Source organism: Paenibacillus sp. IHBB 3054, from assembly GCF_051594305.1.
Taxonomy (GTDB): domain Bacteria; phylum Bacillota; class Bacilli; order Paenibacillales; family Paenibacillaceae; genus Paenibacillus_AQ.
In genome coordinates, this window is sequence record NZ_JBOFBG010000031.1 from 1 (window position 1) to 85,230 (window position 85,230).

74 protein-coding genes, 3 pseudogenes and 1 riboswitch are annotated in these 85,230 nt (G+C 46.9%); of the genes and pseudogenes, 51 read left to right on the forward strand and 26 right to left on the reverse strand.

Features of this window, described 5'->3' with window-relative positions; genetic code table 11:
- From ACQ76X_RS25545 to ACQ76X_RS25560, 4 genes and pseudogenes are all read left to right on the forward strand, one after another.
- A partial coding sequence (locus ACQ76X_RS25545; RefSeq protein WP_438496548.1) for an NADase-type glycan-binding domain-containing protein occupies positions 1-501 on the forward strand: 501 nt, incomplete at its 5' end.
- Between the two features lie 48 nt (positions 502-549).
- Positions 550-960: a contact-dependent growth inhibition system immunity protein gene (locus ACQ76X_RS25550; protein ID WP_438496549.1), complete on the forward strand. Its 411-nt coding sequence runs from the start codon at positions 550-552 to the stop codon at positions 958-960.
- A gap of 235 nt (positions 961-1,195) precedes the next feature.
- Positions 1,196-1,729 (forward strand): YceI family protein, encoded by a 534-nt coding sequence (locus ACQ76X_RS25555; protein WP_438496550.1) that lies wholly within the window; start codon positions 1,196-1,198, stop codon positions 1,727-1,729.
- Between the two features lie 8 nt (positions 1,730-1,737).
- Positions 1,738-1,896 (forward strand): annotated as a pseudogene (locus ACQ76X_RS25560) (TipAS antibiotic-recognition domain-containing protein); the annotation flags it as partial.
- 243 nt (positions 1,897-2,139) lie between these two features.
- Here the strand turns inward: ACQ76X_RS25560 and ACQ76X_RS25565 are convergent.
- Positions 2,140-2,466: a helix-turn-helix domain-containing protein gene (locus tag ACQ76X_RS25565; RefSeq protein ID WP_438496552.1), complete on the reverse strand. Its 327-nt coding sequence runs from the start codon at positions 2,464-2,466 to the stop codon at positions 2,140-2,142.
- Between the two features lie 300 nt (positions 2,467-2,766).
- Between ACQ76X_RS25565 and ACQ76X_RS25570 the strand changes: the two genes are divergently transcribed.
- Positions 2,767-3,639: a DNA-binding protein gene (locus ACQ76X_RS25570; protein WP_438496553.1), complete on the forward strand. Its 873-nt coding sequence runs from the start codon at positions 2,767-2,769 to the stop codon at positions 3,637-3,639.
- A gap of 580 nt (positions 3,640-4,219) precedes the next feature.
- Positions 4,220-4,450, forward strand: coding sequence for a DUF7660 family protein (locus tag ACQ76X_RS25575; protein ID WP_438496555.1), 231 nt, complete (start codon positions 4,220-4,222; stop codon positions 4,448-4,450).
- A gap of 80 nt (positions 4,451-4,530) precedes the next feature.
- Here ACQ76X_RS25575 and ACQ76X_RS25580 read toward each other — a convergent pair whose 3' ends face one another.
- From ACQ76X_RS25580 to ACQ76X_RS25605, 6 genes are all read right to left on the reverse strand, one after another.
- Complete coding sequence (locus ACQ76X_RS25580; RefSeq protein WP_438496557.1) at positions 4,531-7,155, reverse strand: family 16 glycosylhydrolase; 2,625 nt, start codon at positions 7,153-7,155, stop codon at positions 4,531-4,533.
- A gap of 176 nt (positions 7,156-7,331) precedes the next feature.
- Complete coding sequence (locus ACQ76X_RS25585; protein ID WP_438496638.1) at positions 7,332-8,858, reverse strand: response regulator transcription factor; 1,527 nt, start codon at positions 8,856-8,858, stop codon at positions 7,332-7,334.
- Between the two features lie 12 nt (positions 8,859-8,870).
- Positions 8,871-10,712 (reverse strand): sensor histidine kinase, encoded by a 1,842-nt coding sequence (locus tag ACQ76X_RS25590; protein ID WP_438496559.1) that lies wholly within the window; start codon positions 10,710-10,712, stop codon positions 8,871-8,873.
- Positions 10,713-10,847: 135 nt separating this feature from the next.
- Positions 10,848-12,515 carry an extracellular solute-binding protein gene (locus ACQ76X_RS25595; protein WP_438496560.1) on the reverse strand — a complete coding sequence of 556 codons (1,668 nt, stop codon included), beginning with the start codon at positions 12,513-12,515 and terminating at the stop codon, positions 10,848-10,850.
- Positions 12,516-12,566: 51 nt separating this feature from the next.
- Complete coding sequence (locus ACQ76X_RS25600) at positions 12,567-13,451, reverse strand: carbohydrate ABC transporter permease (RefSeq protein WP_341097379.1); 885 nt, start codon at positions 13,449-13,451, stop codon at positions 12,567-12,569.
- 15 nt (positions 13,452-13,466) lie between these two features.
- Positions 13,467-14,387: an ABC transporter permease gene (locus ACQ76X_RS25605; RefSeq protein WP_038598111.1), complete on the reverse strand. Its 921-nt coding sequence runs from the start codon at positions 14,385-14,387 to the stop codon at positions 13,467-13,469.
- Positions 14,388-14,539: 152 nt separating this feature from the next.
- Between ACQ76X_RS25605 and ACQ76X_RS25610 the strand changes: the two genes are divergently transcribed.
- Positions 14,540-15,280, forward strand: a complete 741-nt coding sequence (locus ACQ76X_RS25610) for a glycoside hydrolase family 16 protein (RefSeq protein ID WP_438496562.1) — start codon at positions 14,540-14,542, stop codon at positions 15,278-15,280.
- Between the two features lie 221 nt (positions 15,281-15,501).
- On the opposite strand, the gene ACQ76X_RS25615 is transcribed toward ACQ76X_RS25610, so the two are convergent.
- On the reverse strand, positions 15,502-16,647 hold the full coding sequence (locus ACQ76X_RS25615) for a response regulator (RefSeq protein WP_438496563.1): 1,146 nt from the start codon (positions 16,645-16,647) through the stop codon (positions 15,502-15,504).
- 450 nt (positions 16,648-17,097) lie between these two features.
- Here ACQ76X_RS25615 and ACQ76X_RS25620 point away from each other — a divergent pair, with 450 nt between their 5' ends.
- Both ACQ76X_RS25620 and ACQ76X_RS25625 read left to right on the forward strand, forming a co-directional pair.
- Positions 17,098-20,220 carry an S-layer homology domain-containing protein gene (locus tag ACQ76X_RS25620; protein ID WP_438496564.1) on the forward strand — a complete coding sequence of 1,041 codons (3,123 nt, stop codon included), beginning with the start codon at positions 17,098-17,100 and terminating at the stop codon, positions 20,218-20,220.
- Between the two features lie 201 nt (positions 20,221-20,421).
- On the forward strand, positions 20,422-23,538 hold the full coding sequence (locus ACQ76X_RS25625; protein ID WP_438496565.1) for a hybrid sensor histidine kinase/response regulator: 3,117 nt from the start codon (positions 20,422-20,424) through the stop codon (positions 23,536-23,538).
- A 404-nt stretch (positions 23,539-23,942) separates the two neighbouring features.
- On the opposite strand, the gene ACQ76X_RS25630 is transcribed toward ACQ76X_RS25625, so the two are convergent.
- The 3 genes from ACQ76X_RS25630 to ACQ76X_RS25640 form a co-directional block, all read right to left on the reverse strand.
- The gene (locus tag ACQ76X_RS25630) at positions 23,943-25,364 is read right to left on the reverse strand and encodes an MDR family MFS transporter (protein WP_438496567.1); all 1,422 of its coding nucleotides are present in this window, start codon (positions 25,362-25,364) and stop codon (positions 23,943-23,945) included.
- A gap of 64 nt (positions 25,365-25,428) precedes the next feature.
- The gene (locus ACQ76X_RS25635) at positions 25,429-25,668 is read right to left on the reverse strand and encodes a hypothetical protein (RefSeq protein ID WP_438496568.1); all 240 of its coding nucleotides are present in this window, start codon (positions 25,666-25,668) and stop codon (positions 25,429-25,431) included.
- A gap of 496 nt (positions 25,669-26,164) precedes the next feature.
- Positions 26,165-26,971: a hypothetical protein gene (locus ACQ76X_RS25640; protein ID WP_438496570.1), complete on the reverse strand. Its 807-nt coding sequence runs from the start codon at positions 26,969-26,971 to the stop codon at positions 26,165-26,167.
- A 233-nt stretch (positions 26,972-27,204) separates the two neighbouring features.
- On the opposite strand from ACQ76X_RS25640, the gene ACQ76X_RS25645 reads away from it, so the two are divergent.
- The gene (locus ACQ76X_RS25645; RefSeq protein ID WP_438496571.1) at positions 27,205-27,852 is read left to right on the forward strand and encodes a response regulator transcription factor; all 648 of its coding nucleotides are present in this window, start codon (positions 27,205-27,207) and stop codon (positions 27,850-27,852) included.
- 1 nt (position 27,853) lies between these two features.
- Complete coding sequence (locus ACQ76X_RS25650; RefSeq protein ID WP_438496572.1) at positions 27,854-29,254, forward strand: ATP-binding protein; 1,401 nt, start codon at positions 27,854-27,856, stop codon at positions 29,252-29,254.
- Between the two features lie 146 nt (positions 29,255-29,400).
- On the opposite strand, the gene ACQ76X_RS25655 is transcribed toward ACQ76X_RS25650, so the two are convergent.
- The 3 genes from ACQ76X_RS25655 to ACQ76X_RS25665 form a co-directional block, all read right to left on the reverse strand.
- Positions 29,401-30,588, reverse strand: a complete 1,188-nt coding sequence (locus ACQ76X_RS25655; RefSeq protein ID WP_438496574.1) for an MFS transporter — start codon at positions 30,586-30,588, stop codon at positions 29,401-29,403.
- 104 nt (positions 30,589-30,692) lie between these two features.
- Positions 30,693-31,004: an ArsR/SmtB family transcription factor gene (locus tag ACQ76X_RS25660; protein WP_340895902.1), complete on the reverse strand. Its 312-nt coding sequence runs from the start codon at positions 31,002-31,004 to the stop codon at positions 30,693-30,695.
- Positions 31,005-31,232: 228 nt separating this feature from the next.
- A complete protein-coding gene (locus ACQ76X_RS25665) occupies positions 31,233-32,663 on the reverse strand; it encodes a PLP-dependent aminotransferase family protein (RefSeq protein ID WP_438496576.1) in 1,431 nt (476 codons plus the stop codon).
- Positions 32,664-32,881: 218 nt separating this feature from the next.
- Between ACQ76X_RS25665 and ACQ76X_RS25670 the strand changes: the two genes are divergently transcribed.
- The 3 genes and pseudogenes from ACQ76X_RS25670 to ACQ76X_RS25680 all read left to right on the forward strand — a co-directional run.
- The gene (locus ACQ76X_RS25670) at positions 32,882-33,430 is read left to right on the forward strand and encodes a pyridoxamine 5'-phosphate oxidase family protein (protein WP_438496577.1); all 549 of its coding nucleotides are present in this window, start codon (positions 32,882-32,884) and stop codon (positions 33,428-33,430) included.
- 200 nt (positions 33,431-33,630) lie between these two features.
- A complete protein-coding gene (locus tag ACQ76X_RS25675) occupies positions 33,631-34,392 on the forward strand; it encodes a leucine-rich repeat domain-containing protein (protein ID WP_438496579.1) in 762 nt (253 codons plus the stop codon).
- 24 nt (positions 34,393-34,416) lie between these two features.
- Positions 34,417-34,575 (forward strand): annotated as a pseudogene (locus tag ACQ76X_RS25680) (5-methyltetrahydropteroyltriglutamate--homocysteine methyltransferase); the annotation flags it as partial.
- Between the two features lie 77 nt (positions 34,576-34,652).
- On the opposite strand, the gene ACQ76X_RS25685 reads toward ACQ76X_RS25680, so the two are convergent.
- The gene (locus ACQ76X_RS25685) at positions 34,653-35,273 is read right to left on the reverse strand and encodes an NAD(P)H-dependent oxidoreductase (protein WP_438496580.1); all 621 of its coding nucleotides are present in this window, start codon (positions 35,271-35,273) and stop codon (positions 34,653-34,655) included.
- Positions 35,274-35,441: 168 nt separating this feature from the next.
- Here ACQ76X_RS25685 and ACQ76X_RS25690 point away from each other — a divergent pair, with 168 nt between their 5' ends.
- From ACQ76X_RS25690 to ACQ76X_RS25705, 4 genes are all read left to right on the forward strand, one after another.
- The gene (locus ACQ76X_RS25690) at positions 35,442-36,119 is read left to right on the forward strand and encodes a winged helix DNA-binding protein (protein WP_438496581.1); all 678 of its coding nucleotides are present in this window, start codon (positions 35,442-35,444) and stop codon (positions 36,117-36,119) included.
- Between the two features lie 37 nt (positions 36,120-36,156).
- On the forward strand, positions 36,157-36,648 hold the full coding sequence (locus ACQ76X_RS25695; RefSeq protein ID WP_438496582.1) for a hypothetical protein: 492 nt from the start codon (positions 36,157-36,159) through the stop codon (positions 36,646-36,648).
- Between the two features lie 40 nt (positions 36,649-36,688).
- On the forward strand, positions 36,689-37,669 hold the full coding sequence (locus tag ACQ76X_RS25700; protein ID WP_438496639.1) for a helix-turn-helix transcriptional regulator: 981 nt from the start codon (positions 36,689-36,691) through the stop codon (positions 37,667-37,669).
- A 101-nt stretch (positions 37,670-37,770) separates the two neighbouring features.
- Entirely contained in the window at positions 37,771-38,289 is a 519-nt protein-coding gene (locus tag ACQ76X_RS25705; protein WP_438496583.1) for a DinB family protein, read from the forward strand.
- A 127-nt stretch (positions 38,290-38,416) separates the two neighbouring features.
- Here ACQ76X_RS25705 and ACQ76X_RS25710 read toward each other — a convergent pair whose 3' ends face one another.
- Positions 38,417-39,601 (reverse strand): MFS transporter, encoded by a 1,185-nt coding sequence (locus ACQ76X_RS25710; RefSeq protein ID WP_438496584.1) that lies wholly within the window; start codon positions 39,599-39,601, stop codon positions 38,417-38,419.
- A 22-nt stretch (positions 39,602-39,623) separates the two neighbouring features.
- Entirely contained in the window at positions 39,624-40,634 is a 1,011-nt protein-coding gene (locus ACQ76X_RS25715; protein WP_438496585.1) for an alpha/beta fold hydrolase, read from the reverse strand.
- Between the two features lie 134 nt (positions 40,635-40,768).
- Between ACQ76X_RS25715 and ACQ76X_RS25720 the strand changes: the two genes are divergently transcribed.
- On the forward strand, positions 40,769-41,695 hold the full coding sequence (locus ACQ76X_RS25720) for a LysR family transcriptional regulator (RefSeq protein ID WP_438496586.1): 927 nt from the start codon (positions 40,769-40,771) through the stop codon (positions 41,693-41,695).
- Between the two features lie 146 nt (positions 41,696-41,841).
- On the opposite strand, the gene ACQ76X_RS25725 is transcribed toward ACQ76X_RS25720, so the two are convergent.
- From ACQ76X_RS25725 to ACQ76X_RS25745, 5 genes are read right to left on the reverse strand one after another with little or no spacing between them, the layout of a single operon-like run.
- Positions 41,842-43,242, reverse strand: coding sequence for a HAMP domain-containing sensor histidine kinase (locus ACQ76X_RS25725; protein WP_438496588.1), 1,401 nt, complete (start codon positions 43,240-43,242; stop codon positions 41,842-41,844).
- Positions 43,230-43,892 (reverse strand): response regulator transcription factor, encoded by a 663-nt coding sequence (locus ACQ76X_RS25730; protein ID WP_438496589.1) that lies wholly within the window; start codon positions 43,890-43,892, stop codon positions 43,230-43,232. Before ACQ76X_RS25730 ends, ACQ76X_RS25725 begins: the two co-directional genes overlap by 13 nt.
- A gap of 29 nt (positions 43,893-43,921) precedes the next feature.
- On the reverse strand, positions 43,922-44,680 hold the full coding sequence (locus ACQ76X_RS25735; protein WP_438496590.1) for a lantibiotic immunity ABC transporter MutG family permease subunit: 759 nt from the start codon (positions 44,678-44,680) through the stop codon (positions 43,922-43,924).
- A 1-nt stretch (position 44,681) separates the two neighbouring features.
- The gene (locus tag ACQ76X_RS25740) at positions 44,682-45,410 is read right to left on the reverse strand and encodes a lantibiotic immunity ABC transporter MutE/EpiE family permease subunit (RefSeq protein ID WP_438496591.1); all 729 of its coding nucleotides are present in this window, start codon (positions 45,408-45,410) and stop codon (positions 44,682-44,684) included.
- A gap of 1 nt (position 45,411) precedes the next feature.
- The gene (locus ACQ76X_RS25745) at positions 45,412-46,119 is read right to left on the reverse strand and encodes a lantibiotic protection ABC transporter ATP-binding protein (protein WP_438496592.1); all 708 of its coding nucleotides are present in this window, start codon (positions 46,117-46,119) and stop codon (positions 45,412-45,414) included.
- A 136-nt stretch (positions 46,120-46,255) separates the two neighbouring features.
- Here ACQ76X_RS25745 and ACQ76X_RS25750 point away from each other — a divergent pair, with 136 nt between their 5' ends.
- The 8 genes from ACQ76X_RS25750 (at position 46,256) to ACQ76X_RS25785 (ending at position 52,954) form a co-directional block, all read left to right on the forward strand.
- Positions 46,256-46,588: a helix-turn-helix domain-containing protein gene (locus ACQ76X_RS25750; protein WP_076111852.1), complete on the forward strand. Its 333-nt coding sequence runs from the start codon at positions 46,256-46,258 to the stop codon at positions 46,586-46,588.
- 252 nt (positions 46,589-46,840) lie between these two features.
- Positions 46,841-47,518 carry a hypothetical protein gene (locus tag ACQ76X_RS25755; RefSeq protein WP_438496595.1) on the forward strand — a complete coding sequence of 226 codons (678 nt, stop codon included), beginning with the start codon at positions 46,841-46,843 and terminating at the stop codon, positions 47,516-47,518.
- Between the two features lie 20 nt (positions 47,519-47,538).
- On the forward strand, positions 47,539-48,516 hold the full coding sequence (locus ACQ76X_RS25760; protein WP_438496596.1) for a phosphotransferase enzyme family protein: 978 nt from the start codon (positions 47,539-47,541) through the stop codon (positions 48,514-48,516).
- An 84-nt stretch (positions 48,517-48,600) separates the two neighbouring features.
- On the forward strand, positions 48,601-49,332 hold the full coding sequence (locus ACQ76X_RS25765) for an SMI1/KNR4 family protein (RefSeq protein ID WP_438496598.1): 732 nt from the start codon (positions 48,601-48,603) through the stop codon (positions 49,330-49,332).
- A gap of 249 nt (positions 49,333-49,581) precedes the next feature.
- Positions 49,582-50,274 (forward strand): response regulator transcription factor, encoded by a 693-nt coding sequence (locus ACQ76X_RS25770; protein ID WP_038598076.1) that lies wholly within the window; start codon positions 49,582-49,584, stop codon positions 50,272-50,274.
- An 83-nt stretch (positions 50,275-50,357) separates the two neighbouring features.
- Positions 50,358-51,281 carry an ABC transporter ATP-binding protein gene (locus ACQ76X_RS25775; protein ID WP_438496599.1) on the forward strand — a complete coding sequence of 308 codons (924 nt, stop codon included), beginning with the start codon at positions 50,358-50,360 and terminating at the stop codon, positions 51,279-51,281.
- On the forward strand, positions 51,274-52,035 hold the full coding sequence (locus tag ACQ76X_RS25780) for an ABC transporter permease (RefSeq protein WP_438496601.1): 762 nt from the start codon (positions 51,274-51,276) through the stop codon (positions 52,033-52,035). Before ACQ76X_RS25775 ends, ACQ76X_RS25780 begins: the two co-directional genes overlap by 8 nt.
- Positions 52,036-52,057: 22 nt before the next feature.
- Positions 52,058-52,954: a sensor histidine kinase gene (locus ACQ76X_RS25785; protein ID WP_438496603.1), complete on the forward strand. Its 897-nt coding sequence runs from the start codon at positions 52,058-52,060 to the stop codon at positions 52,952-52,954.
- Positions 52,955-53,015: 61 nt separating this feature from the next.
- Here ACQ76X_RS25785 and ACQ76X_RS25790 read toward each other — a convergent pair whose 3' ends face one another.
- Complete coding sequence (locus tag ACQ76X_RS25790) at positions 53,016-54,044, reverse strand: helix-turn-helix domain-containing protein (RefSeq protein ID WP_438496605.1); 1,029 nt, start codon at positions 54,042-54,044, stop codon at positions 53,016-53,018.
- 320 nt (positions 54,045-54,364) lie between these two features.
- Between ACQ76X_RS25790 and pnuC the strand changes: the two genes are divergently transcribed.
- The 6 genes from pnuC (at position 54,365) to ACQ76X_RS25820 (ending at position 60,816) form a co-directional block, all read left to right on the forward strand.
- Entirely contained in the window at positions 54,365-55,042 is a 678-nt protein-coding gene (pnuC, locus tag ACQ76X_RS25795; protein WP_438496607.1) for a nicotinamide riboside transporter PnuC, read from the forward strand.
- Entirely contained in the window at positions 55,039-56,049 is a 1,011-nt protein-coding gene (locus tag ACQ76X_RS25800) for an AAA family ATPase (protein ID WP_438496608.1), read from the forward strand. The genes pnuC and ACQ76X_RS25800 overlap by 4 nt, the downstream gene beginning before the upstream one ends.
- A gap of 117 nt (positions 56,050-56,166) precedes the next feature.
- Positions 56,167-56,247, forward strand: a riboswitch (glycine riboswitch).
- A gap of 163 nt (positions 56,248-56,410) precedes the next feature.
- Positions 56,411-57,802, forward strand: a complete 1,392-nt coding sequence (locus ACQ76X_RS25805) for an amino acid permease (RefSeq protein WP_438496610.1) — start codon at positions 56,411-56,413, stop codon at positions 57,800-57,802.
- Positions 57,803-57,962: 160 nt separating this feature from the next.
- Entirely contained in the window at positions 57,963-58,379 is a 417-nt protein-coding gene (locus tag ACQ76X_RS25810) for a VOC family protein (protein ID WP_438496612.1), read from the forward strand.
- 152 nt (positions 58,380-58,531) lie between these two features.
- Positions 58,532-59,935, forward strand: a complete 1,404-nt coding sequence (locus ACQ76X_RS25815) for a phytase (RefSeq protein ID WP_438496613.1) — start codon at positions 58,532-58,534, stop codon at positions 59,933-59,935.
- A 209-nt stretch (positions 59,936-60,144) separates the two neighbouring features.
- A complete protein-coding gene (locus tag ACQ76X_RS25820) occupies positions 60,145-60,816 on the forward strand; it encodes a YdeI/OmpD-associated family protein (RefSeq protein ID WP_438496614.1) in 672 nt (223 codons plus the stop codon).
- Positions 60,817-60,914: 98 nt separating this feature from the next.
- On the opposite strand, the gene ACQ76X_RS25825 is transcribed toward ACQ76X_RS25820, so the two are convergent.
- Entirely contained in the window at positions 60,915-62,390 is a 1,476-nt protein-coding gene (locus ACQ76X_RS25825) for a DHA2 family efflux MFS transporter permease subunit (protein WP_438496616.1), read from the reverse strand.
- Between the two features lie 166 nt (positions 62,391-62,556).
- Between ACQ76X_RS25825 and ACQ76X_RS25830 the strand changes: the two genes are divergently transcribed.
- A complete protein-coding gene (locus ACQ76X_RS25830) occupies positions 62,557-63,111 on the forward strand; it encodes a TetR/AcrR family transcriptional regulator (RefSeq protein WP_438496617.1) in 555 nt (184 codons plus the stop codon).
- A 72-nt stretch (positions 63,112-63,183) separates the two neighbouring features.
- On the opposite strand, the gene ACQ76X_RS25835 is transcribed toward ACQ76X_RS25830, so the two are convergent.
- On the reverse strand, positions 63,184-63,615 hold the full coding sequence (locus tag ACQ76X_RS25835) for a MarR family winged helix-turn-helix transcriptional regulator (protein ID WP_438496619.1): 432 nt from the start codon (positions 63,613-63,615) through the stop codon (positions 63,184-63,186).
- Between the two features lie 381 nt (positions 63,616-63,996).
- Between ACQ76X_RS25835 and ACQ76X_RS25840 the strand changes: the two genes are divergently transcribed.
- The 3 genes from ACQ76X_RS25840 (at position 63,997) to ACQ76X_RS25850 (ending at position 67,755) form a co-directional block, all read left to right on the forward strand.
- Complete coding sequence (locus ACQ76X_RS25840; protein WP_438496621.1) at positions 63,997-65,283, forward strand: amidohydrolase family protein; 1,287 nt, start codon at positions 63,997-63,999, stop codon at positions 65,281-65,283.
- Between the two features lie 167 nt (positions 65,284-65,450).
- On the forward strand, positions 65,451-66,164 hold the full coding sequence (locus tag ACQ76X_RS25845; protein ID WP_438496622.1) for an ABC transporter ATP-binding protein: 714 nt from the start codon (positions 65,451-65,453) through the stop codon (positions 66,162-66,164).
- Positions 66,157-67,755: a hypothetical protein gene (locus ACQ76X_RS25850; RefSeq protein WP_438496624.1), complete on the forward strand. Its 1,599-nt coding sequence runs from the start codon at positions 66,157-66,159 to the stop codon at positions 67,753-67,755. The genes ACQ76X_RS25845 and ACQ76X_RS25850 overlap by 8 nt, the downstream gene beginning before the upstream one ends.
- Positions 67,756-67,818: 63 nt before the next feature.
- On the opposite strand, the gene ACQ76X_RS25855 is transcribed toward ACQ76X_RS25850, so the two are convergent.
- Positions 67,819-68,922 (reverse strand): glycerol dehydrogenase, encoded by a 1,104-nt coding sequence (locus ACQ76X_RS25855; RefSeq protein WP_076113769.1) that lies wholly within the window; start codon positions 68,920-68,922, stop codon positions 67,819-67,821.
- 374 nt (positions 68,923-69,296) lie between these two features.
- Between ACQ76X_RS25855 and helD the strand changes: the two genes are divergently transcribed.
- From helD to ACQ76X_RS25925, 14 genes and pseudogenes are all read left to right on the forward strand, one after another.
- Positions 69,297-71,720 carry an RNA polymerase recycling motor HelD gene (gene helD / locus ACQ76X_RS25860; RefSeq protein ID WP_438496625.1) on the forward strand — a complete coding sequence of 808 codons (2,424 nt, stop codon included), beginning with the start codon at positions 69,297-69,299 and terminating at the stop codon, positions 71,718-71,720.
- A gap of 91 nt (positions 71,721-71,811) precedes the next feature.
- Positions 71,812-72,294: a GyrI-like domain-containing protein gene (locus tag ACQ76X_RS25865; protein WP_438496626.1), complete on the forward strand. Its 483-nt coding sequence runs from the start codon at positions 71,812-71,814 to the stop codon at positions 72,292-72,294.
- A gap of 318 nt (positions 72,295-72,612) precedes the next feature.
- Positions 72,613-73,012, forward strand: a pseudogene (locus ACQ76X_RS25870) (EVE domain-containing protein).
- A 181-nt stretch (positions 73,013-73,193) separates the two neighbouring features.
- Positions 73,194-73,778, forward strand: a complete 585-nt coding sequence (locus tag ACQ76X_RS25875; RefSeq protein WP_438496628.1) for a LuxR C-terminal-related transcriptional regulator — start codon at positions 73,194-73,196, stop codon at positions 73,776-73,778.
- A gap of 189 nt (positions 73,779-73,967) precedes the next feature.
- Positions 73,968-75,002, forward strand: coding sequence for a radical SAM protein (locus ACQ76X_RS25880; protein WP_438496629.1), 1,035 nt, complete (start codon positions 73,968-73,970; stop codon positions 75,000-75,002).
- A gap of 14 nt (positions 75,003-75,016) precedes the next feature.
- Positions 75,017-75,304 carry a PqqD family protein gene (locus tag ACQ76X_RS25885; protein WP_038598046.1) on the forward strand — a complete coding sequence of 96 codons (288 nt, stop codon included), beginning with the start codon at positions 75,017-75,019 and terminating at the stop codon, positions 75,302-75,304.
- A 27-nt stretch (positions 75,305-75,331) separates the two neighbouring features.
- Positions 75,332-75,475, forward strand: a complete 144-nt coding sequence (locus ACQ76X_RS25890; RefSeq protein WP_156130981.1) for a hypothetical protein — start codon at positions 75,332-75,334, stop codon at positions 75,473-75,475.
- A 53-nt stretch (positions 75,476-75,528) separates the two neighbouring features.
- The gene (locus ACQ76X_RS25895; RefSeq protein WP_438496630.1) at positions 75,529-76,788 is read left to right on the forward strand and encodes a M16 family metallopeptidase; all 1,260 of its coding nucleotides are present in this window, start codon (positions 75,529-75,531) and stop codon (positions 76,786-76,788) included.
- A 9-nt stretch (positions 76,789-76,797) separates the two neighbouring features.
- Positions 76,798-78,018 carry a M16 family metallopeptidase gene (locus tag ACQ76X_RS25900; RefSeq protein ID WP_438496631.1) on the forward strand — a complete coding sequence of 407 codons (1,221 nt, stop codon included), beginning with the start codon at positions 76,798-76,800 and terminating at the stop codon, positions 78,016-78,018.
- Positions 78,019-78,044: 26 nt separating this feature from the next.
- The gene (locus ACQ76X_RS25905; protein WP_438496632.1) at positions 78,045-79,076 is read left to right on the forward strand and encodes a radical SAM protein; all 1,032 of its coding nucleotides are present in this window, start codon (positions 78,045-78,047) and stop codon (positions 79,074-79,076) included.
- 20 nt (positions 79,077-79,096) lie between these two features.
- Positions 79,097-79,414: a YciI family protein gene (locus ACQ76X_RS25910; protein ID WP_052092395.1), complete on the forward strand. Its 318-nt coding sequence runs from the start codon at positions 79,097-79,099 to the stop codon at positions 79,412-79,414.
- 23 nt (positions 79,415-79,437) lie between these two features.
- Positions 79,438-80,676, forward strand: a complete 1,239-nt coding sequence (locus ACQ76X_RS25915) for an MDR family MFS transporter (protein WP_438496634.1) — start codon at positions 79,438-79,440, stop codon at positions 80,674-80,676.
- Positions 80,677-80,692: 16 nt separating this feature from the next.
- On the forward strand, positions 80,693-81,364 hold the full coding sequence (locus ACQ76X_RS25920) for an MOSC domain-containing protein (RefSeq protein ID WP_438496635.1): 672 nt from the start codon (positions 80,693-80,695) through the stop codon (positions 81,362-81,364).
- Positions 81,365-81,732: 368 nt separating this feature from the next.
- Positions 81,733-85,095, forward strand: coding sequence for an S-layer homology domain-containing protein (locus tag ACQ76X_RS25925; RefSeq protein ID WP_438496636.1), 3,363 nt, complete (start codon positions 81,733-81,735; stop codon positions 85,093-85,095).
- Positions 85,096-85,230 lie beyond the last annotated feature (135 nt).

Below are 85,230 nucleotides of genomic sequence, written 5' to 3' on the forward strand. Positions count from 1 at the left end.
TATATTACAGCCTCAAAAATACCGATAAGTCAGTTCAAGAGCGTAATTGCTTCTACTGAGTTAGGGAAAGAGTACACAATTACGAATATGTTTGATGGGAAGCTGAATACAGCATGGGTTGAGGGCGCCAAAGGAACTGGAATCGGGGAGACCCTTACTTTAGAGTTGAAACCAGGTACATATGTTGATGGTGTGCGGATTATCAACGGTTATATGAAAAGCAAGGAGAGCTATGAGAACAATGCAAGAATCAAAACCATTCGCTTATCGTACCTTGTGCGCACTAATAATAAGTCAGAATGGATAACGGAAGATGTTGATCTTGCTGACTTGCCTTTCGATTCCAAGAAAGTTGCAGATCAGAATAGCATATATCTTCTTTCGCAACAGATCGGTCAGATCGATCAAGAAGTCAGCAAGATTAAATTAACCATACTATCGACCTATCCTGGGAAAAAGTTTGTTGATACCTGCGTGTCAGAATTAATTGTACTTAAGTAATATAAGTAAGCATACGGATTTCATCCTAATGAAACGAGGATATTGTGTATGGGAAATCCTTTAATTAAATTCGATATAACAAAATCTTTGCAGGAATTAGATGGAGAGGATTGGGGTGAACCTACATACAATTCTAACCTTGTTAAAAACGTTCATCGTCTTAGAACAGTACCACTAAAAGATTTCACTAATGAAGACTTAAGGTTAATGATTGGTCAGAAATTCTGTTTAGCGTATCTTGTCCCTATTGCTCTTGAACGATTAGCCGAGAACGAGTTTGTATCAGGGGCGAGGTATACAGGTGATCTGCTTTGTGCCATGTTAGATATAGGATATGAGTTTTGGAAGGAAAACATTGATTTACATTGGGAGTTTAATTCAATCGTTATTGGAGTCAATCACTGTCTTGAAGTATTAAAACCAATGCTTGAACAGTACATTTCTCCCAGAAGTGAGTAATCCAAGAAAAGAACTGCGGATTCCATAGAGGATTATCATAGCGATCGTACTGTCGCTCCTTATGGGCTGTACCCGTTGGAGGATCATGGATGCTCGTGGAAGCTGATGAATGCTAAAACGCTACTGACATTACGTTGTCAGTAGCGTTTTTGTATAGTCGGAGTATGCGAATTTCGCAGTGCTTTGGAGATAGTGCGAACTACTCAGAATCTTATCATAAAGGTGGAATTTATTCATGAGCAATGTCAATTGGGAAGTAGATCCGGACCACAGCTCCGTTGAGTTTTTGGTGACGCATTTAATGATTAGTAAAATTAAAGGAGTATTTGAGCGTTTTCAAGCAAGCTTAAGCTTTGACCCAAAGGATTTGGCAACTATGGGTATTCAGGCTTCCATAGACGCAAATAGCATCACAACCCGCCAACCGCAGCGAGACGAACACCTGAGGAGCGACGACTTCTTTCATGTAGCTAAGTATCCAACCATTACGTTTCAAAGCACTAGCTGCATCCTAGCTGGCGAACGGCAATATGAACTTACGGGCAATTTAACTCTGCATGGAGTCACAAAGCCCATCATTTTTCACACGGTTTTTGAAGGACTAAACAAAGATCCTCGTGGCCGGGAACGTGCAGGATTTCATTCAATAGCCAGTATCGAACGCAATGAGTTTGGCTTGTCATTTAACTCGCCGCTGGAAACGGGTGGTATAATCGTCGGAAATGAAGTGAAGATCGAGCTTTATATCGAGGCAATTAGAATAGAGTAGCGAGGGTAGCGAGCCTATATTCTAAATTTGAACAAAACATGGAAAGGGTATTCAGAAAAATAGCATCCTGTATTCATCAATCCCCTTCTTCAAATGAAGTGCAGCAATTAATCACAGAATGGAAAAGTTATCTTGAACAATGTATGTCATATCAATCAAATGTAATGCGGTATCAAGGATGCAACCAAGAAGGTGCTGCAGAGTATCGATTGTTCAAGTCAAAAGAATAAATACATCATCACGAGTGCGAAAAAATAGAATTGTACACGAATTCAAGAATGGCCACAATGATCGGCGTGGCCATTCTTGGTTTTTGTACACATTAATTGTTTCCGGATTGGGCCGTCATCCCACGTTTTGTACACGGATTATAGAGATACCCCACTACCAAGTTAGACTTTTGTACAGTTCTATACTTCGTCAAATACCTCTTTCAAAATATTGAGTGCTTTTTTTTGTTCCTTAGCACTTCTTTTTAACAGCAAAGCATGAATTGCCATAATATCTTCGCTATCTTGTTTGCCTCCTAAATTCATTAGTTCAAAGAATTCAATATTCAGGGCGGTCGAAATCTTTATGATAGTCTCTATTGTTATGTTACTTTCACCGCGCTCAACTCTGCCCACAAAGGAGAAGGATGAGCCTATTTCATCTGCTATTTCCTGCTGGGTTAAACTCTTTTCAGTTCGTAACTTCCTTACAATAGCACCAATTTGTTCAGCAATAGTTTGATTCATATAAGTTATCTACTCCCTTACTAAGAAGTGTAGACAATAGACGAAATGTAGTGTAGCCACTAAAAGATTCAAAATAATTTAATATTGTCCGTATATGTATCGTGAGTTATACTGTAAATATCTTCAAAAAGGACAAAGTTCTGTTGATATTTAGTTTAATGATTAAACTCCTCAATGCTATAGGGATTTGACTGATGGGGAACGTATTGGTTATATTTGTAATAATGTAGATAATATTTCTATAATTACACCTAAGAGGCTCCTTTTTAGTGAAAAATCTATTTTACGGAGGCGTTGGTAGTGGGGAACAATATAGACAATGATGTTTATTTGCTTTCGGAGCATATACATGCCCTGGATAAAGGGTTCGAGTTATTCCGACTGAGCTATAGACAGAACAATTGGGACGAAGCGGATCGTATTGCTAATCAAATTTTATCCTTGGCTGAACATTTGTATGAAAATAAGAAAAAATGGGGCGAAATTGTTAGTCCTTTGAACCAAATGATCAAGCGCCCTTTGATATTTTATTTTGGCTACGGGTATTTAGCGAAGTCTATCGTTTATCAGAAGCAAGGTCTTTTTGATCGGGCTAGAGAATACATAGCCAAATATGCAGATTTGGGATGGTATGAGAATGCTACAAATGAGGACATAGAGGAAATCGAGCGTTTTAAAGGGTTTTCGAAGGCCAACGGGTATGCCGTTGATTTGTTGTCTGGCAAGAGGGGATTACTGAAAGAATATATTGACTTTATACAAGAAAATGATGAAGAAACACTGCCCGGACTGATTACAATTTTTGAGGCTGCAAACCTGAATGAATGGGATATAGACGATTATTACTATAGCTCTATTCCTGAACATTTAGATGCTTTTTCCGAGCTTGAAGACCTTGGAAATCGGGTGTATTACGTAAAATTGCTGAATCAACTTGCCGCCTATAGTTTGAACCAGCGGCGGTACGATATCGCAATAAATTATATGCTTGATTATATGCAAATAGCAGTTACAATGGACTTATACAGGGAATTTTTTACAACTATAGCTATGTTTGAAAACGTTCGTTCACTTGCTACAACGGAGCAGCTGAGTAAGTACAAAAATATTTTACAGGAGGTGCATCATGAAAAAAGCATTAGTAGCTACATTTATGCTGATGACATTTCTTAGTATTTTAATTCCGGTTTCCTCTTCACCTTCAAATGCAAACATCACTCCATTCAATCATGGTGTTAACGGGTAATGAAAGGCCACTTGCAATATGCAGGTGGCCTTTCATTTTTTGTATCTTGTCAAAGTGTAGCGTTATTTCTCGATATAGTCTGTGATGTTATAAGCAAAATATGGATCGGAATTGACACTAAAGAAGAGATGATAAATGACAAATTGAATATTGTCTTATACTGAAAAGTCTGTGCTTGGATATAGTCACAAGATAGGTACATAAGTATTGCCGAAACAAAAACGTATTTGTTGAATTTTTTTTGCTTGTACTGATCCGCAGGATTTCCGCATGAAGCCACGTACAAAAGACAGAATGGCTATAGTAAATACTGTTGCCATCTCTTCACGCTCCCTTCTAGTAATAGAATACCCATTATGTAAAAGTTCTAGCCCTGTACACATATTATCGGCTGCAGATCCGCGGGTCGAGGTTAACCGCTGAAGGAAGTGCGCCGTTACAGTGTTGCGGAGAACCATATCACAAATAAACACAAAGTAGAAAAGCATTTTCTTGGAGGAATATGTAATGGAGATTCACGAATTAGTAAACCAAGTTAAATCAAAAGAGGATTTAATCTCCTTTTTAAGTCAATTAAGAAATGATTTAAATCAGAATAATAGGGATTGGGAAAATCAAACCTTAGAGAGCTATCTTGAAGCGATGGAAGCATGGCTTACTGATTATAGTAATATTCCATCACAACCAACTTGGAAGACATTTGCTGATATTTTATACGCTTCAAAGATATATGAGTAGGTAAAAACAACCAAGCACTGCCCCAGGGGCATCGCTTGGTTGTTTGCATTCCGCTTAATCAGCTCATCCCGCCTAAATCCCTACTCCGGAACTCCCTGTGTCAATCCATGCACATACGTCTGCCAAGGTGTGTCGAGCGCTCCTTCACCCGGGTTGTAGGTGAAGGAGTATTCCACTGTATCCCCTTGCTGCAGGTTGAGGAGCGGGTAGGTGAAGTTGCCGTTCCCTGTAGAGGTCATGGCGACGTTGAGCTGGCCGCCGCCATTAATTTTGTAGTGCAGGTCGGCGAAGGTCGCGCCGTTAACGTAGAATTGCAGGTTGTTGGCGGTCTTCTTCAGGCCGCGCACGCTGTCGCCGATGACGACGGTGCCGGGTGACGGCGTGACGACAGTGATAGTGCTGGCGGCCGTTTTGCTGCCGTCAGCGGTTGTGGCTGTTACGGTGACAACGCCCAGCGCGAGGCCGGCTACGCTGCCGGTTGCGTTGACGGAGGCGATGCCGGGATTGGAGACCGACCAGTTGACCCCTTTGTTGGTAGCGTTCGAAGGCGCTACGCCCGCAGTTAACTGGATGCTCTTGCCTACCTCTACTTGGGAAGAGGACGGTGTGACGGTGACGCCGCTAACTGGAACGTTGCCGGGATTTTCGCCGCCTGTGCCTTCTTTGTACACCCGCACATAGTCCACCTGCATTGTAGCCGGGATACTGGATGGGTCCGGTATGCGGCCCCCGTCGAAATGGCCGCCGACTGCCAGGTTCATGATGAGGTAGAACGGCTGATCGAACGGTGCGTCGGGATTGTTCGGCGCGGCGACAGAATACCATTGCTCACGGCTTACTTTGAAGAAGAATTTGCCGTCTACATACCATTTGATGTTGTCATCTTCCCACACCATAGAATAGACGTGGTAATCGTTCGCGAACGTCTGCCCTTGCGGGAAGTGATACTCACCGGCGATATAGCGGTTCACCGGCCATTGGCCGCCGAAGTGGATAGCCCCGCTGGTGGTGCCGGGCAGCCGCCCTTTGGCTTCCATGATGTCGATTTCGCCGGATGCAGCCCAGGCTCCGTACATGGAATTCTCCGGCAGCATCCAGAGCGCCGGCCAGATGCCGTCGCCGGTAGGCAGCTTGGCGCGGATGTCCACCCGGCCGTACTCAAGGGACATATGATTCTTGGTGTTGATTTTACCGGAGGAATACTCCGCGTACCGGTTCGGGTCCTGCGGGAACGAACGGTGATCGTTCAAGGCCCGGATGTTCAGCTGTCCGCCAGTCACGAATACGTTCTGTGTACTGTTCGTGTAGTGCTGCATCTCCGCATTGCCCCAGCCCCAGCTGTTGATATCATCGCTGATGTAATAGCCCGTTTCATAATTCCATTTGCTTGTATCGAGTGCGGTGCCGCTGAATTCATCCTGCCAGATGAGGTTCATGCCGGCGATGGCCGGATCACTTGGCGTCCCGATGGCAATGTCTTCATGGTCGGTTTCATCGGGACGCGGTGCATTGGGGTTGCCAATAAAGTTGTAATACACATAGTTGCTGCCGACGTTTCCGCCGGACTGCCCGTTTAACGGGTAGCCGATACGGATTTCCATGTTCTCCTGAATCGGCTGGAACCACAGGCCGTAGACGTAGTCTGCCCAGTATCCCCACTGGTTGGCGGCGGACATGTTATTGTATCCATTGCCCGAGTAGACGAATCCGCTCTGGCCGGAGCTGCTGAGATCGACCCATTGCCCGCCTATTTTAATCTGATACACGAAGTTGCCTAGTTCGCTGCCAATCGGTGCGCCTCCGTCAATCTTAGGTAACGGGAAGCCGATGGCGCCGCTCTTGTCCGCTGTGTAGGTGGTACCGTCGTAAGCGGAGAGGACGAACGAGTTGCGGACAGGCTGATTGAAGGTAATGGTGTAGATGAGGCTGGCGGAAGAGGTCTTCGACTCCAGCTTGACGTTGATCGATTCTGTTACCTTAAACCAGTAACCGCCGCCTCCTTCAGTAAATTGGCCGAAATTGCTGTCATAGATCCAGCCGCTGGCCGCATTGTTGTCGATGTTAATCCACTGGCTGCCGCTAACAGGCTTGACGGACAGCTTCAGATCGTGAGCTACCGCATCGTAGATGAGGCCCGGATTGTTGTTGAAGATGGGATACGTAAAACCTGCGCTGCCGGTGAAGCCCGCCGTAAGTGCCGGTCCTTGCGTCGGAGTCATCGACGTGATGGTAGCAGTGTTAACGTTCTGGAACACAAGCGTGTAATCCAGTGTAACTCCGCTATTGGCTTTAGAGTATAGCTGAATTTCTGTGGTGGCGGTTAGCGTAAACCAGTAGCCATTCACGCCTCCGTCGCTCCAATGTCCCCAGTTCTGGTTATAGACATAACCGCCTGCGCTGTCGATGTCTACCCAATTGCCACTTTTCTTCACCTTAACGCCCACATCGCCGGAAACGTCGCTCCAGCTGGCGGCGCCTCCATTGAAGACCGGCATAACAAACCCAAAGCTGGCTTGCCCCACTCCGGATTTGGAGATGACCGGCCCGTCTGCCGCCGAGAAATAAGCCATGGACGTTACAGTGTTGCCTGCCGCTTGAACCCTGGAAGCTGGTAACAAGCCGATGCCCGACAACATCACCAGCGCGAGGAACAGGCTCCATACTTTGCGTGTAAACCTAATCTCAGCCTTGTACATTCGTTTCATACTTGCCCTCCTTTAGAATCGTTTGGCACAATAGAAAACGTTTACAAATTATTACATCTATATTCTAACCAATGGAACAATTGGGTTAAAGGTACAGGATTTTATATGAAGGCCCATTATTTTGGCTTTAGGCAGGATAAACCCCAAAAATCCCCCATAAAGGGGGATCGGCACACTTATTTCCGCCGGATCATCTGTCTGTATTCCGTGGGCTGCATGCCTGTGACTTCGCGGAAGGCCCGGGTGAAGCTTTTGTAGCTTTCATACCCAACCAGTGGCGTGATTTCGACGATTTTGTATTCCGTCTCGGCCAGCAGCCGCCGGGCTTTATCTAGCCGCACATCACGCAAGTATTCGGCGAACCCTTTACCGACATTCTTTTTGAACAGGTTGGAGAAATAAGCGTAGTTCAGCGACACATGGTTGGAAACCATGGCGAGATCAAGCGGTTTGTGGTAATTTTCGTGGATGAAGCGGATCGCTTCGTTCAGGTCCTGCGAGTTACGGTAGCTGCACTTAAACTCGTAATAGAAATGGTTGAGACGCAGCATCTGATGCTGCAGCGCCTGAATATAATCACGGATGCCCGGATAGTCATACAGGTTACGCAGCGATTCAATATCTAGCGCATCTTCCCCCATGTAAGGGCGTATCACCCACTCGTACTCCTCCAGCATCTGCACCACAGCCCGGCATAACCGATCGGTGTACTGAATGTGATAACGCTGCAGCACATCTTTGTGAAAAAGCATCGAGATGCCCTCGGCGATTTTGCCGTCGTTGTTAGCTCCGATGAAACGGAACAAAGCGTACAGCTCCTCGTGGGGAAGCTGCCACTGCTGCATAAGCCCCGCGATGTTCTCCGGCAGCATACAGCGCAGCTCGGGGAATAAATAGCTGTGCCGGTATAGCTCCTGGACCACGGCGTAGGCGCAGGGAAGCGCCTTTAACCCTTGCTGCGGCCCGGTCATGACGGCTGTAGCGCCAATCTGTGCGGTCTTGAGAGCGGCGGGCAGCTTGTCGGTAGGAACAGAGGCATCAACGGCTAATATCAGGTGCGGCCGGTGCTGAAGGCAGATGAAGCCCTCACTGCCATACACGCGGTAGGCGATGGATTCCATGCTGTGGGCGCTGCTGGCACCCGGCTGGTTAATCCGCCGCTCCTCGCGCAGCAGGCAGAGCCGGTAGCTGCGCCATAGCTCTGCATTTTGCTGCTCCGTCTCGCCCACCCACACCTCATCGCTTACCGAGCCCTGCATGTATAGGCTGAGTTCCTTGCGGTCCGTCTCCCGGGCGAGCCGGGATAGCTGCTCCATGTTGCGCGAAAGCGCCTGCCGGGTCCGGATTTCCTGCCACACATGCTCAACCGAGGCTTGCAGATCCTCGCGGTTCACCGGCTTGAGCAAATAGCCCTTCGCTCCCAGTTCGATCGCCTTCTGGGCGTAAGCGAAATCGCCGTATCCGCTAATGATCAGGTAATCAGCTGTGATGTGCTCTTCCCGTGCGTGCGCCATCAGCGTCAGTCCGTCCATATCGGGCATGCGGATATCGGTAATGACGAGCTGGATGCTGTTCTGACGAAGCAGCTGCAGCGCCTCTATGCCATTCCCCGCGCAGTAAATGTTGTCCGGCTGGAGCGGGAATTGGCGCACCATAGCCTGCAGGCCGTCGCGGATATGCTTCTGATCGTCCACAATCAGCATATTGATCAACTTTTACCATCCCCCCAGATTGACTTGTTCCCAAGGCAACCGTATCGTGACGCATGTATAGGCGCCCGGTATGCTATCAATGGAAAGCCCGCTGCCCTTGCCGTAGTGCAGCTGCAGCCGTTTGTGCACATTCTCTAATCCTAGGCCGTTTTGGCTGGCGACAATCGGGTTATCCGACTCATCCTCCAGCGCCTCTTGCAGATTGCTCAGCGTCTGAGTGCTGATGCCAGCTCCGTTGTCGCGGATTTCAATCAGAAGCATGAGGTTGTTCTCCACGGTTACGTTAATTTCGATAATGACGCTGCTCCCCGGGGGCGCTGCATGATGCACGGCGTTCTCCACAATGGGCTGCATGCACATTTTCGGAATGGGGTAGCGCAGCACCTCAGGCGGAAGGTCCGCCCGCAGTTCGAAGCTGCTGCCTTCCATAAAGTTAATGAAGCGGATATAGCTCTGAATATTGGCTAGCTCATCCCCGAGACTGACAGTATCGCCCCGCCACTGCATGCTGTAACGCAGCAGTGAACCGAGTGACACCAACGCACCGGCGATGGCCGGCTGCCGCTCCACTTCCGCATGCATCCGGATCGACTCTAGTGCGTTGTACAGGAAGTGGGAATTAATCTGCGAATGGAGCGAATGGAGCTGTGCGTTTTTGGCGATCAGCTGCTTATCAACGACCTGGGTCATCAGGCGCTGAATTTCATCAAGCATGTTGTTGTAGCTGACGGCGACATAGTCGATTTCATCACCGGGTTCATTGTCGCCAAGACCTGTATGGATCTTGGCATCAAGCTGGCCTCTGCGCACCTTGCGCATGGAGGCCAGTACCATCTCCAGACGGCGGAAAATGCGCCGGGTCATATATGAAACTAACAGCAGCATCATCAGCAGCACGCAGGATGTAATGGCCACGACGAGCAGGTACCAGCTTCGCGGCCCCTTCATCAGATCATGGCGGGAAGCGATATCAATGACATAGGCATCCAGCGGCGCGATGTAACGGTATAGCGCATAATAGGTCTGATCACCCGCCCGGACCTCGACGGGATTGTTATGCTGCAGTACGTCGAGCTGCCCGTGAACGCGGGTAAGGATCTCATCCAGCTGCTCGCCTGCGTCCAGGGCAAAAGCATGCGAGGTATTATAAACATGGCGTGAAGGAGCGGTCCCATCCATGACAACAGAGAAGAAATTGTCCCCTGTCTCCTCCTCTAAAAGATTGCTGAAAAAGACGCTGTGCCGGGTCCGGATTTCCATGATGGTAGGCCGCTTGTACTGCTGTCCCTGAAGGCGCACCAATCTGTAGTAGGATAACGTATGCTCTCCGTCCTGAAGGGAGAACAAGCGGTAAGCGGCTCCGTTCTCTTCACGCAGCGACCTCCAGTAGTCCTGCGGCCAGAAGCGGTCGTAATGATAGATTTCCGGCCAGATCTCGTACAGGTTCGGGTTATCGACATAGAAGCTTAGCTCGCTAACCATGTCGTAGCTTTGAATAATATTATGCATTTGCTCGTATTGATTCTGCCTGAACTTGACGAGCCGCAGACCGTCGGCCCGCATATCGGAATGAATGAAGTCCACAAATGCTTTCTGCGTCAGAGCTGTTGAGGAAGCGTTCTCAAGCATATCCATGCGGCTGCGCAGCTGTTCCTCCAGGCGCGAGACGTGGCTGCTGCCGGTGGCCATGGCGTCCTTGTAGAGCTGGGTTTCCTGCGCACGGATAAACAGGAAGGATACCACAATGGCAGGAATGGCAATCATCAGGCTGAAAGCCAGAAATAATTTTTGCGATATACGGGAATTGCGGTAAAGCTTCCTTATTTTCATCCATACAGCCTTCATTCCCATACCTCCCTACATTTGTAATATACCATGTATTACAAACCTTCAGGCAGGTAAACAGGAGAATGAGCGAACTTGCTGAAACTTCTGCGTAAGCAGGCAAGACCGGCTGCCCTCAGGCAGCCGGCAGTACTGTTAATCGGCCATTTTCGCTTTCCGCACATCCAGCTCGGCCTGGCGGAACTCCATTACCTGCTGGAAGCCGTAACTGTCACGGCGCTCAAGGAAGCTTGCGAAGATTTTGTCAAACGCAGCCTCATCCTTGGCTGTAATCAGCTCCGGCAGCACTTCCTCCCAGTTCTGTGAAATCCGTGACCAAGCTACTGCAACCTCGGAATCGCCTAGCGGGTCCAGCCCCTTGTAAATGCCGCTGTCAATATCGGCCTGAGCGTTGGCGAAGTCCTCCATCTGCTTGATCACAGGTGCTTTCTCCGGTCTCCACTGGTTAACGATAACCGGGTTGCGCATCATCCAGTACGTATCGAGCACGCCATACTGCTTCTCCAGCGTCTCAATGTCGCTCTCAATCAGGTTCAGCATGTCAGCCTTGAGCTGGGGCTTGCCGTCCACCGTCTCCCATGTTTCGCCTTCTTTGCCGAGGAACAGATCGTGCTGCCCTTCTTCGCTGGAGAGATAGGTCAGGAAGCGGATGGCCCGTTCCGGATTTTTGGTCGACTTGCTGATCATCGTCACCATCCAGCCGTCCATATTGCCGGGGAACAGCTTGGCGCTGTCGCCGCTGCTGTTCTGCGGTCCATCCACAGCGATATAATACGAATCGGGATTGGTGCTAGCAGCCAGCATCGGATTCACGGCCGTCATGCCGGACCATTCGCGGATCATCATGAAATAGCGCGCGTTATTCGTTTTCTCCTCCACCTGCGTATCGGAATCCACCAGGAAGTCTACGTTGATCAGCCCGCGCTCGTAAGCGGTGCGGAATGTTTTCAGCCAGGCAATATATTCGGGATCGGTTACGCGGTCGTATACTTTTCCGTCCTTCTCGTGCGGTATGGCCAACAGATTATGCAGATATTCAGTCATGCCGTATGGCACATTGCCTTGGGCGAATAAGGGGCTCATTGGCTGGCCCTTATATTTCGAATATTTATCCTTGAACAGTTGCAGCGCGTTCAGAAAGCCCTCCGGGGTGCTGAGGTCTGGACTGCCCATTTCTTCATACAGATCCTTCCGTACAAGGAACGTCTGGTTGGCCGCTGTCATACCCGTTTCATGCATCAGGTTCGGGCTGTAAGAGTCGTTCGGAATGCCATAGGTGTTGCCGTTTTCCTGCCGGTACCATTTCAGGGTCCCGTCACCCGCCACCTTGTAGAAGTAAGGGTCATACTGGTCTGCCAGTTCATTTAAGGCATAGACATGGTCGCCTTCCCACAGTTTTTTGACAGCGGTTTCCCATGATCCCATGGAGATAAGGTCCGGCAGCTGGCCGGAGGTCATCATTAAGGTGATATGCTCGTTTGCTTCGCCGGAAGGGACTTCGAGCTTAACATTGACGCCTGTTTTCTCTGTAATGTACTTGGAGGTCAAGCTTTCGCCCCAGGAGTGGGCGTACCAGTTGGCACCGACGAACCAGGTTAAATCGATTGGACTCGTGTCCAGTTTCCATGCGGGCTCATCGGGATTCAGCGTTGCTTCGTTCTGCGGCGCTTGTGTGGAGTCTGCCGGCTGAGCGGTCGGAGCGCTTTCATTATTGCCGGAATTCCCGCTGCACGCGGCCAGAGCCAGCGACAGCATCAAGGTCAGCATGATAGTCAGACTTCTTTTAACGGGTTTACGCTTCATAAGAAGATCATCCTTTCGGTTTTTTGTAGGTTACTGATTAGGGAATCCGGTTCACCCCTTAATAGCGCCGATCATCACCCCTTTGACCAGATAACGCTGAATGAAGGGATAGAACACCAGAATCGGCAGGGTAGCCACCATCATGGAGGCGAACTTTATGGAGTTGCCGGGCAGCCTTGCCCCGAACTGGGCCATTGCCTGCTGCTGCATGAAGGACATGGAGTTTTCGGCAATGATTTTGTACAAAATGGTCTGCAAAGGCAGAATCTCCTGCGAGCGGATATAGATAACGCCCTGATAATAATCGTTCCAGTGATAGACTGCTGAGAAAAGTGAGATGGTAGCGATTACAGCCATGCTGTTAGGCAGTACAATCCGGAACAGCACGCCGTAATCTGATGCCCCGTCTACCTTGGCCGATTCCTCGAGACTGTCTGGAATGGTGCGGAAAAAGCTCATAAAGATGACCATATTAAAAAAGCTGTACATGCCGGGAATGACGAATACCCAGAAGTTGTCGTACAGGCCCAGCTTCGTCATCAGGATAAACGTTGGAATGAGTCCGCCTGAAAAGAGCATGGTAATCAGGGCGATTTTCATATATAGCTTGCGGCCGATCAGTGTCGTCTTGCTCATGCCGTAAGCTATTATGGCGGTAAAAAAGACATGTGCAGCCGACCCGATTACGGTGCGCAGGGTCGTAATTACGAACCCGTTCATCATTGTCTTGTCGTTAAATACGACGCTGTAGCTGGCCAGCGAGAACTGCTCCGGGAACCAGTTGACGGTGCCCAGCAACGCCTGCTCCGGCGCGTTAAGCGAGTTAATAAGCACGAACCACATGGGGTACAGCGTCAGAAAGCATACCCCTAGCATCAGGAGGGTGTTGCAGACTTCAAATACTCCGATGCCCCTTAGTCCTGAGCGTCTTTTCACCGGTTGGCCCCCTTTCTAGAAAATGCCGTCGCCAGTCAATTTTTTGGATGTCTGATTCGCCATAAACAGCAGCCCCAGCGCCACGATGGAACGGGCAAATAAAACGGCTGTTGAGAAAGAATGGCGTCCCGATACAAGTCCCATGTTATAGATATAGAGATCGAGACTCTCGGCCATCTTCATGTTCATATTGTTTTTTAACATAAAGATCTGCTCAAAGTTACTGCCGAGAATGCCGCTGACGGCGAGGATGAACAGAATAGCGATGGTCGGACGGATGCTCTGCACGGTAATGTGCCACATGCGCTGCCAGCGGCCCGCTCCGTCAAGCTCCGCGGCCTCGTACAGACCAGGATCGATGCCGGATATAGCCGCGATGTAGATGATGGCGCTCCAGCCTGTTTCCTTCAGCGTATCGGTAAAAAAGGTAATCCACCAGAAATATTTCGGGTCGCTGTTAAAGAGAATTTCGCGGTTCTGTAGTCCGAGTGTCATCATCAGCTGGTTGACCACACCGCCTTCGCCCAGCCAGTTGAGCGCAATGCCGCCGAAGATCGTCCAGGCGATAAAGTGCGGCAGGTACGAAATGGTCTGCACAGTGCGCTTGAAGCGCAGGCTGCGGATTTCGCCCAGCAGCAGAGCAAACAAAATCGGAATCGGAAACCCTAGCACAAGCTTGATGCTGCTCATCCCCAGCGTATTGCGGATCGAACGCCAGAACCGGTCGTCCGTCACAAAATCCTGAAAGTGCTTCAGTCCGACGAACGGCGACTCTAGCATAGGCTTCGCGATACTATAGTCCATAAAGCCGATAATGAGCCACAGCATCGGAAAATAACAAAAGATCAACATCCAGATGATTCCCGGAATGACCATGCTTTGCATCTGCCACTGTCTAAAAAACGCTTTCATTTGTTTCGTTTGGAATTGAAACATGTCTCGTGTCCCCCCCTTCCTCTTCATCGTAAGAAAAAAGGCCCAGGAAAAAAAGGGCATGATTTTTGACCCTATCCCATTTTTTTGGATTCATTCGGGCCGGGCGCTGAAATGCATTATGCTGTGGTTAAATGGAAAGGAGAGTGTCATGGATGAGTAAGCTGATATGGGAGCAGGATTTTGTGAACGGCGGAGGTGATTTGAGTCTCTGGAACATCCGTATAGGCAACGATCTGCTTGATGATAACGACAATCCCATCTATGCCGGTTGGGGGAACGGCGAGCAGCAGTTCTATACGGATCACCCGAACAATCTCTATTTCGATGAGTACGGCTTAAACCTGCGCGCGTGCCTTGAAAGAGTAGAGAAGGATGGACGGAGCTTTGCGTATACATCGGCCCGTTTAGATACAAGGAATCACTTCTCTTTCTGCTACGGTAAGCTTGTCATACGCGCCAAGCTGCCGGTAGGGCAGGGTCTATGGCCTGCCATCTGGCTGCTGCCGCAGGATCTGGCATACGGACCTTGGCCAGCCTCGGGAGAGCTCGACATTCTGGAGGCCAAGGGCCGCCTGCCCCGGCAGATCGCCGGCACGCTGCACTACGGAAAGGACCTTGACAGCAAAGTGGTTGAGGAATTCACCCACGAGCTTGAAGACGGAACCATCAATGAGTTCCGCGATTATACGCTGGAATGGGATGCGGGTTCAATTCGCTGGCTGGTAGACGGGTATTGCTTCGCGCAGCGCCAGCTGGACCCGGGTATGCCGTTCGATCAGCCCTTCTATCTGCTGCTTAACCTGGCCGTGGGCGGATGGTACGACAACGTGGAGGTAGACGAGGCGGCGCTGCCCGGGTTGATGACGGTGGCGGGGGTTTGGCTGTATGCGTAGGATGAAATTGACTAGGGCGATAAACCTTTGAGGATCTTGGATCATCACTTTATTATTCTCTGGGCGGAAGAAAGGGCCATACGCCTCGTGCAGATTATGAAAATAAAAAACATAAGAACATCAACGAAGGAGCATGCCGCGGCAGCTCCTTAAGCATTTTTCGCCGATAGACTCGTTAAGGTGAACCGTATCATAAGTGAGATTATCCAATTTCTGTTTCCTCATTGCGCCAAGGGGGGCAATTTCTTTCTCGCTTGTTCGAACCAGTCTACCAGCTTATCGGTCAAGCCGATCCGCAGCTCGTTTGAAAACAGATGATCCAGCTTATGGTAGTGCTTCTCCGCTTCTTTGTGCCTTCCGCTTGCCGTATACAGCTTCATCAGCGCAAGTCCGTCTTCTTCGTTATACGGGTCCACATCCTGAATCCATTCGTACATCGCCAGCGCTTCCTCCTGCATCATGGCTTTCTCATAAAATCGGGCTAACGAACGGGCATTCTGATACCATAGCTTCCGTAGTCTTTCGCGTTCGTCCTCCACCCACCCATAACCGATTTCTGGTAAATAGTCCCCTTCATAAAGCGAAAGCAACCGCCGCAGCTCGGAGTGATTATCGGTCAAATTTACGCCGCTCACCTGCCGCAAGCCGTTTTCCCATTCATCCACATCAATCCGAATGCGGCTTGTGTCGAGTATGTAGCCTTCTTGAATATTAATATTTTGAATGGGAGCATCGATGCCCATTTGCTTCAAGCACTTTCTAATGTGATAAATCGATGTGTACAATTGATTCGCCGCCTGTTTCACATCAAGCTCCGGCCACAGCAGCTCCAAAAGCGTCTCCTTGAGGACGATATTCCCGCGTTGGTGCAGCAGGTAAGCAAACAGAGCCTGTGTTTTTGCCGTCCGCCATTTCGGAATTTCCGGAGACCCGCCGCTGCGCTGAAAACGGAGAGACCGAAAACACAGAATGCGAGAAGGCGCTGTTGAGTGCGTTTCTTCTTTATGCATTCTTCTTTGCATCAACCGCTTTATTGTTTGATCCAAACGTGCTTGATGCAACGGCTTAAGCAAATAATCGACCGCATTCAGCTCAAAGGCTTGGACAGCATACTCGCTATATGCCGTTATAAATACAATATCCGCTCCCGGACAAGCCTCCTGTGCTAACTCTACCGCTTTGATTCCCGATAGTTCCGGCAAGTGAATATCGAAAAATACGACGTCCGGCTGAAGTTCCGGCATTCGCATAATAGCCTCTCGCGCATTCCCAAACGAGCCGACCACCGAAATACCGGGATACCCCGATAGCATTCGCCGGATCTGGTTTAATACCAGCGTTTCGTCATCCACCAGCATGATCTTCATGTATTTTCACGCTCCATAAAATGTAGGCATTGTTTTTGACATGATTCGACTTGTCACACCAATACTATCGGAATTTTGGGAATGGATGATTAGAGCTTGGCCGAGCAGCTGTATCCAATTCAAGTACTTCATATCCACGTGAGCGAAAATAGCATGTAAAGCAGTTGTAGAGATTTTGTAAAGTTCCTTTTGTTATGATCACAACAGTCGAAGGAAAGTGGATTATATCGAGATATGGGGTCAAGGGGCTTTGATTTTCTAGGGGACAGGGGGGGACGAGTACGAAAGCGGAATAGAATAAGAACGATCGTTTTACTCCAGCGAGAGCAGAAGCGCTTGAGTTAGAAGTAATAGACAAATTTTACAAGAAGAAGGGAGAAGCCTGCAAACAGAAAGAAATCTGCAAATATAGAAATTCTATATGCTTTCGTTAGCAGGTATGAATAAAAAATGAAATTAAAAAATCGAAGAATGTTATCTTTTCTAATGGCAATCGTTATGGTATTGACGATGATGCCTTTTTATCCGTTAGAAGTAAGAGCTGCTGTAACACCAACACTTGATCTTGGTAATCCTGTTAGAGTAACCGGAACAACCTATCAGCTATCAAATGCTACATTTGGAAGTACAGGGGTCGTGAATGGAGCGGGCGGTTACTTTACTGTGGCGGTAAATAATGGCTCAACTGCTGTTGGAACTCTTCCAAGTGGTATTACAGAGTTGATTAATGGCATAAAAATTAGTAACTTTGTTACTGACAAATCTACATCTGCAAATAGAGTGTTCAATTTTTCAAATAGTAATACTTATGAAGAAATTCTGACTGTTATTCGAAATATGACATTTACACAAGCTGCGGGGCAAACCCAAAAAGTCACAGTAAATGTAGCGCCAGGGGCACCATTGACCGATGGGAAAACATCTGTGCGTACCTACAATGGACGCCATTTTGTATATGTGCAAAGACAGGGTACCATGACTTTTAAAGATGCAGTGACTATAGCGACGAACAATCATGGACATCTTGTAGAGCCAAAATCAAATAATCCTCAAGAAACTTTTGCAATTGCTAGTATGTTTAAAGAATTTATAACTCCCTTTGGGGGGGATTGGAACTTTCTAACCTTTATAGGCGCTACTAAAACTACAGCACCTAATTGGAATACTTCTATTTATGGCGATACAAAATATGTATCAAACGGTCTGTCAACAGGTCTTGATGCATCGAAAGATTTTGTGCCTAATGGAGTGTATGACCATCTTACACTTCTGCTAGACACAACAAATGATAAAGTAGGTTACTTAGCCGTAAATAATACACATGGTGGTAGCAGCGCATATTTTGATCCGGGAGTGATTGTCGAGTATAATTCCGGTTTCATTAGCAACAGTATCACTGCCACAAAAGATATCGTGCTTCCGGAGATGGGAGGCAGCGTGGGGATCAGCGGTGTTGCCAAAGTTGGTCAAACGTTGACTGCGGACCTATCGGGAGTCACTTATACGCCTGGCACAACGGATAACGTGCCGACTTACCAATGGTACCGAGACGGAGTCGCCATCACGAATGCGAAGGGCTCAAGCTACACGTTAACCGCTGACGACTTCGGCGCAGCCATCACCGTGGCGGTCACCGCTGACGGTAGGCATGCGACAGGGAGCTTGACGAGCGCGGCAACGGGGGCGGTAACGGCAGCAGACGGTGCGGCGGCTCCGGCAGCACCGGTAGAAGTAAGCAAAACAGCAACGAGCATTGTGTTGCAAGCCGTCACCGGTCAGGAATACAGCATAGATGGCGGCGTGACGTGGCAGGATAGCTCGACGTTCAGCGGACTGACGCCGGATACCGACTATACGATTGTAACCCGTGTGAAAGCGACAGCGACGCAGCAGGCTTCTGCTGCCAGCACAGGAACATCGATTCGTACAGCGACTGACAACGCGGACTTGAACGGGTTGACGCTGTCGAGCGGTACGTTAAGCCCGGTGTTTGCAGTAGGCACGACAAACTATACAACAAGCGTGTCGAACGGCGTGAGCGACACGACAGTGACGGCGACAGTAGTAGATTCTGTTTATGCTACGGTGACGGCGAGCGTGTACAATAGCGAAGGCACGTTGGTAAAAGGCCCGATTACGTTGACAAGTGGCGCCGCTTCCGATTCGCTGCCGCTGAGCGTAGGCATCAACACGATCAAAGTGGTCGTGACGGCACAGGACGGCACGACGCAAACGTACATTGTAACGGTGACGCGCGACCCTCGTGATGACTCAGGCACGAACGGAAGTCCTACACCTACACCTGCACCTACATCTGCTCCTGCTCCGGCATCGGGCGTGAAAACAACCGTGAACAATGAGGACAGCGGCTTCGCTACTGGCACAACGGCAAACAACGTAACGGCCGTTGTGATTGATCCAGATAAACTATCAGCTCATCTCTCCAAAGGCAACGGACAGCAATTGAATGTACTTGTGCCTGGTGACGGTGAAATTAAGGTTGTAGGTTTGACCGCAGCAACCCTGAAGCAGTTGTCCGATACCGGCTCCACGCTGAATATTGAGAACCTGCTTGCTATTTATCCGATTCCAAGCACACAATTGGATCTGGGTTCGATCACCAAGCAATGGAACGGCGCACCGCTTGGCGAAATTGCAGTTGATATTGATATCAAGAGATCGTCTGACGCATTGAAAGCCGCAGCAAAAGATCAGGCGACCAAAGGTGGCTACGATCTGCTCGTCAATCCGGTCGATTTATCGCTTAACTTCATGTACCAAAACCAATCCGTTAAGCCGGATCAACTGGCGGGCTACGCGCCTCGCTATATCGCATTGCCTGAAGGCATTGATCCGAACAAAATTACGACCGGTGTCATTGTTAATCCGGACGGTACCTTGTTCCATGTGCCGACAGTCGTAACGAAAATCAACAACCGTTACTTTGCAATGATCAACGACCTGCGTAGCCAGGGCAGCTACTCGGTCATCTGGAATCCGCAAAATTTCGATGATGTGAAGAGCCACTGGGCACAGGAGAGTGTAAATAATATTGCAGCCAGACTGCAGCTTGAAGGTACAGGTAACAATACCTTCTCCCCGAATCGCAGTATCGACCGTTCAGAATTTGCCACGATTGTGGCAAGCGGACTTGGCTTAATGCGCCAAGGTGTATCCGGCACACCGTATAGCGACGTAGCACCGTCGAGCTGGTACCACGATGCCGTAAAGATTGCCAGCGAATTTGGCATTATCAAAGGCTTTGAAGACGGTGGTTTCCACGGCAGCGAACGGATTACAAGAGAGCAAGGCATCGCCATGATCGCCCGCTCCCTTCATGTCGTTCAGCCGCAAGAGGCGCTGAGCGCATTGGAAATCAATCAGATTCTGGCTCCTTACAGCGATATGGATCAAATCTCCGGGTATGCCCGGGAGTCCGCAGCCCAACTGATTAAGGCTGGCATCCTGCAAGGGATCGGCAAACAGCAGTTGAACCCGAAAGCGGCGATGACGCGCGCGGAAACAGCGGCTATGGTTGAAAGATTGCTGAAAGCTACGAAGTTGATCGACTAGTATTAATGATTAAGAGGGGGCTAACTTGCCTCCTCTTTTTTTGGTGCGCCTCACAACACTGGTTAGTGTTCCTAATCACCCGATTTATGGAACAAGGGATTCCCGCTTTTCTTGTCGAAATATGAAAGCTACCGGACTGGGCCTTAGCATTTTCAAGCACTTGGCAGAACTGAACGGCGAAACGTTGGGAGTGAGCCCTGTATGATTTGGATAAAAAACAAAACCACCCTGAAATATACTGTGACGTTCATTCTGTTTCTCTCCATACTTCTCGGCGTCCGGTGGCTTTGGTCCGGGATTTTTCTTACGCCTGAACATCCTCGTGCGGTTCAAGGCGTGCTCGATCTGCGTGGCTGGGACTTCGCCAACACCCGCTCCATTACGCTGAATGGCGAGTGGGATTTTTATCCGGAAGCATTCGTCACGCAGAAAAACAAGGATTGGAAATCCCTGGACAAGCGTTATATTCAGGTTCCGGGAGATTGGCGAAGTGCTTTGCCGGCAGGGTCAAAGTCGTCGTTCGGATACGGGACGTACCGGCTGCGCATTCTGGTCGATCCTTTACCGCAACAGTCATTCGAATTCTGGATTCAGGAAATTCAGGCCTCTTCAGTTGTTGAATTCAACGGTCAGATAGCAGGAGTCGGCCAACCGACGGAGCACGCGAATACGTATAAAGCCCGCCGGATTTCTTATACCCCGCTTTATAAGGCAAACGGAGTGAATGAGATCGAGTTGCTCGTACGCGTGGCCAATTTTGATAATCCGCTTAATGGCGGCATTGTCAGAGCCATCCGCTTCGGGTCGGATACGGCCATCAATACCGAACGATGGATCTCCATTGGCTTTCAGATTGTGACCTTCGTGGTACTGATGTTTCTTGGCTTGTATGCCGTGATGTTATACTTGTTCAGTCGGCAAAAAGGGTTGCTTGCCTTTTTCATGCTGCTTTTGACCGCCGGGCTTACGATTGTGTCTGATAACGACAGCCTGCTGCTGGTATGCATGCCTTTCATCAACTATGCATGGGCACTGAAAATCAAGATACTCTCGTACTCTTTGCTTCCCTTTTTCTTCCTGCTGATTGCCGGAATATTTGCCAAGATCCGAACAAACACGGTTTTGTTCCGTACGTACGCCATTACTCTGGCTTTATATTCAGGATTTGTGTTGGTCATGCCGCCTCCGCTCATTTACTATATAATCGAGTTTAAATTATTCAGACTGCTTTATTGGTTCCCAATGGTTTGGGTTACCTATCTGATTGGCAAACTGATAGCCAGAAATCAGCCCGGTGCCACCTTCCTGCTGCTTGCCACCATGAGCATATTATCCAGCTCCGCATGGGGACTGATTAATGCCCGCTTGGAAGTAATAAATATTTACTTTCCGTTTGACGTGCTGGTGGCCATCATCAGTTTTTCCGCTTACTGGTTTAAGCAGTACTTCCGGAATTCCCAAGAAAACGCCAAATTAAACGAGCAGTTAAGAATGGCAGACAAGCAGAAGGACGATTTTCTGGCGAATACATCCCATGAATTGCGAAATCCGCTGCACGGGATGCTGAATATGGCGCAAACCGTCCTTGACAGCGAAAAACATTCGTTGAGCAGCAAGAGCGTCCAAAATTTGGAGTTGGTGATGACGGTTGGTCGGCGCATGTCGTTTATGTTAAACGACCTGCTTGATTTGACTCGTCTCAAGGAGGGTAACGTCCGCCTGCATGTGCAAAGCGTTCAGGTGCAGGCAGTCGCTTCCGGCGTACTCGACATGCTTCGCTTCATGACTGATAGTAAACCGGTCCGGCTGGTCAATGAGATTCCGAATGAGTTTCCTCCTGTGATGGCCGACGAGAACCGACTCATTCAAATTTTGTTTAATCTGGTTCACAATGCCATCAAATTTACCAACGAAGGAACTGTCGCCATCCGGGTGGTCGCACAAGACGGGAAGGCGCACATTAGCGTTGCGGATACGGGCGTCGGCATGGACGAGGAAACGCTGCAAAGAATCTTTAACCCTTACGAGCAAGGCGACTCCGGCATGACGGCGGCGCCCGGGGGCGGCATCGGACTGGGCCTCGGCATTTGCAAGCAGTTAGTGGAGCTGCACGGCGAAACGTTGGAAGTGACATCTGCCTCTGGCCAAGGTTCGGCATTCACCTTTGCTTTGGCGCTGTCTGATTCGCCCGTTCAACGGGAAGCGGATTTTGCAGTAGGTCTGCCGCCTGTCTATGCAGAAACGGCCGCCGCTGCCGACTCGAACATCGGTTACGGTACGGATGACGATTCTGCCGTTGTGGAGAGATCGGTGCGTCCTGCGGTATTGGCTGTGGACGATGATCCGCTCAACTTGAAAATACTGGTTAACATTCTGGCTGGGGAATCTTTCGATATCATTGCGGTTACGAGCGGCAATGATGCCTTGTCTCATCTGAACACAAGAGTATGGGATCTTGTTATTGCTGACGTCATGATGCCTCACATGTCGGGGTATGAGTTAACGAGAGCTATTCGTGAGCGCTATTCGAGCTCGGAACTGCCCATTCTGCTGCTGACCGCGCGCAACAAGCCTGAGGATATCGCCGCCGGCTTTTTGGCTGGGGCTAACGATTACATTGTGAAGCCTGCGGATGCGATGGAGTTAAAGGTTCGGGTGCGGGCATTAACGGATCTGAACCGTTCCGTGCGCGAACGCCTGCGTATGGAAGCGGCATGGCTGCAGGCGCAAATACAACCGCACTTTTTATTCAACACCCTCAATGCGATAGCTGCGCTTAGCGACGTCAATCTGAACAGAATGCGCCTGCTGCTCGACGAGTTCGGCAATTATCTACGGGCCAGCTTCAACTTTCAAAATTCCGAGTTGCTTGTTCCGCTTGGACAGGAGCTTGCTCTCGTACGTTCTTATTTATATATCGAGAATGAGCGTTTCGAAGGCAGGCTGAATACAGTTTGGGAAGTCGAAGCCAACATGGAGCTAAGACTTCCCCCGCTTTCCATTCAACCGCTTGTCGAAAACGCAGTGCGGCACGGCATAATGAGTCGTTCGTCGGGCGGAATGATTCATATTCATATCGCCGAATATGAGGATCGTACAGAAGTAACCGTTGCCGATAACGGCGTGGGGATGGATACAAAAACGCGGCAACATATATTCGACAAACGTTCGAACCAAAGGCAGGGAGTCGGTTTGTTCAATATTAATCAACGGTTGAAACAATTATATGGGAAGGGGCTACACATTCAGAGTGACCCGGGTCAAGGGACGATAGTCGTCTTTGCCGTGCCGAATAATGCGGTGAACCGCCTGATTTAGCGGCTCGCCGGTGCGCATCGGCAAAAAAGGCGGCAGCGATACTCCGAACTGTACGAGCAGCGTAAGAGGCTCATGCATTGGACGGATGATATGCTGAAACAACATGAGCAATCAAAAGCTACATAAAGTTAAAGTGGAATGAGAGAATTTGGAATACCGAGATTGAACTAACGGCATAGGTTAGTTAGTTTTTCAAAGAAGGGGCCATCCCTCCAAGATGGCCTTAAAACTTGCCCCTTCAGCCTACACGGTGAGCCGTACATAAATGACGGCGGAAAATTTTTGACATTAACCACCTCTAGGCGTGAAAAGTCGCCCCGGAAGTTTTCTTTTACACTTATGAGACAGCCCCTTGCTTCTTGCGCGGTTTTAAACTTATGATCCAATCTGTGCCTAGTAATGGATCAATTATGCTCAGGTGTCTTTTTGATAAACCAACCCAGCACCAAAATAAGTATTGCAAGAATAAATTCAATCCAAAAAACCGTTTGTAGACCGGAAACCATGCTTTGTGTCTTCTCATTCATTGCAGTGGGATCGAGCGAATGGTGAAGATAACGAGTGGCTCCAGACGACATGATGCCGATGAACAATGCGATGCCAATTCCACCTGCAATCTGTTGGAGCGTATTGTATATGGCTGTGCCATGAGGGACCAGGTGACGTGGGAGTTGATTCAATCCTGCCGTCTGAGCCGGCATGACGACGAACGACATGCCTACGAATAAGAGGACATGATTGAACAGAACGGAACCTTGTGTTGTATCACTGTCGATGCCGGCAAACAGCCACAACGATATGGCGATCAGGAGCAGGCCGGGCACAATTACGCGTCTCGGTCCGAATTTATCGAATAATTTCCCCGACACCGGCATCAGGATCCCGTTCAAAATGCTACCTGGCATTAGAAGCAAGCCTGTCGCGAATGCTGTCAACTTCATCACATCCTGCATATAGAACGGCAGCAATGTTGTTGTGGAGAATAGAACCACCATCAGAATAACAATCATTACCGCAACGAGAGAAAAAGTATGATGCCGGAATACTGAAAGATCGATCAACGGCTCTTTGATCTTGAGCTGTCGCCATACTAGCAAGAGCAAGAAAAGGCTGCCTATTGCAATCAATCCGTAATCTTCAGGCCCAAGAGAGACACTTGTTTGGCTGAAGCCGTAGGTGACGCAGCCGAAACCGGCGGTTGACATCACAATGGACACAAGATCGACACTTGGCTTGGTCAGTTCTGTCACATTCTTCAAGTAGATGAATGCATAAATAATCGAAAACAGTGCGACAGGAATCACCATGTAGAACAGCCAGCGCCAGTGTAAGGTATCGATAATCAAACCAGACAAAGTCGGCCCGATGACAGGGGCAACCATGATGACCAGCCCCATGAGACCCATGGCGGCACCCCTGCGCTCTGGAGGATAGAGGGAGAGAATCGTATTCATCATCAACGGGATCAATAGTCCTGTCCCGCAAGCCTGAATAACCCTGCCCGTCAGCAAGATTCCGAATCCCGGGGATACTGCACACAAGCAGGTACCGGCCAAAAATAATGCCATCGCAGACATAAACATCTGGCGAGTCGTGAACCATTGCTGCAGTAATGCGGTCACTGGCACCAGTACACCGATAACGAGCATATAGCCTGTCGATAACCACTGTATGGTCGCGGCAGCAACATTGAATTCCCGCATCAAGCCAGGAAGCGCATTGGCAAGCAAATTTTCGTTAAGAAACGAAACAAATGCACCGATGAGTAGTGCGGTTAACATCGGCCCTCTCTTCATTCCACTTGCCTCTTGAACCTGGTTGTCCATTTTCTACCTCCCGAATATTCATTTCGTAGTGCCTTGACACCGAACCGCCAGCCTGCCGTGCAGATTATCCCACACCATCACTTTCTAACAAGGAGTAAAAATTATCGCGGTCTTCGTTATCGAATTTGCCAAGCGTCCGCACCCTGACAAACTCATGTCCGCCATACATGTCTATTTCCTCACCATACCTATTGTAGAGCGCGATCATATTGCCATCCCGATTCAACTCCATATACCCGTCACAATTTGCTTCAGGCGCTTCACCGTAAAAAAGCGTAAATTTAATTTTGATCACTTTGTGCATGCAGATCCTCCTTTTCCCCAACAACCTGAAGAAAATTTTACGTGAAACCGGATGAATTGGAAAAAGCGATATCGCTCTCCATACTCGGAAATTCATTCATATTTCGGAAGTAAGGGGGGAATCCCCACTACGCCGCTCATTCACACATTATCTCTTGACGGGATGAGATTAGGGGAGTATTATAACGTGCCAGTTAACTCTACAAGATAAATCAATAAAAAGACCGACTTTTCGAAGTGCCTCGGCACCGAATCGTCAGCCTGTCGTGCAGATTATGCGAATAAAAATCCATAAGAACATCAACGAAGGAGCATGCCGCGGCAGCTCCTTTTGCATTTTTCGCCGATAGACTCGTTAAGGTGAACTGTATCATAAATAAGTGCTATAAAATGGAAAAGCTGTATACCTTTTAAGGTATACAGCTTTTCTGGCGTAACATCCATAACTAAAGGGGCTCCATATCAAGAAAAATATTCATGAATTCATAGTTGCAAAATTATTTATTTTCCGTTCTTAAAACACTATAGTAGTCTCTCAGTTGAGTAAGATCTTGAGAGAGTGCAACACGATAGAGTTTATTAGAAGCAGTTGTGACATCAAAGGTATGTGAAATTACTGCGAATGCATCAGCAGATATCCACTGATATGTTATGGATTTAATAGGTTCAGTAATATAGCCTTTTTTGGTGATAAGATTTTCGACTTTTGCATATGAGCCATCAAGAGTAAATTGTTTAGTACCAGCATCGAGTCGTTCAGATATGAGTTTATCGGCTGAAGGTGAATCAATAACAAACTCATTGTCTATAGTAGGACCACCAGTGCATTTGCTGCGAATTAGTTCACCTGTACCTCCATCCACTTCAACTGAAAAACTATAGAAGGGTGTAATGTCTACCTGAGCCATCCAGTAAGAACTAGATTGACCACTTTGAGGGCGATAGGACATTTCAAGTGTTTTATTATCAAGTTTTTCGTCTGAAAATTTAAATATCTCCTGGGCAGCTATTTCAGCAGCTTCTTGTAAAGATAAATCTTTAGGACTAGGTGTTGTACTTGGGGTGTAAGGAGCATAGATAGCCTTATAATTAGCCTTTACATAGCCAGCAGGAATTTGTCTATCCACTAAGTAGGAAAGTTTAGAGACATTGTAAGCAGTAGGAACCTTGTCTACAGTTTTTAGTTCACCAGCTACTGCGACTTGTGTGAGCAGCAGGAAAGAGACACCTATAAAGGTAATGATTTTAATACTTTTAAAACCGTTTTTTACGACATTTCTTGGATCTGATGATTTTCGAGACATTTTATTGTCCTCCTTGTTATTGTTTTTTAATACAAAATAAAAATAACAAGAAAATACATTGGTACTATTATAAAGTTGTTTCAGAGTTGTAAAAAAAAGAAATATCAGTAATGTTGAAGTTTTAATGTGAGATAATAAGTGAAATATTTATACATTTCCACATAGAATAGTACATCTATGTACAGATTTCAAGTGTAAAGGATATTAGTTGCTTAATATGATGGGGTGAAAGCATGGCAGATATTCTGGTAGTAGAAGATGAAGAGGCAATTAATGAATTAATAAGGAGAAACTTAAGTTTGGTAGGGCATACCTGCTATTTCGCTATGGATGGTGAGACAGCCGTAGAAATGATAAAGAATAAAAGTTTTGATTTAGTTGTACTGGACATTATGTTGCCTAAAATGGATGGGTTTGAGGTATTGGAACAAGTAAAGGGTATTCCTACTATTCTTTTAACGGCTAAAAGAAGCGTAGAGGATCGGGTAAAGGGGCTTGTCATGGGAGCAGATGATTATCTGACAAAACCCTTTGAAATGTTAGAGCTTTTTGCAAGAGTAGAAGCTATATTAAGACGAACCAAGAAGGATGAAGATACATTTGTAATAGATAATGTTAGGGTCGAACTTCATAGTAGAAGGCTTTTTTTGAAGGATAAAGTAGTTGAATATACACCTAAGGAATTTGAGCTATTAGAGGTACTCATAAAAAATAGAAATATTGCTTTATCAAGAGAGAAGCTTTTAGAGCTAGTATGGGGATTTGAATACATGGGAGAGACAAGAACGGTAGATGTCCATATTCAGAAGCTGAGAAAAAAGTTGGGGTTGGAGAAAAGAATTGTAACAGTGTATAAACTAGGTTATCGGTTAGAGGTGTAGTATGAAAAATAAAACCTACATCTGGACTTTGGTATTATTTCTATTGTTTATTAATGTTGGGATTATGGTATTTAGTATTGTTAATACAAGACATAACCTTTCAGGCATTAAGAGGAGCTATCTAAGAGAGCATAATTTTATAGTAAATAGTATGACTAAAGACATAGTGGCTATGAAAAATAGAGGTTATGAAACAGATGCTGCTATTGCTCGTTCTTATGATATGTATAATAAGCAATATGAAGTTCAAAAAATTTATTTACAGATTTATAAAGATAAAGAGAGAAGATATTCCAGTTTACCTATAGAAGCAACATTAAGTGATAAAGAAATAAATATAGAAAAAGATATAACGGAGATAACTGTTGTAACACTAGATGGAAGGAAATACATACAAATATGCGGGTACTTACCAGAGCCATATAGCCAATATGCATTAGTCTATTATGCAGACATAACAGATATAGTAAATGAGTGGGAAAAGCTGAATAACTCCTTATTTACTGCAAGTATAATATTTTCAGGAGTTTTAAGTATATGCTTGTTTATTTTATTAGAATATCTTTTTAAACCACTAGAAAGAATTTCATGTATCTCAAATAAGATTGCCAATGGTGAGTACAAAGAAAAGCTAGAGATTAGGGGTGGCGAAGAAATCGCAGAGGTTGTACAAAGTTTTAATACGATGGCGGATAAAATTCAATATCAGATGGAAGAGCTTGAGAACCATGCGAGAGAAAAGCAGAGATTGATAGATGATTTGGCGCATGAATTAAGAACTCCATTAACTGCAATCTATGGATATGCTGAATATATGCAGAAGACGCATTTAAGTGAGGAAGCTAAGTATGCTGCAACCAGTTATATTTTATCAGAGAGTAAAAGGTTAAAAAATATTTCGGAAAGTTTATTGGAATTGGTAATCATACGAGAAGAAAAAGAAATAGAAATGGTATCCATTGATATAGAAAAGTTGTTTAAAAAAATTCATCAAACCGAAAATATTAAGCTCAAAGAAAAAGGAATAGAATTAGTATATTACAATGAGTTGAAAGAAATAAAAGGAAATGAAGATTTAATAGAAAGTATGGTTGTGAACTTAGTAGACAATGCAATAAAGGCATGTAGCACAAAAGGTAAAATTACGATGAGAGCTTATTTTGAAAAAGAGAAAAAAGTTATTGAAGTAGAAGATAACGGAAAGGGAATGACAGAGGAGCAGCTTCTTCAGGTGACAGAAGCATTTTATAGAGTAGATAAGGCAAGAAGCAGAAAAGAAGGGGGAAATGGATTGGGACTCGCATTATGTGCGCAGATTGCTAAGAAGCATCATGCAGAGTTAGCTTTTTCTTCAAAGCCTAATGAAAAAACAATAGTGAAGGTAATTTTTCAAGAATGTTAACTTAAAAGATGCTAAGCACCTTACTTTAGGAAGAGGCTTTATATCATAGCTGGATAGACATAAGGCCATTCAGCGAAGGATGGCCTTAAAAACTCACCTCCAGCAATTGACATCCCCTTTAGGTGTGACTACAGAAACGAGTTCCGTCAATCTTCATCCGTAACCATAGATTTCACATTGGGTTTAGCATGTAAGTCAAAACAAATTATTTTTACGACGATACACAAAAGAGACAATACTACAAAAAGTAAACCGCTCCAAACGACTTCTCCTACTCCTAATCGTGATATAAACCAACCTCCTATTGCCGCACCCATCGTGACGCCTAAGTTTGAAAAAGACACATATAAACTGTTGGCAAATTCGGGTGCTTCTGAAGCTTCCGATGTCAGCCAAATTTGACTCACAATAAGTCCACTCGTATGAACAGCTCCCCACACAATGATAATCCCACTAATGAGAATAAGGGGTGTTTCCACATAATAAAGAAGTAAATAACATATCCCTAAAGCGACAGGATAGAGCAGCACTGTTTTCGACATACGATGGCTTAATAGCTTTCCAGCATACCAATTTCCTGCCACACCGCTAATTCCGAAAAACACAAGCATCACGCTAATAAGTTTCCCGCTCATATCAGACCTCTGTCCTAAATATTCTGCAAAATAACTATATACAGAAAACATAGCAGCAAATATGAAGCAAGCAGCGCCGCTATTTAACCATAAAGCGGGTTTTCGTAATATCGCAAGCTGTGTTCCAAAAGAGATTTTCTCCTTTGCCGACATGGCTGGAACCATTACTCCTATTCCAACACACGCAATGACATTCACAAGGGCAGAAAATAAAAATGAGGTACCAAGTGAAAATTGATTGGCAATATAGGAAGAAAGCGGGATCCCGAGCACCATGCCCATGCTTACCCCAAGAAATACCTTTGCACTCGCCTTCGCGGCTTCCTCCTTTACTGATAATTCAGTGGCTAGTACAAAGGCAATGGAGAAATAAACCGGATGAAAGAAAGCTGGAATCATTCGGAGAGCCATAAGCATATAAAAATTCGGAGCAAAAACTGACATCAAATTGGAGGCGGCAAAAATAATTAGAATGCCAGTCAATGCAGTTTTACGATTCAATCTTGACAGCAATAGCGTCATCCATGGGCCAAAAAGGGCAATAATAAGTGCAAACGAACTAACAAGCATTCCAGCTAGTCCTGCGGTAACGTCATATTTCTCCATGACCATTGGCAAAATTCCGACTACACCAAGTTCGGTGTTTATAATTCCAAATATGCCCAACGTTATAAAAAATAGTGGACTGATTCTTTTCACGGTTTGTTGGCTCCTTGTAACATGATGTTTTTCCTTATTTCTATATATCTATTAATATAGATATATAATCGAAAAATGAGCAGGTAACCCTTTCTTCTGGCTACCTACATTTCATTCTTGATATAGTCGGCAAATTTACGAATGGTTTCTTCATTTCTCCGATAATAGGTCCACTGTCCAAATCGCCTTGATTCTAGAAGTTCAGCTTTCTTCATGACCATTAAATAGCTGGAAATCACGGATTGTGCCAATCCCGTTTTTTCCTGAATGCTTCCTACACAAATCCCTCCTTTAAAGTCAGCATCCGTTGGTAAATACAATTGCGGTCCAAAATTTTCATCCGGATTTTTTAACCATTCCAAAATTTTCACGCGGGTATCATTGGACAAAGCTTTAAAGATCATCATGGTTTCCATAGCCCCATTATATCTAATTATTTAGATATGTCAATTTTCACATACAATAACTCCGGTAGCATAAAAATTTGTACTGATGATAAGGGGAGAGTAGAGCTTGGAGCAAGCTTATATCAATAAGGATGAACAAGGTTTGATCAAAAGAATTCATCCGGATAAGAGGGAGATGGTCGCTTTAACAGAAAAAGAGCACGGCAGTTAACCCCAAAACTTCTTGTGAATATGACCCTATAAGATCAGCTCTGCAAGACGATGAATCCCTTGCTCAATCGATGCTTCATCTACTTTTGCAAACCCCAACACCCATCCCTTCCTTTTGCTTTCCAAACAATAAGGTCCAAGAGGGTATACACGTATTCCCTGTTGAAGGGCTAACTTTGTCACGGTTTCTTCGTCGTATGATTCTTCAGCTTCAAGTAACATATGCAATCCCGTTTCTACTCCACTTAGTGTGAAGCGCTCCCCTAAACCGCTAGCCATAATAGCCTTTGTCATGGCTTCGTGTCTTCGTCGGTACACATTTCTGACTCTTCTCATATGGCGCATAAAATGTCCATTCTTGATGAAGTGGGTTAGTGTTAGCTGATCCATAATCGGAAGATGACGGTAAGTCAGCTCCTGTACCCTGGCTAGTTGAGCAATTGCCTCGACAGATCCAACGATAGCCGAAATACGAATGCCTGGAGCAATCATTTTAGAAAAACTCATGAGGTACAAGGTATTATTAGATGCCTGACTAAAGAGCGTTGGAAGCGGGTCCCCACGATATCGAAATTCACTGTCATAATCGTCCTCAATGATCCAAAATTGTTCTTGCACGGCCTTATGTAGCAATTGTTGCCTGCGCGGCTCCGACATAACAACCCCGACCGCGCACTGGTGCGAAGGAGTCGCAAAGATCAGTTTGGATTGTGGATGAATACGGTCAACCACAAGACCATGCGCATCAACGGGGACGGGCACCACATTCATACGCCGATATTTCATCGCCATCCAGGAAGCTGGGAAACCGGGATCTTCTACAGAAACAGTGTCCCCATCAGATAAAAGCGATTGTGCGATTAAGTCAATGCTATGCTGAGCTCCTGAGGTCAACAGAATCTGATTTGTTTGGATATGGATACCTCGTTCAAGTGATAAATAACGCTGAATTTGCTCACGTAATGGTGTGAGGCCATAGGGGTTGCCGTAAGCCCAGCTTGATAAGTCCATTGCAGCGGATGCGTGGAGAAACGATTGCCGCCAGTTCTTTTGAAAATGTCCATCCAAATAAGGTTCGTGGGGACTAAAATCAATATCCGCTTCTCCATGTTCTTTTCCTCTGAACCAGTCCTGTAATTGATCGACCGCCGAGTTCAACAAGGGAAGTGAGGGAGGCAGAGGGCCATTTGCTATGATTTCCTTCGTTGACTCAGTGATTTGATTCCATTTACTAACACGCGTTCCTCCTCGTCGGGATGTAACCGTATAGCCTCGGCTTAGCAATTCCTCATAGACGATCTGTATAGTAGAGCGAGAGACGCCTATCTGGTGAGCGAGTTCGCGGGAAGGAATCAGCAATTCTCCTGGAGCCCAGATTCCACTTGTGATATTATGAATGGCTTGATCAAGCAATTGCTGCCAGATCGGTCTCTTATCATTTCGAATTACTTTCATCATCGTGTATACCTCCAAATAGTAGCTCCAACCCTAAAATATTAATTATGGATTGCTCATAACCTTAATGTTTGGATGTTTAAAGGCACTCCATTCACTGATATACTACCGTAATAACGCTGGTATTTGCAATCTGAGTCGTTGCCGCACTCTAGAAGAGTATCGGAGTTCAAACTTTGGAGTGAGATGAATATCTCATGAGTGAAAGGAGAGATTTCGAAATGGATTCAGTTCGTTATAAGATCAGGGAATGCAAGGATCAGGAGAAAATAGAAAGCTTCCTGCAGCAAGCGAGAATTGGATATCTTGGGTTGGTTGATGGGAACCTCCCTTATGTTGTACCGCTTAATTATGTATGGACTGAGGGGAAGCTCTATGTTCACGGGGCTGGCGATGGAAGACGTAATCAGGTCATGAGTGAAAATCCAGAGGTGTGTTTTACGGTATGTGAGGAATACGGAACCATTACGGATCCGGTACCTGCTAAAACAGATACGGCTTATATGAGCGTAATGATATTTGGACAAGCAGAGCCGATCACAGATTTGGACGAAGCCACTCATGTACTTCAGGGATTGATCAATAAATACGTACCCGGCTATTATAACCGCCCTTTGTCCAAGCAGCATGTGGACAAGTATAGGTCGGCTGTATTCGGCGGACCGGTTCAAGTTTACCGGGTAATTCCACACCATATGACAGCAAAAGAAAGTCCTATTGAAGCAGGAAAAATGTATAGAACGGACACGATTGTCGGACGAGAGATTTAATGACAAGATATGCTTTCATATTTCTTCAAAATTTAGCGCGAATGCCCTTTGACTATATAATATAGTTATAGGGCATTTTTTCGGTGTTAATTTTAATTATTCTGATTGAATTCAACAGGTTAAGCTGAACATTTTTGAAGTGAAATCCGATAAAGGTAAGGACTGGCACTTATTCAATGTGCTTGAAAAGGAGAGTGTATATGCCTACTAAGCTAATGAAAAATATCATCGTGATTTGTTTGGTTCTCGTATTCTTACCGGCTACATCCATTCGGGCTGCATCCGTCATTACGGACCCGGCTTTGGCGAAAGCCGTTCGCGCGGAATTAGAGCTGCCGGCTAAGAAAGAGCTGAAGGCAGTTGATTTGAAGAAGCTGGAATCTTTGTATCCTAGCGAATCTAAGGCTAAAATCACCAGTTTACAAGGTCTTGAATATGCGGTTAACATGGAGAGCTTATTTCTGCCCGGCCAAAAGATAAAGAATATTAAACCGCTAAGCAAGTTGAAAAAGTTAACGTTCTTAGCAGTTGAGGAGAATCAGATTACTGACCTTTCACCGATTTCCGGGTTAAGTTCTCTTGAGAAGCTGGTTGTTGACGGTAACAAGATAAAAAGTCTAGTGCCGTTAAAAAATCTAAATAAGCTGACCGATCTTCTTGCTAGCAACAATCAGGTGGAAGACCTAAGTCCCATTAAGAAATTGAAGTTAAAATGGCTCTTACTGAGCGGAAATAAAATTCAAGATTTGACGCCGTTAAAAAATCATCCAACATTGGAACATCTCTATCTAGACGATAACCTCATCCAGGATATTGAAGTGCTCGAAACGTTGCCCCAGTTACAAGAAGTATCTTTGGCAAACAACCCGCTGAATGAGCAAGCGGAGCAGGTTATCCAAGAGCTGGAGAACAATGGTGTCGCAGTAAATTTGGAAAGTAACGAGGATACTCAGCCAGAGTAGATTTAAGTTTCCCGTAGCTAGAGGCGGATCAAGGAAGCGAAGCAATATGCCGATCTGAACCGGATTTGCCTGAGCCCGCAATGCGGCTTTGCTTCCACGGAAGAGGGCAACCACCTGACAGAGGAGCAGCAATGGCGCAAGCTTGCTCTTATTAAAGAAATTGCCGAAGAGATCTGGAAGTAATCGAGAATTTAAAGGGGGTGTACCAAGCCATTTGATGGCTTCTGGGACACCCCCTTCGTATTGAAACGAGGAGTGAATTATAGCTGTGCGAAGCGTTGTTCCGTCTTATCAAGATATTTCACCCGCTCATCTAAGCTGCGATTTGACATGCCGGTATAATTATACCAATGGAGATTTTTCCGTATTCCCATTTTGCGGAAGGTGCCTCTAAACAGGATTTTAGTGATGGGATTGCCAAAAATCCAGCGATAAAAGAAGTCGGGAGTGTTCATCACAGTCAACAGGGACACCCCCTTAATATTCGGGAGAAGACATTTAAATGGCCGCCCAGGCTTGATTTCTTCGTATACGATGCCTTTTGCGAATACCTTATCGAGGAATCCTTTGGTAAGAGCGGGCATGGCCTCCCACCATATGGGGAAAATGAAAATGATATGATCCGCTGCAATAAGACGTTGCTGGTAATTGATCACTAGAGGATCGTTGCTCGTCTTTTGCCGCCAGGAAGCGAGGTCTTCAATTGACATGACCGGATTAAATCCGTCCTTATGCAGATCGATAAGGTCAATCTCATGGTCTTTGGTGGTAAGACCTCGCATAAAGGAGGCTAGTAGGGCTGCGGAATAGCTTCGCTGATGTGGGATATTCTCGGATGCGGATGCTCCGTATGGATGATCAAAAACAATTAAAAATTTCATATATCTCTCTCCTTCTGGGATTATTGTTTCTGAGAAATCAAATAGTTATCATGGAGACAATAGTACAATTTAAGTTTCCTTTTTGTCAATATTATTTTCGGGAAACTTTATTTATGTTCTCTGTCTTGTTAAAATGAGTATAAGATGAACTTACGAGGAGATTGTACAGTGACCCATTCTTTCGATAATTTACCCAATAAGGATATTCTGATAAAAAAACTGATAGAGACTATTCCCAAATTACAAAAGCGGTTTCAAGCGGAGGATGACGAAGAGAAGGAATGGATGATCCAGCACTGCAGCAATCCTATTATTCTTGATTTCCTCAAAGAGTCCACAGTCATGATGCTTCATGTAATAGATGCTATTGGACAGCTTGAGCCGGTGAACGGCACTTCCATTTCCAAGCAATTCGGAATTCCTAAAGGCAGCGTGTCCAAAATCACTAGAAAATTAGTTCAACAGCAAATCATTCGCACGGAGTTTCTTCCGGATAATAAAAAAGAAGTGCTCTTTCTCACAACACCCCTGGGAAAAGAAATATTCGATTTGCATCTAGCTCTGCATAAGCAGATGAATAAAGGGATAAATCGTTTTCTACAGAGATATAACGCAGATGAATTGTTGTTTCTTATCAAAGGGTTTGAGGATACTTTGGAAGCGTCTTGGGTTAATTCAGAATCCGTTGTTGAAGAAGAGCGTTTAGAACCCCGGGAACATCTTGGGTCAATGGAAGACGAGGAAATGAGTCAAATCGTAGACATGCTTAAACAACTTGATACACGCAGCCTCAAAAAAGCCAAGACGATCCTCAAGGATGTATTTTTTACCTCTTTTGATGAGTAAGGGGATCTAGAGCAAATTCATTGGAGGGACTCCCAGATTGATGAAGTTTATCCGATTTTTTTTCATTATCGCTTTTCTTTTCATTGTCGGATGCATTAGCAGTAATTCGTCCAAGCAAACAACCACCACCCCATCAGTAGCTACTTCCACGAGTACAGCTTCACCCACAGAGCTTCCTAAGGGTTCCAGTTCCACCAGCGTGAACAATTATTCAGATGATGAGATCCTTTCCTTTGTTCTTAAATACAGCGATTTAAACGAAACTACAGTAAAACTAAAGGATTGGCCTGATACAAATGAAGACGAAGAACAATTGAGCGATCCTATTTATTTTGTTGTAGTCGAAAAAAGACCAGATAATAAAAGTAATGAGGTAGATCAAAGGGATTATTACAGTATTTACTTTGGTGAGAATTATGGGGATCATATTGCCAGGTCCTTACGGATATTTGTAAAATATGATCTGAGTGAGATCGTCTTATCCGAAGCTGGATATTTTGATGAACAGACGGAAGTTATCTATCCGTAGTAAAGAGTCACTTCCGAACACATTTTCGCGAGGAAAGAAGGTGCTCCCGTTGGCAAAATGGGATAATATGCTATCCATGCTTTGGATGCTACGCTCCGGTAGGAAACTCACCGCCGCTCAGATCGCGGACAGTTTGGAGATCAGCATCCGCACCGTGTACCGGTATATCGACGCATTATGCGCCAGCGGTGTGCCAGTCGTTGCGGAATCGGGCCATGACGGCGGCATTCACATTCTGCAAAGCTTCAGGGAGACTCCATTGTTCTTCAATTCCGTAGAGTTAAAGGCGCTTGTGGATGCGTTTAAATTTGCGCAAGGTGCCGGCTATCCGTATACGGAAGAATTGGAAAGCGCATTGGAGAAAGTGAAGAATGGGCTGCACGAAGAGCAGCGCGACGATCTGTCCCGTCAGACGAGTGGCTTGGATGTGATTTCTCCGGTGCGTCCACCTTCCGGCGTTCTTTTGTTGCGGGATCTGGAGCAGGCGGCGAAGGATGGGCGAACGGTCTGCATAGCCTATCGTAAGGAGAACGCGGGACAGGCCGACGAACGTAAAGTCGATCCATACGGGTTGGCTTACGACCGGAACGAATGGTACGTTGTCGCGTTTTGCCATCGGTCGCTGGCAATGCGGACGTTCCGCGTAGATCGTATCGCGTGGCTGGAGCCAACCGAAGCGCGGTTCGAAAAGCCGGAGCATTTCTCCGCGTCTGCCTATTTCCACGACCAGTCTAAGCGGGAACGGGAGGCGGACGGACCGCTGACGGTCATCCGTATCGAGGGAGAGCCCGACACGTTGAACGCGGTTTGCCGCCACTGGCATCTACGCCACTATTTGACGGAAAGGACTGACCGCGAGGCGCGGTTTCTGCTCGACGTTCCGACGATGAACAAGTACCTTCCGATGTATCTGCTGACGTTTGGTCCGGCCATTTGTATACGGGAGCCGCTGGAGCTGAAGCGTCGGATTCAGGAAATGGCCTACGGAATCGCAAAACATTACGAAGACGATCCCGATTGACTTCGCTGACAACGGTTGTCAGCGAACCCGGTATACGATAGAGATAAGGCTGCGGCATTGGCGGCCAAACGACGATGAATAAAGGAAAGGTGGATTCATACATGCTTCAACACCCGCAGCAATTGTACGAATATCATGTTTGGGCGAATGACCAGCTATTCACCCATCTGGAGCAGCTTCCGAAGGATGTCTTCCATGCGGAAGTGACGAGTGTGTTCCCGTCCGTGTCGACAACGTTTGGGCACATGTACTTGTACGAAAAGCTCTATATGTCGGTGCTCGCGGAAGCTCCGAACGAGGATATTTTCCCGAAAATCCCGGGGTGGACGGAGGAAGCGCAGGGCAAAACCGTGGACGAGATGCGGCGGCTGTTCGCTGGCGTCGCCGAACAGTTTCACGATTTGCTGCGGCGTACGCCCGACCCGGACAAGGCGATGACGATCGAGCATCCGAAGTACGGTCGTCTCGATACGCATTTCTCCGACATCCTGCAGCATGTGGTCAACCATGGGACGTATCATAGGGGCAATGTGACCGCGATGCTGAGGCAGCAAGGGTACACCGGGGTCCCGACCGATTATTTGTTCTATTTGATAGAACGGCAGGAAGGTCAGCGGTAAACGGGGAGGAGCGAACGGCGGAGCCATTCTCCGAGCGAAGAATTGGCAGCCTGGCTGACAAGCCTCTAAATTCCTTTGCACAGCCAATGTCTGCCGCTCCACACTCCTGTTCCAAACAGGGAGCTATTTAATATTTTTCTTTAGTAACAGTAGACGTTCCAATCCCACTGCTCTTTTTGTTGAATAGCAAGATGGCAAGAAGTAGTGCAACGCTTACAGCAGCCAGACCTACCCAATTCAAATTCAGAACAGAGGTACGACTGATGACAAGGCCGCCTAATCCAGATCCTAGCGCAAAACCAAATTGGATGAAGGAAGTATTTACGCTCAGGGCAATGTCTGGATTTCGAGGTACCAGAGTGACCAAAAATAGCTGCTGAGCAGGGGAAATGCTCCAGGTTGCTAACATAAAGATCATTAAAACTAAGATTAGTACAATGATATTGACACCAGCTAGAGTGAATAAAAGGAGCATTGCTCCCTGTAACAGGAGTCCCATACAAATTGTGAATTTCGATCCCTTTGTATCTGCCAATTGTCCACCCACCTTAGATCCGATGAAGCTGCAAATTCCCGCTAGGAATAAAACACCGCTAATTTCGGTTATGGAAAGAGAGGATGCGGCTTGCAAGAAAGGTGTAATATAAGTAAAGAGCGTAGAGTAACCACCAATATAAAATAAAGTAATAGCCAAGGCAGTTACAATTTTTGAATCTTTTATAATAGAGAGCTGCATCCTGAGGGTAACAGCTTCTTCTTCTCTGATTGCAGGAACCTTTTTATAGATGATAAACAATGGAAGAACGCTTATGATACCGATCAAAATAAACAAAACTCTCCATCCAAACCTCTCGCTAAAAAATGTACCAGCTGGAACACCCAGAACTAACGAACTACTGAGCCCCATCAAAATAATACCGATGGCATTGCCCCTTCTTTCTTTTTCGACGAGTCGTGTCGCTACTGCCATGGCTACTACCGTAGCGATTCCTCCGCTAGCCCCTTGAATAATTCGTACCCATAGTAATGCTTCGTAAGAAAGGTTTACAAGCATAAGCCCGTTGCTGGTAATAAACACACTGAGGGCAGCCATCAGCAGCTTCTTGCGATCCATATTGATTGTTAATGCAATTAGAATCGGAGCAACAATGGCCGCTGCCAGAGCAAATACAGTCACCAGTAAACCTGCTTCGGAAGTAGATACCCTTAAGTCCACGGCGATCATTTCAATGACTCCTGTAATAATGTATTCAATGGTCCCGATTAGAAAAACAGCAAGTGCCAGGACATATATAATCAACTTATTTTTCAATTTAATCCGCTCCTCCTCAGTTTCATTCAAGCAAGAAACTCTTTAGACTTTTATCTATAAATACGGAATCTGGTTCATGCTGTCCAATGCCTGCGCAATGCCCCCACTTGGATTCAATAGGGAGGAAGAATGCATTTGGTATCTGTTGTGCTTCAACTTTGCTATCCTGGGGAGTGAAGAAAAGGTCTGTACTTCCCGGCATAACCAGGGCGCGTGCAGTTATCCTGCTTAATGCAAGGTTAAAATCACCGTTATACATCGAATTAGCGCTAATGTCACCTGTAATGCCGGTACGTAACATGGTGATCAGGTCATTAGCGTCAAAGGTCAAAAATACCTGATCCCAGTAATCTACGAGATATTCCTCCAGTGTGGGATAGCCCTCTTGCTGATAGAGCTGCTCTAGATAATAAGCCTGAGAGAACCCCCAAGCTGCGTAGACTCGACCCATGGCTGCCAATCCCGTTTTCGGTTTCTGCGTGTAAAAACCATTTTTCCAAGCAGAATCAGCCTGAAGGGCAGCGATCATTCCTTCAAATACAACCTTTGTATGTGGCCGGGTCATGGCAGTTCCGCCGAATGGAGCGATTCGTTTTACCATATCGGGATAGCTTGCCCCCCACTGAAAGGTCTGCACAGCGCCTAGTGACCAACCTACAACGAGGGCGATTTCTGTAATACCGAACTTTTGATTCACCAGTTGATGCTGCAGCCGCACATTATCATAAATTGAGATCAGTGGAAAATTTGCTTGTTGATAGGGCGATGGCGTATTGCTTGGCGAGGAGGAGAGTCCATTGCCCAACATATTAGGGACGATAATAAAATATTTTTCTGGATCCAGTGCCTTGCCAGGTCCGATTAACCATTCGTTATCAGTATGCAAGCCGGCAAACCAGGTGGGATATACAATCACATTATTTTTGGCTGCATTTAGCATGCCGTATGTTTTGTAGGCGAGAATGGCATTAGGCAGAGTGTTGCCGGATTGCAGCAGAACATCTCCTAGTTCATAAATATCATAATCTCTCATATAAAAAACTCCTTCTCATAGCTAAAGTAGGGACTGCCTTCCTTGTCATCACTCTACGATGCTGCTATTGTTAAGTCAAAGAAACGTTCATGAATATAACGTTCATTTTTTTTGAATTAAGGAGCGGAAATGTGATGGAATTGCGCCAATTAAAAACCTTTTATACGCTTGCTTCCACACTCAACTTTACCCGAGCTGCAGAAGTGCAGAACTATGTCCCTTCAACGGTTACGATGCAAATGAAGGCCTTAGAGGAAGAATTGGGTGTCAAGTTGGTGGACAGATTGGGTAAAAATGTGACATTGACCGATGCAGGGAGAAAGTTCCTGCGTTATGCAGATAACATATTGAGTGTGGTTGAAGAAGCACAGCATGCCGTCAAGCAATCCGGCGAATTGACGGGTACGGTAGTCATAAGTGCCGATGAAACGTTATGTACGTATCGGCTGCCGGCTGTATTGCGCCAGTTTCGTTTGTGCTATCCAGGGATTCGGTTAATGTTTCGACCGCTGGCTAATTCGAACCTCAAACAGAGCTTGCGTGAAGGGGACGCTGACATTATTTTTATGCTGGATGAGGACAAGGACGAGACAGGATTTTGCGGTGAAAAAATGCTGGATGAGCCCTTTTATCTATTGGTATCACCAGATCATCCTTTGGCTGCACGTACTGCATTGGCCATTGAAGATTTTCATGGCGAGACCTTTTTGTTGACGGATAAGGGATGTTCCTATCGCACTTTTTTTGATCGAAGTCTTTCACAGAAGGGCATGGGGGGAATTACCGAATTGGAGTTTAACAGTGCTGAGGCTATTAAACAATGCGCGAAAATAGGAATGGGCATTGCCATCTTGCCTGAAATGGCCGTGATAGGAGAAGTGGATCGGGGAGAACTGGTTCCGTTGCCGTGGGATTTGACCGCCACATCGTTTGCAACCCAAATGTTTTGGCATGAAGAGAAGTGGATCTCGCCTGCAATCGAAGCCTTTTTGAGCTTGACCAGAGAAACATTTTTGAAATCTTCGGGTGGAGTAGAAACCTTATCTTCAAAAGGAAGGTGATTTAGAATCTTTCATTCCTGTATGGGTGGATGTGAACATGACTCAATGGGGCGTTTTTCACTTCACTGTGCAGTGAATTTATTATTATTCCAAAAACAAAATATTGCCGTTACAGCCACCACACTGAACCGTATCACAATTGTTCGTTACTCCTGCTCATAACCATCCCTGCCTCCCGTAGAAACAGGAATGCTCATAGTTACCTTCCCTCCACCGGAGGATGACATATTTGCTATAGTTAAGCTCCCTCCATGCTGCTGGGCGGCGGACTCGGCAATGTACAGCCCCATCCCGTGATGATTGCCGGAGCTTCGGCTCTGGTCCCCTCTGTAGAACTGGGTGGCGGCTTCTTTCAGATCGGTTGGCGAGAAGCCGTTCCCCGTATCCGTGACTGTGAAATGGACAGCAGCGTCATCCCCCCGGATCAGCAAAGCAACGCTCCCCAGCGCAGGCGTATGCTCGACCGCATTGGCGATCACATTGACGATTCCCCGCTGAAACAGCTCCTTATCTATAAAGAGAAATGCAGGAAGAGTATCCTTCTGGACATGCGTATGCAGGTCCTTGCCGGAGGACATAGCCTTCATCTGCAGCTCTAATTCTCCAAGAATCTCCGCTGTACTTACCAGCGATTTCTGACGAACAAAGCTGGCCTGCATGCTGGACAGATCAATAACTTCTTGTACGAAGGCTTCAATATCCTCGGCGCTGCGAAGAATGTATCCGTTATATTCCAGCTGGGCAGCATTCTGTGTCGTCTCCTGCAGCAGCTCTGCATTTCCCCGAATGACGGTAAGCGGGGTTTTGATATCGTGGGCCAGCGCGGAAATCTGCTCTCTGCGGGAACGCTCCAGCTCCCACTGCCGCTTAAGTGAAGTGTGCAGGGCTTCTTTCATCCGGTCCAGTGAGAACAGCACATCGTCGATTTCGCTGATACCGCTGGGCTTGACGGTAAACTCAAGATTCTCACGCTGGATGTTCTCTGTCGCTTCCTGTAATCCTGCCATTTTCTCCGTGAGTTTTCTGCCGAACCGGGCGGCAAGCAAGGCCGCTTGGAGCAAAATGCCCAAGATGAAGAGCAGCACTCCCAGCAACTGAGGATTCGGCAGATAGCTGCGCAGTAAGGAAGATGCATACTGCGGCGTTAAGCTATACCGGAATATCCAGATCTCCTGTCCGTGCAGGGCGGTTGTATAGAAATGAGAGTCCTGAGTATTGCCTTGCTGTATAATCTCCCAGGCATGTGCTGCTTCACTCCGGCTCAGATTACCGGCGAGAAGTTCTCCTTCCTGGGTGAAAACCGTATAATCTACCATTCCCGGAACGCTATCGGGCGTCACTGTTCTGCTTGAGGCAAGACGCTCCTTGAACGCAGCAATCTCCTTCTCGGCATAGTTAGCAGGCAGTATAATATTGGAGGAAAACGCCAGTGTGAACAAGCCAAGTACAAGCACCAGCAGCAGAATCGTCCCTGTGCTTAAGAACAAGAGGTATTGCAGGAAAAAGGTGCGAAGGCGCACTGTTTTGATTCTTTTCACAGATTCCACTTATATCCAATCCCCCAGATGGTCTCAATCGCGTCGATCCCGTATTTGCTCAGCTTGGCGCGGATGTTCTTGATATGCTCCGTAATGGCGCTGCGGTCGCTTGCTCCGTCAAATCCGAAGACCGCTTCATAAATATGTTCTTTGGAGAAGACCTGTCCGCGGCTGCGGGCCAGAAATTCGCAAATTTCATATTCGCTTTTGGTCAGAGGCACTTTGTCCTCTTGGACCAACAGTTCTTTACCGGAGAGGTTGAAGTGTACATTCTCCAGATATAGAACATTCCGCCGCTCTCTGCTTTCCCGCCTGAGGTGGGCGCCAATCCGAGCCCGCAGCGCGCCTATGCCAAAGGGCTTCACAATATAATCATCTGCCCCCAGTCCGAGGCCGTACATCAGATCGCTTTCCAGTGTTTTGGCCGTTAAAAAAAGGATCGGGCAATCCACCGCCGCGCGTATTTCCCGGCAAAGTGTAAAGCCGTCCACACCCGGCATCATCACATCCAGCAAAATAAGATCATACGCGCCAAGGTCATTCCGGCACACCTGTGTAGAATCAGAGATCGTTGTCACCAGATGATTGTCAGTAATAAGCGCGTTGCGGATCAGCGACAGGATGGCGGGTTCATCGTCTACCACGAGTATTTTTGCCATATTCGTTCCCTCGATTGTAAGTTGTATGTCTAATTATCGGTTGATCGTCCCTCCCACCGCTGGAACCATGCAGCGCACAGAAGAGCAGCCAGTATTGTTCCCAGCAGCCAGACCGTAATTCCGGCGCTCAGCCCCGATACAGCGGGGGTTACTGTGGTACCGGAGGCATGGATTGTCCACAGCGAGATGAAGCGGACGCCCCATGCGAAGGGAATATACGGCCAGATGGCATCACCCAGCCCGGTGAGCATTAAGGCGGCGACCAGACTCCCCACAATCCCTACCCCGATGGAAGCGCCTCTTCCGAAGCGCAGGCTGGCTGTGAGATGAAGAAGGTAGAGAAACATATTGCTGCCAAACAGAATAACTGCCCCGGTGATGTAAAAGGGCATTCCCAATCTGTCCTGCTGCAGAATCCCGCCGAAACCCAGGCCAAAAAGGCTGTAAGCAAACAGGAGTGCTCCAAAGCCAAACAACAGCAGGAGAAGCAGCTTGCTTATATAGGTTGTAATTTTGTTTGCGGGTATAGCAAGCATGCTTTGAAACTGTCCTGCAGCCGCTTCCTGTTCCACCGACATGGAGCAGACCAGCCCGATCAGGGTAGGAAATGCGCATCCTAGAGACTGCATAAACGCCAGAGCTTTGTCGGTTGCACTCCATGGGGAGTACGAATAGTACGCTAAGAATACGCCAGCTCCGATAAGAGGAACCAGCAGATGAATTAGCAGAAACGGCGTATGCCGGCTTTTGAGCAGATCCGCCCTCAGCAATCCCAGTAGTGAAGCCATGTTACTTCGCCTCCTGCTTACGGAACCATAGCGCAGTAAGGAGGGAGAGCAATCCGAACCAGGCCAGGGAGATCAGGGCATCCGGAAGAATCATTTCCGTGCTTCTCAGCGGACTGTCCACCGGTACGGGGAGACCGTTCGGCAGGATAGACAGAACCGGGCACATGAGCCTGGCAGTAATAGTATAAGGCATAAAATCCCACAGTCCACCGGTATCGAAGGCAACGACACCCATGACATTACCGAACATATTAAGCAGAACAGCGGCGAATAATCCGAGTCGTGCAGCCAGGAACAGACACAATGGAATCTGCCACAGAAACGTGACGAAGATCAGGAAGCTGCCAGCCATGCTGTTCAGCGGCGGAATGGATTGGCCGAACAGTATTCCGCCGAAAGTAATGCCAACCAGGAACAGGAGGATAGTGACTAATAGCCATTCTGCGCAGGCAATTATTTTCCCGGTCCAGAGGGTCTTCAGATCAACAGGCAGAGCCAGTAGTCCACGGTATTTCATCTTGGCGTCCTTATGTAGAGCCAGTGAACAGGTAAGGGTCAGCGCCCCGGGCAAGAGCATCGTGTACCACCAGTTGTAAGCCCCGCTTTGAAATAAGCGTCCGCCCATTAAAATGGCGCAAAGGAGCATCGTGAACACAGGTGCTAGCCAGACAAGCTTAGGGATAAAGGTGCCCCGCCATTTTAAACGTTCAGCCCTAATATGACAAAGCATGTTATTCACCAGCCCTTCGGTTGGCTGCGGCGACCTGCATGAACAAGGCTTCGAGCTCTTGCCCGTGGGGAACGGCTCCCTGATACCCCAGAACACCCCCGGCGATAATTCCGATCTGATCCACTACCTGTTCGACTTCGGAGAGAATATGACTCGACAGAATGACGGTGATTCCTTGCCCGGGAAAAGAACGGATCAGCTCCCGCAGCTCCTGAATCCCGATGGGGTCCAGCCCGTTGGTCGGTTCGTCCAGAATCAGCAGCTTCGGCTGGTTCAAGAGCGCAATCGCGATTCCCAGCCGCTGCTTCATGCCCATGGAGAACTGTCCGGCACGTTTCTTTCCGGTATCGGTTAAATCCACAACGGCGAGGGTCTCCTCAATTCGGGACTGCGGCAGTCCGAGGGCAAGCGTACGCACCTTAAGATTCTCTCTAGCAGTCAGATTCTCATAGAGCGGTGGCGCCTCAATTAATACGCCAATCTCGCTTAAATCCTTCCGTGTCCATTCATGCCCATGAATACGAATACTCCCGGAATCGGGGCGCAGCATGCCTGCGATCATTTTGAGCGTTGTCGATTTGCCTGCACCATTCGGCCCCAAGAGCCCATAGATCGAGTTACTCGGTACTGCTAACGATACTTTGTTGACGGCTGGTTGATGTTTGAAGCTCTTGCAAAGATTCTGGGTTTCTAAAATAATGTCCCGCATATTATATCATCCTTTCCACTTCCACAGTGTAAGGGGAGATTCTAAGGATTCTGTAAGGATAATGGGGGATACACCAGAAGGATTAAGAGGTAATCTATAAATAGTGCAGGATTGACATGGAGAGGTGAATACCGTAATGGATAAGGAAATCTTAAAGCTCGTAGGAACCCGTATTCGTGCTCTTCGGAAAGAGCGGGGCTTGTCTCAGGAAGCTCTTGGTGAGAAAGGCGGATTTCATTTTTCATACATAGGGCAGATTGAACGTGGGGAGAAAAACGTATCTTTGCTGAATTTAAATAAGATTGCGGAATCCCTTGAAGTGAATTTAATACAGTTGTTTGCATATCTGGATGAAGATTTCATCGTTACATCAGCAGAGAGCGATATTCAAGACATTGTGGCTTTACTTCGTGATGCCAATGATGAGAAGATACGGCTGGCTAAAAATGTACTAAAAGAATTATTATGAAACAAAAGTATGGCCGCGACCTAACCATTCAGAGGCGTATACCCGGCATAGGGGATAACGGCCTCTTTTTTGCGTTTCTTGATTTTACTTGGCCCCTTCTTTAAGTATTGAGGTATCCGGGGTGCTGAATTATCTTCAAGTGGCGAGATACGGTATAGTTGTATATATATTGAAGCTAGAAGCGTGGGAGCAAGCTGCCTCGCCTTTTTCACCTTCCAGCTGTTAAATTACGAATAAGGAAAGGGTGACGATATGGTTTTATCAAAAAGAGCTTGTGATTATCTTGCACACTCCGAATGGAAAGACTCTGTTAAGGATGAGAAGGAGATAATCAATGCCTTTCAAGCGGCAAGAATCATGCCTACAGATCCGTTAATAGATTTCCAAACAAGATTCGGCGGATTTACACTCTATGCCTATTTGGAGCCTATCGTATATGGAATTCTTCATAAGAGGCCTTGCCGGGGCGATTTTAAACATGAGAGCGGATTAATCGTAATGGAACCGGAGGATGATATCGTCATACGCCACTTTAATTGTGCAGATACGTTGTATCAAGAGATATTTTCAATTGATGAGCAAGGCAGATATTATGAGGGATACGACTTGAAATGCAACAATTTTGAGACCCATATAGAGAGTTCAGCCATGCTGAATCAGGTCAACAAAGGGAAATGGCAGACCGTTTATAAATATGAGTTAGACGCATATAGAGACTACTATGAGATTGTGGATGAGAACAAGTATGGTGAATTAGTCAAACTGCTGGGGCTAAAAAAGGTGGAAGGTTTCCCTGAGGATATTATTAGTTGGGATACGAATGGAGAAATTCTTGTCTGGAAAAGGGCCGATTCCGTGGTTGTACTTAGTGAGAACGGAATTAAGCCCCGGGAACTAGAGGGGATTAAGGCGATTTTCCAAGAAGAATAGGGTAACTAGGGGGATATTCTATGGATTATACGAAGTGTTTTAAGGAAGTCTTACTGAAGTATTCTTTTATTGACCCTTTCGTGGAATTGATCCGTCATAACGAGAACATCACATACAAGGTCACAGAAAAGTGTTCTGGAGACACGTACTTGTTGCGGATGCATAAACCCATTACAAAAAACATGCAGGGTGTACATAATACGCGTGAGGCTGTTCAATCGGAGTTGGAATATCTGTTAGCTTGGTCTTCTCATTCCGAATTACCTGTTCAAATCCCTGTTCCGAATTTAAACGGTGAACTGGTAACAACTGTTGTCATTGAACACGAAGAAGTGCACTGTTCCGTCTTAAAATGGATTTTTGGGGAAATCATGTCCAAGCAAGACTTGAACAGTGAGGGGACAGTTCGTACCTTTGGGACGCGTATTGCCTATTTGCATCAGTTTTCAATGCGCTATCAACAGGGTTCAAGTTTTATTAGGCCCGAATATGAAATAGAGTGGACAAATACCATGCTGACCAAATTGCGATCCGGTGAAGAAATGGGTATTATCGCTACCAAGGATTTTTATATTCTTGAAAATACATTTTCGTTGATCAATGATCGTATTAAAATATTGAGCAAAACGATGGAGACATGGGGATTCATCCATGCAGACATCAACTATAGTAACTTAATCCTCACACCAAAGGGGATTTCGTTCATCGACTTTGGCTTGTCGGGTTCTGGATATTACGCGATGGATATCGCTATGGGTGCCCTTTTGACTGAAGGAGAATTGCGAAACGCTCTACTAGCCGGCTACACTACTATCATTTCCAGAAAAATAGACACTGAACAGCTAGAGGGTTTCATATTTTTGGTGATATTTGCCTACTACGCTTTTCTGGTAAGTAACCAAGATAAGCATATGTGGATACGTAAACAAATGCCAGATTTGATTAAGAATTATTGCAAACCCTTCCTAAACGGTGAAGTGGTTTTCTACAGTTTTTAATTCAATCGAAGCAATCCATTCTTAATAAAAGTGGTGATCTTAATGCAGAACGTTTATCAAGGAATAGACAACGTTTTGGAGGAAATGCAATCAGCTTTAGAGAAGACAAGGCAGCAAAACCCCGATTTTTACGCGAAGTATCCGATGCAGCTGCTAACCGAAGCGGAAGAGCAGGCAATACGCACCGTCTCCGGGGAATGGAATCTGCCCGATGAGTACATCTACTTTCTGAATCACTATGTTCCCGAATCAGTCTCCTGGAGCACGGATGAATATATCAATCTATTTATTTACGGCGCCAAGGACTTGGTTGAAGGCCAATCAGGCTACAATTATAATCCCGTTACGGAAGAGGTCATTACCGATTGGCCGCGCGACTATCTCGTTATTGCGTCGGATGAAGGCGACCCGTATTGCTTGGATCTCTCCAGAGGAGATACCGTGATTTATACTGCAGGGCATGGAGAGGGTTCTTGGGATTTCTCCGTTGCTTATGATAATCTTATCGAATTTCTTCACAGCGTCTTACTTCCTAGGGGTATTGAGGAGGAATGGGAGATGGGCGAAGACGAACGGTTGGATTACTACAAAGTGTTCATTACAGGCCCGGGCACCGACAAAATAAAAACATTGGTGTTTATCAAAAAGGTATTCTCCTGCGATTATGCGCTGGCGAAAACTTATTTAGAGGCGGTACCTCTACTCGTGTACAAGGGCATTGCTCGGGGTTCCGCTAACATAGAGGACCAATTAAAAGCCATCGGTGCGGATTATGAATTACAGCAAATCAGTGTGGATGAATTTTTGAAGCAATAGATTTATGAGGCGGGTAGATTGTATTGTGGTCGAAAAAACCGGGCTCGGTTGATCTTTTTCATGTTCATCACAGCGGAGTCGAATTTCCACGTGGAACATTTGAAAAGCATAAAAAACCACCGGATTCCAGCGAACACCGAAAGGGCCGCATCAGGAAGGCTATTCTGGAAATAGAGGTAAAAATCGTCTATCATATAGGCTATAGAACAACTAAATGACAGCCGATTAAGGATAATACAAGGAGAAAAGATGGATAATTCAATAAATATTCTCGTGGCCGAGGACGACAATGACATCAGCCGGCTGCTGTGCAGCATTATTCGAAAAAGCGGTTATGTGCCACAGCCTGCCTTTTCCGGAACGGAGGCGCTACTCTATCTGGAGCAACGGGAATGGAGCATGGTACTGCTAGATTTGATGCTGCCGGGAATGACGGGCGAGGAGCTGCTTAAATGGATCCGCTTGCGGGGAGGCGTGCCAGTCATTATCATTTCGGCCAAGGGTGAGCAGCAGACCAAAGTGTCAGCGCTGCGCGGGGGTGCGGACGACTTCATTACGAAACCTTTCGATATCGAGGAAGTCTCGGCGCGAATCGATTCCCATCTGCGCCGGTTTGCGCAGATTGCTCCGCCGGCTGTGCTGAGCGTGCTGCAGCATAAGGGACTTGTGCTCGATCACGATTCCAAAACGGTGACGGCAGAGGGGATAGAGGTTGCGCTGACCGCCCGGGAGTATGAGATTCTCACATTGCTTCTATCGGCACCGAAAAAGGTATTCACGAAAGCAAATCTATACGAAAGCGTATGGGATGAGCCATATTACGGAGACGACAATACGGTCAACGTTCATATGAGCAATTTGCGGAGCAAGCTTGCGAAGGCTGCGCCCGGCAGCGAATTTATCGAGACGGTATGGGGCATGGGCTATCGGCTAAAGCCTTAAGACATTCTTAAGGATTGGCTTTAGCTCCTCTTAAGTTTTCGTTTCTATACTTGGTCTATCACATAAGGGAGGCCAAGACTACAATGAGTGAATATGTATTGCAGACGAATCAATTGTCTAAGAAGTTCAAAGGCAGCGTAGCGCTGGATAAAGTGAATTTATCTATCCGCAAAGGCTCCATATATGGCTTTATTGGGCGGAACGGAGCCGGTAAATCGACGCTGATGCGCATCGTTACCGGACTAGCTTTTCCGTCCGACGGAAGTATCGCGCTGTTTGGCGCGAGCGACGAGCGGGCGTTGACCCAGGCCCGTAAGCGGATGGGTCTGATTATTGAGAGCCCCTCGTTGTTCCCCCACATGACCGCCGCCGAGAATCTGGAGGTGAACCGGCTCCTCCGAGGCATCCCCGGCAAAGACTGCGTCACAAGGATGCTGGAATTGGTCAGACTGCAGGGAACGGGCAAGAAGAAAGTGAAGAATTTCTCGCTGGGCATGAAGCAGCGGCTGGGTCTGGCAATCGCCATGCTAAGCGATCCGGAATTTCTAATTCTGGACGAGCCGACCAATGGGCTCGATCCGATGAGCGTCATCGAAATGCGCGAGCTGCTCAAGCAGCTTAACCACGAACGAGGGATAACGATTCTGATCTCCAGCCACATTCTGAGCGAACTGCATTTGCTGGCAAGCCATTACGGCATCATTCATAACGGTAAGTTGCTGGAGCAGCTCACTGCCCAGGAATTAAATGATAAATGTCAGCAGTACGTGTTTATTAAAGCGGATGATCCGGACAAGGTGGCAACGGTTATTCAGAACGAGCTCCGCACCAATGATTTCGAAGTGATGCCCGATGGCGCGATTAAGCTGTTTGGCAATATCGAACAGCCAGGTAAAGTATCTTCGACGCTATTCTCCGCAGGTCTGGAAATTGAGCAGTTTATGCCGATGGGCGAAGACCTGGAGAGCTATTTCATGAAGCGGATCGGGGGTGCCGGGCATGTATAATCTGATTAGATCCGAGCTGTTTAAGCTGCGTAAGGACAGGTCGTTCCGCGTGCTGCTGCTAATATCCGCCATTCTTTCACTGGTCTATCCACTGCTCTACTACTTTGACCATAAGTCGAGTGGAGAGCCGCAGTTCACAGGAGCCGAGTTTCTGATTCAATTTATTGCAAGCAATGGCTATGTGATCAAATTCGGCGTAGCAGCGCTGGCCGGATTCTTCATCGCCAATGAATATGCGACGGGTGTCATGAAGACGATCGCATCGTCGGGCAACGATAGAGGGCGGCTGTTCGCCGCCAAACTGATCGGATTCTCGGTCGGAGCCATGGCTATCTCTCTGGTATTCCCGATCGTAAGCACGACCGAAGTTTCACTACTTTCAGGTTTCGGCCATTTGCCGGAGGGGTTTGACGCGTCCTTCATACCGCGGGCCCTCGGACTAACACTGCTTTACACTGCAGGCTATGCGGCAATCGGGGCGCTATTGACTGCCGTGTTCACCGAAAGCGGCAAGACGATCGGCTTCTCGATGATTTTCTTCCTAATGATTGATACGATTTTGGGGGGCTTGGGTGAGTACATCCCTTTCTTTACTACAGTGTATGATTATTCTATCTTCAAGCTGATGAACGATATCGGCAAGCCCAGTATTGCCAGCGGCGATCTGCCAGCGCTCCTGCTCGTGCCAGTGCTGACGATTGTCGTATCCGGGCTACTCGGTATTCTCGTGTTCCGCAGAAAGGAAATTAAATAATAATGAGAGGGGCGGGAGAGTCTTGCTTATCCTAACGCTCATATCGGTTACGGTGGCGGCTCTCCTGCTTGCCCATCTGCTGCTGATGAGGCGGGAGCTGGGGCGGATGACGGAGCAACTTCGCCGCTATAATGAACGGACAACCGGTAAAAAAATAGACGTGACTCTATTTGACCAAAGGCTCGAAACGCTTGCAGGTCAAATTAATCGCCAGTCCGATCTCGTAGTCGACGCGGAGGCCCGCAGAAGACGAACCGAGAATGAGCTGCGGCAGGCGATTGCGAACATTTCCCATGATATCCGTACTCCGCTCACCTCCATATTTGGCTATATTCAACTGCTGGAAGCAGAGCCTATTACGCCTGAGGAGAAGCACGAATACCTTACCATTGTTAAAAATCGCACGAGACGGCTGCAAGCACTATTGAACGATTTCTTCGAGTTATCCCTAATCGAATCTTCCGATTATCAGCTTAAGACCGAGCGGATCGGAATGACTGTCCTCCTGTCAGACATTCTGGTCGGTTTCTACGACCGGTTCAACGAACGGGGCATTACGCCGGACATTCGGATGCCAGAGGGAGAGGTATCCGTATATGCCGACGAATCAGCCGTGCGGAGGGTCGTTGAGAATTTACTTATCAATACTGTCAAGCATGCGACCGGTCATGTGGAAATCCGTTTCAAAAAAATGCCTGAGATTGCCGAGTTTACGATCATTAACGAAGCGAAGGAGTTATCCGACACCGATGTGAGATTGCTATTTGATCGCTTCTACACGGTCGACCGTACCCGATCCGGCCAAGGATCGGGACTTGGTCTTTCCATCGCCAAAAGTCTGATGGACAAGATGAACGGTACGCTGACAGCGGAGCTGCACCGGGGCAACTTAAAGATGACCTGCCGCTGGAAGCTGTGATCACGGGACACCGATTTAGCCAATCAATGGGGAATGCAGTTAGTCGTTCATGCCACTTTATTTACAGTTTCTTAAAATTTTCTATTTCTCCACGATAAAAATCAACGGTTTTACCTTCTGTAGTTTTCCAATCCCTTTCCAACAGTGCGATTATTTCTTGCAGCTTTTCAATGGCCTTTTCATATTTTCCTTGGATTTCATATATATGATAAATGGCTTCCAATGCATCTGTATATTTTGGACTTGGCTGTAGTTCGTAACCTTTGGAGTAATACTCTATGGCTTCGTCGTATCTGCAAAGCTTAGCCATGCAGTCTCCTCTAGAGGACCATGCAAGCCATTCATGAGGATGCAATTCAGTCATTTGCTCCCAAAGAATTAATGCTTGAGAAAGATTGCCTTCTTCCTTGCAGATCAGTCCTCCATATAATTGATATAAATAACCTGGGCGGATTTCGTTCAAGCTTTCTAGAGTTTCTTTTGCTTCAGTGCATCTGCCATCTGCAATTAAGTAGTTCATAAGCCATACATAACTTTTCCAATAGTCTGGATGATTAGGCACGAAATTCTTATAATACTCTATGAGTTTATGGCGATTAGAGAAGTTCCAGTCAAAAATGACTCCATTCTCCGCATCCCGCAAAGCGTTATGATTACTTTTTTTATGTGGATCTAACAACAGTGCCTCCTTGGCATAATGGGAAGCTAATTCACGGTGCTCCTCTGAACGATGAATGTGTAACTGAGCCAGCAATGTGAGACATTGGGACTTTTTTTCGTCATTAGTTAGCCTTTCTTTGAGAAATTGTTCAGCATAGCTAAAATCATCCTTGGAAATAAAATGTTCGGTACTAATCATATTTTCAATACGTTCTACATGTGTGTCATCAGTTAATGCAAATAGTTCATCAATTGTAACCCCTAAAATCACAGATAAATCAGGAAGAATTTGAATATCAGGCATGGTTACGTTGTTTTCCCACTTGGATATGGCTTGGGATGATATATTCAGTTTTGTTGCAAGTTCTTCCTGAGTCATTCCTTTTTGCAAACGTAGGGTTTTGATTTTTTTTCCGATCTCAATATTCATTTGGATACCCTCCAATTTTTATCAGTTCGACTAGTCCCTTGCATTATATCTTGTTGTTTGAAATCTCCTCAATGACCGCGTGGTTAAACGAGTTAACTTATCAGTTACATTAGCGACCACAAGGCACAACTGCGTTCCTAAGCAATCGCCGCCGATATTGTTAAGCAGCAATACCAGCATGAGCCTCCCTTTTGGATCATTCGATCATTAAGTGTACATTTTTGCTTCCAATGATATTAACAATATGTTATTATCAAAATGAAAGTAAGAGTGAACTGACTTTATAGTGCGCAAATTGGATGAAAGCAGAGGGGATGAAAGTGAATAAATCATGGGGCGGTTGGAACCTGTTTGAATTGACCTGGCTGGTTTTGTTTACTTCAATTGCTGTTGGGTTTACGGTGATTTCTAAGGATTCTTTATTCGGATTTACGGTCTTTATCACCGGGGTGCTGTGCGTGGTGCTCGCGGCGAAGGGACAACTGATGAGTTATGTGTTTGGGATGTACAATACCGTTGGTTATGCATACTTGGCTTACGTCAACGGTTTGTTTGGAGAGGTTATGCTAAATTTGCTTTTCTTTGTTCCTATGAATGTGGTCGGCTTCTACATGTGGAAAAATAACCGGACTAACGGCAAGCTGTCCATGCGTCAGCTGGAGCTCAAGCGTCTGCTCCTTGTGGGGGCGGTCTGCGTATTAGGCAGCCTGCTGCTGGGCCTGGGCTTATCGTTCATACCAGGGCAGAATTCGCCTTATATTGATGCCATTACGACGGTGTTATCCGTTGTCGCAACTCTTTTAATGGTTCGAAGATTCAAGGAACAATGGCTGGTCTATATTGTCCTCAATATGTTCACAGTGCTGCTGTGGGTGATTCGAATGCTCGAGGGGAGCGGTGAAGGCCTGCTGATGATCGTCATGTGGAGCGCGTATCTGGTTAACGCTGTATACGGCTACTACAATTGGAACAAGGGAGCCAGGGAGGTATCAGCATGAAGAGACTTGGCTTAACGCTCGGGAAGTTTGCCCCGCTGCATAAAGGGCATCAGTTCATGTTCGAGACGGCGCTGCAAGAGGTCGATGAACTGATTGTAGTGATCTATGAGACGACGGTGACCCCGATCCCGCTGCATATCCGGGCCAACTGGATTCGCAAGCTCTACCCGGCGGTGCGGGTGATTGAAGCCTGGGACGGTCCCGACGGGTATTCGAACGACCGGGAGCATGAGATAAGGGAGGAGCAATATATTCTGGGGTTACTGAAAGGCGAGCAAGTGACGCATTTCTACTCCAGCGAGTTTTACGGAGAGCATATGAGCATCGCTTTGGGCGCAGTAGACCGGCGGGTGGATGAAGCCCGCGGGCAGGTACAGATTTCAGCTACCATGGTCCGTTCGGATCCTTACAAGTACCGGCAATATGTGAGCGATAGCGTGTATCGGGATTTAATAACAAAAGTGGTTTTTGTGGGAGCGATGTCTACCGGCAAATCCACGATCACCGAAGCGTTGGCCCGGCGGTATCGCACAACCTATGCGAGCGAATACGGGCGCGACTATTGGACGGAGCATCAGGTGGACCGCAGAATTGGCTTAGAGGCGTTCGATGAAATTGCTGTCGGCCATATGGAGCGGGAAGAGCGGGCTTTACTGCAAGCGGATAAATATCTTTTTGTCGATACCAATGCGATCACGACTTATATGTTTGCCCTGGATTACCACGGCCGGGCTCCTGAACGCTTAACCCGGATCGCCCTGGAAAATGCACAGCGGTACGACCTTTTTTTCCTGTGCGACGACGATATTCCTTACGAGGATACATGGGACCGCAGCGGGAATCAGAAGCGGCATATTTTCCATAAGCAAATTATTGCAGATTTGAAGGCGCGGCGGATTCCCTACATCACACTTCGGGGAAGCCTGGAGGAACGAATGGGTAAGGTAGACGAAGTGCTGGCAACGTTCAAGCCCTATCATAATTATTTTGGCGAAGCACGGTGGTAATTAATGTTATTGACAAAACTTTTGACTATGATTAGTATTGAAAAATATTTAAATGAAGTTATGATCCTATAATCAAATAATTTCTAAGCTATGAATGCTATGGATCACACTATAGCAGGAGCAGCTTCTGGAGAGACCGTGGGGATTCCCCGGCGCCGAAGGGTTCACAATCTCAGGCAAAAGGACAGAAGAGTACTGGATAATTCATTTGTTATTCTGATAAGCGTCAGAATAATGAATGTATTTTATTTAATATTCTTTTAACCGTGAGATTGGAGCGTATCCAGTCTCTTTTTTTATTGTCATTTTTACTTGTTCATCATTTCACAAAGAATTATTAGATTTAGAGGGGGAGTTTCACATGGCACCACAAGAACTAAAGAGAGATCTAGAGAATCGGCATGTTCAGCTCATTGCAATTGGGGGGACCATCGGGACCGGATTGTTTTTAGGATCAGGTAAAGCTATACAACTCGCAGGACCATCCATCATCTTTGCTTATTTAATCGTCGGTATTGCCGTGTTTTTTGTTATGAGGGCCTTGGGAGAACTTCTGTTGTCGAAAGCGGGTTATCAATCTTTTACAGACATCGCCGAAGATTATCTTGGACCGCGGGCAGCATTTGTAACCGGATGGACCTATTGGTTTTGTTGGATCATGACGGCTATGGCGGATATTATAGCTGTTGGCGTATATGTACAATATTGGTTTGATATTCCGCAATGGATCCCTGCCGTCATTTGTTTAATCATTTTATTAGGGCTCAATTTATTAACTGTAAAAAGTTTTGGCGAATTGGAGTTTTGGTTTGCTTTAATCAAAGTAGTGACTATTCTCGCGTTGATTGTTATCGGGGCAATCCTGCTGGTGATAGGATTCAAAACAGCTTCCGGAACGGTTACTGTCAGTAATATTTGGGCGCATGGGGGAGTATTCCCGAACGGGATTTCAGGTTTCTTACTTTCCTTTCAAATGGTTGTGTTTGCCTTTGTCGGTGTGGAATTGGTGGGAGTATCGGCAGCGGAAACGTCCAATCCAGAAAAAACCATCCCATCCGCGATTAATAAAATCCCGTTGAGAATTCTATTTTTCTACGTGGGTGCCATTATCGCCTTATTATCCATCAACGCATGGACAGAACTAAATCCCGCAGAAAGTCCTTTTGTTAAAACGTTTAGTTTGGTGGGGATACCGATTGCTGCTGGAATTATTAACTTTGTCGTATTAACTTCAGCCGCGTCTGCCTGTAACAGCGGAATGTTCTCAACAAGCCGGATTCTATATAATTTGAGCAGGAATGACCAGGCTCCAGCCAATTTTGCAAAGCTGAATAGAAATCATGTCCCAAGCAATGCGCTCTTCATCTCCACGCTTGTGTTATCTGTGGGAGCTCTTTTGAGTAAGCTGATTCCGGAGACTGCTTTTGGAATCGTGACAACCATCAGTGCCATTTGTTTCATCTGGGTTTGGGGTATCGTTCTGATCTGCCATTTGCGGTATAAGAAAACAAAGCCGGAATTGCAGGCGAAGTCAAAATTCAAAGCCCCGTTCACCCCATTTATTAATTATGTAGTCTTAGCGTTGTTTGCAATCATACTCATTATTATGCTTTTTGCTGAAGAAACACGTCCGGCCTTATTATTGACGCCGTTATGGTTTATTCTATTATTTGTTTTGTATTCGACGAATCGGAGAAAGCGGGAAAGAAGCAGCAAAATAATCAGTACAGAATCACATCCCATGGATGCCTGACCCGATCATTCTTTTAATAGAAAAGGGGATTACCTCAGGCCTTAGTTATTTTTTAGGCGAAAAAATTGAAATTCTTCAATATCACCTTCCAAGAAGCAACTCCGGCAGTTATTCTTATAAATGAAAATGGACATAATTTCATTTATCAGGAGGGATAACTATGGCGGGGCAAATATGGATTAATCTACCTGTTAAAGATATCAACAAATCAAAAGGTTTTTTTACGGAGATTGGATTTTCCTTGAATCAAGGACCTGGAAATGCTGATGATAAAGCTAGTCTAGTCATCGGAGACAAGAATGTTATTGTGATGCTTTTTACAGAATCCACGTTCGAAAGATTTACCGGAAATAATATTGCAGATACAACGAAAGGCACTGAAGTATTGTTTACAATTGGTGCAGATCGCAAGGAAGAAGTGGATGAAATGGTAACGAAGGTGGTAAAGGCTGGCGGTAGCATTTACGGCAAACCCCATGACCAGGGCTGGATGTATGGTGCAGGTTTTGCTGATTTGGATGGTCATCGCTGGAATGTGCTGTATATGGATATGAGCAAATTCCCTGCTGAGAAATAATAGTGGCAGTCTGGAACAATGAGTGCATTCAAATACTATCTTGAATTTACATTGTAAATTTTACAAAGGCGTAGTTTTCCGTTAATACTTCTTTTACACTCATCTTCTATAGTTAAGCAATTACTAACAATAGAGGGGAATATTGAACATCAATGAAAACATGGGAAACTGTACTATCTACGCTGCTCCTTGCAGGCGCTCTACTTCCTGCCGCAACAACTAACGCAGCATCCGCCTCAGACCTAAAAGGATATGAACCTCTGCGCAAGCACATGGATGGGATCGGAGCAACTATCACTTGGGATAGTGACGATAAGTCGGCACTGGTCAAGCTGAAGAACGGATTCGCAGGCACGTTCACGGCAGGCGATAAGGAATATCGTCTAGCGGGTAAAGCAGGCGAGCTTCCAGCGGAGGTCAAATTAGTCGATGGTAAGATGTACATTCCTTCCAAGCTGCTTCAAGCTATTCTGGCGGAAAATGCAAAGTTTATCAATTCCGCGGATATCATCACCCCTTATCCGGTAACCGCTCAGGTAGAGACGGCAGCCGTTGAAGATGGCGAGGATGCAGCCGATGACCCGGCCATTTGGCTCGATTCTACGAACCCGGCGAATTCCAAAATCATTGCCACGAACAAAGGCGGAGGCGTCCTCGTCTATGATTTGAACGGCAAGGAGCTTCAAAATTATAAAGTAGGAAAAATGAATAATATTGATATACGTTATGATTTTCAGCTTGGCGATAAAAAAGTAGATATTGTTGGTGCGACGAACCGTTCTACGAACACGATCGATATTTTTTCCATGGATGGGGCAACCGGGAAGTTGACTGACATCGTAGCAGAGCCCATTAAAGCGAAGATGGAAGAGGTATACGGATTCAGCCTTTACCATAGCCTGAAATCGGATAAGTATTACGCTCTGGTGCTGGGTAAAGAAGGCGAATTTGAGCAATATGAGCTGACTGAGAATGGGAAGGGCAAAGTTTCAGGCAAGCTCGTTCGCGAGTTTAAGCTGGCTACGCAATCAGAAGGAATGGTAGCTGATGATGAGTATGGCATGATGTATATAGCGGAAGAGGATTACGCGATATACAAATATGATGCGGAGCCTGACAGCGGTACAAAACCTCTATCCACTGTCGATATTGCGGATGGACGCCGATTGCAGGATGATATTGAAGGGTTGACTCTCTATTATGGTGCCGACGGCAAAGGTTACTTAATCGCCTCCAGCCAAGGCAGTGACAGCTACGCGATATATGACCGTGAAGGCAATAACGCTTACCTTACTAGCTTCAAAATCGCCGATGGCTCATTGACCGATGGCACCTCAGTAACTGATGGTATTGATGTGCTCGGGTTCGGACTGGGCGAACAGTTCCCTTATGGCATTTTCATCGCACAGGATGATTCCAACATCAACAATGGCAAAGAGCTTAACCAAAACTTTAAAGTAGTAGCTTGGGATCAAATTGCTAAAGGTGCAAAGACTCCGCTTCTGATGGACAACAAAGTGGATCCTCGTAAACTTGTGGACCGCAGCGCGAAGTAATATTGGTTAACAGCTAACGTGCAAGTTTTAAAGTAAAGAACATTTTCTCATAAGCAGCCTCCAACTCCACATTTCAGGGGTCTTGGGGGCTGTTTTGATTTATTCAGCAAGGAGGATATTTCCTACGGGGCTGCAGAAGCCCCCCGGCTTGCAAAAAGGCAACGGTTATGCAACCCTAAATAAAGACAACATTTAACGGGGGTCCGTATATGGCTAAAACAATTGTAGAAAAGCTAAATATGCACAAATTCAAAAAGGTTGCTGTATTGTACAGACCAGAGAATGACGACAGTTTAGCGGGATTAGCAGAGCATGATACTGAATTAACAGCCAGCAGTTATGATCTGATATTTGCTTATGTGCTTAATATGGAATCGCTACAGGATCTTGTCCATAAAGTGATTGATCACAACTATTTAAATAAAGGCGGCTATTTGTTCGCCGCTTATCCCAAAAAAGGGAATAAGGTTTATCCGGCCTACATTCACAGAGACAGTCTTTTTGAAGGGGTAGGAGCCGATGAGGACGGTTATATTGGCACGAGCAACCTGAAGTTTGCGCGTATGGTGGGCTTAAATGAGGTGTTTACCGTTGTCGGATTCAAAGAGGAGGCGCGGAAGAACAAGGATGCATCTTCAAAGCCAAGTCAACGTGTGGACGATTACACCTCTATGATCCCTGCTGTGGAGCAAGATCTGACGGATAGTGCGGAGACACTGGCTTTTTACCAATCCCTTACGCCCGGCTACCGAAAGGATTGGGCCCGTTATGTATACAGCGCTGTACAAGAGGAGACTAGAGAAAAACGGCGGGCGGAAATGAAGAAGATTCTGGGTGAAGGGTATAAAAGCATCGATATTTACCGAAGAGACAGGCCGTAAATAGAACTGTCATCCTTGCGCACATAATAGAATCGAAGCCACTCCGCATAAAGAGTGGCTTCTCTTCTTCATATACTGATATTGCTAGCTCATGCGTGTTACAACAGAGGTTCTTCCTTGCTGACTACGTTTGCCTTTTTTTCAATCATGATCTTCTTTTTCGTGGGCATAAATAATGTGATAACAAGCGCGGCAATGGATAGAATCATCATGAAGTAATAGGCGTCACTTGCCCCTAAAATCGATGTAAGGGATTTAAGAAGCTCAGCAGTAGTAGAAGGATTCTGCTGGAGCACTGTAGCTGCATGGCTTGTTGCCTGCACTGTATAAATCGTAATCACGACAGCCGTACCAATCGCCCCTGCAATTTGGCGGACGGTATTATTCACTGCTGTACCATGCGTACCGAGTTGCTTGGGCAGCGCATTTAGTCCCGCCGTATTAAGTGGCATGGTAATGAAGCTTAATCCAATTCGCAGGCAAATCGTACGAATCATTAAATACATATACGTTGTCGATTCAGATAGATCTGTTACCGCCCACATGGATGGAATAATAAACAGTAAACCAATGATAAACAATGGCTTCGCCCCGAAACGGTCGTATAATTTACCGGTGACGGGTGACATCAAAGCATTTACAAGCGCACCCGGCAATAATAGAAGCCCTGCATCAAATGCTGTAAATCCACGGCCATTCTGCAGATAAATAGGCAATAGAATCATATCTGCGTACATCATCATCGTGACTAGCACGTTAATTAGAGAAGTTAACGTAAAGATTTTATTTTTGAAGACAGACAGGTTTAACAGCGGGTCATCGGACTTGATTTGTCGAATACAGAATATGGCCGTTACAACGATCCCAATCCCTAAGGACAGGATCACCAATACATCGTCCCAGCCTTTACTGCCTGCACTGCTGAAGCCGTATAAGATTAAGCCAAATCCGATTGTTGATAAAAAAACACTTACTACATCGAGCTTCGACTTAGACGTGTCGGATACATTCACTAAATATTTGAATGCCAGCACTATGACAATGACGACAAGTGGGATGAGGCCAATAAATAACCAGCGCCAAGAATGATATTCGACGATAAATCCCGAGAGAGTCGGTCCAATGGCAGGAGCGAAGATCATCGCCAGTCCAAGCAGCCCCATAGCGCTGCCGCGTTTCTCAATAGGGAAGATAGCGAGCACAACACTCATCATGAGCGGCATAATAATGCCTGCACCGGCGGCTTGGATCATACGTCCTATTAAGAGCACAATAAAGCTTGGTGCCGCTGCACAAATGATCGAGCCCATTAATAAAAATAACATGGCGCTTAGAAATAATTGCCGCGTTGTATAGCGTTTCATTAAATAGGCTGTAATCGGAATTAATATCCCGTTGACCAGCATAAAGCCTGTTGAAATCCATTGTACGGTCGTTGCCGTGACATGAAATACATCCATTAAATTACTTAAGGCAACATTTAATAACGTCTGATTGAGTGTGGATAAGAAACAACCCAGAATTAAGATGGTTAGTAAGATCCCTTTATTTATTTTCTTAACGTCTTCTTGCACGGTGTAATCCCCTCTTCATTGCTTTTTCGACACAGTGTCAATAAAATGAATCATATCAGTAATTAAGAATTATTCCTATTTACAATTTTATTGAAAATGTTGACTAATCGACAGAACCGGTGGATTAGTAGATGAAGTGACAAATAAACGATAATAGAGGGATGAAATGTCTGCACAAAAGAGAGTAGATCCACGAGCCATTCGCTCGAAAAAGATGCTGAAGAGTGCCGTTTTTTCATTATTAGAAGAAAATTCGGATATTTCGCAGTTGACCGTCCAAAAAATCGCCAACCGGGCAGAACTGAATCGTGCAACGTTTTATTTGCATTACGAGGATATTAACGATTTGTTGCGCCAGATCGTACATGAAATCTTTGATGACCTGTCCATGAAAGTTGAACCGCTATTACAAGTGAAGAGCAGCAACGAACAGGAGCAGTTGGTTACATTCTTAAATTATTTTTATGAATACCGGAAGGTCTTTGCTGTATTCGTTGAGCATAAAGGCTTCAAAAATCACTTGTCCAACCTGTTGAAAAATACGATAGAAACACGAAGAAACGCGAGAAGAATAGATTCCACAAAGGAGGTTGTTTCAGTCGATATTGTGGTATCATCACTGCTGGGGATTATTATGTGGTGGATTAAGGATGGCATCCAATATAATTCTGAATACATAGCAGCGCAAATTACCTTGATGCATAGAAGAAGGTTTTTGTAACAAGTTAGGTCCGCATATAGCGAGAGGGTTCAGCTCAATAAAAAAACCACTCACAGGAGTGGCTGTGTCTTGCTATAAAGTCTCTTTCACTTTGATTAACAACTTCAAGAAGGCCGCGCTTTCTTCTTCGGTAAGGCCCTGGGTAACGCATTGTTCTACTTCCATGAATATATCGTGGAATTCTTCGACGAGGTCGGCCCCTTTTTTCAATAAATATATTTTTTTCTGCCGTTCATTATCTTCCGGAATCACCCGCTTGATATACCCTTTTTTCTCCAACCCCTGAAGCATGCTGGTGATGGTGGCTCCCTTACGGTTGAAACGCTCGGCCAAATCCTTCTGGATCACACCTTTGTCCTGATGCTCAAAAATATAGCCCATCATCTGCCCTTGCTGCGCATTCAGTCCCAGTTCCGATAATCTGACATTGGCCATACCTCTGATTTTCAATCCAATCTCCCGGATCAAATCGGAGTAGGGGGTAAGCAAAGCTTGCTTCGTCATCCTGTGCCTGACTCCCTTGCTATAGTTTGAATTCTAATTATAAGAACATCTTAATTTTCGGTCCCTTAATTGTCAAATCTAAATGAATATATAGATTGAATTTAAGATTTACCCATTTGGGCGAGGACGTAACTACGGTGAATATTTGGACTTCCGGCCGCTGTTGTCCCCCAGATTTCTTGGTTTAACCCGCTATATGCGGTGGAAATCCGGTGACAAAGGCGGTCGCTATCGCTCCTACAGTTCCAAATTTCCCCTCCGTTACTTTTGCCCTTTTGTGTAGTTATTAAGTTCATTCTATAATATTACGATTGACAGTTAGAAGTCTAACTGTTATATTTCAATCAATAAAAACACTATCCCATTATAGGAGGTATCACAATGATTACAGCAATCACCAATGCGCGCATATTTGACGGCGAGAACGTGATCAGAGCCACGACGGTCCTGATTGAAGGTGAACAGATCCTATCGGTAGGCGGGGAAATACCGGCACATGCGATCACCATTGATGCGAAAGGAGGGACTTTACTGCCGGGTCTGATCGATGCCCACGTTCACACTTCCGTAGAGGGCCTGCGCGATGCACTGAAATTCGGTGTGACGACTGAACTGGAAATGATGGGCGGGTTTACGAAAAACGGCCGCGAGGCACAGCTCCAGGGGATTGAGGATATTGCCGACGTGCGCTCTGCCGGAATGGGGGTCACACCTCCTGGAGGGCATCCCGATGAACTTATGCCTGGGGATGGGGAAATCCCGGATTTTGTACTGAAGGAATTGGAGAAAATGAGCGAGGAAGATCGCAACGCTATGCTGGCTGCTCATGCCCATGATCACGATCACGGAGAAGCGGCTGCGGTATCGAACAGGGATGAGGCGCTGGTATTTGTGGGCGAACAACTCAGGGAGGGAGCCGACTATATTAAGATTATGATTGAGGAAGGGACGGTACTGGCCGCCCCCGGATTGCCTGTCTTAAGCCAAGATATTCTAAGTGCAGCCGTAGGGGAAGCGCACCGGTACGGCAAGATTGCGATTGCCCATGTGTTGACTGCGGACTCCTCCCGGCAAGCCATCGAAGTCGGGGTCGATGGTCTGGCCCATTTATTCATCGACCGCCCGGACCATACTTCGGATCTGGTGAGAATGATCGCAGAGGCCGGTGCTTTCGTTACACCGTGTCTGGTCTTGAACTCTTCCATTATCGGTAACTCCGCAGCGGAATTGGCCAAGGATCACCGTGTGAGTTCCAGGCTTAGTCCGGAATGGTTGGATACGCTGAATGCCAGCTTCCATACCTACCCGCAAGGCAGCATGGAAGACAACTACCGGAATGTGATGGATCTTCATCATGCAGGTGTAGACATCCTGGTGGGTACGGATGTTTCCGTGCCGGTTCCATCGCTTGGCGGGCTTGCCCATGGGGCCAGTGTACACCATGAAATGCAGCTATTGGTGGAAGCGGGATTCACGCCCGTAGAAGCTCTTCAGTCCGCTACTTCAAAAACAGCCCGCCGGTTCGGCCTGAACGACCGCGGGCGTATCATTCAGGGGGCAAGGGCAGACTTGGTCTTGGTCGACGGCGACCCGACCACAACTATTTCCAATACGTTATCTATCCGTGGAATATGGCTGCGCGGCATTCAGAAAGTAGAAGAAGTGTGAAACCACGCTGGCGCTTGATTTTTTAATAATGAGGAAGTCCATCCTAAGGGGGATGGGCTTTTTTTAATATCTATACAGACAAATGAACGTTCGGGTGGTGCTATTCGTACTATAGTTATTCTACGGGAAGAGCGTATGGGAAAAAACTCATTGAAAGGGTGAAGGGAATGCTTACAATCAAACATTTTACCAAAAGCTATAAGGGTGGTAAAAAGGCAGTAAATGACTTGAATTTGGTGGTGGAGCCAGGCGATATCTACGGCTTTATCGGACATAACGGAGCAGGTAAAACAACAACCATTCGGGCAGTAGTGGGCGTGCTTGATTTTGAAGAAGGGGATATTGAAATTGACGGTATCTCCATTAGAAAAGATCCGGTCGCTTGCAAGGCGAGGATAGCGTATATTCCGGATAACCCGGATCTGTACGATCATCTTACCGGCATCCAGTACTTGAATTTTATCGGTGATCTCTTTAGTGTATCCAAAGCGGATCGTGAGCTGCTTATTAAAAAATACAGCGATGCTTTTCAAATTACGGCCCATTTGGGGGATATGATCTCATCGTATTCCCATGGGATGAAGCAGAAGCTTGCGATCATCTCTGCGCTCATTCATCAACCAAAGTTGTTAGTGTTAGACGAACCCTTTGTTGGCCTTGATCCAAAGGCCGCTCACATGCTAAAGACAATCATGGTAGAGCTGTGCAGCAATGGCAGTGCCATCTTTTTCTCCACGCATGTGCTGGATGTGGCAGAGAAGCTCTGCAATAAGATAGCGATCATAAAGGGAGGCCAATTGGTAGCCCAGGGCAAGACAGAAGAAGTAAAGGGCGAAAATAGCCTGGAAGCCTTATTCATGGAGCTGATCGACAATGATTAATATCTGGAGATTAACGAAGCTGCAGTTGTTTTCTTCATTTGGGTTGAACAAAGCTTTACATACAAAAGATGTTAAAGAAAAACGAAAATCGCTTTTACTCGCCTTTGGTATTTTTGTGGGAGTGCTCATGATAGCAGTAGTTTCATTCGGATACAGCTTCATGTTGGCAGTGACTTTTGAACAAATGGGGCGAATGGATCTATTACTGGCGATTATGATGGCTGTTACTTCTATTGTAGGGTTCTTCACCACGGTCTATAAGGCAAGCGGTGTATTATTCAGCTATAAGGACTACGATTTGGTGATGTCGCTGCCGATAAAGACGAGTCATGTGGTCGCAAGCCGTGTTCTTCAGCTCTATGTGCTGAATTTGTTCTTTTCTTTGATGGTCATGCTGCCAGCAGGTGTGGTATATGCTATAAAAGTGAATCCGGGGACGTTATTTTATCTGTTTTTTCTAATGACACTTTTATTTATCCCATTACTGCCGATTATTGCGGCAACGATTATTGGCTCATGCATTAGCTGGATCTCTTCCCGGTTTAAAGCGAGCCGGATGATCAGTCTTGTATTAACTTTTGCCATTATGATTGCACTTATGGTCGGTTCATTTACGCTGAATGGAAACGAGCAGGCACTTGCTGATATGGGGACTGAGCTGGCCGATATGATATTTAAGCTGTATCCTCTTGCAGAAATTTATGTCGATGCGGTCTGCTCGTATCAGGTAGGCTCATTATTATTATTTATTGCGTTATCCGTACTTTCATTTATTATATTTGCCACTGTGTTAAGTACAAGATATAAAGCGATTCATACAGGTCTAATGACCAGTCATGCAGGCAGCAAATATACCATGAAGCCGTTAGAAGCCTCATCTCCATTCCGTGCACTGTATAAGAAGGAGTTGCGCCGATATTTTGGCTCTTCTGTTTATGTGCTGAACACAAGTATAGGCATGATTCTATTACTGGTGATGTCGGTTGCCTTATTGTTTGTCAGTTCGGAGAAGCTGGGGGAAATGATTGAAATTCCACAATTATCCCATTATCTGAGTACGCTGGCTCCCATCCTACTATCCTTATTTGTAGTGTTAAGCTGCACAACGTCAAGTTCCATTTCGCTTGAAGGCAACAATTTATGGATACTAAAAAGCTCACCCGTATCGAAACAAGCGATATGGCTTAGCAAAGTTGCCGTGAATCTGACCATCACATTACCGGTCCTGAGTATTAGTAGTGTAATGCTTATGATATCGTTGCGCACGGGATGGATGGAAAGCTTATTATTGCTTGTTATCCCTTTGATCTATGCTTGTTATTCCGCGCTGATGGGCATTATTGTTAACTTGAAATTACCTAACCTGGAGTGGAAAAGCGAAGTTACGGTAATCAAACAGAGTGCAGCAGTCCTTGTATCTATGCTCATAGGGATCATCAGTTTATTAGTTCCCTTGGGACTATCCCTTCTTCTGACGCAGGTAAATGCAAATCTCCTCTTGTTAGCGGTTGGCATGATTATGATAGCGGCATGCCTAGCAATGTATAGATATATGCAGACAAAAGGGGAGCAGTTGTTTCAGCGGCTTTAAACAGCCAGCTGTCGGTTCCATCCCGGTAACTGGCTGCTTAGCGGTTCAATAGGTTTCGAGATTTTAATTATGGTAATATTCTGCCAATGCATTTGCCGCAATGATGGCCTGGTATACGTCATCAGGAGTTACGGGATGTGGCATATTGCCCATCGTGTCTCCTTCGGCACATGCATCTTCCGCCACTTTCCGCCATTCTTCCTCTCTAAACTGATCCAGACCGAGATCTTTTAATGTTAAGGGTAAGCCCACTTCTTTAATGAAGTTGATGACCGTTTCCACTTCTTCTTTGGGTGCACTTTCTAAAACAAGCTGTGTTAATAAACCAAACACTACTTTTTCGCCATGCTGAGCATGATGCAGCGAGGGAACCGCGGTCATTCCGTTATGAATGGCATGAGCAGCGGCTAAACCGCCGGACTCAGCCCCCACACCACTTAAATAGATGGTGGCTTCAATTGTTTTTTCAACGGCAGGAGTGGAAACTTTATGATCAACGGCTATCTTCGCTTGAAGGCCATATTCCAGAACAGTGTCATAGCACATCTTGGCGATACCTAATCCGGCAAGCGAGGGTTTCAAATTGACCAGATTATCACCATTTTTTTGGTAGCAGGCGCGCGCTTCAAAATAAGTGGCTAGCGCATCTCCAATTCCAGCGACAAAAAAACGGGTGGGAGCACTTGCTAAAATATTTGTATCTGCCAAGACCACATCTGGATTGGTTGGCAGGAACAGATAGCGGTCAAACGAGCCGTCTGTTTTGTAGATGACAGAAAGTGCGGTGCAGGGGGCATCGGTTGAAGCGATGGTTGGGAAGATAACCACAGGCAAATGTACATAATAAGCAGTGGCTTTAGCGGTATCTAAGGTTTTCCCGCCGCCAATACCCACAATCACATTAGCGCCTGATTTTTTAACCGCTTCACAATGCCTATCGATTTCTTCCTGAGTAATTTGTAGATTAAATTTCACGAACTCACTCTGCTGTCCAGCTTCTTCAAAGGATTGCCCCGCTTCTTTCGCTGCACGATCCAGGATGAATTCGTCACAAATTACATAAGCATGGTCACCATAAGTAGTGGTATACGTAGATAGTTCGTTTAATAAGTGGTGACCTACTATAAATTTCTTGGGGGACGTGACTGATTTTACCGATCGTTTCAATTTAACCACTCTCCTTGTTTTAGAAATTATCTACTGCAGGTGAGCTGATTATGCATTCAATGATTGGATTTGTTCCCTGAAAAAGAAAACAGCCCCTCAGATTGAGGAGCCTCCATAGGAATCATGTTAGGTTAAGTTGCGGGAATTTCAAGGACCCTGGCAATTAAAAACCCCGGCAAATCTGCCGGGGCTAATTATGTATAAATGGAGTTGTGCACACAGAGGCATTATGATATGATTGGAGAATTACTAATCATTTATTTTGCGAATCGCCTAATAATCCTATCTTATTTACAACTTAATCTTACCATACAGTAATACGGGTTGTCAAACTTTCATTTTACAAATTCGAATGAAGGAGTGTATGCAGACAGATGATAAGTGCGGAGGATTGGAAGCAAGAACAGGAACGGCTGAAGCAGGTTATGGAAAAGCTGCAAGCGAGGATCACCGAACTGGAGCCGGAGGTGGCCGGGCTGCATGACCAAGTGGTGGACATCCGCAAGCAGTTTTGGGAAGAGGTAACTGTAAACACAAGTACTAGCGAAGATTTTGAAGAGACCTTCTACAGTATCAGGCAGCAAGAATCTTTATTATCCGAACGGGAGCGAAGCCAGCGGTTGCGCTCGCAGCAATGGAAAAACATGAAACGGCTGCTGTCCTCTCCCTACTTCGGACGCATTGATTTTCATGAGGATGGCTTGAACACTGCCGAGCAAGTCTACATCGGTGTGTCATCTTTCATTGACTCAGATGGCATGAGTTTTCTGGTGTACGACTGGCGTACTCCGATCGCTAGTATGTATTACGATTATTCACCGGGCGCGGCCGGATATGATACGCCGGGTGGGGCTATCGCTGGAACGATGCAGCTGAAGCGGCAGTATCAGATTCGCGGAGATCAATTGCAGAACGTATTCGACACGAGCTTAACGATTGGCGATGAATTGCTGCAGCAGGTGCTTGGCAAGGGTGCGGACAATCAGATGAAGAGTATCGTCGCGACGATCCAGAAGGAACAGAATGCCATTATCCGCGATGACAACAGCCGGATGCTGATCGTGCAGGGGGCGGCTGGCAGCGGGAAAACCTCGGCGGCCCTGCAGCGGGTGGCGTACCTGCTGTATAAACACCGCGAACGGCTAAGGGCTGACCAAATTGTGCTGTTCTCACCTAATCCGATGTTTAACAGTTATGTATCTACCGTTCTTCCTGAACTCGGTGAAGAGAACATGCAGCAGACGACCTTCCATGAATATCTCGATTACTGGCTTGGCAGGACGTTTCGTTTAGAGGATCCCTTCGACCAGATTGAATACGTGCTGGAAGAACAATCTGATCGCGGGTATGAAGCCCGGCTGAAAGGAATCCAATACAAAGCATCTGTGGACTTTCTTCAAGCGCTCCGGAATTATGCTCAGGGGTTGGAGGGGAAGGGCATGCGATTCACAAGCATTCGCTTCCGGGATCGCGATTTGATTACAGCTAAGCAAATGGAATCGCGATTTTACAGCTATGATCCTTCCATTCGCTTATCCAACCGCATCGCTTTGCTGCAGGAGTGGCTGCTGCGTGAACTTTCTCTGCTGGAAGACAAGGAACGTGAGGCGTTCTGGGTGCAGGAGGAGCTTGATTATCTAGACAACGATCAGTACGCCGAAGCGTTTAATGAACTGCATAAAGACAGAGGTGTGTTTGACTTTGCCGAACAATATGAAGAAGCGCGCGAAATGCAGCGCGGCAAGCGGAGGCTGGACGAGGGCGATTTCGATTATGCTGAGCGTGAGGAAGCACTGCTGCGCCGGATGGTCGTGAAGGAGCAATTTAAACCGCTGAAGCGAAGTGTGAAGCGGATGTTGTTCATAGACATGATTGGGCTGTACATCCAGTTCTTTGAAGAAGAGAATGCTTTGGCGGAGATGACGAATGAAGCTGGAATTTCCCTGCTCTGGCCGGAAATCTGTCAACAAACCAAGGAGAGGCTAAGCCGGTCCGAACTCTTCTATGAAGATGCGACACCGTACCTGTACCTGAAAGAGCTCATCGAGGGCGTCCGGGTGAACACGGAGATCCGGCATGTATTCGTCGATGAGGGTCAGGATTATTCGATGTTTCAGTATGAGTTCCTCAAAAAAATGTTTCCCCGTGCCCGCATGACGGTGCTTGGCGATTTCGGTCAGGCTATCTTTGCTCAGGCCACAGAACTGTACGGCGAAGATTCACCGCTCATCGGATTGTATGGCCAATCTGAAACGAGTTTATTCCGTCTGGTTCGCAGTTACCGGTCAACGCGTGAGATTGTGGAATTCACGAAGTCTTTATTGCCTAACGCCAAGGAGATTGTAGCCTTTGAACGCAGGGGCAGGAAACCGCTCCTCTCTCAGATGGGCAGCGGCGGGCAGCGGGCCGCAAGAATAGCTGAGCATCTTGCGGCTCTTCAGGGGGAAGGCTTGGTCTCCATCGGGATCATCACCAAGACAGCGGCCGAAAGCAAAGCTGCCTATGATCTCCTTACAGCTCAGGGATGCCAGGGGTTGAAGCTTGTGACGAAGAGTACGCCCAACTTTGAGAAGGGAACCCTGATCCTCCCCGTATATCTCGCCAAGGGCGTTGAATTCGATGCCGTTCTAATCTACGACGCATCTTCGCAGACGTATCATCTAGAGAGCGAGCGCAAGTTATTCTATACCGCATGCACGCGTGCTATGCACCGGCTTCTGCTCTACACAACGGGAGAGTGGACCCCATTCCTTCCGGCATCGGATAAGTCCTTGTATGAGGTAGAGCAAATTCAGTGATGAATACTAACCAAGGATCTCCCTTCATAAACATGACAGTCAGATGTCGAGTTTCTCCATGTATACTTTGGAGAAAGGAGAGGATTCAACCATGAACACTTATACGACCCACAAGCCCAAGCTGATCATTACTGGAGTGGCTGTACGTACAACAAACGCTGAAGAAACGGGACCGGATGGACGATTGCCAAAACTTTGGGACACCTACTTTCAGAGCAATCTTGTTTCTACGGCGGGGGTCAGAAATCCTCAATTCCTATACTCGTTGTATACGGATTATGAAAGCGACGTGAACGGAGCCTATACCGTTGTAATTGGACATGAAACAGATAATGAATTCGTCCAGGATGACAATAATCATGCGGTTGTGGAAATACCCGAAAGTAATTACATCGTTTTCACGGCAAAGAAGGGACCTATGTATGAAGTGGTGCCTGAGGCGTGGCGGGAGATATGGACCTATTTCAAGCAATCGCCGGAAGTGAGAACCTATACGGGCGATTTTGAGCTTTATGATTCCAAGAATTCGGATCCAGCAAACACAGAAGTGCAGATTTATATAGCCATTAAATAGCTGGAGAGCATGTTAAAACGCTACTGACATAAGGCTGTCAGTAGCGTTTTTGTATAGTTATATAGAATGAATTTAATAACTACACAAAAGGGCAAAAGTAACGAAGGGGAAATTTGGAACTGTAGGAGCGATAGCGACCGCCTTTGTCACCGGATTTCCATCACATATAGTGGGTTAAATCAAGAAATCTGGGGACAACAGCGGCCGGAAGTCCAAATATTCACCGTAGTTACTTCCTCGCCAAAATGGGAAAATCTTAAATTCAATCTATATAGATCAATAGATGATGTAAACAAGGAAGGGGATTGAGGTATGCAAATGGACGAAATAAGTCAACAAAGCCGCTTCTGGATTGGTGTCGTGTCTGCATCCCACGTGAAGCATGGAGAGATGGGCGGCTTCGCGCAGTTCTGCCACGGCAACTCAGCACCTTTACGCAAGATGCAGGCAGGCGATTGGCTGATCTACTACTCCCCGCGTACAGATATGATGAACGGGGCACCACTCCAAGCGTTCACTGCTATTGGGGAAGTGGCTGATGATAACGTCTACAACTATCAGATGTCCGAATCGTTTGTGCCATTCTGCAGAAATATCAGCTATATGCCGTAGCTTCACGCGCGGGAATCCCAAGTGGGGGTATTCCCTCCGCTTCGGTCATTTGGAGATCGGCCGAGAGGACTTTATGACGATTGCCAGTGCGATGTTGAGCAATTAGCAGATAGAAGGTTTTTTATAGCATAGAACGTACTTATTAGTATCTTTGTGATGAGGAATTGACAGTCTCGAAAGCAATGCTATAATCAAATAAATAGAAAATAATGCAATTATTTTTTCTTTTTGGAACCTGCATCCAGACAAACTTCACTAATCACTGTTTGGAAAATGGGGGTAAAGAGATGGGAGAGCTCAAAGCGCCTTTCGTAACCAATGTAGAGGATATGAGTTGGATCAGGCGCACTTCTGACTGCTATTTTATCATCGATGAGACGGGGAAAGTCTTACAATGGAGCGCGGAGCTTGGTACGCTGCTTGGTATTTCGGCCACACAAGCGGTCGGCAAGGCCTGCCGTTCCCTTGATCTCTTCAGTGATTCTACCGGGAACAGCCTCTGTAAAACCTGCCAGGTTCTAAGTGCTACAAAACATATGAACAATTGCAACGGATCACGCAGGGTATTTGTTCAACGTGGTTCGGTCCGGGTTCCTTTCCTGAAGAATATACGGGCCAGCAGCTACGATAAACGGTTAATCTGGGTGACCCTCGAACAGGCCGCGATTTTTTCCCTGATGGAAAAGCTGACTTCACAAGAAAATAAAGTGCTGGACCTATTATCCAGAGGCCATACAACGCAGCAGATTGCTATAGAGCTACACATTTCTTATACTACGGTACGAACCCATATCCGTAATCTTTTGAGCAAGCTTGGAGTACACAACCAAAAGGAAGCAGTTTCTCTCTTTTTTGCCGAGCTGCTTAAATAATAATTAGTGAGTAATAGAAAAGGATCATCTCCCGGTAGTTGACTGAGGGGGTGATCCTTTTTGCGGCTTAATATCCAAATTATATTATAAAAATACCTCAAATGTACGATCCTTCCGCTTCTAATATATGTTAATTTAGTAGCACATATTGAAAGCCGGGAGCAAACGTCCCCGGTGAGGGAGGGAAATATGAGTAATATTGCAGCAATACAGGATCAGTTCAAAGCTCCGTTCTACCTGGTCTGGGAGATTACACTTTTGTGCAACGCCAGTTGTGTGCATTGCTATTCAGGCGCAGGCCGTCGGCACCCCGACGAACTAGACGCAGCAGAGGCTCTTTCCGTAGTTGATCAATTAGCTGAGGCCGGTGTCCTCCTGCTGGGACTCTCCGGGGGAGAAGCTCTGCTCAGGCCCGATTGGATGGACATAGCCTCCCGTGCTTCGTCGAAGGGGATGATGGTTTCGATCGGCACCAATGGAGCCGTGATTGATGATGAGATGTGCCGCCGGATCATCGAGGCAGGAGTGTCCGGGATTTGTGTCAGTATTGATGGAGCAACGGCGGAAGTGCATGAGCAGGTGCGCGGTGTCAAAGGACTGTATGACAAAGCTGTTAGCGCTATAGAAACATTAGTGAAGCATGGGATTAATATAACTGTTGGGTATACGCCGACCCGGCTTAATTTCAGGGATGGCCGAAAGGTCGTAGAATTGGCCGCTCGACTCGGTGCAAATGGAGTGAATTTATCTGAGTTCATTCCCACAGGACGGGGAGATCAGGCATTGGCGCTTACGCCAAATGAGCTTCGCGATGTGATTGTGGAGTGGATCTCCATGCAGCAGGAGTACGCCGGAAAGCTGAAGATATACTGGCATGACTGCCGTGTTGCACTGATGCTGCCGCCAGAGCAGGCAGCACAATATATAGGCTGTGGTGCAGGTTATGTTACCGCCCGTATCACGGTTAACGGTGATGTCACCCCTTGCGTGACTTTACCGCTCACAGCAGGCAATTTGCGTGAGCAGAGCTTCCAGGACATCTGGAGCTACTCGCCGGTCCTAGCGAATATTCGGGACAGGACGACAAGAAACGAAGGAAATTGTGGCACTTGTGAGCATAAGTTCATCTGCGGAGGATGCCGCTCTGCGGCATTAGCCTATCATAACGATGCTTCAATGGGCGATCCTTATTGCTGGGTGGTTCCTGAAGCAGTTCAAGTGTAGAAGGAGAGGATAAGATGCCAAATTTAACTTCGGATACGGTACTAACACTCGCATCCAATATTGTTACCCGCAAAGAGGAAAATAGCAAGTACGTGGTGTACAACCCGGCTACGGACGAGCTCCATGTGTTGTCACGTCTGGCCTATACCATATTGAAGCTGTGTGAGCAGCCCGCCCGGGTTGCCGAGATTACGGGGCTTGTTGAGGAATCTATTCCAGCCTTCCAGTGTGACCAGGGACGCGGGGAAGTGAACGGATTACTTCAGAAGCTATTGAAACGAGGCTTGCTCCAGGCAGCCTGACCAGCCCTATAGAGAGGAGGTGAGGAAATGGAAGCAACCAGAGAACTGCTATGGGACATCGCCCGTGACAATATGGCGGAAATGGAAGACGCTGATTTGCTGGCAGCCATTCAAGAACTGGATATTGTAGATTTAGGGGAATTATCTGTTATTGCCTGGAGAGTAATTTAGCAAGCAAGGAGCCTCGGGCGCTGCCGGAGGTTCTTTTTACAAGGAGGCAGCCAATGGATCAGAGCAGAACAACCTGCCGGAGGTTAAGCAGTGGATTGGAAATCATTCATCTTCCGTTAGCCGGTATTAACACGGTATCGCTGGGCCTGCTCTCGGGTGCAGGTGCAAGGCTGGAAGCGGAAGATGAAATAGGCAGTTCGCGGATTCTCGAACATTGGATATGGCGAAGAGAACAGAAGGAAGAAGATCTCAATGATATTTTGGCGGATTTCGGAGCTAATTTGAAAACCTCATCCAATATAGAATGGACACGCCACTGGACTACAGTGCTTTGTGATCAATTTGAGCCGGTCTTCAAACTGTTTTTGCATGATATCCTGGAGTTTGATTTGTGCCCTGAGACCTTTGCGGCCAGCAAGGAGTATGCAGCAGTTCTTTCAAGTAAACGCCGGAAGGAACCGAATGCGTACGTAATGGATGTATTGCGTGAGAAAATGTCCGGGGGTAAAACGATCGGACGGTCAGCTGTAGGCCGGGTTGAAGATATAGCGAAGCTGGATTTCCCCAAGGTGAAGAGCGTCTATGAACGTCTTTATGTTCCAAATAATTGTGTGGTTGCTGTGGTTGGAGGTATTTCAAAGGAAAGACTGGGGAAGCTGCTGGATGAAATCGGTGAAGCCGGCGCTGTACAGGATTCACTGATCATTCCTCGGGAAGAATCCCCTTATTGGCAATCCTGTGCGTATTCCATAGAACAGGAAGGCAGACTCGTTCATCTGGCAGCAGCGTTGCCCTGTGTATCCTGCAGACATCCTGATTTTTTCGCATTTGCTGTGTTGTCACAGGCGCTGGGTGGAGGAGACGGTTCCAGACTTTTTGAAAGTATCCGGCAGAGAAAAGGGTTGGCCTATCAAGTGCGGAGCAGCTTGATGTCCTTCAGGGATACGGGACTCATGACCTTTTATCTGGCCACCGGACCGAATTCCGTATCCTGGGCGGCATCTGCCATCGTTCAAGAAATGGAGCAAATCAGGAATAACGGAATGAGCAGGGAGGAGGTCAAGGCCGCCCAAAACCAGCTTTTAAACCAGATGGTCCTAAGGTCAGAGAGTACAGCTTCCAGAATGAACACGCTGTTGACCGCCTCATGGTATCCGGGATACCCCGGGACGTTAACGGCCATGAAAGAAGCCATAAGTTCGGTTACTCCGGAGGCGATTCAGTCCGCATTACAGAACGCCGCCCCGACTGCAGAAATGGGTCTGGTGACGTTGGGTCCGGTATCCGCTTCAGCGCTAGTATTGAATCATTAGGAGGACGTTATGGCCTACTCGCAGTGGAAGTATCCAAATGGTCTGAACGTAATCACGGAGGATATGCCTTCAATGGCAAGTGTGACGGCCGGATTTTTTGTACTGAGCGGGGCAAGACATGAGTCCCCGAAACAGACAGGTATAGCACATGCGCTGGAGCATCTGCTTTTTCGAGGGTCGCTGCTCTATCCGAAGGGAACTATGAGTCCCGAGTTCACTCAAATGACAGGGACTATGAATGCTTTTACCACCTGGGAATATACTTGCTTCTACAGCCGTTCCACCCCTGAAGAATTGCCCGGAATCTTTTTTCCATTAATGGATATGCTTCGTCAGCCTTTATTGCGGGAAGAAGATTTTGGTCTGGAACAGAATATTATCCGCAAAGAATTATCAAGACAATTAGAGGAACCGCGGAGCAGACTTACTCATGCGCTCCATCAATACGTGTATCCGGGACGTCTCGGCAAACTGTTGATTGGTCTCGATGAAGATATTCTAAAACTGAGCGCTCTGGAGCTTAGACAATTTCACCGGCGTCATTACATTCCCTCCAATATTCTGCTGGTGATTTCCGGCAGCCTTGAGAAATGCAGCGGACTGGAGTCCTGCCTGCAAGCTTTACAGGATTGGGAGGAGCCTATGCTTCCGGTCGAGCTTGAACAGCCTCTAATGGCACAACCTGCGGTGGTCAACCTTTCGCAAAAGCGTGCAGATCTATGTTACTCAGTATGGGCCTGGAGTCTCCCGCCGCTTGAAGATAAAGAACATTACGCAGTCCATTTGCTATGCACCTTGCTGGGCGACGATAATTACATCGGCTCAAGGCTTTATAATGTGATCGTTGCCCCTGGATTCGCCCAGCAGATCACCTGTGTATACTCCGTATTGGGCGGCAAAGGACTGTTCAAAATCTATGGTTTGGCAAGGGCAGCTCAGCTGGAGGGGATCCGAGAAAAGATGCTGGCCGAGCTGCGCCAGATGGAGGCTGGAAGGATCACACCACGTGAATACAACCGTGCCAAGCAAAAAGTAAAAACACAAATGGCCCTGGATGCTTCCGTATCCCACAGCCGTTCGGTCTCAATTGCCCAGGCCTGGATGCGTCATAGACGTATGGTCCCTCTGGGCGAACTCCTGACATTCATTGATCAGATTAGTATAGGTGACCTTCAAAATATAATCGCGCAGTACTTTAACAACCAGGAGTGCTTTGAAATATACGGATAATCACAAGAAACGGAGCTGGTCTAAACATGGTGGAGGAATGGTTCCGCTATCCTGTACATATGGTCTGGTCGGTTACTAATTTGTGTAATGCCCACTGCATACATTGCTCGTCAAGCTCTGGAACCTGTCTTCCGGGAGAACTGGATCAGGCGCGGGCTTTGCAGTTAATTGACGAGCTGGCGGATATGGGTTGTATTGATTTGGCCTTATCTGGCGGGGAGCCGCTGCTTCGGGCGGATATCGAACAGATCATCGAACATGCCGTTCATCATCATATGCAGGTGGGTCTGGGAACCAACGGCTGGGGTCTGAATCTGAAAAGAGCGAAGGAATTAAGAGGATTAGGACTTCAGCGCATCCAGATCAGCCTCGATGGTATAGGTCAGACGCATGATGAAGTGAGAGGGCTGAAGGGGCTGTTTAATCGTGTGGAACGTGCCATTGATGCTTCTCTGGAGTCAGGACTCCAGACACATATCTGCTTTACTCCCCACAAGGAAAATGTGCATCATACCGAGCAGGTCATTGAATTTGCCTTATCCAAAGGAGTCCATCTATTCAATCTGTCCCAGTTCGTGCCTGTAGGCCGGGGAAGTCAAAGCATGGACTTGCTTCCCGAGCAATGGAGATCTTTGGCGATGCTGTGGGTGAACAAGAGGGAGCAGCTTAAAGGTCGTATGAAGTTCAGCAGCCACTTGGCGCAAATGGCTTTGGTTGATCCCACTTTAGCCTGCCAGGAGGGCTTCCGAGGCTGCCAAGCCGGTATGGCGCAAGGGTATATTTCTGCAGATGGTTGGGTCACTCCCTGTGTTATGCTTCCGGTACATTTAGGCAATGTCCATGAGCGCCCCTTAAAAGAGATTTGGGACAGCTCTCCTGTTATCCAGCAATTGCGTGACCGGAGCAACCTGGGCGGAAACTGCGGACAATGCGGAATTCGGGAAAAATGCGGGGGCTGCCGCGGGGTTGCTTATGGCCTGTATCACGACTATTTAGCTGATGATACGCACTGCTGGCTGCATTCCGCACCAGAGTCTGCAGATCGGATCACAGTCTAATAAAAAAGGGGAATGTACAAATGAGCTATGTTACCAGAGATGAAGATATTCGTTATGTTATTTTGCTCAGCCATGCAACGAATGAAAAAATGAGTCTTGAACTCATTCGCGCCCATGTGAACCATTTACGGGAGCTTGACCGGGAGGGGAAGCTGGTATTGTGCGGGCCGTTTACGGATTATGCCGGCGGTATGGTCATTATCCGCGCTGCGTCCAGAGAAGAAGCGGTGCAGATAGCAGAGCGTGATCCTTATGTCCTTTCGGGCAAAGAGAATTATGAATTGCGCACCTGGGAGTTGTCGCTTGAGAGTAACGGACATATGGGCATTGTTGAATAGAATGAAGAGAGGTTGATTCTTTCATGCGGCTTACGTTTTCTTATTTTAGACGACATGACCCCATACTATGGATTCGAGTGTTTGGAACCGGATTATGTGCATTAACTACATTTATGATCCGGCCTTTTCTCATTTTTTATATTTCGGATAAGCTTGGTGGAACTGTGCTGATGCCTCTGCTGGTTGTAGGTCTTCAACCGCTGGCGGGAATTATGCTCAGCTTCTGGGGCGGGGGGCTGGCTGACCGTTACGGGCGCAAGCCGGTTATGCTTGTATCATTGGCTATTCAGGCTTTGTCCATGCTTGGTTTTATATTTGCCGATACCCTGTGGATGCTGATTCTGATTTCTGTACTTGGGGGTATGGGGATGCCGATGTTTCTGCCTGCAGCCAATGCCCAGATTTCTGACATTGTTCCCGAGGAGAAACGTGCGGAAGCCTTTGCCCTTATTCATGGTGCAGTCAATGTTGGCGGTGCGCTGGGGCCTTTGCTGGGCTTGGCCGTGTATCTATTGAATCAGAGTATTATCTTTGTGATTTGTTCGGCTTCTTTTGTTTTGTTCGCTTTGCTCATTTGGTGGAAGGTGCCGGAAACACGACCGGAAGACATCCTGCAGCCCGATAAGCCTGCGGCCCATTCGACCAGACTTCCATACCGGGAACATAGATTGTTGTACCTGTTGACCTTGTTCGCGCTTCCTGTGGGATTACTGTACTCGCAGGTGGAAACCACTCTTCCGCTGCATTTGAAAACAAACTTTTCTAATGCATCCTCCATCTTTGCCGGACTTATGACGATTAATTCTATTGTTGTGATTCTGCTCATGGTTTGGCTGCCAAAGAAGACGGAAAACAAATCACCGCAGTCCATGATATTAATAAGTTATGTGCTGTTTGCCATCGTAAGTCTGGGTTATGGATTTGCTGCATCTTTCCTCGTATTAGTGGTCACGGAGCTGATTTTTACCGTAGGCGAAATTATAGGCATCATCCATTTGCAAAAATATGTTTCCATTGCTGCCCCTGCAGGCATGAGAGGAAGATATAACTCTATCTTTGGCTTATATATGCAAATCCCCAAAATCCTCGGCCCCATTTGCTTCGGACTAATCTTTGAGCATTTTGGCGGGGGCCTGATGTTTTCGCTTGTCGCTGGTCTGCTGGTTCTCTGTGGAGTGGCCATCTATCAACTAATCCGTAATGAGCAGAATCAGAAAGTCGCCTTAATGCAAAAGGAGCTGCAGACGGATACAGCGGTTTAAGGAGAGTGGAATCAGAATGCAAATCTGTTCTGTGAACATCGGAAAAGCCGGATGGATTGAATGTGAAGGGAAACGCGCATTGTCTGCGATCACGAAGAAGCCAACAAAAGACCGAGTGTTCTTATCCGCTCTAGGTCTGCAAGGAGATGAACAGGCGAACAAAATCAGACATGGTGGACCAGACAAAGCGATTTGTGCTTATCCTGAAGAATATTACGATGACTGGGAACAGGAGCTATGCAGGGAGCTTCCCTTTGGTTCCTTTGGAGAAAATCTTACAGTACAGGGTATGAGGGAATCGGAAGTACATATCGGTGATATTTTTATGTGGGGGGAGGCGTTGCTTGAGGTTACCCAGCCCCGCCCCCCATGTCATAAGCTGGCTAAAAAGTTTGGCAACCCTCAACTGCCGCTCCTTTTTCAAAATCTGGGGAGAACCGGTTTTCTCATGCGTGTTCTGCAGGAAGGGTGGGTTAGCATTGAGAGCCAATTCGTTTGCTCCAAAACTCATCCCTCTCAAATCTCCATTGAAATGGTCAATGATGTTATGTATAAGGATATACGGAATAAAGAGCTGCTCACGGCCATTTTACAGGTGGAGGCCTTGTCGCCAAGCGTTAGAACCACTTTCAAGTTAAGGCTGGCAGGGCATTATGAGGATTCTACGAACAGGCTGCAAGGGATGTAAATTGAGAACCTGCTTCGATCGCATAAGAAACGCCTTCACAGTTAGAGCTGCGAAGGCGTTTTTTGTGCGAAATTTTCAACATTAAATCCTGTGCGAGGCGGGAGAGGATTTTTGACGATAATTGTCGAAACTTGTTGTATAGGTTTTTCGAGGCGTATCCGGTTGAAGGGTTTAGAAGATTGCCCGAAAATTATTCGGGTAATAGTAGCATAATGCGACTAGACTGCTCGTTTTTTATGAGAGGGTCTGAATATGGAGAGAGCAGGGAGGGGGAATGGACAAGTGCCCAACTTTAAACGAAGGCCTCAAGAGACGGGAGTTCCATTTCATAAGGAAACAAGTGATGTTCGATGCTAAGGATTGTCTTATTGGATGATGAGAAGCCTGCGTTGAACGTGCTGAACAAAGTGATCGGGGGAAGAAACGATGTGCAGGTGGTCGGCGCATACATGGACCCTTCGGAGATGCTTAAGGATATAAAGGGACTCAAGCCTGAACTGGTTTTTCTGGATATCGAGATGCCGGAGATGAATGGGTTGGAGCTGGCCGCCCGTTTGCTGGAGTTGCAGGAAGACATCGAGGTCGTGTTTGTTACCGCTTATCGTGAATATGCCTTGGAGGCTTTCGGGGGGAATGCGCTGGATTACTTATTAAAGCCGGTGGTGCCGGACTTGCTGCATCGTACTATAGATAGAGTATTAAAAAGAAGGACAGGGGCAGCCCCCGCAAAAGCGGCAACTGCTGCTTCCCGGATTGTATGTTTCGGAGGCTTTGAAATATACAAAGCGGATCATGCGGAACCCATTCGCTTCCCTACCGCTAAGGCGGAAGAGCTATTTGCCGTCAATGCGCTAACGAACGCCGAAACCCCGGCGATTTCCGGGCAGCCGGAAGACCGGACGGTGAGCTTGGGTGGTACAGCTGAGCTAAGCGTTGCGGCAACAGCTGGTGGTACGCTGAGCTACCAATGGTACAGCAATACCGAGAACAGCACGGCAGATGGCACGCCGTTGGCGGGCGAAACGCACGCGTCGTTCTCTGCGCCGACGAATGTTGTAGGCACAACCTATTACTATGCCGTGGTGAAGAACACGGATAACAGCAAGACAGGTGTGAAGACGGCTTTGACTACGAGTTCCGTAGCGAAGGTGACCGTCAACTCCCTGACCAACGCGGAAGCCCCGGCAATCTCCGGACAGCCGGAAGACCGGACGGTGAGCGTGGGCGGCACAGCCGATCTAAGCGTTGCGGCAACAGCTGGTGGCACGCTGAGCTACCAATGGTACAGCAATACAGAGAACAGCACGGCAGATGGCACGCCGCTGGCGGGCGAAACGCATGCGACGTTCTCTGCGCCGACGAACATGGTCGGCACTGTGTACTACTACGTTGTAGTGACCAACACAGACAACAGCAAGACAGGCCAGAAGACGGCTTTGACTACGAGTTCTGTAGCCAAGGTGATCGTCAACTCCCTGACGAACGCAGAAGCCCCGGCGATTTCCGGGCAGCCGGAAAACCGGACGGTGAGCGTGGGCGGCACAGCCGACCTAAGCGTTACGGCGACGGCTGGCGGCACGCTGAGCTACCAATGGTACAGCAATACGGAGAGCAGCACGGCAGACGGCACGCCGTTGACTGGCGAAACGCACGCGACGTTCTCTGCACCGACGAACATGGTCGGCACAAGCTATTACTATGTCGTGGTGAAGAACACGGATAATAGCAAGACAGGTGTGAAGACGGCTTTGACTACAAGTGCTGTAGCCAAGGTTAGCGTCAACTCCCTGACCAACGCCGAAACCCCGGTGATTTCAGCCCAACTGGATGACCGGACGGTAAGTGTGGGTGAGGCCGTTTATCTGGATGTTACGGCAACGGCCAGCGGCACACTGAGCTATCAATGGTACAGCAATACGGGGAACAGCACGACAGGCGGCACGTCGCTTACTGACGAGACGCACGCGACATTCTCCGCGCCAACGAATGTTGAAGGCACAACCTATTACTACGTCGTAGTGACTAATACAGACAACAGCAAGACTGGCGAGAGAACGGCGTCGGCAACGAGCAACGTGGCTAAAGTGGCTGTCAACTCTCTGACGAACGCCGAAGCTCCGGCGATTTCGGCCCAATTAGAAGACCGGACAGTGAGCGTAGGCGGCATAGCCGATCTAAGCGTAACGGCGATAGCGGGCGGTACGTTGAGCTACCAATGGTACAGCAATGCGGCGGACAGCACGACAGGCGGCACGCCGCTGACGGGCGAAACGAGCGCGGCGTTCACCGCGCCAACGAGTGCTGTAGGCACAACCTACTACTACGTTGTGGTGACCAATACAGATAACAGCAAGACAGGCGAGAAAACAGCATCGGTAACGAGCTCCACCGCTAAAGTGACCGTTGTAGAGCCAGCTCCATCAACGTCTGCACCAACTGAAACAGCACCTTCTGTACCTACTGCCACTTCTGCCCCAAATACGGGTGTTGACGTGTTGGTTAACGGTGTTGCTGAGCGGGCGGGCATCGCAGTGACAAGTCAGATCGGCGATTTGAAAGTGATTACCGTGACGATCGACCAGAAAAAACTGGAGGATAAACTGGCGGCGGAAGGCAGTGGCGCGACCGTAATCGTTCCGGTCAATGCGGAAGCCAACATTGTGATCGGTGAGCTGAATGGCCAAATGATCAAAAACATGGAGAACCAGCAGGCGAAGCTCGTCATCCAGACGAAAAACGCTTCTTACACTCTACCGGCCATTCAAATCAACATCGATGCTGTATCTCAACTGATTGGCAGCGAGGTTTCTCTGCAGGATATTAAGGTGCAGGTCAAGATTGCCGCACCTGCCGCAGAGATGGCTAAGCTTGTGCAGTCAGAGTCGGAGAAAGGGGCATTTGAACTGGTTGCTCCTCCAATTGATTTTACCGTCACGGCCACATATGGCGGAGAGACGGTGGATGTCGCCAAGTTCAATGCTTATGTGGAACGGACCATAGCCATTCCTGAAGGGGTGGATCCTAACCGAGTGACTACAGCCGTTGTCATTGACCCGGATGGAACGGTTCGCCATGTGCCTACACAAGTCATTCTCAATGGCGGGACGTATTACGCGAAGATCAACAGCTTAACGAACAGTACGTATTCTGTTATCTGGCACCCTATTTCCTACAAGGACGTTGAGCACCACTGGGCGAAAGAGGCCGTCAACGATATGGGATCCCGGATGATCATTAACGGGATTGGGAATGGAGATTTTGATCCCAACCAAGATATTACTCGTGCAGAATTTGCAGCGATTATCGTTCGCGGTCTGGGATTGAAGACGGACAATAGTACGATTCCATTCTCGGATGTGAAGTCGACCGATTGGTATAGCAGCTTTATTAGTACAGCGCATTCGTATAATCTGATTAACGGCTTCGAGGACGGTACCTTCCGTCCGTTGGAAAAGATTACTCGGGAGCAAGCGATGGTTATTTTGGCCAAAGCGATAAAAATTACAGGACTGAAGTCAAATCTTCAGACTAATAACGGGGAAGAGCTGCTGAGTTCTTTCGTGGATACAAGTCATGTATCAGCCTGGGCAGCGACAAGCATTACCGACATTTTGCAGGCGGGAATTGTGTTGGGACGAAGCGATCACCGACTCGTACCTGAAGCGCCTATATCAAGATCAGAGGTTGCAGTCACGGTGAAGCGGCTGCTGCAAAAATCCGGTCTAATATAAGAGGCGAGATTCTTATCAGAGGTGTCCATGAGGCTATGTTACGTAGCTTCACGGATACCTTTTTTTATTGGGAGGAACGAGGTAGGGGTCCGGCGGTGAAATGTGGTTCTGCATAGCCATGGTTTGGCTCCATAT

Excerpts from the sequence above, each read along its gene's own strand:
- ACQ76X_RS25550 (WP_438496549.1), top strand. The coding sequence starts at position 550 with ATGGGAAATCCTTTAATTAAATTCGATATAACAAAATCTTTGCAGGAA.
- ACQ76X_RS25555 (WP_438496550.1), top strand. The coding sequence starts at position 1,196 with ATGAGCAATGTCAATTGGGAAGTAGATCCGGACCACAGCTCCGTTGAG.
- ACQ76X_RS25565 (WP_438496552.1), bottom strand. The coding sequence starts at position 2,466 with ATGAATCAAACTATTGCTGAACAAATTGGTGCTATTGTAAGGAAGTTA.
- ACQ76X_RS25575 (WP_438496555.1), top strand. The coding sequence starts at position 4,220 with ATGGAGATTCACGAATTAGTAAACCAAGTTAAATCAAAAGAGGATTTA.
- ACQ76X_RS25580 (WP_438496557.1), bottom strand. The coding sequence starts at position 7,155 with ATGAAACGAATGTACAAGGCTGAGATTAGGTTTACACGCAAAGTATGG.
- ACQ76X_RS25585 (WP_438496638.1), bottom strand. The coding sequence starts at position 8,858 with ATGCTGATTGTGGACGATCAGAAGCATATCCGCGACGGCCTGCAGGCT.
- ACQ76X_RS25590 (WP_438496559.1), bottom strand. The coding sequence starts at position 10,712 with ATGAAGGCTGTATGGATGAAAATAAGGAAGCTTTACCGCAATTCCCGT.
- ACQ76X_RS25595 (WP_438496560.1), bottom strand. The coding sequence starts at position 12,515 with ATGAAGCGTAAACCCGTTAAAAGAAGTCTGACTATCATGCTGACCTTG.
- ACQ76X_RS25605 (WP_038598111.1), bottom strand. The coding sequence starts at position 14,387 with ATGTTTCAATTCCAAACGAAACAAATGAAAGCGTTTTTTAGACAGTGG.
- ACQ76X_RS25610 (WP_438496562.1), top strand. The coding sequence starts at position 14,540 with ATGAGTAAGCTGATATGGGAGCAGGATTTTGTGAACGGCGGAGGTGAT.
- ACQ76X_RS25615 (WP_438496563.1), bottom strand. The coding sequence starts at position 16,647 with ATGAAGATCATGCTGGTGGATGACGAAACGCTGGTATTAAACCAGATC.
- ACQ76X_RS25620 (WP_438496564.1), top strand. The coding sequence starts at position 17,098 with ATGAAATTAAAAAATCGAAGAATGTTATCTTTTCTAATGGCAATCGTT.
- ACQ76X_RS25625 (WP_438496565.1), top strand. The coding sequence starts at position 20,422 with ATGATTTGGATAAAAAACAAAACCACCCTGAAATATACTGTGACGTTC.
- ACQ76X_RS25630 (WP_438496567.1), bottom strand. The coding sequence starts at position 25,364 with ATGGACAACCAGGTTCAAGAGGCAAGTGGAATGAAGAGAGGGCCGATG.
- ACQ76X_RS25635 (WP_438496568.1), bottom strand. The coding sequence starts at position 25,668 with ATGCACAAAGTGATCAAAATTAAATTTACGCTTTTTTACGGTGAAGCG.
- ACQ76X_RS25640 (WP_438496570.1), bottom strand. The coding sequence starts at position 26,971 with ATGTCTCGAAAATCATCAGATCCAAGAAATGTCGTAAAAAACGGTTTT.
- ACQ76X_RS25645 (WP_438496571.1), top strand. The coding sequence starts at position 27,205 with ATGGCAGATATTCTGGTAGTAGAAGATGAAGAGGCAATTAATGAATTA.
- ACQ76X_RS25650 (WP_438496572.1), top strand. The coding sequence starts at position 27,854 with ATGAAAAATAAAACCTACATCTGGACTTTGGTATTATTTCTATTGTTT.
- ACQ76X_RS25660 (WP_340895902.1), bottom strand. The coding sequence starts at position 31,004 with ATGGAAACCATGATGATCTTTAAAGCTTTGTCCAATGATACCCGCGTG.
- ACQ76X_RS25665 (WP_438496576.1), bottom strand. The coding sequence starts at position 32,663 with ATGATGAAAGTAATTCGAAATGATAAGAGACCGATCTGGCAGCAATTG.
- ACQ76X_RS25670 (WP_438496577.1), top strand. The coding sequence starts at position 32,882 with ATGGATTCAGTTCGTTATAAGATCAGGGAATGCAAGGATCAGGAGAAA.
- ACQ76X_RS25675 (WP_438496579.1), top strand. The coding sequence starts at position 33,631 with ATGCCTACTAAGCTAATGAAAAATATCATCGTGATTTGTTTGGTTCTC.
- ACQ76X_RS25685 (WP_438496580.1), bottom strand. The coding sequence starts at position 35,273 with ATGAAATTTTTAATTGTTTTTGATCATCCATACGGAGCATCCGCATCC.
- ACQ76X_RS25705 (WP_438496583.1), top strand. The coding sequence starts at position 37,771 with ATGCTTCAACACCCGCAGCAATTGTACGAATATCATGTTTGGGCGAAT.
- ACQ76X_RS25715 (WP_438496585.1), bottom strand. The coding sequence starts at position 40,634 with ATGAGAGATTATGATATTTATGAACTAGGAGATGTTCTGCTGCAATCC.
- ACQ76X_RS25720 (WP_438496586.1), top strand. The coding sequence starts at position 40,769 with ATGGAATTGCGCCAATTAAAAACCTTTTATACGCTTGCTTCCACACTC.
- ACQ76X_RS25730 (WP_438496589.1), bottom strand. The coding sequence starts at position 43,892 with ATGGCAAAAATACTCGTGGTAGACGATGAACCCGCCATCCTGTCGCTG.
- ACQ76X_RS25735 (WP_438496590.1), bottom strand. The coding sequence starts at position 44,680 with ATGGCTTCACTACTGGGATTGCTGAGGGCGGATCTGCTCAAAAGCCGG.
- ACQ76X_RS25740 (WP_438496591.1), bottom strand. The coding sequence starts at position 45,410 with ATGCTTTGTCATATTAGGGCTGAACGTTTAAAATGGCGGGGCACCTTT.
- ACQ76X_RS25745 (WP_438496592.1), bottom strand. The coding sequence starts at position 46,119 with ATGCGGGACATTATTTTAGAAACCCAGAATCTTTGCAAGAGCTTCAAA.
- ACQ76X_RS25750 (WP_076111852.1), top strand. The coding sequence starts at position 46,256 with ATGGATAAGGAAATCTTAAAGCTCGTAGGAACCCGTATTCGTGCTCTT.
- ACQ76X_RS25755 (WP_438496595.1), top strand. The coding sequence starts at position 46,841 with ATGGTTTTATCAAAAAGAGCTTGTGATTATCTTGCACACTCCGAATGG.
- ACQ76X_RS25760 (WP_438496596.1), top strand. The coding sequence starts at position 47,539 with ATGGATTATACGAAGTGTTTTAAGGAAGTCTTACTGAAGTATTCTTTT.
- ACQ76X_RS25765 (WP_438496598.1), top strand. The coding sequence starts at position 48,601 with ATGCAATCAGCTTTAGAGAAGACAAGGCAGCAAAACCCCGATTTTTAC.
- ACQ76X_RS25770 (WP_038598076.1), top strand. The coding sequence starts at position 49,582 with ATGGATAATTCAATAAATATTCTCGTGGCCGAGGACGACAATGACATC.
- ACQ76X_RS25775 (WP_438496599.1), top strand. The coding sequence starts at position 50,358 with ATGAGTGAATATGTATTGCAGACGAATCAATTGTCTAAGAAGTTCAAA.
- ACQ76X_RS25780 (WP_438496601.1), top strand. The coding sequence starts at position 51,274 with ATGTATAATCTGATTAGATCCGAGCTGTTTAAGCTGCGTAAGGACAGG.
- ACQ76X_RS25790 (WP_438496605.1), bottom strand. The coding sequence starts at position 54,044 with ATGAATATTGAGATCGGAAAAAAAATCAAAACCCTACGTTTGCAAAAA.
- ACQ76X_RS25800 (WP_438496608.1), top strand. The coding sequence starts at position 55,039 with ATGAAGAGACTTGGCTTAACGCTCGGGAAGTTTGCCCCGCTGCATAAA.
- ACQ76X_RS25805 (WP_438496610.1), top strand. The coding sequence starts at position 56,411 with ATGGCACCACAAGAACTAAAGAGAGATCTAGAGAATCGGCATGTTCAG.
- ACQ76X_RS25810 (WP_438496612.1), top strand. The coding sequence starts at position 57,963 with ATGGCGGGGCAAATATGGATTAATCTACCTGTTAAAGATATCAACAAA.
- ACQ76X_RS25815 (WP_438496613.1), top strand. The coding sequence starts at position 58,532 with ATGAAAACATGGGAAACTGTACTATCTACGCTGCTCCTTGCAGGCGCT.
- ACQ76X_RS25820 (WP_438496614.1), top strand. The coding sequence starts at position 60,145 with ATGGCTAAAACAATTGTAGAAAAGCTAAATATGCACAAATTCAAAAAG.
- ACQ76X_RS25830 (WP_438496617.1), top strand. The coding sequence starts at position 62,557 with ATGTCTGCACAAAAGAGAGTAGATCCACGAGCCATTCGCTCGAAAAAG.
- ACQ76X_RS25835 (WP_438496619.1), bottom strand. The coding sequence starts at position 63,615 with ATGACGAAGCAAGCTTTGCTTACCCCCTACTCCGATTTGATCCGGGAG.
- ACQ76X_RS25840 (WP_438496621.1), top strand. The coding sequence starts at position 63,997 with ATGATTACAGCAATCACCAATGCGCGCATATTTGACGGCGAGAACGTG.
- ACQ76X_RS25845 (WP_438496622.1), top strand. The coding sequence starts at position 65,451 with ATGCTTACAATCAAACATTTTACCAAAAGCTATAAGGGTGGTAAAAAG.
- ACQ76X_RS25850 (WP_438496624.1), top strand. The coding sequence starts at position 66,157 with ATGATTAATATCTGGAGATTAACGAAGCTGCAGTTGTTTTCTTCATTT.
- helD (WP_438496625.1), top strand. The coding sequence starts at position 69,297 with ATGATAAGTGCGGAGGATTGGAAGCAAGAACAGGAACGGCTGAAGCAG.
- ACQ76X_RS25865 (WP_438496626.1), top strand. The coding sequence starts at position 71,812 with ATGAACACTTATACGACCCACAAGCCCAAGCTGATCATTACTGGAGTG.
- ACQ76X_RS25875 (WP_438496628.1), top strand. The coding sequence starts at position 73,194 with ATGGGAGAGCTCAAAGCGCCTTTCGTAACCAATGTAGAGGATATGAGT.
- ACQ76X_RS25880 (WP_438496629.1), top strand. The coding sequence starts at position 73,968 with ATGAGTAATATTGCAGCAATACAGGATCAGTTCAAAGCTCCGTTCTAC.
- ACQ76X_RS25885 (WP_038598046.1), top strand. The coding sequence starts at position 75,017 with ATGCCAAATTTAACTTCGGATACGGTACTAACACTCGCATCCAATATT.
- ACQ76X_RS25890 (WP_156130981.1), top strand. The coding sequence starts at position 75,332 with ATGGAAGCAACCAGAGAACTGCTATGGGACATCGCCCGTGACAATATG.
- ACQ76X_RS25895 (WP_438496630.1), top strand. The coding sequence starts at position 75,529 with ATGGATCAGAGCAGAACAACCTGCCGGAGGTTAAGCAGTGGATTGGAA.
- ACQ76X_RS25900 (WP_438496631.1), top strand. The coding sequence starts at position 76,798 with ATGGCCTACTCGCAGTGGAAGTATCCAAATGGTCTGAACGTAATCACG.
- ACQ76X_RS25905 (WP_438496632.1), top strand. The coding sequence starts at position 78,045 with ATGGTGGAGGAATGGTTCCGCTATCCTGTACATATGGTCTGGTCGGTT.
- ACQ76X_RS25910 (WP_052092395.1), top strand. The coding sequence starts at position 79,097 with ATGAGCTATGTTACCAGAGATGAAGATATTCGTTATGTTATTTTGCTC.
- ACQ76X_RS25915 (WP_438496634.1), top strand. The coding sequence starts at position 79,438 with ATGCGGCTTACGTTTTCTTATTTTAGACGACATGACCCCATACTATGG.
- ACQ76X_RS25920 (WP_438496635.1), top strand. The coding sequence starts at position 80,693 with ATGCAAATCTGTTCTGTGAACATCGGAAAAGCCGGATGGATTGAATGT.